Origin of the sequence: Flavobacterium hibisci, from assembly GCF_020026925.1 — a bacterium.
In the GTDB taxonomy this organism is placed as follows: Bacteria; Bacteroidota; Bacteroidia; order Flavobacteriales; family Flavobacteriaceae; genus Flavobacterium; species Flavobacterium hibisci.
The window spans coordinates 57,672-173,014 of record NZ_JAIQDW010000008.1 but is presented as its reverse complement, the minus strand read 5'-3'; the positions used below and the strand labels follow the sequence as shown (position 1 = coordinate 173,014).

Annotated in this window: 102 protein-coding genes and 3 tRNA genes (2 of these 105 cut by a window edge); 61 read left to right on the top strand and 44 right to left on the bottom strand. The window is 34.3% G+C overall.

Annotated features, from left to right (window positions below):
• The 6 genes from K8B81_RS10480 to K8B81_RS10455 all read right to left on the bottom strand — a co-directional run.
• Positions 1-965, bottom strand: the 5' portion of a protein-coding gene (locus K8B81_RS10480) for an asparaginase (protein WP_223681380.1). It extends 73 nt beyond the left edge of the window; only the first 965 of its 1,038 coding nucleotides appear in the window; it begins with the start codon at positions 963-965; its stop codon lies off the left edge, out of view.
• Entirely contained in the window at positions 955-2,091 is a 1,137-nt protein-coding gene (locus K8B81_RS10475) for a 1-acyl-sn-glycerol-3-phosphate acyltransferase (RefSeq protein WP_223681378.1), read from the bottom strand. The genes K8B81_RS10480 and K8B81_RS10475 overlap by 11 nt, the downstream gene beginning before the upstream one ends.
• 63 nt (positions 2,092-2,154) lie before the next feature.
• Positions 2,155-2,922: a TatD family hydrolase gene (locus K8B81_RS10470; RefSeq protein ID WP_223681416.1), complete on the bottom strand. Its 768-nt coding sequence runs from the start codon at positions 2,920-2,922 to the stop codon at positions 2,155-2,157.
• A gap of 246 nt (positions 2,923-3,168) precedes the next feature.
• Complete coding sequence (locus tag K8B81_RS10465) at positions 3,169-4,818, bottom strand: S41 family peptidase (protein ID WP_223681376.1); 1,650 nt, start codon at positions 4,816-4,818, stop codon at positions 3,169-3,171.
• 180 nt (positions 4,819-4,998) lie between these two features.
• The gene (locus K8B81_RS10460; RefSeq protein ID WP_223681374.1) at positions 4,999-5,724 is read right to left on the bottom strand and encodes a tetratricopeptide repeat protein; all 726 of its coding nucleotides are present in this window, start codon (positions 5,722-5,724) and stop codon (positions 4,999-5,001) included.
• A 6-nt stretch (positions 5,725-5,730) separates the two neighbouring features.
• Positions 5,731-6,312 (bottom strand): RNA polymerase sigma factor, encoded by a 582-nt coding sequence (locus K8B81_RS10455; protein ID WP_223681372.1) that lies wholly within the window; start codon positions 6,310-6,312, stop codon positions 5,731-5,733.
• A 130-nt stretch (positions 6,313-6,442) separates the two neighbouring features.
• On the opposite strand from K8B81_RS10455, the gene K8B81_RS10450 reads away from it, so the two are divergent.
• The 5 genes from K8B81_RS10450 to K8B81_RS10430 all read left to right on the top strand — a co-directional run bounded on the left by K8B81_RS10450 (position 6,443) and on the right by K8B81_RS10430 (position 13,222).
• On the top strand, positions 6,443-6,742 hold the full coding sequence (locus K8B81_RS10450) for a hypothetical protein (RefSeq protein WP_025572521.1): 300 nt from the start codon (positions 6,443-6,445) through the stop codon (positions 6,740-6,742).
• Positions 6,743-6,945: 203 nt separating this feature from the next.
• On the top strand, positions 6,946-7,926 hold the full coding sequence (locus tag K8B81_RS10445; RefSeq protein ID WP_223681369.1) for a hypothetical protein: 981 nt from the start codon (positions 6,946-6,948) through the stop codon (positions 7,924-7,926).
• Between the two features lie 203 nt (positions 7,927-8,129).
• Positions 8,130-10,082, top strand: a complete 1,953-nt coding sequence (locus K8B81_RS10440) for a DUF7849 domain-containing protein (RefSeq protein ID WP_223681368.1) — start codon at positions 8,130-8,132, stop codon at positions 10,080-10,082.
• Positions 10,083-10,184: 102 nt separating this feature from the next.
• Complete coding sequence (locus K8B81_RS10435) at positions 10,185-12,833, top strand: CHAT domain-containing protein (protein WP_223681367.1); 2,649 nt, start codon at positions 10,185-10,187, stop codon at positions 12,831-12,833.
• The gene (locus K8B81_RS10430) at positions 12,785-13,222 is read left to right on the top strand and encodes a retropepsin-like aspartic protease (RefSeq protein ID WP_223681366.1); all 438 of its coding nucleotides are present in this window, start codon (positions 12,785-12,787) and stop codon (positions 13,220-13,222) included. Before K8B81_RS10435 ends, K8B81_RS10430 begins: the two co-directional genes overlap by 49 nt.
• A gap of 191 nt (positions 13,223-13,413) precedes the next feature.
• On the opposite strand, the gene K8B81_RS10425 is transcribed toward K8B81_RS10430, so the two are convergent.
• The 7 genes from K8B81_RS10425 to K8B81_RS10395 form a co-directional block, all read right to left on the bottom strand.
• Positions 13,414-14,301: a DUF1186 domain-containing protein gene (locus K8B81_RS10425; protein WP_223681365.1), complete on the bottom strand. Its 888-nt coding sequence runs from the start codon at positions 14,299-14,301 to the stop codon at positions 13,414-13,416.
• Positions 14,302-14,368: 67 nt separating this feature from the next.
• Entirely contained in the window at positions 14,369-14,587 is a 219-nt protein-coding gene (locus K8B81_RS10420; RefSeq protein WP_223681364.1) for a hypothetical protein, read from the bottom strand.
• Positions 14,571-15,221, bottom strand: a complete 651-nt coding sequence (locus K8B81_RS10415) for a hypothetical protein (RefSeq protein WP_223681363.1) — start codon at positions 15,219-15,221, stop codon at positions 14,571-14,573. Before K8B81_RS10415 ends, K8B81_RS10420 begins: the two co-directional genes overlap by 17 nt.
• Positions 15,214-17,094, bottom strand: a complete 1,881-nt coding sequence (locus K8B81_RS10410; protein ID WP_223681361.1) for an Eco57I restriction-modification methylase domain-containing protein — start codon at positions 17,092-17,094, stop codon at positions 15,214-15,216. The genes K8B81_RS10415 and K8B81_RS10410 overlap by 8 nt, the downstream gene beginning before the upstream one ends.
• Before the next feature lie 10 nt (positions 17,095-17,104).
• Positions 17,105-18,247 (bottom strand): N-6 DNA methylase, encoded by a 1,143-nt coding sequence (locus K8B81_RS10405; RefSeq protein WP_223681359.1) that lies wholly within the window; start codon positions 18,245-18,247, stop codon positions 17,105-17,107.
• A 140-nt stretch (positions 18,248-18,387) separates the two neighbouring features.
• On the bottom strand, positions 18,388-19,629 hold the full coding sequence (gene odhB, locus K8B81_RS10400) for a 2-oxoglutarate dehydrogenase complex dihydrolipoyllysine-residue succinyltransferase (RefSeq protein ID WP_223681357.1): 1,242 nt from the start codon (positions 19,627-19,629) through the stop codon (positions 18,388-18,390).
• Between the two features lie 94 nt (positions 19,630-19,723).
• Positions 19,724-22,501, bottom strand: coding sequence for a 2-oxoglutarate dehydrogenase E1 component (locus tag K8B81_RS10395; RefSeq protein WP_223681355.1), 2,778 nt, complete (start codon positions 22,499-22,501; stop codon positions 19,724-19,726).
• Between the two features lie 118 nt (positions 22,502-22,619).
• Between K8B81_RS10395 and K8B81_RS10390 the strand changes: the two genes are divergently transcribed.
• Together K8B81_RS10390 and K8B81_RS10385 are read left to right on the top strand one after the other, a co-directional pair.
• The gene (locus K8B81_RS10390) at positions 22,620-23,174 is read left to right on the top strand and encodes a hypothetical protein (protein ID WP_025571475.1); all 555 of its coding nucleotides are present in this window, start codon (positions 22,620-22,622) and stop codon (positions 23,172-23,174) included.
• Positions 23,175-23,203: 29 nt separating this feature from the next.
• Positions 23,204-23,410 (top strand): hypothetical protein, encoded by a 207-nt coding sequence (locus K8B81_RS10385; protein ID WP_223681354.1) that lies wholly within the window; start codon positions 23,204-23,206, stop codon positions 23,408-23,410.
• Positions 23,411-23,609: 199 nt separating this feature from the next.
• Here K8B81_RS10385 and K8B81_RS10380 read toward each other — a convergent pair whose 3' ends face one another.
• The 3 genes from K8B81_RS10380 to K8B81_RS10370 all read right to left on the bottom strand — a co-directional run bounded on the left by K8B81_RS10380 (position 23,610) and on the right by K8B81_RS10370 (position 25,781).
• Positions 23,610-23,963: a hypothetical protein gene (locus K8B81_RS10380; RefSeq protein ID WP_223681353.1), complete on the bottom strand. Its 354-nt coding sequence runs from the start codon at positions 23,961-23,963 to the stop codon at positions 23,610-23,612.
• 98 nt (positions 23,964-24,061) lie between these two features.
• Positions 24,062-24,796 carry a hypothetical protein gene (locus tag K8B81_RS10375; RefSeq protein WP_223681352.1) on the bottom strand — a complete coding sequence of 245 codons (735 nt, stop codon included), beginning with the start codon at positions 24,794-24,796 and terminating at the stop codon, positions 24,062-24,064.
• A 10-nt stretch (positions 24,797-24,806) separates the two neighbouring features.
• Positions 24,807-25,781 carry a polyprenyl synthetase family protein gene (locus K8B81_RS10370; protein WP_223681351.1) on the bottom strand — a complete coding sequence of 325 codons (975 nt, stop codon included), beginning with the start codon at positions 25,779-25,781 and terminating at the stop codon, positions 24,807-24,809.
• A gap of 254 nt (positions 25,782-26,035) precedes the next feature.
• On the opposite strand from K8B81_RS10370, the gene K8B81_RS10365 reads away from it, so the two are divergent.
• The 8 genes from K8B81_RS10365 (at position 26,036) to K8B81_RS10330 (ending at position 35,255) form a co-directional block, all read left to right on the top strand.
• Positions 26,036-26,557 (top strand): YceI family protein, encoded by a 522-nt coding sequence (locus K8B81_RS10365; protein ID WP_223681350.1) that lies wholly within the window; start codon positions 26,036-26,038, stop codon positions 26,555-26,557.
• A gap of 107 nt (positions 26,558-26,664) precedes the next feature.
• Positions 26,665-27,264 carry a TetR/AcrR family transcriptional regulator gene (locus K8B81_RS10360; RefSeq protein ID WP_223681349.1) on the top strand — a complete coding sequence of 200 codons (600 nt, stop codon included), beginning with the start codon at positions 26,665-26,667 and terminating at the stop codon, positions 27,262-27,264.
• Positions 27,265-27,276: 12 nt separating this feature from the next.
• Positions 27,277-28,611 (top strand): TolC family protein, encoded by a 1,335-nt coding sequence (locus K8B81_RS10355; RefSeq protein WP_223681348.1) that lies wholly within the window; start codon positions 27,277-27,279, stop codon positions 28,609-28,611.
• A gap of 9 nt (positions 28,612-28,620) precedes the next feature.
• A complete protein-coding gene (locus tag K8B81_RS10350; RefSeq protein ID WP_223681347.1) occupies positions 28,621-29,688 on the top strand; it encodes an efflux RND transporter periplasmic adaptor subunit in 1,068 nt (355 codons plus the stop codon).
• A 28-nt stretch (positions 29,689-29,716) separates the two neighbouring features.
• On the top strand, positions 29,717-32,893 hold the full coding sequence (locus K8B81_RS10345; RefSeq protein WP_223681346.1) for an efflux RND transporter permease subunit: 3,177 nt from the start codon (positions 29,717-29,719) through the stop codon (positions 32,891-32,893).
• A 160-nt stretch (positions 32,894-33,053) separates the two neighbouring features.
• The gene (locus tag K8B81_RS10340) at positions 33,054-33,386 is read left to right on the top strand and encodes a hypothetical protein (RefSeq protein WP_223681345.1); all 333 of its coding nucleotides are present in this window, start codon (positions 33,054-33,056) and stop codon (positions 33,384-33,386) included.
• A gap of 3 nt (positions 33,387-33,389) precedes the next feature.
• Positions 33,390-33,692, top strand: a complete 303-nt coding sequence (locus K8B81_RS10335; protein ID WP_223681344.1) for a hypothetical protein — start codon at positions 33,390-33,392, stop codon at positions 33,690-33,692.
• Between the two features lie 3 nt (positions 33,693-33,695).
• Positions 33,696-35,255, top strand: a complete 1,560-nt coding sequence (locus tag K8B81_RS10330) for a PepSY-associated TM helix domain-containing protein (protein WP_223681343.1) — start codon at positions 33,696-33,698, stop codon at positions 35,253-35,255.
• Between the two features lie 57 nt (positions 35,256-35,312).
• Here K8B81_RS10330 and K8B81_RS10325 read toward each other — a convergent pair whose 3' ends face one another.
• Together K8B81_RS10325 and K8B81_RS10320 are read right to left on the bottom strand one after the other, a co-directional pair.
• The gene (locus tag K8B81_RS10325; RefSeq protein ID WP_223681342.1) at positions 35,313-35,660 is read right to left on the bottom strand and encodes a toxin-antitoxin system YwqK family antitoxin; all 348 of its coding nucleotides are present in this window, start codon (positions 35,658-35,660) and stop codon (positions 35,313-35,315) included.
• Positions 35,661-35,868: 208 nt separating this feature from the next.
• Positions 35,869-36,864 (bottom strand): TlpA family protein disulfide reductase, encoded by a 996-nt coding sequence (locus tag K8B81_RS10320; protein WP_223681341.1) that lies wholly within the window; start codon positions 36,862-36,864, stop codon positions 35,869-35,871.
• A gap of 154 nt (positions 36,865-37,018) precedes the next feature.
• Here K8B81_RS10320 and aspS point away from each other — a divergent pair, with 154 nt between their 5' ends.
• The 18 genes from aspS to K8B81_RS10230 all read left to right on the top strand — a co-directional run bounded on the left by aspS (position 37,019) and on the right by K8B81_RS10230 (position 54,643).
• Positions 37,019-38,764 carry an aspartate--tRNA ligase gene (gene aspS, locus K8B81_RS10315; protein ID WP_223681340.1) on the top strand — a complete coding sequence of 582 codons (1,746 nt, stop codon included), beginning with the start codon at positions 37,019-37,021 and terminating at the stop codon, positions 38,762-38,764.
• A gap of 37 nt (positions 38,765-38,801) precedes the next feature.
• Positions 38,802-39,605: a hypothetical protein gene (locus K8B81_RS10310; protein ID WP_223681339.1), complete on the top strand. Its 804-nt coding sequence runs from the start codon at positions 38,802-38,804 to the stop codon at positions 39,603-39,605.
• A gap of 342 nt (positions 39,606-39,947) precedes the next feature.
• On the top strand, positions 39,948-40,142 hold the full coding sequence (locus K8B81_RS10305) for a cold-shock protein (protein ID WP_007137066.1): 195 nt from the start codon (positions 39,948-39,950) through the stop codon (positions 40,140-40,142).
• Between the two features lie 238 nt (positions 40,143-40,380).
• Positions 40,381-40,746 (top strand): NADH-quinone oxidoreductase subunit A, encoded by a 366-nt coding sequence (locus K8B81_RS10300; RefSeq protein WP_223681338.1) that lies wholly within the window; start codon positions 40,381-40,383, stop codon positions 40,744-40,746.
• Between the two features lie 86 nt (positions 40,747-40,832).
• Entirely contained in the window at positions 40,833-41,381 is a 549-nt protein-coding gene (locus K8B81_RS10295) for an NADH-quinone oxidoreductase subunit B (protein WP_163391742.1), read from the top strand.
• A gap of 1 nt (position 41,382) precedes the next feature.
• Positions 41,383-41,904: an NADH-quinone oxidoreductase subunit C gene (locus tag K8B81_RS10290; protein ID WP_223681337.1), complete on the top strand. Its 522-nt coding sequence runs from the start codon at positions 41,383-41,385 to the stop codon at positions 41,902-41,904.
• 25 nt (positions 41,905-41,929) lie between these two features.
• A complete protein-coding gene (locus tag K8B81_RS10285) occupies positions 41,930-43,168 on the top strand; it encodes an NADH-quinone oxidoreductase subunit D (RefSeq protein ID WP_223681336.1) in 1,239 nt (412 codons plus the stop codon).
• Positions 43,169-43,250: 82 nt separating this feature from the next.
• Positions 43,251-43,781, top strand: a complete 531-nt coding sequence (locus K8B81_RS10280; protein ID WP_223681335.1) for a complex I 24 kDa subunit family protein — start codon at positions 43,251-43,253, stop codon at positions 43,779-43,781.
• A gap of 1 nt (position 43,782) precedes the next feature.
• Complete coding sequence (gene nuoF, locus K8B81_RS10275; RefSeq protein ID WP_223681334.1) at positions 43,783-45,153, top strand: NADH-quinone oxidoreductase subunit NuoF; 1,371 nt, start codon at positions 43,783-43,785, stop codon at positions 45,151-45,153.
• A 94-nt stretch (positions 45,154-45,247) separates the two neighbouring features.
• On the top strand, positions 45,248-46,279 hold the full coding sequence (locus tag K8B81_RS10270) for a 2Fe-2S iron-sulfur cluster-binding protein (RefSeq protein ID WP_223681333.1): 1,032 nt from the start codon (positions 45,248-45,250) through the stop codon (positions 46,277-46,279).
• A gap of 2 nt (positions 46,280-46,281) precedes the next feature.
• Positions 46,282-47,337, top strand: coding sequence for an NADH-quinone oxidoreductase subunit NuoH (gene nuoH / locus K8B81_RS10265; RefSeq protein ID WP_223681332.1), 1,056 nt, complete (start codon positions 46,282-46,284; stop codon positions 47,335-47,337).
• Positions 47,338-47,509: 172 nt separating this feature from the next.
• Positions 47,510-48,055 (top strand): NuoI/complex I 23 kDa subunit family protein, encoded by a 546-nt coding sequence (locus K8B81_RS10260; RefSeq protein WP_223681331.1) that lies wholly within the window; start codon positions 47,510-47,512, stop codon positions 48,053-48,055.
• Positions 48,056-48,595, top strand: coding sequence for an NADH-quinone oxidoreductase subunit J family protein (locus K8B81_RS10255; RefSeq protein WP_223681330.1), 540 nt, complete (start codon positions 48,056-48,058; stop codon positions 48,593-48,595). It abuts the gene before it with no gap.
• Positions 48,595-48,915 carry an NADH-quinone oxidoreductase subunit NuoK gene (gene nuoK / locus K8B81_RS10250; RefSeq protein WP_017494599.1) on the top strand — a complete coding sequence of 107 codons (321 nt, stop codon included), beginning with the start codon at positions 48,595-48,597 and terminating at the stop codon, positions 48,913-48,915. Before K8B81_RS10255 ends, nuoK begins: the two co-directional genes overlap by 1 nt.
• 6 nt (positions 48,916-48,921) lie before the next feature.
• The gene (gene nuoL, locus K8B81_RS10245) at positions 48,922-50,805 is read left to right on the top strand and encodes an NADH-quinone oxidoreductase subunit L (protein WP_223681329.1); all 1,884 of its coding nucleotides are present in this window, start codon (positions 48,922-48,924) and stop codon (positions 50,803-50,805) included.
• Positions 50,806-50,815: 10 nt separating this feature from the next.
• Positions 50,816-52,258: a complex I subunit 4 family protein gene (locus K8B81_RS10240; RefSeq protein ID WP_223681328.1), complete on the top strand. Its 1,443-nt coding sequence runs from the start codon at positions 50,816-50,818 to the stop codon at positions 52,256-52,258.
• 57 nt (positions 52,259-52,315) lie between these two features.
• A complete protein-coding gene (locus tag K8B81_RS10235; protein ID WP_223681327.1) occupies positions 52,316-53,707 on the top strand; it encodes an NADH-quinone oxidoreductase subunit N in 1,392 nt (463 codons plus the stop codon).
• Positions 53,708-53,869: 162 nt separating this feature from the next.
• A complete protein-coding gene (locus K8B81_RS10230) occupies positions 53,870-54,643 on the top strand; it encodes a Bax inhibitor-1/YccA family protein (protein WP_223681326.1) in 774 nt (257 codons plus the stop codon).
• A gap of 48 nt (positions 54,644-54,691) precedes the next feature.
• Here K8B81_RS10230 and K8B81_RS10225 read toward each other — a convergent pair whose 3' ends face one another.
• The 4 genes from K8B81_RS10225 to K8B81_RS10210 form a co-directional block, all read right to left on the bottom strand.
• Positions 54,692-55,207, bottom strand: a complete 516-nt coding sequence (locus tag K8B81_RS10225; RefSeq protein WP_223681325.1) for a PAS domain-containing protein — start codon at positions 55,205-55,207, stop codon at positions 54,692-54,694.
• Between the two features lie 81 nt (positions 55,208-55,288).
• Entirely contained in the window at positions 55,289-56,371 is a 1,083-nt protein-coding gene (dinB, locus tag K8B81_RS10220) for a DNA polymerase IV (RefSeq protein ID WP_223681324.1), read from the bottom strand.
• Positions 56,372-57,154: 783 nt separating this feature from the next.
• Positions 57,155-60,517: a transcription-repair coupling factor gene (gene mfd, locus K8B81_RS10215; protein WP_223681323.1), complete on the bottom strand. Its 3,363-nt coding sequence runs from the start codon at positions 60,515-60,517 to the stop codon at positions 57,155-57,157.
• On the bottom strand, positions 60,510-61,118 hold the full coding sequence (locus tag K8B81_RS10210) for a hypothetical protein (RefSeq protein ID WP_223681322.1): 609 nt from the start codon (positions 61,116-61,118) through the stop codon (positions 60,510-60,512). Before K8B81_RS10210 ends, mfd begins: the two co-directional genes overlap by 8 nt.
• Positions 61,119-61,411: 293 nt before the next feature.
• Here K8B81_RS10210 and K8B81_RS10205 point away from each other — a divergent pair, with 293 nt between their 5' ends.
• The gene (locus K8B81_RS10205) at positions 61,412-62,350 is read left to right on the top strand and encodes an L-threonine 3-dehydrogenase (RefSeq protein ID WP_223681321.1); all 939 of its coding nucleotides are present in this window, start codon (positions 61,412-61,414) and stop codon (positions 62,348-62,350) included.
• Positions 62,351-62,421: 71 nt separating this feature from the next.
• On the opposite strand, the gene K8B81_RS10200 is transcribed toward K8B81_RS10205, so the two are convergent.
• Positions 62,422-64,302, bottom strand: coding sequence for a M1 family metallopeptidase (locus K8B81_RS10200; protein WP_223681320.1), 1,881 nt, complete (start codon positions 64,300-64,302; stop codon positions 62,422-62,424).
• 79 nt (positions 64,303-64,381) lie between these two features.
• Positions 64,382-66,001 carry a S8 family peptidase gene (locus tag K8B81_RS10195; protein ID WP_223681319.1) on the bottom strand — a complete coding sequence of 540 codons (1,620 nt, stop codon included), beginning with the start codon at positions 65,999-66,001 and terminating at the stop codon, positions 64,382-64,384.
• A gap of 328 nt (positions 66,002-66,329) precedes the next feature.
• On the opposite strand from K8B81_RS10195, the gene K8B81_RS10190 reads away from it, so the two are divergent.
• Positions 66,330-67,700: a T9SS type A sorting domain-containing protein gene (locus K8B81_RS10190; protein WP_223681318.1), complete on the top strand. Its 1,371-nt coding sequence runs from the start codon at positions 66,330-66,332 to the stop codon at positions 67,698-67,700.
• Positions 67,701-67,762: 62 nt separating this feature from the next.
• Here the strand turns inward: K8B81_RS10190 and K8B81_RS10185 are convergent, their stop codons facing one another.
• The gene (locus K8B81_RS10185; protein WP_223681317.1) at positions 67,763-68,620 is read right to left on the bottom strand and encodes an MBL fold metallo-hydrolase; all 858 of its coding nucleotides are present in this window, start codon (positions 68,618-68,620) and stop codon (positions 67,763-67,765) included.
• Positions 68,621-69,144: 524 nt separating this feature from the next.
• Between K8B81_RS10185 and K8B81_RS10180 the strand changes: the two genes are divergently transcribed.
• The 7 genes from K8B81_RS10180 (at position 69,145) to K8B81_RS10150 (ending at position 77,313) form a co-directional block, all read left to right on the top strand.
• Entirely contained in the window at positions 69,145-69,474 is a 330-nt protein-coding gene (locus K8B81_RS10180) for a HesB/IscA family protein (protein ID WP_026727150.1), read from the top strand.
• Between the two features lie 93 nt (positions 69,475-69,567).
• A complete protein-coding gene (sufB, locus tag K8B81_RS10175) occupies positions 69,568-71,016 on the top strand; it encodes a Fe-S cluster assembly protein SufB (RefSeq protein ID WP_223681316.1) in 1,449 nt (482 codons plus the stop codon).
• 15 nt (positions 71,017-71,031) lie between these two features.
• Positions 71,032-71,238: a DUF2683 family protein gene (locus K8B81_RS10170; protein ID WP_223681315.1), complete on the top strand. Its 207-nt coding sequence runs from the start codon at positions 71,032-71,034 to the stop codon at positions 71,236-71,238.
• A gap of 82 nt (positions 71,239-71,320) precedes the next feature.
• Entirely contained in the window at positions 71,321-71,443 is a 123-nt protein-coding gene (locus K8B81_RS21045) for a Txe/YoeB family addiction module toxin (protein ID WP_317196954.1), read from the top strand.
• Between the two features lie 68 nt (positions 71,444-71,511).
• Positions 71,512-72,258, top strand: coding sequence for a Fe-S cluster assembly ATPase SufC (sufC, locus tag K8B81_RS10160; protein ID WP_008466070.1), 747 nt, complete (start codon positions 71,512-71,514; stop codon positions 72,256-72,258).
• Between the two features lie 65 nt (positions 72,259-72,323).
• Positions 72,324-73,640: a Fe-S cluster assembly protein SufD gene (sufD, locus tag K8B81_RS10155; RefSeq protein WP_223681314.1), complete on the top strand. Its 1,317-nt coding sequence runs from the start codon at positions 72,324-72,326 to the stop codon at positions 73,638-73,640.
• A 211-nt stretch (positions 73,641-73,851) separates the two neighbouring features.
• Entirely contained in the window at positions 73,852-77,313 is a 3,462-nt protein-coding gene (locus K8B81_RS10150; protein WP_223681313.1) for an ELWxxDGT repeat protein, read from the top strand.
• Between the two features lie 61 nt (positions 77,314-77,374).
• Here K8B81_RS10150 and K8B81_RS10145 read toward each other — a convergent pair whose 3' ends face one another.
• The gene (locus tag K8B81_RS10145; protein ID WP_223681312.1) at positions 77,375-78,334 is read right to left on the bottom strand and encodes an MBL fold metallo-hydrolase; all 960 of its coding nucleotides are present in this window, start codon (positions 78,332-78,334) and stop codon (positions 77,375-77,377) included.
• 170 nt (positions 78,335-78,504) lie between these two features.
• On the opposite strand from K8B81_RS10145, the gene amaB reads away from it, so the two are divergent.
• Positions 78,505-80,058, top strand: coding sequence for an L-piperidine-6-carboxylate dehydrogenase (gene amaB / locus K8B81_RS10140; RefSeq protein WP_223681311.1), 1,554 nt, complete (start codon positions 78,505-78,507; stop codon positions 80,056-80,058).
• A 70-nt stretch (positions 80,059-80,128) separates the two neighbouring features.
• On the opposite strand, the gene K8B81_RS10135 is transcribed toward amaB, so the two are convergent.
• The 9 genes from K8B81_RS10135 to K8B81_RS10095 form a co-directional block, all read right to left on the bottom strand.
• Positions 80,129-82,999, bottom strand: coding sequence for a pectate lyase family protein (locus K8B81_RS10135; protein ID WP_223681310.1), 2,871 nt, complete (start codon positions 82,997-82,999; stop codon positions 80,129-80,131).
• 428 nt (positions 83,000-83,427) lie between these two features.
• Positions 83,428-83,952: a DUF6646 family protein gene (locus K8B81_RS10130; protein WP_025571053.1), complete on the bottom strand. Its 525-nt coding sequence runs from the start codon at positions 83,950-83,952 to the stop codon at positions 83,428-83,430.
• Between the two features lie 42 nt (positions 83,953-83,994).
• The gene (locus K8B81_RS10125) at positions 83,995-84,720 is read right to left on the bottom strand and encodes a metallophosphoesterase family protein (RefSeq protein ID WP_223681309.1); all 726 of its coding nucleotides are present in this window, start codon (positions 84,718-84,720) and stop codon (positions 83,995-83,997) included.
• A gap of 157 nt (positions 84,721-84,877) precedes the next feature.
• Entirely contained in the window at positions 84,878-86,077 is a 1,200-nt protein-coding gene (locus K8B81_RS10120) for a C1 family peptidase (RefSeq protein ID WP_223681308.1), read from the bottom strand.
• Positions 86,078-86,315: 238 nt separating this feature from the next.
• Positions 86,316-87,749, bottom strand: coding sequence for a pyruvate kinase (gene pyk, locus K8B81_RS10115; protein ID WP_223681307.1), 1,434 nt, complete (start codon positions 87,747-87,749; stop codon positions 86,316-86,318).
• 4 nt (positions 87,750-87,753) lie between these two features.
• The gene (locus tag K8B81_RS10110; RefSeq protein ID WP_223681306.1) at positions 87,754-88,242 is read right to left on the bottom strand and encodes an IPExxxVDY family protein; all 489 of its coding nucleotides are present in this window, start codon (positions 88,240-88,242) and stop codon (positions 87,754-87,756) included.
• A 125-nt stretch (positions 88,243-88,367) separates the two neighbouring features.
• Positions 88,368-89,108, bottom strand: coding sequence for a ribonuclease III (gene rnc, locus K8B81_RS10105; protein ID WP_025571042.1), 741 nt, complete (start codon positions 89,106-89,108; stop codon positions 88,368-88,370).
• Positions 89,109-89,117: 9 nt separating this feature from the next.
• Positions 89,118-90,371: a beta-ketoacyl-ACP synthase II gene (gene fabF / locus K8B81_RS10100; RefSeq protein ID WP_223681305.1), complete on the bottom strand. Its 1,254-nt coding sequence runs from the start codon at positions 90,369-90,371 to the stop codon at positions 89,118-89,120.
• Positions 90,372-90,552: 181 nt separating this feature from the next.
• Complete coding sequence (locus K8B81_RS10095; protein ID WP_007137004.1) at positions 90,553-90,789, bottom strand: acyl carrier protein; 237 nt, start codon at positions 90,787-90,789, stop codon at positions 90,553-90,555.
• A gap of 175 nt (positions 90,790-90,964) precedes the next feature.
• Here K8B81_RS10095 and purN point away from each other — a divergent pair, with 175 nt between their 5' ends.
• Together purN and rnhA are read left to right on the top strand one after the other, a co-directional pair.
• Positions 90,965-91,528: a phosphoribosylglycinamide formyltransferase gene (gene purN, locus K8B81_RS10090; protein ID WP_223681304.1), complete on the top strand. Its 564-nt coding sequence runs from the start codon at positions 90,965-90,967 to the stop codon at positions 91,526-91,528.
• Between the two features lie 88 nt (positions 91,529-91,616).
• Positions 91,617-92,096 carry a ribonuclease HI gene (rnhA, locus tag K8B81_RS10085; protein WP_223681303.1) on the top strand — a complete coding sequence of 160 codons (480 nt, stop codon included), beginning with the start codon at positions 91,617-91,619 and terminating at the stop codon, positions 92,094-92,096.
• 56 nt (positions 92,097-92,152) lie between these two features.
• On the opposite strand, the gene K8B81_RS10080 is transcribed toward rnhA, so the two are convergent.
• Positions 92,153-92,503 (bottom strand): DUF6249 domain-containing protein, encoded by a 351-nt coding sequence (locus K8B81_RS10080; protein WP_025571031.1) that lies wholly within the window; start codon positions 92,501-92,503, stop codon positions 92,153-92,155.
• A 270-nt stretch (positions 92,504-92,773) separates the two neighbouring features.
• Between K8B81_RS10080 and K8B81_RS10075 the strand changes: the two genes are divergently transcribed.
• The 5 genes from K8B81_RS10075 to K8B81_RS10055 all read left to right on the top strand — a co-directional run bounded on the left by K8B81_RS10075 (position 92,774) and on the right by K8B81_RS10055 (position 97,724).
• Entirely contained in the window at positions 92,774-93,361 is a 588-nt protein-coding gene (locus K8B81_RS10075) for an RNA polymerase sigma factor (RefSeq protein ID WP_223681302.1), read from the top strand.
• Positions 93,345-93,749: a hypothetical protein gene (locus K8B81_RS10070; protein WP_223681301.1), complete on the top strand. Its 405-nt coding sequence runs from the start codon at positions 93,345-93,347 to the stop codon at positions 93,747-93,749. Before K8B81_RS10075 ends, K8B81_RS10070 begins: the two co-directional genes overlap by 17 nt.
• A gap of 204 nt (positions 93,750-93,953) precedes the next feature.
• Positions 93,954-94,877 carry a PfkB family carbohydrate kinase gene (locus K8B81_RS10065; protein ID WP_223681300.1) on the top strand — a complete coding sequence of 308 codons (924 nt, stop codon included), beginning with the start codon at positions 93,954-93,956 and terminating at the stop codon, positions 94,875-94,877.
• An 80-nt stretch (positions 94,878-94,957) separates the two neighbouring features.
• Positions 94,958-96,856 carry an amidophosphoribosyltransferase gene (locus tag K8B81_RS10060; protein WP_223681299.1) on the top strand — a complete coding sequence of 633 codons (1,899 nt, stop codon included), beginning with the start codon at positions 94,958-94,960 and terminating at the stop codon, positions 96,854-96,856.
• Between the two features lie 493 nt (positions 96,857-97,349).
• A complete protein-coding gene (locus tag K8B81_RS10055; RefSeq protein WP_223681298.1) occupies positions 97,350-97,724 on the top strand; it encodes a hypothetical protein in 375 nt (124 codons plus the stop codon).
• Positions 97,725-97,785: 61 nt separating this feature from the next.
• Here the strand turns inward: K8B81_RS10055 and K8B81_RS10050 are convergent, their stop codons facing one another.
• Together K8B81_RS10050 and pth are read right to left on the bottom strand one after the other, a co-directional pair.
• Positions 97,786-98,394: a superoxide dismutase gene (locus tag K8B81_RS10050; protein ID WP_223681297.1), complete on the bottom strand. Its 609-nt coding sequence runs from the start codon at positions 98,392-98,394 to the stop codon at positions 97,786-97,788.
• Positions 98,395-98,530: 136 nt separating this feature from the next.
• Positions 98,531-99,208 carry an aminoacyl-tRNA hydrolase gene (gene pth / locus K8B81_RS10045; protein WP_223681296.1) on the bottom strand — a complete coding sequence of 226 codons (678 nt, stop codon included), beginning with the start codon at positions 99,206-99,208 and terminating at the stop codon, positions 98,531-98,533.
• Between the two features lie 228 nt (positions 99,209-99,436).
• On the opposite strand from pth, the gene K8B81_RS20950 reads away from it, so the two are divergent.
• A complete protein-coding gene (locus K8B81_RS20950; protein ID WP_262902705.1) occupies positions 99,437-99,571 on the top strand; it encodes a hypothetical protein in 135 nt (44 codons plus the stop codon).
• 167 nt (positions 99,572-99,738) lie between these two features.
• Here the strand turns inward: K8B81_RS20950 and K8B81_RS10040 are convergent, their stop codons facing one another.
• Both K8B81_RS10040 and K8B81_RS10035 read right to left on the bottom strand, forming a co-directional pair.
• Positions 99,739-100,350, bottom strand: a complete 612-nt coding sequence (locus K8B81_RS10040; RefSeq protein ID WP_223681295.1) for a 50S ribosomal protein L25/general stress protein Ctc — start codon at positions 100,348-100,350, stop codon at positions 99,739-99,741.
• 70 nt (positions 100,351-100,420) lie between these two features.
• Positions 100,421-101,362 carry a ribose-phosphate pyrophosphokinase gene (locus K8B81_RS10035; RefSeq protein ID WP_025571014.1) on the bottom strand — a complete coding sequence of 314 codons (942 nt, stop codon included), beginning with the start codon at positions 101,360-101,362 and terminating at the stop codon, positions 100,421-100,423.
• A gap of 284 nt (positions 101,363-101,646) precedes the next feature.
• Here K8B81_RS10035 and K8B81_RS10030 point away from each other — a divergent pair.
• Both K8B81_RS10030 and K8B81_RS10025 read left to right on the top strand, forming a co-directional pair.
• Positions 101,647-101,726: transfer RNA gene (locus K8B81_RS10030), tRNA-Leu, on the top strand.
• Between the two features lie 266 nt (positions 101,727-101,992).
• Complete coding sequence (locus tag K8B81_RS10025; RefSeq protein WP_025571011.1) at positions 101,993-102,682, top strand: tetratricopeptide repeat protein; 690 nt, start codon at positions 101,993-101,995, stop codon at positions 102,680-102,682.
• A 96-nt stretch (positions 102,683-102,778) separates the two neighbouring features.
• On the opposite strand, the gene K8B81_RS10020 is transcribed toward K8B81_RS10025, so the two are convergent.
• The 4 genes from K8B81_RS10020 to rseP form a co-directional block, all read right to left on the bottom strand.
• Entirely contained in the window at positions 102,779-103,069 is a 291-nt protein-coding gene (locus K8B81_RS10020; RefSeq protein WP_223681294.1) for a GIY-YIG nuclease family protein, read from the bottom strand.
• A 54-nt stretch (positions 103,070-103,123) separates the two neighbouring features.
• A tRNA-Asn gene (locus tag K8B81_RS10015) sits at positions 103,124-103,197 on the bottom strand.
• 38 nt (positions 103,198-103,235) lie between these two features.
• Positions 103,236-103,309, bottom strand: a tRNA-Asn gene (locus K8B81_RS10010).
• A gap of 86 nt (positions 103,310-103,395) precedes the next feature.
• The gene (gene rseP, locus K8B81_RS10005) at positions 103,396-104,742 is read right to left on the bottom strand and encodes an RIP metalloprotease RseP (RefSeq protein ID WP_223681293.1); all 1,347 of its coding nucleotides are present in this window, start codon (positions 104,740-104,742) and stop codon (positions 103,396-103,398) included.
• 201 nt (positions 104,743-104,943) lie between these two features.
• On the opposite strand from rseP, the gene K8B81_RS10000 reads away from it, so the two are divergent.
• The 8 genes from K8B81_RS10000 to hflX form a co-directional block, all read left to right on the top strand.
• Positions 104,944-106,014, top strand: coding sequence for an NADH:flavin oxidoreductase/NADH oxidase (locus K8B81_RS10000; RefSeq protein ID WP_223681292.1), 1,071 nt, complete (start codon positions 104,944-104,946; stop codon positions 106,012-106,014).
• A gap of 77 nt (positions 106,015-106,091) precedes the next feature.
• Positions 106,092-107,132, top strand: coding sequence for a Gfo/Idh/MocA family oxidoreductase (locus tag K8B81_RS09995; protein WP_223681291.1), 1,041 nt, complete (start codon positions 106,092-106,094; stop codon positions 107,130-107,132).
• Positions 107,133-107,147: 15 nt separating this feature from the next.
• Positions 107,148-107,711 carry a DUF4256 domain-containing protein gene (locus K8B81_RS09990; protein WP_025571002.1) on the top strand — a complete coding sequence of 188 codons (564 nt, stop codon included), beginning with the start codon at positions 107,148-107,150 and terminating at the stop codon, positions 107,709-107,711.
• Between the two features lie 111 nt (positions 107,712-107,822).
• Complete coding sequence (locus K8B81_RS09985) at positions 107,823-109,040, top strand: MFS transporter (RefSeq protein WP_223681290.1); 1,218 nt, start codon at positions 107,823-107,825, stop codon at positions 109,038-109,040.
• Between the two features lie 295 nt (positions 109,041-109,335).
• The gene (locus tag K8B81_RS09980) at positions 109,336-112,173 is read left to right on the top strand and encodes a carboxypeptidase-like regulatory domain-containing protein (RefSeq protein WP_223681289.1); all 2,838 of its coding nucleotides are present in this window, start codon (positions 109,336-109,338) and stop codon (positions 112,171-112,173) included.
• Between the two features lie 19 nt (positions 112,174-112,192).
• Entirely contained in the window at positions 112,193-113,542 is a 1,350-nt protein-coding gene (locus K8B81_RS09975) for a DUF5689 domain-containing protein (RefSeq protein ID WP_223681288.1), read from the top strand.
• Positions 113,543-113,667: 125 nt separating this feature from the next.
• Positions 113,668-114,531, top strand: a complete 864-nt coding sequence (locus K8B81_RS09970; protein ID WP_223681287.1) for a hypothetical protein — start codon at positions 113,668-113,670, stop codon at positions 114,529-114,531.
• A gap of 161 nt (positions 114,532-114,692) precedes the next feature.
• On the top strand, positions 114,693-115,343 hold the 5' portion of the coding sequence (gene hflX, locus K8B81_RS09965) for a GTPase HflX (protein ID WP_223681286.1). The gene runs 579 nt beyond the window's last position; only the first 651 of its 1,230 coding nucleotides appear in the window; it begins with the start codon at positions 114,693-114,695; the stop codon falls past the right edge of the window.

The following is a 115,343-nucleotide window of genomic DNA, read 5'->3' as shown; positions in this document are numbered from 1 at the left end:
TGTCCCAGCAGATACATTAATTTGGTAATAGCCGCTTCCGTCGTAATATCTTTTCCGGAAATAACGCCCAACGACTTCAAGGCTGTACTGGTTTCATATTGTCCCATGTTGACGCTTCCACCAGAGCATTGGGTTACATTTACGATATGCATTCCATTCTGAATTGCTTTCTGAATCAAATTTAAAAACCAGTCTTCAGTTGGTGCGTTTCCTGAGCCGTAAGTTTCCAGAACAACCCCTTTTAAATCTTTAGTCGCTAAAATGGAAGCCAAAACAGTTTCGCTCATCCCGGGAAACATTTTTATAATCGCGACATGATTATTCAGGTTTTTATGGACAATCAGTTTTGCATCGGTTTTTACCGGAAGAAATAAATGCCGGTTTAATTTTAAGTGTACTCCCGACTCTACCAATTCAGGATAATTGGGTGCTGTAAATGCCCTGAAATGTTCGGCATTTACTTTTGAAGTACGGTTGCCTCGGTATAATTTATATTCGAAATACAGACAGACTTCAGTTATAACAGGCTTTCCATCTTCCTGAAGTGAAGCAATCTGAATGGCTGTGATCAGGTTTTCTTTGGCATCGGTACGAAGATCACCGATTGGCAATTGCGAACCCGTAAACACAACAGGTTTTGATAAATTTTCGAGCATAAAACTCAATGCCGAAGCTGAATATGACATGGTATCTGAACCGTGAAGCACGACAAATCCGTCAAACATATTGTAATTTTCCTCAATAATAGTGGCAATTTTAGCCCACATTTGAGGATTCATATTCGAAGAATCAATTGGATTTTCAAACGAAACCGTTTCGATTTCGCAGTCCAGTTGTTTTATTTCGGGAATATTTTTAAGCAGTTTTCCGAAATCAAAAGCTTTAAGCGCCCCTGTTTCAAAGTCTTTGCTCATCCCGATGGTCCCACCGGTATAAATTAAGAGTATTTTGGCTTTAGAAGGCATCCTGGTATTTTAATTTATTCACCACAGGATTGGCATACATGGCCAAAAATCCTTGTCTGGCAACACCATTGTCAGTTCCTATTCTCTTTTCTAAACGACGCTCAAAAAGCTGTTTTTCACTTTCTTTATACAAATGAGCGTATTTATTGGTTTCGTTTAAAATATCGTAAGCAATAAAATTGGTTGGCCATAACTGGTAATTCTGTAAAATAGAATCGTCAATGGTTTGTGCCAAAGCCTGAATCTGTTTGTTCGAATTATCGTTTTCAGCCACAATCTGATCGATTTCAGAGTCCAGAACATCTCCAACAGAAATATGGATTCTTTTTTTAGTCCCCATAATACCACTCAAAATAGTCATGAAATCTTCATTTTTATCTTTTACATACACTTCGTTATTAGCTTCTGCCATTAATTGCGGCATTTTCAGAACGTCCGTCGGATCGTATTCGTATGAAATTGCTACCGGAACAATCTTTAACTTTTTGAAATAATCCATCGGATTCGCTTCATCAGAACCCATTGCAATCATTTTTAAAACGCCCGGATTGGTTTCGTCATTTCCATCTTTTGTACGACCTTCACGCTGTGCAATCCAAACCGAACGGTTCTCACGAAGCAGTAACTGCCCCATATATTCTGCCAGTAATTTTGAACTTTGCAGCATTTCTCTTGGCGTTAAACCTCTTAAAACTAAAAAGTTCCTGTTGAGTTTTGCGAGGGTGCTCAAAAATGCTTTTTTAACTAAATTATCACCAATTGCAGATGCCGTCATAACCAAACCATGTTCGAAAAGACAAACATTCAGTAAAGTGGTATCCAGCAAAATATCGCGGTGATTGGATATAAATAAATAAGGAGTGTTTTTTTCTAATTTATCAAAGCCTGAAGTTGTAAGCCCTTCTGAACTTTTTTCGAGTACTTTTTGAATCGTCTGATAAATAAAATTGCATTGAAAATCACGAATTGAGTGCGTTTTCTTCAATTGTTCTTTCCAGACTTCATCATTTAATTCCGGAAAAGTAAAATTCATCATGGTTTTCATCATCGGATGATTGGCAACTCCATGAAGGGCTTCATTTACTTCAGAATCATAAAATGGTCGAATAGCGTCAAATTTCTGCATTATAAATATCAATTTAGGTGGGCAAAAGAACAAAAAAAAAACTAAAATATTGTAATCGGGGTATTAAATCCCAAAAACAACTTTGGAGTTTTGTGTTGTTGCTTCTGCAATTTCTGTATCTGAAAGGTCGTAAATTTCGGCCAGTTTTGCAATTACATTTGCTAAATAACTGCTTTCGTTGCGTTTACCTCTGTATGGAATTGGTGCGAGGTAAGGCGAATCGGTTTCTAAAACAATATGTTTTAAATCAATTTGGTGTAAGAATTGGTCGATTTTTCCGTTTTTGAATGTAACAACACCTCCGATTCCGAGTTTCATATTATACGAAATTGCCTGCAGTGCTTGCTCGTAGGTTCCTGTAAAACAATGAAAAATCCCGAACAAATCAGAGGACTTTTCTTCTTCCAGAATTTCAAAAATTTCATCAAAAGCTTCACGGCAATGAATCACGATGGGCAATTTATATTGTTTTGCCAGCTGGATTTGTTTTCTAAAAGCAATTTGCTGTTCTTTTAAATGTGTTTTATCCCAGTACAAATCGATTCCGATTTCGCCAACGGCATAGAATTTTCGTTTTGAAAGTTCTGTTTCCACATGTTTTAACTCGTCCAGATAATTATCTTTCACGTAAGTGGGATGCAACCCCATCATCAGGAAAACATGATCCGGATACTTTTGCTCCAGATCATACATTGATTGTGTGGCTGCAGCATCAATAGCAGGAATAAAAAAACGGGTTACTCCGGCATTTATCGCTCGTTGCATCATTTCATCACGATCCTGATCAAACTCTTCAGAATATAAATGCGTGTGTGTATCTGTGATTGTAATAGTAGATTTCAATTGCAAAAATTTAAAACGCCAAAATTACGACAATAATAAATGAATAGCAATTCGTAAGATTGGAGCGCGGGTTTGGCGGATTCACTTCGTGAAACGCTGATTGACACGGATTTTTTACGAACATTGTCATTTCGACGTAAGGAGAAATCACACAAGAAACTCCGCAAAGAAATTACCAATCTTTGTCGATCCACGAGTGAGATTTCTCCCTCCGATCGAAATGACAAATAATTACTATTTCTCCGTTTCAATAAAAGTTAAAGCTCTTTCCAAAACCTCATCTCTTCCTTCCTGAATTCCTTTGATTGTTGGTTTAACTTCGATATCAGGAACAATCCCGATTCTTTGAGTTTCACGTTTATCAGGATAATAAACTCCGATACCTGAAAAGCCAGTATGAAATTGCTTAAATTCAAATTCGAATGCATTCCCATCTGTTCCTGCTGTCTGACTACCAATAATGCTTGTATTTCCTGCCGTTTTAAAACACATTGCCGTCCATTCAGACTGACTGAAAGCGTATTCATTTAACAACAGAATTACTTTACCTTTATAATTATCTTTATTTTCACTTCCACAATTTGTTCCTTCTGTCCATATATATCTTCCAGGATAATTAAGATACGGATAGGTATATGTCGCAAATTTATTTTCTTTAGGACTTAAAAAGTTTGCAATCTCTGCGTATGTTTCTTTTGGATAATTTCTCATATCAAAAACAATTGCCTTTGTTGATTTTAAAGCTTCAATCATATCCGGAATATTTTTTGGTTTGATAACTCCCATATTAACGTAACCAATATTATTGTCCAGAATTTTGAATTTCTCCTTCTTTTTCATGGCTCCTTTCTTAAATTCATTTCGATGAGAATCATGATAATTAAACCAGATCATTTCTTTTATTTCCAACTTTCCCTCTTTAAGAAATTCTACTTTTACATTTTTAGAATCAGAAGTAAGAATTGGAGTTACAACTTTATTTAAATACGAAGCTTCGTTTGAAGCATGTATTAAATCTCTATTTTCATCAATACAATTCTTAATTGTTTTACCATTTATTTTAGCAATAACGTCACCAATTTTAATATTATAGGCTTCTGCAAGACTGTCACCTAAAATCTCGGTAACAACCAATTTGTCATCAATTATTTTTCCCGTTGCCGGAAAATAAACCGGCTCTTTATATGGAGCACCTAATCTTGGATAGATATGAAACATCACATGACCATCATTTAGCTTAGTTGACATTCTTTTCATTACGGCTAAAAATTCTAACTCATTTTTAGTATCTAAAATAAATGGCAAAGTTTGTTCTAAAGTCTTGTCCCATTTTTGATCCATAACATATTTGTACGGAAAAAAATATTCTATGACATTCCAATAAACAAACAACATTAGGATTCTGGAATCGCTTTTATTATAGTCAAGATTTAGATAATTTTTCAGGTTTTTAAAACTATCAAAATCGGGTCCGAATTCCTCACCACTTTGAAACCTGTTGTCTTCAATAAATTTCAATTTCTTAGAAAGTTTTTTAGAGAACAGCTTATTATTGAACCAGCTTAAATCAAAGTTTTTATCAAAAAGTTGAATTTCTTTTGGCATAGCAATCGGAGCAATTTCTTTTACCGGGCCAAGTTCATCAATCCAGTTTTCTAAGATCAGGGAAAATTCTTCTTTGGTTTGCGCTTTATCTATTTTCGGCAATTTTTCCAAAAGCTGCTGATCCCAATTAAATTCGCCATTGGCTACTTTTGGGTGATAATATTTTAAGAATCCCCAGACTTTACAGGTTGCACTAAGCTTTTCCGTTTCAGTAATTTTGGCATATCCAAAGGTAATCTGAGTAAATAAAAAAAGAAGTATTAAAGTAATTTTCTGCATTTAATGGTGGTTTAGGTTGTAGATAGTGCTGGTTAATTGCTAAAAAATAGAAATCGAATATAGAACTAAAAAATCTAAATTCGTTTTATCTAAACTTTTTAGAAACAAAAAAAATCCGCAAAGCATTTTTAAACTTTGCGAATCTCTGCGTAAATTCTCTGTGAACCTCAGTGGAAATATCTAGTCCAAAGCATCCAAAAGTTCCTGAACCTCATCATAGTCTTCATAATCCTGAGAGATAGTCTGCAGGATTTGTTTACAGCCATTATAATCTTTTTGTTTTAATTTTAATAAAGCCAGATTCCAAAGCGCTCTTTCTTTGTAAACAGAACTTCCTGATTTCAATTCATTAAAAACTGTTTCTGCTTTATTATACTGACTGGCCTGCAATAGAGAAACCCCATAATAATATTGAATTTCAGCGGTTTTTTTGTTTTTAAGAACCACTTCAAAAAACGGAATCGCTTCCTTGAATTTTCTTTCATTAAACGTTTTTTCTGCCTCTATCAAATTTTCATTTGCATTGCTTCTTTCTGTAAAATGAGCCTGTTCGGGATGGTTATAATCATTAAAAGAAGGATTCTGGTTGTAGTCAAAAAAGAACAATCCGAATAAAATAGCTACAGATGCTGCCGCTGCATAATACCATGGACGCATCGGGAACACTTTTGGCTTTTCTTTATTGAAATGTTTATCTGCAATAGCAGACAGGTTTTCTTTAAACGCCTCTCTTTCCTGCTCATGCCCGAATTTATTTTCTAATTGTTCCAAAACATCTTTGAACGTTCTGAATTCAGCGGCAAATTCGGGATTTTCTGAAAGCGTTCTTTCAAAGCTGTTTCTTTCTTCAACAGTCATTTCTCCCTGCAGATACTGATCAAATAATAGGTAGCGTTCTTCGTTCATGGCTAATTATTTTTTAAGAGATTTAAATTTTTTTGCTTCCTGAATCCATTGTGTCAGCTGTCCGATACATAACGATTTCTTTTTACGCACATAACCGTACGTTACGTTTAGCTTTTCGGCAACCTCTTCCATCGATTTAATGGCAAAACTCAGTTTTAGAACCTCCTGGCATTTGTCTCCTAATTTTTGGAACATCGTATCAAAAAGTTGCTGTTTTTCATCAAATTGTTCGGCTTCTTCAACCAATTCGAGAGCAGATTCATTGATAGATGCAAAATCTTCATTAATTGTTACCCCTTTATTCGAAGTTTTTTTCAATTCGTTAAGCCATTTCCTTTTGCATAACAAAAAGAAGTAGGCATCAAAAGGGCAAGTCAGCTGTAATGTATTGGCTTTTGCCTGATTAAAAAGCAAAATCATGATTTCCTGAACCACATCCTGCGCCTGATCCTTGTCTCCTGAATTATTCATGATATAAAAAACCACTTTGGGAACGAAATTTTTATAGATAGACCGGATTATGGCCGAATCATTTGCGGCAATTCCGTCAATATATTTCTGGTCGGGATGAATTTTGCTTTTTTCCATAATTGAAAATTATTAGCTAAAGTAAAAAAAAGAATCTGAAAAAAATTACACAAAAAGAGGGTAACAATTTTAAAAGTCAGTTGATATAAAGACAATAAAGGGTTATTTAGAATCAAAAAATCACATAAATATGGGAAGTTATCAATTTACAACCGAGAAAGATTTTGCCAAGTTCCAGCAGACGCTGTCGAACAAAATCCGCAACGGATTTATCGTAATTGAAAAAAATGATAAACTTCCTTATGTGGTTTTATCCAAAGAAAAAAAACAAATCGATTCTTCCCTGCAGCTGACTTTGGTTTTTGCTACACTGGGCCTTTGGTCCATTGTCTGGCTTTATTTAATCATTAGTATTTCAAGGAAAAAACAAATCCTGGTTGCGTTGGATGAAGACGGAAATGTTTTTGAAGAAAAATGCTTTTCCAAATAAATTTAAAAAAAAATAAAAAACAAGGGTAACAATTTTAAAAGCGTGTTGATATAGCCATATAAAACGAATAAAAAAATAAATTTTGAAAACAAGGGTAACAATATCAAACCCGAATTGATATAAGGACATAAAAAATAAATTAACAACCCGAATCTGAAAACCAACTGATAAAGATCAGCTCAGATTTATAAAAATTAGAAATCATGAACACAAATTTTAGAAAAATCGGATTATTATTTTTAGCATTAGCGGCTTTCGCAAGTTGTGATGACAGCGAAGGAGATAACAAAGTTACGCCACCATCTGCATCAGAATTTGCAGCGGTAAGAGATAACGCTTTGGCAGGAAAAACACAACATTTTACTGCAACAGCCGGAGACGGTACAATTACGATAACTTCTGCAAAAGGTGTAAAGCTAAACATCAACGGGAACTGTCTTACCAAAAACGGAAATGCTGTAACCGGAGCAATTGACATTGAATTTGTTGAACTTTTTGACAAAGGAAGCATGCTTGTAACGAATAAACCAACTATGGGATTAATGGCTGACGGAAAGAAAAATCTTTTAATATCCGGTGGCGAATTCTTTATCAAAGCCACACAAGGCGGTGTTGCACTTCAGGCTTCATGCCCTATGAGTATGATTGTTCCAACAAACTTAACAGGCGGACTTGACAATACTATGACACTTTGGACCGGTGTTATTGATGAAGCAGAAGAACTTGTATGGAGAGAAGCCAAAGCTGGTGCTGACGGAGCCAACGGAAAAGGCGGTGTACAGGGCGAAGGAAATAATTATTATGTAACTTTTGGAAACTTTGGATGGACAAACGTTGACCGTTTCTACAGCGATCCAAGACCTAAAACCACTATTTTGGTAGATGCTCCTGAAGGTTATGACAACAACAACTGTGCAATTTACCTGTCTTATGATGGCGAAGGAACAAATGCTCTTGCAAAATTAGACACTTACACAGCTGCAGGTTTGTTCAGCGAACATTACGGACAAATCCCCGTTGGTTTAGCCTGTCACATCATTTTTGCAACAGAAGATAACGGTCAATGGCGTTATGCTATCAAAGGCGTGACAATTGCTGCCAATCAAACCTACACCTTTACACTTGCAGAAACAACAGTAGGCTCAGAAGCACAACTGGTAGCAGCAATCAATGCTATTCAGTAACTTACAAAATACTTTTTTAAGAAAAAGTGGTGATTTGCTCATCACTTTTTTTACATTTAAACCTGTTTTAAACTATTTCTGATCATTTTTAGAAGCTAATCCTGCTGTCCGCTGTATTCCCGATAACAAAAACTACGGCTAAAAGCCTTGTTTTTCTAAATCGGGAGATGCCGCTCCCATCAGGGCTAAAAACCTCCTCGACCATGAAAAAACTTTTATGCTGTTTCATTATCCTTTCATCAGCAATGGTGTTGGCGCAGACCAAAGTAAAAGACACCATCACCCGAAGAGCAAATATCAGCTATGCTCAGAAAGGCAATTCGGTAACTTTCAAACCTGAAACACCGCCTTTAATCCCAATTGCAGGTGCTCCAAAACCTAGTTATTCCTATTTATGGGAAATGGGTGATGGACATTACAGCAAACAGGCAGAGCCCAAACATGTTTATAAAAACAAAGGCAGTTATACCGCACGGTTAGCCGTTACCAACAATTACGACAATGGAAAACCTCCGGCAACGCGCCCTAAAAAAGTAGCTGTAAACGAAATAGGAGACGACCCGTATCAGGACATCGCCTCCATTGCCGATCAAAACGGATTTACAATTATAAAAAACTGTGACCCGATTCCGGAACAGGAAATGGTAGTTGTAGTCAGTTATCAAAACCTTGAAAATTATGTTGCCAATGGCAAGCTCTATCTTTTTTACAACGAAAAACAATTCAAAAACAGCAATTTCGAACTGACCGATTTCAGAACTTATGCCGGCGAACGCGAAGTAAAAGAAAATACAATAGCTTCGGTTGACGATCTGGATGACACAAACTCCTATGTCGCTTCTACAGAAAACACTATAAAATTCAAAAAATATAAAAACACGACCACAGAAGAAGATTTAGAAGCCAGCTTAAAAGAGGCACATACGCTGTATCATAACGTTTCGATTCTGGAATTTGACGATGCCAATCCAAACGAAACACGAAATGTTTTTTACACTTTCAAAACTACTCCCGAAATGATCAAAGACACCAGCGCAACAGTTACCATGCGCGGGATTTTTGTACCCAACCGCAGTTTTAAAAACCATAAAGTTAAAAATCTCGAAATGGAAATCGTAACCTCTCACGACCCCAACAAAATGGGTTCGAATGGGAGTTTTATGAATTACAGACTGGTACGGTTTAAAAGAGTAAAATTCAAAACCCGTTTTCAAAATAATGGTGAAGGTCCTGCTCGAAAAATCCGTTTAGAAACCGATATCCCAGATATGTTTGACAAAAAAACATTCCAGATCGAGAGTATGTATCCCGAATGCCCAATTTGTCCAAAAGGCGAAGAGCCAACCGTAAGCTGTCTGGACACCATCATAACAAAAAAACAAATCATTTTTACATTTAAGAATATTTACCTTCCGGGGACAGAACAAAAAAACGTACAGGAAAAAGACAGTACCAAAGGTTTTGTGCGTTATTCGATGAAATTCAGTGAAGACTTTCATAAAGTAAAAACCAAAAGCCGGACATCTATTATTTTTGATAAAAATGAACCTATCATAACCAATTACGCCGTTACCCGATTTTTACCCGGAATCTCGATTGGCGCAAAAGCCGGATATAATTTCTATTCAGACTTAGACAAATCAACCAGCTATTTTGTCGGTGCTACTATTTCACCTTTTAAAGCTTATCGGTTTTACTGGCAGGCTGAATGGGTAAATGCTTTAAACCAGTACAACAGCGCAGTCAATATTACAACTGCATTTGACACCAATGCAAACGGAACAAGACGATTAATACGTACCACTACCACAACCGAAAATAAAAACGTCAACTGGGAAGTCCCGGTTTTGATTCGGTACAACATTAATAATTATATCGGAGTTGGAGCCGGAATTCAGGCTAATATCAATGTGGCATCACAACAGAATCAGGATATAAAAACAGAAACTTTTGAAAATGAAAAAGAAAATCTTTTAATAGATACAAAAACGACTACTAATAACGTCAAAAACTCATTTACGGATTTAAAAACCGGTCTTTTATTTGATTTAACAGCAGGTTTTGCCAGAATCGGTCCGAGTTTAGGAGCGCGTTATGTCATCAACTTCGAACAGGATTTCAATTATTTTCAGGTGTATGGGATTTGGAGGTTTTAAATTATTTTCACCATATAAGTGATATAAGTAAATTTAAGTTTTAATTCAGAAAATATAACACATAAGCTTATATGATTTATTTTAGTACTCAACAACTATAATATGAACTTATATCACTTATATGGTTTAATCTTTCTTTTTGTTAACCTGAATGTTTTGGGGCAAAACCCTGAAGACAAAATTTACAATGCAATCGATGCATTTGTTGCTCATCCTTCCGCGAAAGCGCTTCAAAATTTAACCAATATTGAAGCCGACTTCTGGAAAAATCCAAAGCCAAAAACCAAAGACGAATTATTAGCTGTTGTGGTTTTAAACTGCAACAAGGCGTATTATCAGAATCAGTTTGGACAAACGCACAATGCAGTTTCGAGTTATGAAAAAGCCTGGCAAGTGTACCAAAAACACAAACTCAACAATTACGATATAATTGAATACTGCCTAAAACCTCTGGGCAATTTATACACCGTTTTGGGAGATTATGACAGCGCCGAAAATACTATAAAACAGTATTATTTTATTGCAGAAACAGAGAAAAACCAATCACAAAAAATAGCGGCAATCCTAAATTTATCGAATGTGTATCAAAGTTCGGGCAAGACTTCAATGGCAATTGAACTTTTAGAAAATACTTTAAAAAATGAAAAATTGTCGAATGTCCTGCGCGGTATTTTATTGAATAATCTGGGGAATAATTATTTACTGAGTTCAGGCGGAAATTTATTATTTCCCAAAACAAGAGAAAAAGCTGAAAAAGCATTTGAATCCTCCATAAAATTTCTTCAAAAAGAAAAAGATCAATCTGAAACTTTATCGAATTCGTATCGAAATCTTGCAACGCTTAACCGCCAAAGACGAAACCTCGAAACAGCAAATTCTTATTTAGAAAAAGCTGAAAAACTGTTTTTAAAAACGACAAATCATCCGCCAAGAAAACTGGCTCAACTTTTTTATGAAAAAGCGCTGATTCTTTTTGATCAAACAAAATATGAGGAAAGTTCAAAGCAGATTTCGGGAGTTTTTAAAATTTTAATTCCTGATTACAATTCAAAAAATATTCTTCCAAACGAAAATCAATTGTACGCCGAAACACTTTTAGTTGATGCCCTTGATTTAAAAGGAGAAATTTTAAACATAAATGAGCCTAAAAAAGCACTGGAAGCTTTTGCCCTTTCATTTTACATTGAAGATCTGCTGATGAACGGCTTGGTTTACGAAAACTCCAAAATCCTGATGCAATTGCGATCCCGAAACCGGACTGAAAAATGTATTTCGATTTATAAAAATTTATATGAAAAAGAAGGCAAAGCTGAATATCTGGAAGAAGCTTTTCAATTGTCTGAAAAAACAAAATCGGGAATTTTAAAAAGCTATCGTTCGAATTTTAAAAACGCTTCCGCAGCAGAAAAACAGCTTTTGCAGCAATTTCAAAACTTAAATAATGCGATTTTAAAAGAACAGCAAAAAGGAGATTTGGCCGATATTTCGAAAATCAATACTCTTATTAAAAAGCAAAATGAACTGACGCTTTCGCTGAAGAAAATCCAGGCTGAAAATCCAGATTATATTCCGGAAAACTGTGATTTAAAATTATTGTTTAAGAAGTTGGAGAATGACAAAGCCGTGATGGTGTATTATTTTATGGGGGCTGAAAAATTGTATTATTTTACTTTATGCAATAACAGAATCAGTCTCAATTCTCTTTATATAAACCATACAGGAATATCTGATATTCTTCATTTTATAGATTATTTTAACAATGCTGATGCCATTTCAAATGATATTTCGGGTTATAAGTATTCTGGAAAGAAAGTTTATGATTTACTGAAATTTCCAAACAACTCAGTATATCAAAACCTTATTATTGTTCCTGATGGCATTTTGAATTTTCTTCCGTTTGAAGCATTGCTTACACAAGAATCTAAGACAACCAATTTTGCCAAAATGCATTATTTGCTGCATGATTTCAGGATCGCTTATACTACATCGGCAAATTTTTATCTGAATTCAAAACCCTTTTCAAAATCAGAAAAAACGGTTTTGGGTGTTTTTCCGGTTTTCGAAAAAACAGCTTTTGAACTAAGTTATTCGAAGAAAGAATTAGAATCTATCCGCAGTAATTTTGAAGGCAAATATTTAGAAAATGCTAATGCGAGTTTTTCTAATTTTAAAAATAACATTTCTAATTATTCGATTCTGCATTTAAGTACGCATGCATCTTCAGGCGATATTGAAACTCCTGCAAGCATTAAATTTTATGATCAGGAAATTTTATATTCAGAATTGTATAATCTCAACATCAATCCGGATTTAGTAGTTTTAAGTGCCTGCGAAACCGGAATCGGAAAACTCTATAAAGCCGAAGGAGCGATGAGCGTGGCAAGAGGTTTTCAGTTTGCAGGAGCACAGAATCTGTTATTTTCTTTATGGAAAGTAAACGATTATACCACATCGGTCTTTATGACTGATTTCTATAAAAATATCAAAAATAAGCAAACTTACTTTGAAGCCACTGCCAATGCAAAACTTGATTTCTTAAATGACAAAACAATTCCAAACGCTAAAAAATCTCCTTATTACTGGAGTTCGTTTGTCTATTACGGCTCTATTTATCCAGAAGAAAAATCAGCCTATTATATCTGGTTCATCATTAGTTTATTGGCTGTAATTGGTTTATTTTTGGTTTTCAATCACTATCGAAAATGGAAAATCTTCACGAGGTTCTCAAAAAAGAGAAATACAAAAAAATAAAATTCAAGGTTACCAAAACACAGCATTTAGCCATTAAAGCCAAAATAAATGGCGTTTCCGGAAATTTCATTTTAGATACCGGCGCATCAAACTCCTGCGTGGGTTTTGAAAGTATCGAAAAATTCGAATTAACCACAAAAAATTCCAAAACCAAAGCAGCAGGTGCCGGCGGAACCGGAATGAAAACACAAATTTCAAAACACAATTCACTTCAGCTGGGTTCCTGGAAAAACACTGATTTTAGTCTGGTTATTTTTGATCTTTCACACGTAAATGAAGCGCTGAGACAATACAGGGCAAAACCCGTTCATGGTATTATTGGAGCTGATGTTTTACTGGAAGGAAAAGCGATTATTGATTATTATAATCATTATTTGTATCTCAAATGATAAAAATCCAAATCTGAAATTCCAAATTCCAAAACTTAAGTTCTGGTAAAAATAAAAATCCAAACTCCTTAACTGGAATTTGGGATTTGATATTTTTACAAATATTTCTTTAAAACTGCTGCTTTTTACTTTGGTATTTTAGCAATTTCTATTTTTTTATACCTGAAAAGACACCTTAGCTTGTAAACCTGTCAGCTTAAGCAACATTTTTTATACTTTTTACCACTACCGCATGGACAAGGATCGTTTCTGTTTATTTTTTTCTCTAAAACAATTGTTGCACCATTTTTTTGATATTTATTAAACTCCTCAAATAATTTAGAATTAAAATCAGATTGGTTTCCCTTTTCAAAATTTATAAGTTCATCATTTAATTCAAAAACAGTAATAATATTTTTTTCGGGCTCAACAATTTCAAACAAATCATCATAATCGCCATTTACAGAAAAATCAACATATCCTTTATCATATAAGTTTTCTATTAATTCTTTTTGATAATCGCTTGGGTTAAAAATATAACTTGTAAAGAAAGCCAAATAGGTAGGATCAATTTCTGTACTTTCTTCTGAAAGTGAATTGTAAAACTCTAATAATTCCGTCCAATGATTTGCAATAAGATTTTGTTTATCAGGATTTTTTAAATAAATCTGATATAATGCCAGTGCAACTTGTTCTTTACTAAAAGTATCTAGTTCTTCTTGTTTTAGAAAATCTACTAAAGTTTCAATTTGATCTTGACCAAAGTGATACACAAAACCCCAATAATATTCTGTAAACAAATCGCCGAACCAATATTCAATCTTATCGTCAGACCATTTTAAAATGTCAAGAACTAAATTTAATTGATCTTCTCTTTCACATTCTTTTAATAAAAACAGTGTATAAACCATCAAATTGTATGAAACCTCATCATCTATATCATCTAGTTCATTACTGCAAAATTTTATTATTGTTTGTAAATCTTGAGTTAATGTGTTTTTTTCATTAGCCAGAATTTCTTCAAGTTGCTCATTACTTAAAGTACGATTCTTGAAAAGATTCTCTAATACCTTATGATGCAGTATTGGTGTATCTTTCATAATTAATTTGCATATATTTCTCTAAAATTTTTTCTTTTGCTTTGGTAACTAATTATTTTTTTTATCATTAAATTTTAACTGTTTGTAGATGAACCGTCTTACATTCATCTGAATAAACATGAATTTCATAACCATCCCAAAGATTTCTAGACCAAGATAACTTATTTACTGAGATAAAATAATTGTACCATTTTCTTTCTCCTAAAATTTTAAGGTTAAGTTTATTAGTTCCTACAGCTTTTAATATTTTATTTTCTATTATCATACCATTAATTTGAGAATTCAAAAAACAAATGTTTTAAAACCTTTTGAGAATGTTTTGTCTCAAATATTTTATGATTATCAATAAACTTACTTTTATGTAGGATCATTTCAGAGTCATTTTTACATGAACTAATTTTAGCATTTACTTTGTCAATGATATTTTCTAATGAACCATTTACAATGTAGCCCAGCATACAACCATTTTTTTCTTTAAAATGTCCTGTCAGAAATCTATCAATACCTTTAGTAATATATTCTTTCTGTTGTTGAGAAGCATTTACTTTGCTTCCGTTTGATTTATTCCATTGTGAAGAAGAAATATTTTTTGCTTCAATGATATAATTTAACCTTATTTCGTTTGACCAAACATTATGAAATCTAATATCAATTGGATTTGCTTCGTCTGCTGACTTAAAACCATTATCAATTTCATCATCCTCTAATTCTTCTTCTTTTGTAATAATCATTTTATATTTTAAAGCAACATCACACTTGTTCATTAAACTTACCAAATGGGAGGAAAAAGTTTTCTCTTCCCAATCTTTAGAGTATCTTTTTTCAAAAATTGAAGTTTCATAAGACTTAATCAAAACTCTTAAACACTTCAATTCAAAACTTGAATTGATCGCATGTATTATGAAATTACTTTTAGCCATTTCCGTTAGCTATTTCAACTAATAAAGATTTACAATCTTCCATAGCAGCAGTTTGACTCCAAAAACGCCTTTGATTTGGCTTTATGATGTAAACATCATCCCCATCATAATAGTTTAGTTTTTTTCTAAAATATAAATTTTGACTTTCCTCTTCCCAAAGTTTTTTATCTAATATTTTTAACTCTTTATATATATCTTCTTTTGATTCAAAAATAGGTTTATATTCATTTCCAAATGATATTTTAACCATGTATAATGGGCAATTTCTGTTGATATCATAAATTGTTGCAGAGGCCTTTAAATTAACATCATCAAGCCATTCGTTTAGCTCTTTCGTTACTCTTTTAGTGTAAATACTAATATCATTAACAGGCAAAACAGCTCTAGAGCTTTCTTGTTTTTCAAATAAATCTAAACTAAAGTCTAAAGTATCTTTAATTATAATTTGTTCGTCTTCTGTTAATTTTAAAACATTGTTATAAATGATTTGATCTATTTCTTTCTCTAATTGAAGAACATCAGTTTTTGAGCCATTCTCTTCATCAGATTTTTTAATTGAAATAATTTTATCAATTTTCGAAGAAAGTTTCTTTGTAATTAATTTTTCAAAAAATAAATAAGGCAAAAAAAGGAATTCATTTGACATTATTTGTTCTCTTTCAATCCCCCATGAAGATGAAACTAAAAATAAAAAATACGTAGAAAATCTAGAATTGATTAATGCTAAAATTGCTTTTTTATCAATTTCAGAAATATTATTTATAATATAAGCACCACTCATACAGTAAGCTTGGTGAGTTATTAATGATGCTGTAATTAATTTATCCTTTTGTCCTTTTTTAATAGCTACATATGGAGGAGTAAACAATTTAGAATCAATATTTCTGTAATATTTAATATTGGGCTTAACTGCATTCAATGGTGTGTAATATTTCCCGATATTACTTGTTTTAACAATATTATCAGGAATAAAATCTTGCTTTTGAATATCACCATTTAGTCCTGTTTTATAATCAACATCATTTTCTTCAAAAAATTCATTTAAACTAATATATTTTTTTTCTAATTTTTCAATCAATTCAAAATCAAAAAAACTGCCCCACATAGCAATTTTCCAAATTTTACTATCTGGTTTTTTACATTCAATTCTTGGTAAATATTTTTCATCTGATTCATCAATAACAATACCTTCTAAAACATCATTTTTAATATATGTTTTAGGAGCATAATATGTAATCGTTTCTTTTGGATTTTCAGGAGTTTCTTTTTTATAAAAAACAATACTTATAGGTCCTACAGCAGAGCCAAATAATTGTCCGCCATATTCTTCTGATATTTTTCTTAAAATTGAAAAGTTATAAATTTTCTCTACATAATTTTTGTTAAACAACCAATCTCTAAAATTTTGATAGGTCCCACCTGTATTAGTCAAAACTTTTGTGTTGAATATTAAGGCAATTTCCCCTTTGGGAGCAAGTAAAATTGACTTGTGGAGAAATGGTAAAACCATTTCTTTTGGAAATTTTTCTTTATTACAATATTTTCTAATATTTTTTTGATTTCCTTCAACATCTTTCTCTTCTGAAACAAGTTCTCCAAAAGGAGGATTTCCAACAATTAAATCAAAGTTTTTTAATTTTTCAATTTCAAAATTTGAAATGGTATCTAATCTAAAAAGATTATAGCCTGAATTTTGTATTGTTTTATCTTCAGGATCATTTATTAAATAAGGGAATTTTATAACACCATTCCACCAACTTGTTTTGGGATCTAAATTATCCAGTAACGCTAAATACAAACTAAAAGATGCTACTTTTATAGATTTCGAATCAATTTCAATTCCAAAAATATTAGATTTTAAAATATCAATCAAAACATCAAAATCATTTTAGCTTTAAGTTATTTTTATTTTCATAGCGTTTTACTAATCTTTTAAAACTTTGTACCAAAAAAATTCCCGAACCGCAACTTGGATCGAGGGTTTTTACATTGTAATTTGTTTCGCCATTTTTGGTAGATAATTTTTCATTAAGAATTAATTCAACCAATGACGGCGGTGTATAGAAAGTACCTGAATCCTTTTTACCTTTCTGATCTAATTCAGATAAAAAGTTTTCATAAATCTCACTTAATAACTCAATTCGAATAATACTAAAGTCAAATAATCTCCAATTTTCATAAAGTTCTAATTGCTTACTATTACTATAGCCATTTGTAAAACATTTTTTTATCAGTTCCAAATGTTCGAAAGTAACGATCTCCTTTTCATTTTCTTCAACTGTAAAAAGACTTCCATTAAAGTCCTCCGCTAATTTTTTGAATAACTCATAAGTATGATTAGGATCATGGAGAATGTCAAAATAAGATTTTGCATCAAGGTTAAACTGTTCGTAAAAATCCTTGGAAGTTGCGCCTCTATCTTCTAAATACAAAAGAAACAAAGAACGCATAACCAATTTATGAATCAATTCCTTGTCTTTTAATCCAAGTTTTTCGAGTTCTTTGGAAACATTAACTAAACTTTGAATTAAATATTTATCTACTCTATTTTGAAGATTTATTTTTTTCTTTATCTCATTCGCTTCGACTGAAGACCAAATAAAACCAGTATCAATAGCAATCCTTGAAAAAAGATTATTTAATGTTATAAGCTTTGATTTATCTGTTTCATCACAAGAAAAAAGTTCAAGATTTTGAAGTTCTTTTTCGAAATTAATTTTTTCGTCATTTACACTATATCCAAATGGTTTTTCAGAACAATTATAAATTCTGATTTCAGTTTTAGTATAAACATAAAGGAATAATACTTTCTGAAAATTCCAACAAATATGCTGAATTTCAGAAATCAATTTTAATGTTTGTAAATCAAAAGACTCTACTTCTTTTAAGAAAAGAGCGGGCTGTCCCTCATTTTCATAAACTTCAATAATTCCATGTTTTTCAATATCAAATATATCAATATCAATTTCCTTGCTATCTTTTGCAAAGTCATTAAAATCGAGTTGTTGAAAAATGGAATTTGACATTATTTGGGTTTTAAACAAAAATATGATTTAAAAAAAATATTTCCGTATATATACGGAAAAATATATCAAGAATGATATGAACAAAAAAATCTCGTTTACAGAAATAAACGAGATTTTTAAAAATATATTTTTAGAATGTATTACAACTCCAATGCTCTTTTAGCATCTCCGTTCATCAATAATTCTACCGGATTTTCTAAAGCTTCTTTAACAGCAACTAAGAATCCAACTGACTCACGTCCGTCGATGATTCTGTGGTCGTAAGAAAGCGCTACGTACATCATTGGGTGAATTTCAACTTTACCGTTTACAGCGATTGGACGCTCGATAATGTTGTGCATTCCTAAGATTCCTGACTGAGGAGGGTTGATGATTGGCGTAGACAACATAGAACCAAAGACACCACCGTTCGTGATTGTAAAAGTTCCACCTGTCATATCGTCAACTGTAATTTGACCGTCACGGGCTCTTAAAGCCAATCTTTTGATTTCTGCTTCGATTCCACGGAAAGTTAAAAGTTCTGCGTTACGAACAACAGGAACCATTAATCCTTTTGGCCCGGAAACAGCAATAGAAATATCACAGAAATCGTAGTTGATTTTGTAATCACCATCCATCATTGAGTTAACATCCGGATATAATTGTAACGCTCTTGTAACTGCTTTTGTAAAGAATGACATAAAACCTAAACCAAGACCTCCATGCTTAGCCTTGAATGCATCTTTGTATTCATTACGAATTTTGTTGATTGGTGTCATGTTTACTTCGTTGAAAGTAGTAAGCATAGCTGTTTCATTTTTAGCTGAAACTAATCTTTCTGCTACTTTACGACGTAACATCGATAATTTTACACGCTCAGTTCCACGGCTTCCACCAGTTGGAGTTCCCATAGAAGGTACTGCATTTACAGCATCATCTTTAGTAATTCTTCCGCCTTTTCCAGTTCCTGTTACAGTTGCTGGAGCAATATTTTTCTCGTCTAATATTTTTCTTGCTGCCGGAGATGGAGTTCCTGCTGCATAGCTTGTTGTCGCCGGAGCCTGAACTGGCTCCACTTTTGTTGCCTCAGCTTTTACTTCTGCTTTTGGCGCTTCAGCCTTAGGAGCTTCAGCTGCTGGTGCAGCTGCAGAACCAGATGGTTTTGCTGCATCAGTATCGATTAAACAAACTACAGCGCCTACTGCTACTGTATCACCTTCTTCCGCTTTTAGTGTAATTACACCGCTCATTTCAGCAGGCAATTCAAGAGTAGCTTTGTCTGAATCAACTTCAGCAATCGCCTGATCTTTTTCTACATAATCTCCGTCTTTTACTAACCAAGTTGCAATTTCAACTTCTTTTATTGATTCCCCTGGTGATGGGACTTTCATTTCTAAAATCATCTTTGTTTTTGTTTAAGGTTTTTATGGTTTCACGTTTCACATTTCAGGTTGTTAAACTTTGAAATCTGAAACTTGAAACCTGAAACATTTTTTGTTATCTAAATAAGTTTTTATCGAATACCATTCTGATTGCATCTGCATGACGGCGTTTTGCACGTGTGTAGCTTCCTGCAGCCGGAGCAGAATATGCTTTTAATGAAGCTAATCTCCATTTTACAAGGTCAAAGTTCATTAACATAAAGCTGTAAGCTCCCATGTTTTTAGGCTCTTCCTGTGCCCAAACGTAATCATCTGCTTTTGGATATTTTGCAATGATTTCTTTGATTTGTTCAACAGGGAAAGGGAATAATTGCTCTATACGAACCACTGCAACGTCATTTCTTCCGTTGTTTTCTCTTTCTGCAACAATATCGTAATAGAATTTACCTGTACAGAAAACTAAAGTTTTAACTTTCTTTTTATCTACTGTATTGTCATCAATAGTTTCCTGGAAGCTTCCATTCGCTAATTCATCTACTGAAGACACACATCTTGGATCACGCAATAAACTTTTTGGAGAGAATACTACTAAAGGTTTACGGAAATTCGTTTTCATTTGTCTTCTTAACAGGTGGAAGAAGTTAGCTGGCGTTGTACAATCAGCAACATACATATTGTGTCTTGCGCAAAGCTGTAAATAACGCTCCATTCTTGCTGAAGAGTGCTCAGCTCCTTGTCCTTCATATCCGTGAGGCAATAATAAAACAATACCGTTTTGGTTGTTCCACTTATCTTCACCACAAGAAATGTACTGGTCAATCATAATTTGTGCTCCATTAGAGAAATCTCCAAATTGTGCTTCCCAGATTGTTAAAGATTTCGGGTTTGCCAAAGCATAACCGTAATCAAATCCTAAAACTCCGTATTCTGATAAAAGCGAATTGAATACACCAAAGTTTCCTTTTTTGTTTTCGATGCTGTTCAATAAAATTACTTCTTCTTCAGAATCTTCAACTTTAACTACAGCATGACGGTGAGAGAAGGTACCACGCTCCACATCCTGACCTGAAATTCTGACATCAAATCCTTCTGTTAAAAGAGAACCGTAAGCTAAAGCCTCTGCTGTTCCCCAGTCAAGTGTATTATTATCATACCCAACTTTTCTATCAGATACAATTTTATTGATTTTGTTAATAAATTTTTTATCAGAAGGTAAAGTAGAAATGGTATTGACAATAGAATCCAGTCCTTCTTTAGGGAAAGTAGTATCCACTTTTTTCAGCATTACATCATCAGAAACCTGCTGGAAACCTTTCCATTCATTTTGCATGAACGGAGTAATAATTGTCAATGCTTTTTTACGGGATGCTTCTAAGTTTTGTTCCAGATCAGCTTTGTATTCTTTCTCAATTGTGTTTACATAATTAGCATCAATAACTCTTTCTGATAAAAGCTTTTCAGCATAAATATCTCTTGGGTTTTGATGTTTTGCAATGATTTTATATAAAACCGGCTGTGTAAAACGAGGCTCATCACCTTCATTATGACCGTATTTTCTGTATCCTAATAAATCGATAAATACGTCACGTCCAAATTCCATTCTGTAATCTAATGCAAATGATACTGCGTGAACAACAGCCTCAGCATCATCAGCATTTACGTGCAATACAGGCGAAAGTGTTACTTTGGCAACGTCTGTACAATAAGTAGAAGAACGTGCATCTAAATAGTTTGTCGTAAATCCAACCTGATTATTGATTACGATATGAATGGTACCTCCGGTTTTGTAACCGTCTAATTGTGCCATCTGAATGATTTCATACAGTAAACCCTGACCTGCAATTGCAGCATCACCGTGAACAGCGATTGGTAATACTTTTGAGAAATCATCAGCATAATATTTATCTTGTTTTGCTCTCGTGATTCCTTCAATAACAGCTCCAACCGTTTCTAAGTGTGAAGGGTTTGGTGCCAAATTGATATTGATGCTTTTTCCTGATCTTGTTTTTTTGTCGGCAGTAAGACCTAAGTGGTATTTTACGTCACCGTCAAAATATTCCTGATCGTAATCTTTACCGTCGAATTCGCTAAAGATATCCTGAGTAGATTTTCCGAAGATATTTGCCAAAACGTTCAAACGACCACGGTGTGCCATTCCCATTACGAATTGCTCTACTCCTTTTTCAGCCGCTTTTTCAATCAAAGCGTCCAAAGCAGGGATAATCGTTTCACCACCTTCTAATGAAAATCGTTTTTGACCAACATATTTAGTATGCAAAAAGTTCTCGAAAGAAACGGCTTCATTTAATTTATTAAGGATCGTTTGTTTTTCCTCTGTTGAGAAATTAGGCTGATTGTTGTTCACACCTAATTTATCCTGAATCCATTTTACAACACCAGGATTTCTGATGTACATATATTCAACACCAATATGCTGACAGTAAATTGCTTTAAGACGGGTAATGATATCCTGCAGAGAGCAAGGAGCAACACCAATAACCTTTGCAGCGTCAAAAACGGTAGAAAGATCAGCAGTTGTTAGTCCGAAGTTTTCAATATCCAAAGTTGGCGATGAAGTTCTGCGATCACGAACCGGATTTGTTTTAGTAAACAAATGACCACGTGTACGGTAGCCATCAATTAATTTTAAAACGTTAAATTCTTTTTGTAATTTTTCAGAAACTTTACTGTAATCTGTGTTGTCGTTAGTCGTTACATACTCAACGATTGTTTGCACAGGATTTTCATCATTATAAGTTGTTTGTCCAAAGTCAAAGCCCTGAAAAAAACTTCTCCAGCTTGGCTCAACGCTGTCTGGGTTTACTAAATATTGATCGTATAATTGTGCAAAAAACTCGGTATGCGCTGCATTTAAAAATGAAAACCTATCCATAATATTTGAGTGAATATACTTTTTGTTATATAGAATGGCAAAAGTACAACAAACGATATTATTTAAATGATTTTTTTACGTACTTTTACGTAAAAATTTGTTAAAAATAGCGCAAACTATGAAGAATATTCATCTTTCAATCGTTTTCAAATCATTTTTTGTGATTTTGATTAGCCTATTTTCAAATCTTATAATTGCACAGGAAGAAAATAATGTAATCGATAACAATCAGCAGTTTTGGAATAAAGTACAATTTGGTGGCGGACTAGGTATTGGATTTGGTTCAGGATATACAGATATTTCTGTAATGCCAAGTGCCATTTACAACATTAACGAAATTGTAGCTGTTGGTGCCGGACTCCAGTTTGGTTATCTTTCTTCTAAAAATTACTACAGTTCCTATGTCTATGGAGGCAGCATTATAGGTTTAGTAAATCCAATTCCTGAAGTTCAGCTCTCTGCCGAACTGGAACAGGTTCGCGTAAATACAGATTATAAGGCGACTAATATGAATACGGCTTTTTCTGATAATTACTGGAATACGGCTTTGTTTTTAGGAGCCGGATACAGAAGCGGAAGTGTCACTATAGGTGGTCGTTATGATGTTTTATTTAACAGCAAAAGAAGCCTTTACGGATCTGCGTTTATGCCTTTTGTGAGGGTTTATTTTTAAGTTTCTGAGTTGTTAATTAAATCATCATCATGATTAAAATAAATTATAAAATTCAATTTGTACTTTTTGCCATTTGCTTATTCTTTATTGGTTTAGGTATGTTTGAAACGTTAGATCAAGGATTAAAAGCAGGCATTGATCTTTTTTGGCAAATTTCTCACTTTGTTCCATTTGTTATGGGAGCAATTATTTTTGGTGCTAACATATTCACTAAACGTATTGAAAAGTTCAGATAGGTAAATTATTAATTATCTAAAAATCCATTTTTACTTGATAAAAATGGATTTTTTTTATCAATTGACTGAGAGATTCAGCACTAATAACAAAGTTTATGAACTGTAAATTGAAATACCCATATGTATACATTTTTATACGCTGACCCATATTTTTTTTACTAAGAACCTGAAAATTATAGCATTATGACAACTGAATAACCTATTTGTAAAAATTTCTAAACCAAACCTTCTGCCATTCTCTCTTCAATATTAAAAAAGAAACCTCTTCAGCAAGAACAACCAAATCTGATCCGTCGAGTTGTTTGATTTCGTTTTCCGGAACATCAATTATATAGAGCAGATTAAGATATTCAGCAAATTTGTACTGAATCATTCTGTAGATTTTTTCGTGAAGCTGGATTTTTAATTCCTCCGGAACAATACTTAGCGGAAAATCAATTCCTTCGTTTGCCAGATTAAAATCCTTATTGAGCTGTTCGATCAAGTTCAGGAATAAAGAATCTTTTTGAGCTTCTTCGAATAACAAATCGGTATTTAATGGCGAAACGTACATAGGTTTTTCAATTTCAAAATTCAATGGCAATGGCAAAAATCAATGGGAATCTCAAAGATCAATTTCAATAGCAATCCCAAAAATCAATTCAATAACAATCAATATTGGGATTTTATAGTTTTTAATTTCCAATAATCTACAATCTTAGATAAGAGGACATCTCCGCCCGCATAGAAAAATACAGCTCCCATTGGCGGATTAGCCGCCGGAATTAATCCGAAGGTTTTTGGTACCCATTTCCAGCATTGAAAATATGTTCCGCCTAGCTCAATAAATATAACACAAAGGGCGATAAAATAATATAAATTCTGCCATTTTTTTCGCTTTAAAATCAAAAAGAAAAAAACTCCAAAGATCAATGAGAAAAGATCTTTAAGAAATATTCCAACGGCTAAAAACAGTAACGCAAATCCAACTGCAAAATATTTTCGAAGAAGATTATCGTTTTTGAGCGCCCATTGTGTATGAGCAAAAACATAACCTGAAGCATAAACAATGGCGTGGCCGAAAGGAACATATAATGGAATGACCGTTGTTCTGTAATGATACATCCCAAGTAAAGTGCAAAAAATCAGTTCTCCTATATAAGACAAAAAGACCATCACAAACATGAGTTTCTTTAAATAAGAACCGGAAACCCCAAAAAAGAAAGAAAAATAAAGTATGGCTAAAATATTTGTAATTTGTCGCCCGTCAAAATAATTTTCTTTAAATGCAATACTGTCAATTCCTAAAGCAAAAAGGGTAAAAAAAGGAAAACATGCCGCAAAAAACAGCTGCATTTTCGCATTACTATTTCTGTCGGTAAAAAATTTATTTATTAAGGCATCCATCATTTGAATATTAAACCTTTCTGCCCATTAAATTTTCGCCGAAAGTCTTCAGGATCTTTTTCTTTTCTGCGCTGAGATCCATTTTTTCAAGTGTTTCAAAAGCTTTAAAAGTGTACATTTCTATCGCTTTTTGAGTAGCTTCGGATGCACCCGATTCGTTAAAAACCGCTTTGGCCTTTTCTATTTTATCAGTGTTGTCCTCCAATTGCAAAGTGAATAACCTCTGCAATTCTGCCGTTTTTTCAGGAGCAGAAAACTCTATTGCTTTTAAGTACAAATAGGTTTTTTTGTTTTCGATAATATCTCCTCCTACTTGTTTTCCAAAAGTTTCAGGATCTCCAAAGGCATCTAAATAATCATCCTGCAGCTGAAAGGCCAATCCTAAGTTAAGTCCAAAATCATAAATCAAATCGGCTTCTTTTCCAGAAGTTTTGGCTACAATTGCTCCCATTTTCATTGCAGCCGCAACCAAAACAGCTGTTTTATACTCAATCATTTTTAGATATTCAGGAATAGTAACATCTGAGCGTGATTCAAAATCTACATCCCATTGCTGGCCTTCACAAACTTCCAGCGCCGTTTTACTGAAAAGCTTTGCTAAATCCCTGAAAACTTCCGCTTCGTATTGCTCAAAGTATTGATACGCAAGGATAAGCATGGCATCTCCGGATAGAATTCCTGTATTAAGATTCCATTTTTCATGCACTGTTTCTTTTCCTCTTCGCAAAGGTGCATCATCCATAATATCATCATGAACCAAAGAGAAGTTATGAAAAACTTCTACCGCCATTGCAGCCGGAAGTGCTGTTTTATAATCGGCATCAAAAACTTCTGCTGCCATTAAAGTGAGTACCGGACGCATCCGTTTGCCTCCAAGCCCCAAAATATATTCAATAGGTTCATATAGGTTTTTAGGCTCTTTGCTAATGTTTTGGTTTTTTAGATAATTAATAAAAAAATCCTGGTACTGGCTAATATGGTGCATAAAAATGAAAATCTGATTAACGAGTTCAAAGATACAATTCAAATGTGAAACTATGGTCTAAAATTTAATTGCTCAAAAGGATTTTAATCTGATGTTTTCATAGTCATTTCAATCTCTTAAAATTATTTAAAAAACATGGAAACTTTTTTGGTGTTTTGAGTTTCCTTTCTATATTTGCACACGGAAACTTAAGACACTAAAAAAGTTTCCAAAAGAATTTAAGCTAAATATAAACTCAACAAAATTAAAAATGTATGAGAACAACATGGACCGTAGATTCTAGCCAGTCAGATGTTTTAATAAAAATGAGGCATTCGATAATCGCTTATTTGGGAGGAAACGCAAACAAGTTTGATGGCTATGTAAATATCGAGGATAATGAAATTGAAGATGCTTCTGTTGAATTTTCTTTAGACATAAATAACAAGAATGACAGTTTTCAACAAATTGATTCACACTTACAGTTAAATGATTTTTTTAACGTGAATGAGCATCCGATTATTAGTTTCAAATCGACCTCTTTTCAAAAAGTAAATAATAATATCAATTTTTTTAAAGGTGATTTAACCATAAAAGATGTGACCAAAGTAGTCGAGCTTGATGCAGAGTTTATTGGTGTCAATACTTATAATGGGGAGAAAAAAGTAGCTTTTGAAATTAAAGGAGATATTAAACGCCAGGATTTTGGTTTAGACTATAATTCCAACAACCTCAACGGAGGATTAGCGTTAGGAAAAGACATCAAACTTATTGCAAACTTAGAATTCAGCATATAAATCTTACGAAATGAATAAGGGAATGTAAAATAATTACGAATATATTGGACAGTTTTTTCTTAACTTTAGTTTCCTGAATATATTTGTAATGAAAGAGAAAATTAATAATGAAAGAGAAAATCATATCAAAAGCAAGTGAGCTATTTTTAAAACTAGGTTTTAAAAGTGTCACAATGGATGATATCGCAGGTGAAATGTGCATTTCAAAAAAAACGATTTACAAATACTTTTGTAATAAAGAGATTTTAATAGAAGAAAGCACAACTTTAGTTCATAAACAGGTACATGAAATCATTGATACGATTGTAGCTAAAAACAATAATGCAATTCAGGAGAATTTTGAAATCCGTGAAATGTTTTGCGAAATGTTTACAAACAGTTTGGATTCGTCTCCCATTTATCAGCTTAAAAAACATTATCCTGAAATTTACCATAAAGTTATGACTCAGGAAATAGAACAATGCAGCCAATGGTTTAGAGAAAATATTGAAAAAGGAATTCGTCAAAACTTATACAGGGCAGACCTGAATATTGATGTATATGTACGGTTTTATTACACTTTAATTTTTTACATTAATGAAACAACAGTATCAGACAAAGAAGCGCAAAAATTAGAATTAGAGGCCTTAGAATATCACACCAGAGCAATGTCAACCCCATTAGGAATTGCAGAATTAGAAAAACAACTTAAAAAAATTATTACTTAATCATCAATCTATATGAAAAGAATCATTCTAATATTTTTGTGCACTGTTGGCCTCTCCGCCAATGCACAAGTCAAGACACTAACCTTAAAAGAGGCTCTTACCTACGCTCTTCAAAATAAAGCAGAAGCTAAGAAATCTAAATTGCAGGTTGAAAACAGTGAATATAAAATTCAGGAAATACGGTCAAGAGCATTACCGCAAATTTCCGCAAATGGTAATTTAACGTATAACCCCGTACTTCAGACAACCGTTATTGACGGAGCAGCTTTTAACGCACCGGGAACCACAATTCAGGCAGCTTTTGGACAAAAATGGACTTCGACTGCCGGAATATCATTAACTCAGGCCATTTTTGATCAGTCTGTTTTTACAGGATTAAAAGCGGCGAGATCTACCCGTGAATTTTATCAGATAAATGATCAGCTGACAGAAGAACAGGTGATTGAAAGAGTAGCCAACAATTATTATACTGTTTATGTTCAACGAGAAAGACTGGCTTTATTAGACAGCACTTATGCAAATACAACAAAAGTTCGTGACATTGTAAAAGGACAGTTTGATAATGGTTTAGCAAAAAAAATTGATTTAGACCGTATTGTTGTAAAATTATCAAATATTGATACCGAACGTCAACAAGTTAAAAATCAGGTTGCGTTACAGGAAAATGCTTTAAAGTTTTACATGGGAATGCCTATTGAAACCCAAATTGAAATTCCTTTAGAAGAGTTTCAGGCTACATCTGCAGCATTGACTGAAAATCCTAATGTAGAAAACAGAACAGAATACCTGCTGTTAAAAAAACAAGAGGAACTGTTATCATATAATAAAAAAGCAGTCGAAGCAGGATATTACCCTACACTTTCACTAACTGCAGGTTACAACTATATTGGTCAGGGACCAGAGCTACCATGGTTTGCAAAACCAAAAGACGGAGTTTATTGGTCTGACTTCTCTTCGATTGGACTGAATTTACGCATCCCAATTTTTACCGGTTTTGGAACCCGTGCAAAAGTAAGACAGGCAGATATTGAAATCAGATCACTTCAGGAAGATATGAAAGACACTAAACTTTCTCTTGACCTTGATTATAAAAATGCCATGACGCAAATCAACAACAATCTTGTTACCATTGAGAACCAAAAAGAAAATATGCGCCTTGCCAGTGAAATTTTAAGCAATACCAAAAACAATTACTTGCAGGGATTAGCATCATTGACCGACTTACTGGATGCTGAAAACGCAAATCAGGAAGCTCAAAACAATTATAGCACAGCAGTTTTAAATTATAAAATTGCCGAGATATCACTAATCAAATCAAAAGGCGAACTAAAAACTCTTATTAAATAACTAATTACAATGAAGAAAATAATTATAACAATCGTAATCATAGCCGCAGCTTTTGCCGGGATTAGCTACCTTTTAAATAAAAATAAAACCGAAAATGAGGCTAAAACTGCTATTGTGGCACAAAAAAATGCTGCTGTTTCTGTAAAAGTAGCAACAGTTAAAACAGAAGATGTAAATCTGGGTTTTACGGCCAACGGAAACTTTGAGCCTATTCAGGAATTGACTTTCTCTGCTGAAAAGTCCGGAAAAGTAATCCGTGTTTTAGTAAAAGAAGGTGACTATGTAAGAGTTGGCCAGACTTTACTAACTATGAGAGGCGATGCGATTAATGTGAGTGCACAACAGGCTCAGGCAGTTTACCAAAATGCAAAATCTGATTACAGCAGATATGAAAATGCTTTTAAAACAGGTGGTGTTACAAAACAACAATTAGATCAGGCAAAATTGGCTTTAACAAATGCTGAATCTAATTTAAAACAAGCAAATATTAATGTTGGTGACACAAAAGTAAAAGCACCAATCAACGGATTCATCAATAAAAAATATATTGAACCGGGATCTATCTTAAGTGGTATGCCTGCAACTGCATTATTTGATATTGTAAATACATCCAAATTAAAACTGACTGTTACTGTAAATGAAAGTCAGGTTGCAAGTTTAAAATTAGGAAACACAGTTAACATTACCGCAAGTGTTTATCCTGACAAAAATTTCTCCGGAAAAATTACTTTCATTGCTTCAAAAGCTGATGCTTCTTTAAACTTTCCTGTTGAAATCGAAATTACAAATAATTCAAATAACGATTTAAAAGCGGGTATGTACGGGACAGCAAATTTTGGTGGTAACAACCAAAAACAAAACCTGAAAATTGTTCCAAGAAATGCTTTCGTAGGAAGTGTAAGCAGCAACCAAATATTTGTGGTTGAAAACAATGTTGCCAAATTGAAAAAAGTCGTAGCCGGCAGAATCTTAGGTGATAAAGTTGAAATTATCGATGGATTAAATGATGGGGAAACCGTAATAGTAACGGGACAAATTAACTTACAAGACGGAAATACAGTAGAAATTATTAAATAATTGATTGTAAAATCAATAAACAGCATATATGAAATTAGCCGAAATATCCATAAAACGTCCGTCGTTAGTAATTGTATTGTTTACAATTCTGATTTTAGGTGGATTGTTCAGCTACAGCCAGTTAGGTTATGAGCTGATCCCGAAATTTGAAACCAACGTTATTACGGTTTCTACTGTATATCCTGGAGCTTCGCCAAGTGAGGTCGAAAATACAGTAACAAAAAAGATTGAAGATGCGATTGCGTCATTAGAAAATATCAAGAAAATTGATTCGAAATCTTATGAGTCACTTTCTGTAGTATCGATTACATTACTTTCTACTGCTAACGTAGATATTTCGATGAACGATGCACAGCGTAAAATCAATGCGATTTTAAGTGATCTTCCAGATGATGCCGATCCGCCGTCTTTGACTAAATTCTCTTTGAGTGATTTACCAATTATGACGCTTGGTGCGAATGGTAAAATGGACGAAGCTGCTTTTTACGATTTGATCGATAAAAAGATTGCACCCGTTTTATCCCGTGTACAAGGTGTTGCCCAGGTAAACATTATTGGTGGACAAGAACGTGAAATTCAGGTAAACCTTGATGCTGTAAAAATGCAGGGTTACGGACTTTCTGTTCCTCAGGTTCAGCAGACTATTTTGACTTCTAACCTGGATTTCCCAACAGGAAACATTCAAACTAGAAATCAAAAAATCTTAATCCGTTTAGCGGGTAAATATAAAAACGTTGAGGAGCTAAGAAACTTAGTAGTTTCTTCTCAAAACGGAATCCAGGTTCGTTTAGGCGATATTGCTGACGTTCAGGATACACAAAAAATTGCGGAGAAAATTGCGCGTGTAGATCAAAAAAGTGCCATTGTACTTCAAATTGTAAAACAATCAGATGCCAATGCCGTAGCAGTAAGCGAGCAGTTGGTTAAAACGATTAAGACATTAGAACAAGATTATAAAAAATCCAGTTTAAAACTTGATATTGCAAAGGATAGTACCATATTTACACTTGAAGCAGCAGACTCTGTTGTACACGATTTATTAATTGCGGTTATTCTGGTTGCATTCGTAATGTTGTTCTTCTTACATAGTATTAGAAACTCGTTGATCGTAATGGTTTCTATTCCTGCCTCTTTGATTGCAACATTTATTGGTATTTATTTATTAGGTTACACGCTTAACTTAATGTCTTTACTTGGTTTATCTCTTGTAGTTGGTATTCTCGTGGATGATGCGATTGTGGTATTAGAAAATATTTATCGACATATGGAGATGGGTAAAAGCCGGATTCGTGCGTCATACGATGGTACTGCAGAAATTGGCGGTACAGTAACTTCGATTACATTAGTAATTGTGGTAGTATTCTTACCAATCGCAATGAGTACAGGTTTGGTATCAAACATTATTACTCAATTCTGTGTTACGGTAATTATATCTACAATGTTCTCATTATTGGCTTCATTTACCATTATTCCGTGGTTGTCTTCTCGATTTGGAAAACTGGAGCATATTGAAGGTAAAAACCTTTTCGGAAGAATCATCCTTGGATTTGAAAATTACTTAACCCGTTTTACTAACTGGGTTTCAAATTTATTGAACTGGTGTTTAGATCACTACTTTAAAACAATCGGAATTGTCTTAGTCCTGTTTTTCGGATCTATCTTCTGGTTAATGGGAGGCGGTTACATCGGAGGAGAATTCTTCGCATCATCTGATAGTGGTGAGTTCTTAGTACAAATCGAGATGCCAAAAGATGCTTCGTTAGAGCAGACTAACTTTATGACGCAAAAAGCAGAAGCTTTCTTAAAAGGAGAGAAATATGTTTTCAGCCAGATTACAACAGTAGGACAAACCAGTGAAGGTTTAGGCGCAGCGCAGGCAACAGCTTACAAAGCAGAGATCGATGTTAAAATGATCGAACAAAAAGATCGTACGGACGATGCTAACGTTTATGCAGCTAAAACAAAACGTAAACTTGAAAAAATATTAGTTGGAGCAAAAGTAAAAACAGTTCCTGTTGGTATCTTAGGAACAGCTGAGGACGCAACTTTAGGTTTGATCGTAACAGGTCCAAACGTAGAAAGCGCTATGAAATTTGCTAAAATGGCAGAAGCTGAATTACGTACCATTCCAGGAACAACTGAGATCAAATTAACTGTTGAAGACGGAAATCCAGAGATCAACGTTCAGGTTGACAGAGATAAAATGGCTGCTTTAGGATTAACACTTCAAACGGTTGGTTTAACCATGCAGACAGCTTATAGTGGAAATACTGACGGTAAATTTAGAGCTGGAGAATACGAATACGACATCAATATCAAATACAATGAATTTGATAGAAAAAACATTACCGATGTTAGTAATTTGATTTTCATCAACAATGCAGGACAACAAATTAAATTAAACCAGTTTGCTACTATTACTGAAGGTTCAGGACCAAGTAAATTAGAGCGTAGAGATAAAACAGCTTCTGTAACCGTACAAGGTCAGAACGTTGGGGTACCGGCGGGAACAATCGTTACACAATGGCAGGAAAAACTAGACAAATTGCAAAAACCAACCGGAGTAAATTACATCTGGGGAGGTGACCAAGAGAACCAATCTGAAGGTTTTGGTACTTTAGGAATTGCATTATTGGCGGCTATTATTTTGGTTTACCTTGTAATGGTTGGTCTTTACGACAGTTTCGTTCACCCGTTTGTGGTATTGTTTGCAATTCCGCTTTCGTTTATCGGGGTTTTATTTGCACTGGCATTAACAAACAATACATTAAATATCTTTACCATTTTAGGGGTCATCATGTTGATTGGTCTGGTATGTAAGAATGCGATCATGCTTGTCGATTATACCAATCAGCGAAGAGCTGCAGGAGAATCGATTAGAAATGCACTGATTCAGGCAAACCACGCACGTTTACGTCCGATCCTGATGACAACAATTGCGATGGTATTTGGTATGTTCCCAATTGCATTAGCATCTGGGGCAGGAGCTGAGTGGAAAAACGGACTTGCCTGGGTAATTATCGGAGGATTAATTTCTTCGTTATTCTTAACCTTAATTGTAGTTCCCGTTATCTACCAGATCATGGAAGGTATTATGAGAAGATTATCTAAAGGAGATAAAATCGATTACGAAGCTGAAATGGTGGCAGATTATACACCAACTGAAGTAAGCGAAGACGGTTTTAACCCTAAACATACGCATTAATTAATTGTTGATTTGATTTAAACTTGAAAAACCTGTTCATTCATTTGAGCAGGTTTTTTGCATTTATATGCTTTTGTTTTTATTTTTTATTTGGAATAAATAAAAATAATTTGTTTTGTGTTACTTCAAAACTTAAATTTGCTGCATAAAATTTCAGATTATGGTAACAATAGCAAGTCTTATCGTTTTTTTAGCTTTTTACACCTTGTATTTTACTTCTAAAAGAGCTGCTTTATCCTATGATTTAGGTTTTGAAAAATGGATGCAGAAAAACCCAAAACAAACTAAAATTACCGGATTACTTTTGCTTACAACTGCCTACTTTTTTTGGCTATTTACAGCGTCTCTGTGTTGTGGAACCTTGCTTTTTTTTATTCAGTTAATGACAATAGGAAGTCTGATTGTGATATTAACTCCGCTAAAAAAAATAAGCCGGATAACATTACTGATTTTTTTCATAACTGCAATCTTACTAGAAATTTATTACGCTTAAACCATGCCTGCAAATCCTAAATACTTAACACAGTCAAAATGGCAACGGTTTGCTAAAATTACTGCCGCTATTCTGGGAGGTTATTTTGTTTCGGTTACTTTTCACCTCGCTTTAGCTTCCTGGTTCAATAGGGCAAATATCCTTATTACAATGGCTTTTAGTGGCTTTATTCTTTGGGTAGCACTGATGGTAGTTGCTTTTTTAGCCAAAAACGGATTGAAAATATGGATGGTTTACATACTCCTTTCACTCATTTTCTCTCTTTTAATATATCTGGGACAAACCTATAATACAACCGCACAATAACAGATGAGTAATCGTAATTATAATATTTATTTTCATACGCACACCGTTAGCGGAATCGTTATCAGCGTTGTTCTTTTTGTGATTTTCTTTGCCGGATCTTTTTCTTTCTTCAGGGACGAAATAATCAATTGGGAAAAAAATGAATCAGCTCCTATTTCACGGGAAATGGATTTAAACTATGATGCTGCCCTAAAAAAACTCGATAAAGAATATATTTTGCATGGACGAAATATTACCATTTCTAAACACAGTAAGGAAAGAAGGGTAAACATTTATGCAGAAGGAACCAAAGACACCCTGGCTCCTGCAAAACAAAAAGAAGCAAGTTTTTTTTATTTAGATACTGAAAACTATCAGACATCAACCTACGAAGAGTCCTATTCTCTTGGAGAATTTTTATATCGTTTGCATTTCCTCGCACAGATTCCATATCCTTTAGGATATTATCTCTCCGGTTTTATTGCACTGTTCTTCTTATTCGCAATAGTAACAGGCGTTTTATTACACTGGAAAAAAATTGTCTCGAATTTTTATGTTTTCCGCCCTAAAGAAAAGCTTAAAACATTATGGACAGATGCCCACACAGCATTAGGAATGATCGGATTGCCTTTTCAGTTTGTCTATGCCGTGACGGGAGCATTTTTTATGATCAAGCTTTTAATCGTTGCGCCGGCTGTAATGGCTCTTTATAAAGGAGATCAGGACAAATTATATAAAGAACTGGAGTACAAAGATCCTGAATTTAAGTTTGATAATAAAAAATTGGTGGCACCTTTTAGCATCAATAAATTAGTTTCAAAAGCGAAAAGCAACTGGAAGGATTTTGAAATTACTCACGTCATGATTCAGAATTATGGTGACACTAATATGCACCTTCTGGTTGAGGGTCATTTATTAAGCACCAAAAAATTTACCGGAATCGGAAAAATAATTTACCGTATTGCTGATGGAAAAGAAGTTGCAAGGAAAAATCCCGAAACAGAAAACTATTATTTAGATATTGTAAAAAATGTTTTATACCGCATACATTTTGGTGATTATGGTGGGTATGCCTTGAAAATAGTAAGCTTCATTTTAGGAATTATAACCTGCTTCGTGATTATTTCAGGCGTTATGATTTGGTTAATTGCGAGGGATAAAAAAAATATGCCTGAGAAGAAACGTCGTTTTAATGAAACTGTTGTACGTATTTATTTAGCTATTTGTTTAAGTATGTATCCCATTACGGCATTGGCTTTTATTGCATCTAAACTATTCTATCCTTTAACTCAGTCCCACTTATACAGCATTTATTTTATCGGATGGTTATTACTAGCAATCTTTTTTATTATTAAAAAGAATGATGCTTTTACTAACAAATTGTGCTTAATTTCAGGAAGTATTTTAGGTTTTTTGATTCCGCTTACAAATGGAATCATTACCGGAAACTGGTTTTGGAGTTCTTTCCTCCAAAACAAAATTCAGATTTTCTTTATTGATGTTTTCTGGATTATTTTAGCATCAATTACACTATATGTTGCTTTTTCATTAAAACCAAAAAAGAAGGAAATAGCAGAAATATAATAAAAAAAGGAGAAAATTGAATTCAATTTTCTCCTTTTTCAATTAACTAAAATTGTATTAATTGTTATGCGCAACAACTTTTTCTTCTAAATTCTTAACAGAATTAATTTTGCTGTTTGAATAATCTACCTGACAAATATTTTTGTCATTAAAATAAATCCATTTTCCGGTTTTTAATCCGTTTGTGTATTCTGCGATAGCTTTTTTATTTCCATTCTCGTCATAAGATACCCAGACACCATCTAATTTACCTTCTTTAAAAAACCCTTCCTGTTGTACTTTACCATTTTCATAATAATAAGTAGCTCTTACTTTGTTTCCAACAGCTTCTAATTCAGGTTTTGTTTCTTGTGCAACTAAAATTCCAGAGAACAATATTGCAACTAAAATTACACACTTTTTCATATCTTTAGGTTATTAATGTTATCAAATCTTTACCAAATATAATTAATTGTTTACATTAAAAAAACTTTTGCTTAACAATTTGGTAACATTAGATAAAAGCTTAACATTGGAAATCAGAAGAATATAAAAAAACCAACGCTGAAGCATTGGTTTTACTGGTATTTTTAAAAAATTGCTAAAATTACGATAACGTTGTAATTTGAAAGAATTACTTCAATAAAGCATCTAATTGTGTTTGTAATTCTGGCGATGAAGGCCTATCGGCATCAGGGTTTAAAATGTTTCCCTTTGGATCAATCAATATAAATCTTGGGATTCCGGTTACGCCATAACTTGTAACAAACTCAGATTCCCAATCTTTATCTGCAAATAACTGGATTCCGCCTAAATTTTTATCAGCTACAAATTTTTTCCATTTCTCATTGTCCTTTGCTTTGTCGATTGAGATACTCACAAATTCAATATTCTTGCCATGGTATTTCTCTTCTATTTTTTGTAAAAAAGGAATTTCAGCCCTGCATGGTCCGCACCAGGTTGCCCAAAGATCTATGTAAACATATTTCCCTTTTAAATCTGAAAGTTTTGTTTTTCCGCCTTTATAATTTTCATAATCAAAATCAGGTGAAGGCTTTCCTTTAAGCTTATTTGTTTGTGCATTGCTTTGATAAGCCTGGGCTGCATATTGATGAAATTGTGAGAACGCACTTTTTACAGCAGTCTGAAATTCTGCATCATATTTTCCTTTTTCAAGAGTTTCATTGTCCCACTTTTTCTTTGCTTCCAAAAATGCAGCAAATTCGGCTTCATCTTTAGTAAAAGCTTCATTTTGAAATTTCTCATTATTTAAAGAGTAAAGTGCCAGAAAATTGCTTTCATCAACACCTTTACCTTTATATACAATCGTTTCATCAAATTGTTTCGCATCCATCGTCAAGTTTATTTCTGAATTTGGTTTTAAGTACAAACTCGAAACTTCATGACCGTCAGAAAATTGATAAAACCCTTTTGGTGCTTCAAAAGTGGCTGCAAAAACACCCTTTTTATCAATTGGAATAATCTGCGTGAAATTATTTGCGCCACGAATAACTAAGGTATCGCTATTTCTATTCGCAATTTTAGCCGTAAATTTAATTTGATTCTTTGTTTGGGCATCAACGTTAAAAACGCTCAGCATAATCAAAGCAAAAAGAATAACTTTTCTCATAATTGACAATTTATTTAGATAGACCAAATCTAAAGAAATTATAGATGAGAAAATTAGGCATTAACAAAATATTTCAAATTAATCCACATCAGGTTATCACTTTACTATTTTAATTTGAATTTTGTGTTTACTTTTGCAGTCTAAATTTTGATCAATGTATAGAAGTCATAATTGTGGCGAATTAAATGCCTCAAATATTAATACCGAAGTTACACTTGCAGGCTGGGTTCAGAAATCACGTGATAAAGGATTCATGAATTGGGTTGATTTACGTGACCGTTACGGAATTACACAGCTTATTTTCGACGAAAGCCGTACGGATAAAACCGTTTTCGAATTAGCCAAAACGCTGGGAAGAGAATTTGTAATTCAGGTAAAAGGAACTGTTATCGAGCGTGAAGCAAAAAACAAAAATATTCCAACTGGTGAAATTGAAATTTTAGTTTCTGAATTAACGATTTTGAATTCTGCTTTAACACCTCCATTCACCATTGAAGATGAAACGGACGGTGGAGAAGATATACGAATGAAATATCGTTATTTGGATATCAGAAGGAATCCCGTAAAAAATAGTTTGTTGTTCCGTCACAAAGTGGCAATGGAAGTTCGTAAATATTTATCAGATTTGGATTTCTGCGAAGTTGAAACGCCTTACTTAATCAAATCGACTCCGGAAGGAGCAAGGGATTTCGTGGTACCAAGCCGTATGAACGAAGGTCAGTTTTATGCGTTGCCACAATCACCTCAAACTTTCAAACAACTTTTGATGGTGGGTGGAATGGATAAATATTTCCAGATTGTGAAATGTTTCCGTGACGAAGATTTACGTGCAGACCGTCAGCCTGAGTTTACACAAATCGATTGCGAAATGGCATTTGTGGAACAGGAAGATATTTTAAATATTTTTGAAGGCTTAACAAGACATTTACTAAAAGAAATTAAAGGTATTGAAGTAGATAAATTCCCAAGAATTACCTACGACTATGCCATGAAAACATACGGAAACGACAAACCCGACATTCGTTTCGGAATGAAATTTGGCGAATTAAACGAATTTGCACAACACAAAGAATTCCCTGTATTCAATGCGGCAGAATTGGTTGTCGGAATCGCTGTTCCCGGAGCTGGAAACTACACACGTAAAGAAATTGACGGTTTGATTGACTGGGTAAAACGTCCTCAGGTTGGTGCATCCGGAATGGTTTACGTGAAATGTAACGAAGACGGAACTTATAAATCGTCTGTAGATAAATTCTACGATCAGGAAGATTTAACAAACTGGGCAAAAGCAACAGAAGCAAAGGCCGGAGATATGATTTTTGTACTTTCTGGTCCTGCAGACAAAACACGTGCTCAATTATCTGCACTTCGTATGGAATTAGCAACTCGTTTAGGACTACGTAATCCTGAAGAATTTGCTCCATTATGGGTTGTAGATTTCCCATTATTGGAATTAGACGAAGAAAGCGGCCGTTACCACGCCATGCACCACCCTTTTACCTCTCCAAAACCTGAAGATATGGCTCTATTGGAAACAGAACCAGGAAAAGTTCGTGCAAACGCTTACGATATGGTTTTAAACGGAAACGAAATTGGTGGAGGATCCATTCGTATTCATGATAAAGCTACACAACAATTAATGTTCAAATATTTAGGGTTTACTGAAGAGGAAGCAAAAGCACAATTCGGATTCTTAATGGACGCCTTCCAGTTTGGAGCACCCCCACACGGAGGTTTAGCTTTTGGTTTAGACAGATTAGTTGCTATTTTAGGAGGTCAGGAAACAATTAGGGATTTTATTGCTTTCCCTAAAAACAACTCAGGTCGTGATGTAATGATCGATGCTCCGGCTGCAATTGATGATTCGCAACTCAAAGAATTACATATACAATTAAAATAAAACATTGCTAATAAACTAACCAAAACCAACCAAAATCATGAAACTAGTAAAATTTTTAAGCTTATTATCCTTTTTATATTTTACAAGTTGTTCCACAGATGAAAATAACAAGGAAACTGATAATGATTTGAAGAGCTATTCTACCGAATACATGGATTATTCAAATCTAATGGTTGGATCAATCGGTTCTGTTAAATTAGAATACGATTCGCAGAGAAGGATAATTAAAAAAAATGGAGGTTTTTCGCCACTTCCTGCTAGTCTTGGTAACGAAACTTATATTTTTTCACCTGATGTAACAGAAGCTATCGTTTACACTAACAATGAAATTAAAATAACTAGAAACATCCCAAACATTAATTTATTTTTTGAGAGAAAAATAGTCGTGGATAATCAAAACAGGATCATAAAAAAAATAATTTATAAGCAAGACCCTGAACTTAACGACAGTATATTTTACACTTACAACAATCTGAACCAAATTGATGAAACTATAAAATTATACGGCAAACCTAACTATTTATCAAAGTTTTCCCAAAAAGCAAAATACTATTATAATCCACAGCAAAATCTGGACAGTATTGTCACAGTTAATTTTGAGGAAGGGCAACAAGTTACAGGAGTTAGAATTGTGGAAAAATTTAGCAATTATGACAACGCAGCCAACCCACTAAAAAAATTAATACTTTTTGATGAAACGTATTACAGGGCAATCTCAAAAAACAACTATTCAAAATATGAGAAACTTTCTTATAGCAACGATAAACTAACTGAGAAAACGAACAAAAACTATCAGTACAGATATGATGCTTCAGGCAACATAATGTATGATTTTGAATGAGATTATTAATTTCAAAAAATAAATTACTTCATAGTTAAGATATAAAGAACAAAAAAGAGCAGCAATTAATTTTGTTGCTCTTTTTGATTACAAAAATTATGCAAATTTTTAAAAAGCTGATTTTTAATAAGTAGTCCGTTTATTACAATAAAACAACTATATAAATTGCTTTATTATTAATAAAAGAATCAAAATTCAGAAATATTCATATGAATTTTAATGTAATTAGCGTACAGAAATCACTGTAAATCAATAATTTTTAGAAAAATTTAACACGTACATGTCTTTTGTATTAGTTAATATGTTACATTTGCTTTATTATAAATTATTATTACAATTACAATGCGTACAGGTACAGTAAAATTTTTCAATGAGTCTAAAGGTTATGGATTCATTACAGACGAAGAAACAGGAAAAGACATCTTCGTTCACGCTTCAGGAATTAACGCGGAAGAATTACGCGAAGGTGACCGTGTAAGCTACGAAGAAGAAGAAGGAAGAAAAGGGAAAGTTGCTGCTAAAGTAGCAGTAATCTAAGAAAAATATAGCAATTTATTTTTTTTGCCTCTGAATGGTTAAACGTTTCGATTTATTTCGAAACGTTTTTTTTTGCATACTTGTTAAAAAAATGCAAAACTCTGACCTTTTATTTATAATCAATAAAAATTACATACAAACCATATTATGCACTATACTTAAATCATTTTTTAGTTTGTGATTTACAGAGTTGAAAGCTATCTTTGTGACTATTTTTTAAGTAAAAACCCTAAGTTTTATGCAATCTGATCAATACAGCTATCTTCCTATCTTAATGCAGCTTATACTAGCTGTTGGTTTTGTAGTGGGAACTATCATTATTTCCGGAAAATTAGGTCCAAGAAGAACCTCAGAAACTAAAGATAAAAACTTTGAATGCGGAATCGAATCAGTTGGTAATGCCCGTATTCCGTTTTCAGTAAAATATTTCCTTGTTGCCATTTTATTTGTTCTGTTTGACGTAGAGGTGATTTTCCTTTATCCTTGGGCAGTAAACTTTAAAGAATTAGGAATTGAGGGAATGCTGAAAATGATTGTTTTCATGGCTTTGCTTTTAGTTGGCTTTTTCTATATCATAAAAAAGAGAGCTTTAGACTGGGAATAACTAACATTGATTCTAAAATTATAAATGCTGAATTATAAATTATTTGAACAATCAAAATTTATAATTCAAAATTCAAAATAACAAAAATGAGCGATTCAAATGTAAATATGGTTGCCCCTCCTGAAGGTGTTGTTGGTGAAGGTTTTTTTGCCACAAAACTAAATGACGTTGTAGGCTTGGCACGCGCGAATTCTCTTTGGCCATTGCCTTTCGCAACTTCATGCTGCGGAATCGAATTTATGGCCACTATGGCATCACATTACGACTTGGCACGATTTGGTTCTGAACGTGTGAGTTTCTCACCTCGTCAGGCTGATATGTTAATGGTAATGGGAACCATCTCTAAAAAAATGGCTCCTATTTTAAGACAGGTTTACGAACAAATGTCTGAGCCTCGTTGGGTAATTGCTGTTGGAGCCTGTGCTTCATCAGGTGGAATTTTTGACACTTACTCTGTTTTACAAGGTATTGACAAAGTTATTCCGGTTGATGTTTACGTGCCGGGATGTCCTCCAAGACCAGAACAAATTGTTGACGGTGTAATGAAACTTCAGGAATTGGTAAAAAACGAATCTGTGAGACGAAGAAGCTCTCCGGAATACCAGGAATTATTAGCTTCCTATAATATCTCATAAAATGGCTTTAGAAAATACACTGATCCAGGATAAACTTGTACAAACATTCAATAATGATGTTTTTAACTTTCATGAAGAAAGAGATATTTTCACTTTAGAAGCTTCAGCTGATAAAATTACAGCCCTGATTCTTTTCCTGAAAAATGATGCTGATTTACGTTTCCACTTTTTAACTGATTTATGCGGTATTCACTACCCAGATAACGAATCAGAACGTCAATTTGCTATTGTATATCATCTGCACAACTGGTACGATAATAAACGCATCAGAATTAAAGTATATCTTAATGGCGAAAAACCGGAAATCAAAACCATTTCAAATATTTTCTTAAGTTCAAACTGGATGGAAAGGGAAACATACGATTTCTTTGGCATAAACTTTATTGGTCATCCGCAATTGAAACGTATTTTGAATATGGATGAAATGGTGTCTTTCCCTATGAGAAAAGAATTCCCAATGGAAGACAGCGGAAGAACAGATAAGGACGACAGATTCTTTGGAAGAACAACAACAAATTGCTAAAAAATAAATAATTCAACATTATAAAATGTCAGAACTATTATTATCACCAGAGCATCGATATGCTAAAATAATAAAGGATAAACTAAACGAAGACGGAAGCGAGCTTTCTGTACTTAATTTAGGTCCTACTCACCCGGCTACTCACGGTATTTTTCAAAATATTTTGTTGATGGATGGTGAAAGAATTCTGGAAGCTGAACCAACTATTGGTTACATCCATAGAGCATTCGAAAAAATTGCTGAAAACCGTCCTTTTTATCAAATTACCCCTCTTACAGACCGTATGAACTATTGCTCCTCTCCTATTAATAATATGGGATGGTGGATGACATTAGAAAAATTATTAGGTATTGAAGTTCCAAAAAGAGCTCAATATTTAAGAGTTATCGTAATGGAGCTGGCGCGTATTACAGACCACTTAATCTGTAACTCGATTTTAGGAGTTGATACTGGTGCGTACACCGGCTTTTTATACGTTTTTCAGTTTAGAGAAAAGATTTACGAAATCTACGAAGAAATTTGTGGAGCCCGTTTGACAACCAATATGGGAAGAATCGGTGGATTTGAAAGAGACTGGTCTCCGGAAGCTTTCAAAAAACTGGATACTTTCCTTGAAGAATTTCCTGTTGCATGGAAAGAATTTGAAAACTTATTCGAAAGAAACAGAATTTTTATTGACAGGACTGTAAACGTAGGTGCAATCTCTGCAGAGAAAGCAATGGCTTACGGATTCACAGGACCGAACTTACGTGCTGCCGGAGTTGATTACGACGTTCGGGTTGCACAACCTTATTCATCTTACGAAGATTTCGATTTTATTGTTCCCGTTGGAAAATCAGGTGACACTTATGATCGTTTTTGTGTTCGTAATGCAGAAGTTTGGGAAAGTTTAAGTATTATTCGTCAGGCTTTGGATAAAATGCCAGCAGGAAACGAATACCATGCAGAAGTACCTGATTATTATTTGCCTCCAAAAGAAGATGTATATACTTCTATGGAATCTTTGATTTATCACTTTAAGATTGTAATGGGAGAAGTTCCTGTACCGGTTGCAGAAATTTACCACCCGGTTGAAGGAGGAAATGGAGAAATCGGATTTTATTTAGTGACAGATGGAAGCAGAACTCCATACAGATTACATTTCAGAAGACCTTGTTTTATTTATTACCAGGCATATCCTGAAATGATTAAAGGTGCTTTATTATCAGATGCAATTGTTATTTTGTCAAGTTTAAATGTAATCGCAGGAGAATTAGACGCATAAAATGAATTATAAATTTTGAATTGTAAATTATAAATGCCGCAAACATTTAAAATTTAAAATTTAAGATTCAAAATAATAAAAAATGGAACGTAAACATTACAAACAAGAAATAAACATGACCGAGGCATTGATGAACCGCATCAATGAACTGATTAATCATTATCCTGAAGGAAAACAAAAATCGGCTCTATTGCCTGTTTTACATGAAGTTCAGGATGCGCATAACAACTGGCTTAGTATTGAACTGCAGGATAAAGTGGCAGAAATTCTTCAAATCAAACCAATCGAGGTTTACGAAGTGGTTACTTTTTACACCATGTTCAACCAAAAACCAATTGGGAAATACATGTTTGAGTTTTGCCAGACTTCTTGTTGTTGTTTAAGCGGTGCTGAAAATTTAATGGATTATACTTCTGAAAAATTAGGCATTAAAATGGGCGAAACAACTCCGGACGGATTGTTCACTATTGCCGGTGTAGAATGTTTAGGTGCCTGCGGATATGCTCCGATGATGCAGTTAGGCGATTTCTACAAAGAAAAACTGACAGAAGAAAAAATCGATCAGTTAATCGCTGATTGTAAAGAGGATAAAATAATATTACACGATAAATAAGATGTCAAAGAAAATATTATTAGACAAAATCAACGTTCCGGGTATTAAGACCTACGAAGTATATCGTCAAAACGGCGGTTATGCTTCTGTAGAAAAAGCTTTAAAAACCCTTACGCCTGACGAAGTTGTTGAAGAAGTAAAAAAATCGGGTATTCGTGGTCGTGGTGGAGCTGGTTTCCCGGCGGGAATGAAATGGAGTTTTATTGATAAAAAATCAGGAAAACCAAGACATTTGGTTTGCAACGCCGACGAATCTGAGCCAGGAACTTTCAAAGATCGTTATTTGATGGAATTTATTCCTCACTTATTGATTGAAGGAATGATTACTTCAAGTTTTGCTCTTGGTGCAAACCTATCCTACATCTACATTCGTGGAGAATATATGTGGGTTTTCAAAATTTTAGAAAAAGCAATCAACGAAGCAAGAGCTGCGGGTTGGTTAGGAAAAAATATATTAGGTACAGGTTACGATTTGGATTTATATGTTCACTGCGGAGCAGGAGCTTATATCTGCGGAGAAGAAACTGCACTTATTGAATCACTGGAAGGTAAAAGAGGAAACCCTCGTATTAAACCGCCTTTCCCGGCTGTTTCAGGTCTTTGGGCAAACCCAACTGTAGTTAACAATGTTGAGACTATTGCCGCAGTGCCTTGGATCATTAATAATTCTGGTGATGAGTATGCTAAAATTGGTCTTGGCCGTTCAACTGGAACGAAATTAATTTCAGCTTCAGGAAACATTAAAAACCCTGGTGTTTACGAAATAGAATTAGGCTTAAGCGTTGATGAATTCATGAATTCCGATGAATATCTGGGAGGAATGTCTACAAGCAGACCTTTAAAAGCTTTGGTTCCGGGTGGTTCATCCGTTCCAATTTTACCGGCAGAACTGATTTTCAAAACTGCAAATGGTGAAGACCGTTTAATGACTTACGAGTCTTTGAGTGATGGTGGTTTTGCTACCGGATCGATGTTAGGTTCTGGCGGGTTTATTGTTTACGATGACAGAGCCTGTATTGTAAGAAACACCTGGAATTTTGCACGTTTTTATCACCACGAATCTTGTGGGCAATGTACACCTTGCCGTGAAGGAACTGGCTGGTTAGAAAAAATATTATGGAGAATTGAAAACGGTCAGGGTCGTGAAGAGGATATCGAATTATTGTGGAGTATTCAAAGTAAAATCGAAGGAAATACGATTTGTCCGCTTGGCGATGCGGCTTCGTGGCCGGTAGCAGCAGCTATTCGTCATTTTAGAGATGAATTTGAATACCACGTTCGTTTCCCTGAAAAAATAAAACACAGAGATCATTTTGTTGCTCAACCGTTTTCGCAAGTAAAACATTTGGTTGGAGGTAAGGTAATCGTATAATAAAAATATAAAAGAATTACGAAGTCATATAGTATTAAAAGGACAGCAAAACTTTTGAATAGCTAAGCTTTCGATATTCAAATCATTAAGAGAGATGAAAGTAACCATAGACGGTCAAAGTATTGACGTAGAACCAGGAACTACCATCCTGCAGGCTGCACGTATGATTGGAGGAGATCTAGTTCCGCCAGCCATGTGTTATTACTCAAAACTAAAAGGAAGCGGAGGAAAATGCCGTTGCTGTTTAGTTGAAGTTTCAAAAGGAAGTGAAGCTGACCCAAGACCTATGCCAAAATTAATGGCATCTTGCGTAACTGGCTGCATGGACGGAATGGAGGTAAACAGTAAATCTTCTGACCGCGTAACTGAAGCCCGTAAATCTGTAACGGAATTTTTATTGATTAATCACCCGCTGGACTGTCCAATTTGTGATCAGGCTGGAGAATGTGATTTGCAGAATTTAAGTTTCGAACACGGAAATCCAAAATCACGTTATATTGAAGAAAAAAGAACATTCGAACCGGAAGATATCGGTCCGAATATTCAACTGCATATGAACCGTTGTATTTTATGCCAAAGATGTGTACAGGTTGCAGATCAATTGACAGATAACAGAGTTCACGGTGTATTAGATCGTGGAGATCACGCTAATATTTCAACAGGAATCTCAAAAGCAATCGACAATGAATTCTCCGGAAACATGATTGATGTTTGTCCTGTTGGAGCTTTAACAGACAAAACTTTCCGTTTCAAATCAAGAGTCTGGTTTAACAAGCCTTATAATGCGCACAGAGAATGTACAACTCCGGGATGTTGCGGAAAAACAACCGTTTGGATGTTTGGCGGCGAAATTCAGCGTGTAACAGGACGTAAAGATGAGTATCATGAAGTGGAAGAATTCATCTGTAACTCTTGCCGTTTTGACCATAAAAACGTTAATGACTGGGTTATTGAAGGACCAAGAGAATTTGAAAAAGATTCTGTTATCAACCAAAACAACTACACTCAAAAATTAGAGAAAGTCACAATTAATACAGAGAAAAATATTCTTTTAGGAAGAGATGTTGACCGTAAAAAAATCAGTATGGCTGAAATTCCGTTAAACACTAACGACAAAAATTCTTAACAATGGTAGATAGTGCATTTATTATAGAAAAAAGTGTTGTTATTGTTGTGGTTTTTGCCATAACGATGATTATGGCGATGTATTCTACCTGGGCTGAGCGTAAAGTTGCGGCTTTTCTTCAGGATCGTGTAGGACCAAACCGCGCCGGATGGGGAGGATTATTACAGCCTTTGGCAGATGGTTTGAAATTATTTTCGAAAGAAGAATTTTTCCCGAATACACCTAACAAATTTTTATTCGTTGTTGGACCCGCGATAGCCATGAGTACGGCTTTGATGACCAGTGCGGTTATTCCGTGGGGAGACAGATTACATCTTTTTGGAAGAGATATTTTATTACAGGCTACAGATATTAACATTGCGTTATTATACTTCTTTGGAGTTGTTTCTGTTGGAGTGTACGGTATTATGATTGGTGGATGGGCTTCTAATAATAAATTCTCTTTAATGGGAGCTGTTCGTGCCGCTTCGCAAATGGTTTCTTATGAAGTTGCGATGGGATTATCAATGATTGCCTTGTTGATGATGACCGGAACGTTAAGCTTAAAAGAAATCTCTGAGCAGCAGGCAGGAATGAACTGGAATGTTTTTTATCAGCCATTATCTTTCCTTATTTTCCTTATTTGTGCCTTTGCAGAAACCAACAGAACTCCTTTTGATTTGGCAGAATGTGAATCTGAGCTGATTGGGGGTTACCATACTGAATATTCCTCAATGAAAATGGGATTCTATTTGTTTGCTGAATATGCAAATATGTTTATCTCGGCTACTATTATTTCAGTATTGTTCTTTGGAGGGTACAATTATCCGGGAATGCAATGGATGGTAGAAAATGTTGGTGTTAACGCAGCTAACATTTTAGGAATAGCCGTTTTATTTGCTAAAATATGTTTCTGGATCTTTTTCTATATGTGGGTTCGCTGGACGATTCCGAGATTTAGATATGACCAGTTAATGAATTTGGGATGGCGAATTTTGATTCCGCTTTCAATTGCAAATATTATAGTAACGGGAATTGTAATTTTAAGACACGATCTGGCTGCTTTCTTAGGATTCTAAGAACCGTAATGCCCTAGCCCTGATAGCAGCGGCATCCTTTTATGGTAGGTTTCACCATAAAAGATATAGCGGATAAAGCAGTCAAGATAGCTATCGGGAAGCTACTAAATAATAAAATGAAATAGATTGGATTTGATCTAATCATCAAATTGAATCACAAATTATACTTTAAATGTCAATAGAAACTATATCATTATCGGGTAGAAAAAAGGTGGTCTCTAATAAAGAGATGACTTTTTGGGAGCGATTGTATCTTGTGGCGATTGTAAAAGGTTTATTTATTACTATCAAACACTTTTTCAAGAAAAAAGCTACTATTCATTACCCGGAACAAGTTCGTGAAATGAGTCCGGTTTATCGTGGTCAACATATGCTGAAACGTGACGAACAAGGCCGTGAAAACTGTACTGCCTGTGGTCTGTGTGCTTTATCATGTCCTGCTGAAGCCATTACAATGAAGGCAGCCGAGCGTAAAGCTGATGAAAAGCATTTGTACAGAGAGGAAAAATATGCTGAGATTTATGAAATCAATATGCTTCGTTGTATTTTTTGCGGTTTGTGTGAAGAAGCCTGTCCAAAAGACGCTATTTATCTGACACAGTCAAAAGTATTGGTACCTTCAAGCTACGAAAGAGAAGATTTCATTTTTGGAAAAGACAGATTAGTGATGCCGTTGGAAATGGCTATCAAAAATGCTCAACTTAATAATGCTAACTAAATGATACATATTCCTGATTTTGCACACGCAACTACTGTACAAGTTATATTTTGTTTCTTAGCGTTTATCACGGTAATTACTGCCTTTTTGACCATTTTTAGCCGAAACCCAATTCATAGCGCTATTTATTTAGTGATTTGTTTTTTCTCAATTGCGGGTCATTATTTATTATTAAATGCCCAGTTTTTGGCTATCGTACATATTATTGTCTACTCGGGGGCTATTATGATTCTGTTCCTGTTTACAATCATGTTGATGAATCTGAACGAACGCCATCAGGTACACAAACCAAGGATTACGCGTCTGGGTGCGATTGTTTCTTTCTGTCTAATTGTTATTGTATTAATTACTATTTTCATTAACTCAAAACCAATTGTTGGCGAATATGACTCAACCGGAGAAGATTTCCAGTCTATTAAAGTCTTGGGTAAAATATTACTGAACGAATATATGGTTCCGTTTGAATTTGCCTCTATTTTGCTTTTGGTAGCAATGATTGGAACAGTATTATTGTCTAAAAAAGAAAAATTAAATAAATAATGGGTAATATATTAAATCAAATAGGTATAGAAAACTACATCTTTTTAAGTGTTGTACTTTTTTGTATTGGTATTTTTGGTGTATTGTACAGACGAAATGCTATTATCGTTTTCATGTCTATCGAAATCATGCTGAATGCAGTAAACCTTTTATTTGTGGCTTTTTCAACCTACCATCAGGATGCCCAGGGACAGGTTTTTGTGTTCTTTTCGATGGCAGTTGCAGCGGCTGAAGTCGCTGTTGGATTGGCTATTTTAGTTTCGATCTTTAGAAATTTAGGTTCGATTAGTATCGATAATTTAAAAAATTTAAAAGGATAAATGGAAATGGATACCAATTTAGCTTTACTATTAGTACTTACTCCTTTTCTAGGATTTTTAATCAATGTTTTCTTTGGAAAAAGCTTAGGCAAAACAGTTTCAGGAGCAATCGGAACTGTGGCTGTGGCAATTTCTTTTATCATTACCCTTGTACTTTTTAATCAAATTACGTCAACCGGAAAAGCGATAGAAGTTACTTTATTTGACTGGATTCAGATTAGTAACTTAAAAATCAATCTTGGATTTTTATTGGATCAGTTGTCTGTTCTTTGGTTATTGTTCGTAACCGGAATCGGATCTTTGATTCACTTATACTCTATCAGTTACATGCATGATGACGAAAACATGCACAAATTCTTTTCTTATTTGAATTTGTTCGTTTTCTTTATGATTACGCTTGTAATTGGAAGCAACTTATTAGTTTTATTTATTGGATGGGAAGGTGTTGGACTTTGTTCTTACCTGTTGATTGGATTCTGGCATAAAAACCAGGATTACAACGATGCTGCAAAAAAAGCTTTCATCATGAACAGAATTGGAGATTTAGGTTTGTTAATCGGAATGTTCATCATCGGTTCGATGTTTTCAACATTGGATTATGCAACTTTAAAAACGGTAATTGCCGGAGCTTCAAATTTAAATTTACCATTACTTTCTTTAGCAGCTTTATGTTTGTTTATTGGAGCTTGTGGTAAATCTGCTCAAATTCCTTTATACACTTGGTTACCAGATGCGATGGCGGGGCCTACTCCAGTTTCTGCATTAATCCACGCGGCTACAATGGTAACTGCAGGTATCTTTATGGTAACGAGATTAAACTTTGTTTTTGACCTTGCAACAGATGTACAAACTGTAATTGCCATTATTGGAGCTGTGACGTCATTAGTAGCTGCTACAATTGGATTGGTTCAAACCGATATCAAAAAAGTATTGGCTTATTCTACAGTTTCACAATTAGGTTTAATGTTTTTAGCATTAGGTTTTGGCGCTTATGAAGTAGCTGTTTTCCACGTAATCACTCACGCTTTCTTCAAAGCTTGTTTATTCTTAGGATCAGGTTCTGTTATCCATGGTTTACACGGAGAACAGGATATGCGTAAAATGGGTGGTCTGCGTAAAGCAATGCCAATTACGTTCTGGACCATGTTAATTTCTTCATTAGCAATTTCAGGTTTCCCATTACTTTCAGGATTCTTCTCAAAAGATGAAATTTTAATGACAGCTTTCCACCATAGTATTCCATTATATGTTGTTGGATCGATTGCTTCTATAATGACTGCTTTCTATATGTTCCGATTAATGTTCCTGACTTTCTTCAAAGAATTTAGAGGAACTGAAGAACAAAAACATCATTTACATGAAAGTGGTTCTTTAATTACTATTCCACTTATCATTTTGGCTATTTTGGCAGCTTTCGGAGGATTAATCAGTTTACCAGGACACAGCTGGTTAAATGAATATCTGGCTCCTCTTTTCACGAAAGTGGCTGGCGAGGAACATCATTTAGGCGCAACAGAATATACTTTAATGGGTGTTGCGGTCTTAGGCTGTTTACTAGGAATTTTAATTGCTTACATTAAATATTTCAAACAAGATAATGTTCCTGAATCTGATGAAAACATTACTGGCGTAGCAAAAGTTTTATACAACAAATATTACGTAGATGAAATATACGACGCAGTATTTGTACAGCCAATTAATGCTTTATCTAAATTCTTTAGGGATTATATAGAAACTGGTTTATCTGCTCTTGTTTTTGGATTAGGTAAAGTAACGAATGAAATCGCTTTTCAAGGAAAGAGATTACAATCAGGAAGTATCGGATTATATCTGTTTGTTTTTGTTTTAGGAATGTGTGCCATTATTTCCTATATATTTTTAGCTCAATAATATTATAACTATGAACGTTTCTACTATATTAATTATACTCTTAATTGGTGCCTTTGCCACTTATTTTTCTGGTGACAAACTAGCTTCAAAAGTTGCTTTGCTTTTTAGTTTAGCAGCTTTAGGATGTTCAATTGTATTATTGAATAATTATAATGCCGGCGAAAATATCAGCGTAATCAACAGCTGGATTACACAACCGAAAATTTCCTTCGCTTTAAATGCTGACGGGCTTGGACTTGCAATGGTTTTATTAACTCTGGCGTTAACTCCAATCATCATCTTTTCTTCTTTTGGAAATGAATATAAAAACTCAAAAGCTTTCTACGGATTAATTCTTTTCATGGCATTTGCTATGACAGGAACTTTCTTAGCTGCTGATGGTTTATTGTATTACATTTTCTGGGAGTTAGCTTTAATTCCAATTTACTTTATTGCGCTTATATGGGGTAACGGAGATGCTGATGAACGCAGAAAAGCAGTGGTTAAATTCTTTATTTATACCCTTGCCGGTTCGCTATTCATGTTAACTGCTTTTATTTATTTATCTCAAAAAGCAAACGGAAGTTTCTTAATTGAAGATTTATATAAATTAGAACTCTCTGCTTGTGAGCAATTCTGGATTTTCTTAGCTTTCTTTTTAGCATATGCTATTAAAATTCCAATTATTCCTTTCCATACATGGCAGGCAAATGTGTACCAAAAAGCACCAACTGTTGGAACAATGCTTTTATCTGGTATCATGCTAAAAATGGGACTTTATAGTGTTATCAGATGGCAATTGCCAATCGCTCCTCTTGCTGCTAAAGAATACATGTTCATCTTTATCGCTTTAGGAATTGCTGGTGTAATCTACGGTTCTATTGTAGCCTTGAGACAAAATGATCTGAAAAAATTATTAGCTTATTCTTCTCTTGCTCACGTTGGTTTAATTGCAGCTGGATCTTACACCTTAACTCTTGACGGTTTAAGAGGTGCTGTTTTACAAATGATCGCTCACGGTTTTGTAGTTGTTGGATTATTCTTTGCTGCTGAAGTTATTTTCAGAAGATTTGAAACAAGAGAAATTGCAGAATTAGGTGGAATCCGTACACAATCTCCTAAACTTACCTCCATGTTTTTGATTTTAGTCTTAGCATCTGTTGCCTTGCCTGGTACATTTAACTTTGTTGGGGAATTTACAGTTTTATACAGCTTATCTCAAATCAATGTCTGGTTTGCTGTTTTAGGCGGAACAACCATTATTTTAGGAGCTTATTATATGTTGAGAATGTTTCAGCACGTAATGTTAGGTGAAACTAATTCTAAAACTTTTGCAGATGTTACGCTTAACGAAGGAATTTCATTTGCTGTTATCATTGCTGTTTTATTATTCTTTGGTTTCTATCCAAAACCAATTACAGATTTGATTACACCAAGTTTAGAAACGATTTTAAACGTTATCAATAAAAATTAATATTTTAAATAAAAATAAATTAGGGCGTTTTAGATTTCCTAAATCAAAAAAACAAAAATGAATACATTAATAGCTATAACAGGATTAGGTGTTTTCTGCCTATTGTTTGAAATTCTAAATTTTAGAAAGGGCATCGTTCCGTTTACCATTTTAGGTTTATTGGGTGTATTGGCGCTTAATTTTTATGAATTTGGATCAACAGAAAGTTACTACTACAACATGATAACAGTGAGTAAATTTTCCACTGCTTTTTCATCATTGTTTATCATCTTAACTATTTTTCTGGTAGCGTTAAGCCATAATTTTTATGAAAACCATCAGACAAAGATTTCTGATTTTATTGCTATAAAAATATTTTTATTAGCAGGAGCAGTTGCTATGGTTTCTTTTGGAAACTTGGCGATGTTTTTCCTTGGAATTGAAATTTTATCTATTGCACTTTATGTTCTTGCGGCAAGTGACCGTTTGAATGTGAAAAGTAACGAAGCTGGTATGAAATACTTTTTGATGGGATCATTCGCATCAGGTATCATCTTATTCGGAATCTGTCTGATCTACGGAGCAATGGGAAGTTTTGATGTAGTTGAAATCAGTGAATATTCCTTGTCTGCCGAACTGCCAATCTGGTTCCCTATCGGAATGGTTTTGGTAACCATCGGAATGTTATTTAAGATAGCCGCAGTTCCTTTTCATTTTTGGGCTCCGGATGTTTATGAAGGCTCACCTGCCCTGACCACTGCCTTAATGAGTACTTTGGCAAAAGTGGTAGCTATTGCTACTTTATTCAAATTAATTTCGGGTTTAAATTTAATACCTTCTTTAGAAAATCAGGATCATTTACACACTTTCGAGAATATCATCGTAATTATTTCAATTGCTTCGATGACTGTTGGAAACATCATGGCATTACGCCAGGTAAATGTAAAACGTATGCTGGCTTTTTCTGGAATTTCTCATGCAGGTTTCATGCTAATGACTTTCCTAACTGTTGCAGCTTCTGCAGGGGTTCTATTGTATTATACTGCCGCATATGCTTTAGCTGGTATCGCAGCGTTTAGTGTAATTTTATATGTATGTAAAAATCAGGACAACGAAGATATTACCAACTTTCACGGTTTAGGAAAAACAAATCCGTTAATGGCTGCAATATTAACCGGCTCCTTATTATCTATGGCCGGGATTCCGATTTTCTCAGGATTTTTTGCCAAACTTTTTTTGTTTAATCAGACGATTCAGGCTGGTCATATTATCTTAGTGATAGTTGCTGTTATCAATTCTATCATTAGTGTTGGTTATTATTTCAAACTGATATTAGCTATGTATTCAAAAGAGCCAAATGAGGAGCGCACCGGAAAACCGTTTGTTATTTATGCAGTGGCAATTGTGTCAATTTCTTTGAATATAATTTTAGGTTTATTTCCATCTTTAGTTTTAGACTTATTGAATTAAAAACATTCAATTCAAATATATCCAATCCATCCCCAAAAGGATGGATTTTTTAGTTTTAAGATGAATTTATTCAGAAGAAAAAATCATGTTAAAAAAATTACAGAAACAATTGAACATCAAAAAAACTACTTATATTTGAGTACAAATAAATGTATTAGAAATATGAACTTCAATTCGAAAAATCCATTTTTAAGCGACAAACGTTTTTCTTCAAACGCTGTTTCAAAAACTGAAGAAGTGCATCATGCACAAATTATTGATTACAATCAGGATATGACTATATCCGGAACTATCAATAAAACAGCTATTTTATTCTTATTGTTATGTGCCGGAGCAATGCTGACATGGTGGATGGCATTTAACGGAATGAACGCCATGCTGCCAGCTATTGGCGGTGCTATTGTTGCCTTTATTTTGGTTTTAATTTCAGCATTCAAACCACAGGCTTCTCCTTATTTAGCTCCCGGTTATGCTTTGTTTGAAGGCTTATTTATCGGAGGCATTTCTGCTATTTTTGAGGCTAAATTTCCAGGAATCGTAATTAATGCTGTTGGAGCAACTTTAGTTACGTTTTTAGTTTGTCTGGGATTGTATAAATTTAAAATTGTAAAAGTAAATGAACAATTCAGAGCAGTAGTTATTGCTGCTACACTGGCAATTGCAACTTATTATTTAATTTCGTGGATTGTTTCTATGTTTACAAACTACACGCCTGTTCATCATGGAAATTCATTGATGAGTATCGGAATTAGTGTTTTTGTAATCATTGTTGCTGCACTAAACCTATTTTTGGATTTTGATCAAATTGAAAAAGGTGCACAGCAAAGAATGCCAAAATTCATGGAATGGTACGGCGCTATGGGATTGATGATTACCCTAGTTTGGTTGTACATTGAATTCCTTAGATTATTATCAAAATTTGCCAGTAGAGATTAATTCTTTTCCTATATAAAAAAAAGCCTTTTTGATTCAAAAAGGCTTTTTTTATGCTGCTTTTTCAAAGGCTATAAAATGTGATAAGGCTCCCCTATTATTAAAAACCGGAAAAGCATGGATATTGCATTCATAAATTTCCCCACTTTTTTTATAATTTAAAAGTGTCTTTTCAAAAGGGATTTGTTTTTCAATTGCAATTTTAATTTCTTTTAAAAGTGAAGGAGAAGTCATAGGCCCCTGAAACATTTTTGGATATTTCCCCAGGATTTCTTTTTCCGTATATCCTGTCATTTTAGTAATTCCTTCAGAAGCAAAAATTATCTTTTGTTCCGAATCTGTAATCAACACAACTTCATCTTTTAACCGTTGGTTAATATCTAAGTGAGTTATGTCCCATTTAAATTTATGGGAAATGTTTTTGATTCTTTTTAAGTCGGTAGAAAATGTTTTCAGTTCATTTATGGATTCATAATGAAAATCCCAGCAAAGTATCGGAACTGAATTGCAATTTAAGCCTGCTTCGGACTCATCGAAAATTTTTATGTGGTCATTTACAGAATTCATACAAACAATTTATATTCAAAATTAGCCGAAAAATATTTTTAAATACACCCTTTTTATATATTTAACACGTTTAAATTCATTTTAAAAGGCAAATTTTAATTGCACAACTACCTCTTTTTTTTGTTCTGTATTGAGGTTACTCAGGGAAATTCCCAATAATCTGACAGAATCTTTCATTCTTTCCTGATACAGCAATTCTTCAACAGTTTCCAGAATTAAGCTTTTATCAGAAATAAAATAAGGTAAAGTCTTGCTTCTGGTTTGTTGCGTGAAATCGCTGTATTTAATTTTAAGTGTAACCGTTTTTCCTGAAACATTGTATCTTTTTAATCTTTTTTCTAATGAAGTCGCTATTTTTTCGAGCTGTTCCAGCATAAAAATTTCGGATGTCAGATTAACATCAAAAGTATGTTCCGATGCAACCGATTTAGTATTGCGTGAAGGTTTTACTTCGCTATTATGTATTCCCCTGACCACGTAATAATAAAACTTACCTGATTTACCAAAGTGCTTTTCTAAGAACTCAAGCGGTTTGCTTTTTAAATCTAATCCTGTAAAAATACCCAGCTGATACATTTTTTCTGTAGTGACTTTTCCAACGCCATAAAATTTTCTGATCGGTAATTCTTCTAAAAACGGAATTACCTCATCCGGATTTACCGTCTTCTGTCCATTAGGTTTATTGTAGTCACTGGCAATTTTAGCTACAAATTTATTTATAGAAATGCCTGCAGAAGCTGTAAGCCCAACTTCATTTAAAATTCGTAATCTGATTTCCTGAGCCAATAAAGAGGCACTGGGATTTCCTTTTTTATTTTGTGTCACATCAAGATAGGCTTCATCAAGTGAAAGCGGCTCAACCAAATCGGTGTATTCATGAAAGATCTTATGGATCTTAGACGAAATTTCTTTGTAACGGTCAAAACGAGGCCGTACAAATATAATTTCCGGACAATATTTCTTGGCCAAAACACCACTTATAGCACTTCTTACACCAAATTTTCTGGCTTCATAACTTGCCGCAGAAACTACTCCTCTATTTTCTGAGCCTCCAACTGCAATAGGCTTTCCCCGTAAAGCAGGATTATCCATTTGCTCTACCGAAGCATAAAAAGCATCCATATCGATATGGATTATTTTTCGATAAACTGGAATTTCAGACATACTACAAATTTAAAGAAGACCAGCTAATCTGAGTTATCAAAATTGGTCAAATGTTTTTCAGAAAATTCAAATTTTTATTTAATTCCTAATAAAAATCGTTTCTGGGACTAATAAAATGAATTATATATATTTAAAATATCTCAATAAAAGAGGTACTTATTTTCATTATTAAAAATTTAAATATAAAAAAAAATAAAATAAGTTTTTTTACATATCAATCATTGCGAAAAATATTTTTATATATTTGCCGTACCGAAACGAATTACATAATCCATTCCGGTAAAAGTGAATTAAAAATTACAACCAAAAACAAGTTTTAAATATCAGGAAAGAAACGCGTGAGTTCTTGAGATAAATTATAATGACTCAGCATACCTATAAATATTATCAGAAAACAAAAAGCCAGCATCGAATAGATGCAAGTATTTTGGGTTCATGATGAACTATCTAAACCAAAAAACCAATTGACCAATTAAATCACCTTCCCCCGGGTGATTTTTTTTATTTTTTAAACATCACTATTTCAGATAATTAAGGAAATACGTTTTAAATCGAAAACTTTCAAAGTTACAATTAGCACAAATTAATTAAAAAAACAAGCCCAAATGAAATTTCATTCGGGCTTTTATATTTACTTTTCAAAATGCTTAAAATCACTATACTTCTAACCTAGCCCCGATAGGACTGAAAACCCTTTTGTGCCGGGGTTCGGCACAAAAGGTTGTAAGGGATAGCGGGACTGATGTTATGTTGAAACGAAATTATGTGCTCCTAAAAAAACAACTATTCTTCAAACAGTTCCATTAATTCCAAAGCCCGTTTTATGGATTTCACATTATCAAAAGTCAATAGCAAACGTAATCCGTTGACGGTTTGTTTCTCTTTCATCTTGCAGAGTGAGCTTTGTTTTTGAACAAAATTTAAAACTTTTCTAAACTTAGCAGATTGATAATAATCTGATTGCTGATCGGATACAAAATAGCCAATCATTTTGCCTTGTTTAAGGACTAATTTTTCAATTCCGACTCTGGTTGCAATCCATTTTATTCGGATACTGTTCAATAAAGCAACAGCAGGTTTTGGCAATGGTCCAAAGCGATCGATTAATTTCTTCTCGTACTCCTGTAATCCGGATTCCTCTTTTATAGCGCCCAATTCGTTATATAAAACCAAACGTTCTGAAACATTATTGATATATTCATCCGGGAATAATAGCTCGAAATCAGCATCAATCTGAATGTCTTTTACATATTCTTTCGTATCGATATCATTTTCCTCAGGATATAAATCTTTGAATTCATTTTCCTTCAATTCCTCGATCGCTTCGTTCATGATTTTTTGGTACGTATCAAAACCAATTTCATTAATGAAACCACTTTGTTCACCGCCCAATAAATCTCCCGCACCACGGATCTCCAAATCTTTCATCGCAATATTGAAACCGCTTCCTAATTCGCTGAATTGTTCCAAAGCCTGAATACGTTTTCTGGCATCTTCGGTCATGGATGAATACGGCGGACAGATGAAATAACAGAATGCTTTTTTATTGCTTCGCCCTACTCGACCACGCATTTGATGCAAATCTGATAATCCGAAATTATTGGCATTATTGATGAAAATCGTGTTGGCATTTGGAACGTCCAATCCGCTTTCGATGATTGTGGTTGCGACCAAAACATCAAAATCTCCGTTCATGAAACCCAACATCAATTCTTCGAGTTTCGCCCCTTCCATTTGCCCGTGACCGATTCCAACTCTCGCATTTGGAACCAAACGCTGAATCATTCCTGCCACTTCTTTTATATTTTCGATTCTGTTATTGATAAAGAAAACCTGTCCGTTTCTTTGAATTTCATACGAAATCGCATCACGGATAATTTCTTCATTAAAACCAACTACATTCGTCTCAATTGGATAACGGTTTGGCGGAGGCGTTGTAATCACTGATAAATCTCTTGCCGCCATTAATGAAAACTGCAAGGTTCTCGGAATTGGCGTTGCTGTTAATGTCAGCGTATCAACATTCGCAGCGATCGTTTTTAATTTATCTTTTACGTTTACTCCGAATTTTTGTTCCTCATCCACAATCAATAAACCAAGATCTTTAAAAACTACATTTTTGTTTACCAATTGATGCGTCCCGATTACAATATCGAGTTTTCCCTCGGCTAAATCTTTTAAGGTTTGTGTTTTTTGTTTCGCCGTTCTGAATCGGTTTAAATAACCAATTGAAACCGGCATATCTTTCAAACGTTCCGAAAAAGTTCGGTAATGCTGATATGCTAAAATAGTAGTCGGAACCAAAACGGCAACCTGTTTACTATTATCTACGGCTTTAAAAGCAGCACGAATGGCAACCTCTGTTTTACCAAAACCTACATCACCACAAACCAAACGGTCCATTGGGCGGTCGCTTTCCATATCGGCTTTTACTTCTGCCGTCGATTTCATTTGGTCTGGTGTATCTTCATAAATGAACGAACTTTCTAATTCGTTTTGAAGATAACTGTCTGGCGCAAACTGAAAACCTTTTTCTAAACGACGTTTTGCATACAACTGAATCAAATTGAACGCAATATGTTTGACACGCGCTTTGGTTTTTTGTTTTAAAACCTTCCAGGCGTTTGAACCCAATTTATAGATTTTTGGAGGCGTTCCGTCTTTTCCGTTGTATTTTGAGATTTTATGAAGCGAATGAATGCTCACATACACAATATCATTATCGGCATAAACCAATTTTATGGCTTCCTGCGTTTTGCCTTCGACCTGAATTTTTTGCAGTCCGCCAAACTTCCCGATTCCATGATCGATATGTGTTACGTAATCGCCCACAGAAAGCGCGGTTAATTCTTTTAAAGTAATATTCTGCTTTTTCGAATAGCCGTTTTTGATGTTGAATTTATGATACCGCTCAAAAATCTGATGATCTGTATAAGCCGTTATTTGATTTTCTTCATCGATAAAACCCTGATACAAAGGCAATACAATGGTATGATATTGCTTGCGGATATTCTCGGAATTGGCCTCATCCAAACTTTCAAAAATATCATGAAAACGTTTTGCCTGCGTTTCATTCGAGCAGAATAAATAATTTTTATAGCCGTTAAAATGATTGTCGCTCAGATTGTTCAGCAACAAATCAAATTGTTTGTTGAACGATGGCTGAGGCTGAATATGAAATTCGAATTTTTTCGTTGTCTTATAAACCGGCTTTGACAATTCTACAACCGAAAAATCCAATGATCTTTTTATGAATGAAGCCTGATTTAAAAATAGTTGTTCAGGCTCAGCGTGTTTTATTTCCTTCGAAAGTTTTTCAAAAGCTTCTTCTGCCCTTGTGAATTGTTTGTCTAATTGGCTAAAAAGCCCTTCTGTATTTTGGATAAAAATCACCGTTTTCTCCGCAATATAATCTAAGAAACTTTCGCGGTTTTCCTGAAAAATCTTGTTTTCGACATTCGGAATAATCGTGATTTTTTTATGGGTTTCCACAGACAATTGTGTCTCGACATCAAAACTTCTGATGCTGTCTACTTCGTTGCCGAAAAATTCAATTCGGTACGGATGATCGTTTGAAAAAGAAAATACATCGACGATTCCCCCACGAACCGAAAATTCTCCGGGTTCTGTAATAAAATCGACTCTTTTGAATTCATATTCGAACAAAACTTCGTTGATAAAATCGATCGAAATTTTATCGTTCAAAGCAACTTTCAAAGTGTTTTTATCCAATTGCTGACGCGTCACGACTTTCTCGAAAAGTGCTTCGGGATATGTAACAATTACGGCAGGTTTTTTTCGTGAATTGATTCGGTTTAAAACTTCAGCGCGAAGCAGAACATTGGCATTATCCGTTTCATCAACCTGATATGGGCGACGGAAAGATGCCGGATAAAACAAAACATCCTGTTCGCCAATCATTTGTTCAAGATCGTTCAGATAATACGCAGCTTCTTCCTTATTGTCTAAAACAATTAAAAAAGGCAGTTCGGTTTTTTTGAAGACAGACCGGATTATAAATGAGACTGCAGATCCTAACAATCCGCTGATGTTCATTTTTATCTGATTCCCTTCCAGTAAACTTGTTGCAATCTGCTCAGCTTTTGGCAGATTATCATAGGTGGTATATAAGGCGTTTTTACTCAACTTTAGGTAGATTTTGATCTATTGGTGGCATCGAATTCGGGATTGCCCGGGCAGTATCTAACATTCTTAAAAAATCGGACTCCCCTTCTTCTTGTGGAATTTTGCTTTTCTCTACAATTTTGTCCATTTGTCTTTGCAACGAAACCAGTTCTTTATTGATTTCTCCAATTAAAAAAGTGACTTTATCATCCGGAATTTTATGCAAGTGAATAAACAAATCCATCATCTTCACTTTTGTAATCAAAATAGAAATTCGGCTTCTGATTTGTGGCTGGTCGAATTGTGCCGGAATATTATTGTTTAATGCCATTGCTTTTTTAGCAATAGCAGCAGATTTTTTTTGGAATGCCCCAATCGTTTTTCTTGGTTTTCCGCCCAGCTCTTTTAAAAATTCTCCCCACTCTTTCCAGTCAGTTGCATTTTTCTCTGAGATTTCATTGATTGGTTCGTCAATAAATGACCATTCTTTATTTATATTATTAAAAATGATTTCTTTCTTTTTTGCTTCTTTTTTGTTTTCTGCTAGACGTTTTTCATTTTCATCCTGACAGGAGTTCAGTATAAAAACTAAAACTAGAAAAAGAGCTATTTTATATTTCATATATGTAAAATTTATTTTTTAATGGTCACATATGTTATCGCATTATTTGTTGTTTGTCTGAGCAAACTTTTATTAATGGCGATTTCATCTGATAAATACATTAAGCTGCAAAGTTACAAGTAAATTTACAATTATGAATTTTGATTTACAACCATTTTATGTAAGCTTAATAAAGCTGTATCGAAACGAATTAAGCAAAAATCAATATTATTTGTTATTAAATCCATAATTTAACATTATAAAAAGCAGGGTTATTTGCGAAAAAATTATATTTGTTCTTTAAATATATTCAAATGAATCCAAAAATATTAATCATTGGCGCCTGTGGTCAAATTGGGACAGAACTGACTGTGAAACTGCGTAAGTTGTACGGAACAGAAAATGTGATTGCTTCAGATATTCGAAAATTAAATACAGATGTGGTTAATTCAGGTCCGTTTGAAGTGATTAATGCTTTGGATTTTAATCAAATTGAACACTTGGTAGAAATTCATCACATTACAGATATTTATTTAATGGCAGCACTTTTATCTGCGACAGCCGAAAAAAATCCTGCCTTTGCCTGGGACTTGAACATGAATTCACTATTTCATGTTTTAAATCTGGCCAAAGCCAAAAAGATTCAGAAGATTTTCTGGCCATCAAGTATCGCTGTTTTTGGCCCCACAACCCCAAAAGAAAACACGCCTCAATATACAATTATGGAACCTTCAACGGTTTACGGAATTAGTAAACAAGCTGGTGAAAGATGGTGCGAATACTATCACAATGTTTACGGTGTTGATGTTCGCAGTATTCGTTATCCCGGTTTAATCAGCTGGTCAACCCCTCCCGGCGGCGGAACTACAGATTATGCTGTTGATATTTTTCATAAAGCTATTGCCGATAAAAAATACGAATGCTTTTTATCATCCGAAACAAAAATGCCAATGATGTATATGGATGATGCTATTGATGCCACGATCAATATTATGAAGGCTCCTGCTGAAGAAATCAAAATACATTCTTCTTACAATTTAGCTGCGATGAGTTTCACGCCAACAGAGATTGCAGCCGAAATCAAAAAACACATTCCGGAATTTGAAATCACTTATAATCCTGATTTCCGCCAGAAAATTGCCGACAGCTGGCCAGCGAGTATCGACGATTCTGATGCCAGAAAAGACTGGAACTGGAATCATAGGTTTGATTTAGAATCGATGACGAAAGATATGCTGGAGCATTTGAGCTAACTTGACTTATCTTAAAATAAAAGTCCCGTTTAGTATTTCTAAACAGGACTTTTTATATTCTAACTTGAAGATTACTTCACTTCAAAAACATTATTGGCCGCCTTCACATCAGCCATTAATCCGCTTGGATCTATAGTGATTTTTTTGATTGACGCTTTGTTTTTGTCAATTGTAAAACTATAGTTTTGCTGTGCCCAAGCCCAGTCGTCTAAAACAGTTCTTTTTTCGTTTGGATTTGGATTTGGCTTAATGAAATTCATCATTCGTAACGGAATATAGAATGTCTCCGAAGTGCCGTCTGTATAATCCACTTTTAAATCAATTGGCATTGGCATTCTTCCGATTCTTTCTAAAGTAACTGTTGATTTCGCTGAATTATCAGCAACGTCTTTAATTCCGTAATCAATTGTATTAGTTGTTTGTGCCCAGTCTGTCAAATACCAGTCTAATTCTGCTCCGGAAACCCTTTCTGCTGTTCTTTTAATATCGTTTGGAGTCGGATGCTTGAATTTAAAATCATTAAAGTATCTTTTTAAAGCAGCGTCAACATTTTCTTTTCCGATAACATATTCCAACTGCGAAAGAAAAATACTTCCTTTGATATAAGATGAAATACTGTATGGACGGTTTTCGTCATAACGGTCACCATGAGTGGTTTGTGGCTGCTCTTTACCCGAATTAACCAAGCTGTAATAAGCCGCATAATTTCCTTTAAACGGATTTGAGACTTTTTTATCTCCCGCTAATTCATTCAAAGCACTGTCTTCGATATAGGTTGTAAAACCTTCATCCATCCACGGATGCTTTGACTCATTTGAAGCCAGAATATGCTGAAACCAGGAATGCCCTAATTCGTGAGTTGCAGTTCCTAAAATTCCCTCAAGAGTTCCGTTTCCTAGCATCAGTGTACACATGGCATATTCCATTCCGCCATCTCCACCCTGAATAAAGGAGTATTGTTTGTACGGATATGGTCCTACTTTTTGATTGTAATAATCCATTACCTTCACCATTAAAGGCTCCAATTGTTTCCAGTTTTCAGTAGTTTTTGGATTGTTTTTGTAAAAGAAATGCAAATCGACATCGTTTGGCCCTTTTACAATATCATGCGTATATTCTTTGTCAGCCGCCCAGGTAAAATCGTGCACATTTGGCGCGATAAAATGCCACGTCAATGTTTTTGTTTTTTTAGGATAAACGACTTTTACACCTTCATCTTCATAACCGTGACCAATTGTATTTTTATCCTGTAAGTATCCTGAACCTCCAATGGTGTAGTCTTTGTCAATGGTGATTTTTACATCAAAATTACCCCAAACACCATGAAATTCCCTTGCGATGTAAGGATCAGCATGCCATCCTTCAAAATCAAATTCAGCTAATTTTGGATACCATTGCGACATGGAAAGCTCAACTCCTTCAGAATTATTTCTTCCCGAACGACGAACCTGTACCGGAACCTGTCCGTCAAAATCTAACGTAAAAGTCGATCTAGAATTCGGTAAAATTGGTTTTGCCAAAGTTACTTCTAAGATTGTTCCTGAAACTCTTGTCTGAGCATCAACACCATCCTGTTTGAAGTTTGTGATTTTTAAATAACCAATTTCATTGGGTTTCAGATTTTCTATTCGGCTTTGCTTTATGTCTTTTCCATCAGCTCCTTTTGTTTTTGTTACCATTCTCCCATCCGGATCTTTTATAAAATGCAGACGGGCGTCCATTTCACTTCCAGGCTGAAAAGCATTTGGAAACAAATGATAAAATACTTTTCGCAAAGTATCTGCAGAATTGTTCGTATAAACCAATTCCTGTTTTCCTTTATACTGGTAGTTTTTTACATCCATCGAAACCTCCATTTTATAATCGGCGTGCTGCTGCCAGTATGAAGTATTTTGTGCAAAAGCTGCATTTAAACCAAAACTCAAAAAAGAAAGAAGGACAATTTTTCTCATTACGATATTATTTAAAAAACTACAAGTTTACAAAAGTGATCTTGTAAACTTGCAGTTTGATTATTAAAACGATAAAATTTTATTTTTTTGACATTTTCTCAGCCATCAATAAAGCATTGTAAGCATTAACCATTTTAGCCGTTTTTGATGATTCTGTAGCAGATACTGCTTCTGGTTTTTCTTCACCTAAAACCACTTTTTCAGGAAGAGCCACTCCGGATTCCATTAAAATCTTTTTAACCTGAGCCGCTTTAAGTTTTGGATAATAGGAACGAATTAGCGCAGCGACACCGGCAGCATTTGGAGATGCCATTGAAGTTCCCTGCAAATATTTGTATTTATTGTTTGGGATTGTTGCATAAATTTCTTCACCCGGAGCAAAGACATCTACGTTTAACTTTCCAAAGTTTGAAAAGCCGGCTACTACATTTTGACCATATGATTTATTAATCGCCCCAATTGTAATTAGATTGTCTGCAAATTCTTTAACATTATCTTCAGAGTCATTTGGATAATTAATGTTTTGCTTCTCATCAATATTATAACCATCGTTACCAGCTGCATGAACAATCAGCACATCTTTTTTTGCTGCATATTTAATGGCATCATACACCCATTGTTTATGTGGTGAGAAGCTTTTTCCGAAACTTCCGTTAATTACTTTTGCGCCATTATCAACCGCATAACGAATTGCCAAAGCTATATCTTTATCGTATTCGTCTCCATCAGGAACCGCTCTTACAGTCAGAATTTCAACATTGTTTGCAACTCCGTCTCCACCTAAATTATTACCACGAACCTGTGCAATAATTCCGGCAACATGGGTTCCGTGTAATGCTTTTTCTTTATCCGGACCAAATACAATATTATTTCCGTATTTAGTACTTTTTATATCTTCTGCATTATCACCTAAAACTTTTCTTCCGTCAAAATCTTTATTTAAATTGAAATTCAATTCATCATAAACATGTTCTCTGTAATCTTCTAATTCTGTTTCCGGATTAAATGTTGGTCCTGCATTGGTAAAAATCTGTGTCATTACCATTTTGCTTCTGGCTACCTTTGGATCAGTTGAAGTAATTGAATTTAAATCTTCGCTTTTGTATTCTTTTTTATTTAAAGCTGTTTGTATGGTTTTGTGAACATCCAGTAAAAAATCTACTTGCTCTTTATCTTTTAACGCTTTTTCATATTTTTCTGTGTATTGCGCTAAAGCCTGTTTATATTGTTCAGAACCGTCATCTCCTTTTTTAACGATACGGGTCATTTCAAGGTTTTCGTTGACAACATCTCCCAGAAAGTTCCATCCGTTAATATCATCAATATATCCGTTCTTATCATCATCGATTCCATTACCCGGAATTTCCTTTGAATTGGTCCATATTACTCCCTTTAGATCTTCATGTTCGATATCAACTCCTGAATCAACAACCCCAACAATTACTTTTTTACCTGTTTTTCCTTGTAGCAATTCAGCATAAGCTTTGTCTACACTCATTCCAGGAATTGAATCTTTGATTAAATCAAGATGACTCCATCTTTTTAGTTCATTTTCAGTAACTGGTGCTTTTTTAACAACAGCTGCGGGAGCAGTTATAAATTCTTTTGGGGCTGAAACCTGCGCCTGCAAAGTGGCACTGCAGCCTGCTAAAACAAGTAATGCAAAAGCAGATAAATTAAGTGGTTTTATATTGTTCATGTATCTAATTATAAAATATAAGTTAAAGATGGGACTAAATTATGATATTTTGTTACAAAAAACTAACTGTTAACACTGTGTTATGAAATTTTATACTCAAAAGAAATACTTGTTTAATCAGGAATATGTACTGCTAAAAACAATAATGGCTAATTGAACCTCATTAAAACTAAACTATACCATCTTCTACTGAATGAAAATAGGATATTGTTTTTTAAGAATATATTTTTCAAAATTCCTTTGAGCAGAAAATTTACATTAAAAAAATTATTAGGAAAACATCCGGTATTAAATATATTTGTACACCTAAAAAATTATATTTTAACCTATGAAAACAAAATTACTCTCATTACTATTATTCGTAAATTTTGCTATTTATGCTCAATATACCAGTATCCCGGATAATAATTTTGAAAACAAACTGATTGCCCTTGGAATTGATTCCGGAGCACCTGATCATCAGGTACTGACTAGTAGTATTGATAAATTAACTTCTATTGATATTTCAAATAGTTCTATTGTTGACTTAACAGGGATTCAAAATTTCGTATCTTTAAAAGTTTTAATTTGTAACAATAACCCATTAGCAACATTAGATATCTCCAAAAATATCGCTTTGCAATATTTGTATTGCCATTATAACACGTTGACAGCATTAGATTTGTCTATGAATACTGCTTTGAAGTTTTTATATTGCAGATCAAACCAATTAACATCATTAGATCTTTCTAATAACACCGCTTTGGAAAATTTAGATTTTCAATCGAACTCACTGACAACATTAGATCTTTCTAATAATTTCGCTTTAACAGATTTAGGTTGTAGTTTTAACTTATTGACAACATTAAATATTTCTAAGAATAAGGATTTGAAAAATTTACATTGCGATAATAATAAATTAACAACATTGGATGTTTCTGAAAATACTGCTTTAAAAACTTTAGTTTGCGATTATAATCAATTAGCAGCATTAAATACCTCTAAAAATACCGCTTTAACACAATTAACCTGCTCTTCAAATCCGCTAACATCATTAGATCTTTCTAATAACACCGCTTTGGTATTTTTACAATGCTTTTATAACCCATTGACAACATTAGATTTGTCTATGAATACCGCTTTACAAAATTTATCTTGTCATTCAGGCTCATTGACAACATTAGATCTTTCTAAAAACATTGCTTTGAAAAGTTTAGATTGTCATTCTAACTCAATAACAGCATTAGATATTTCTAAAAATATCGCTTTGGAGACTTTACATTGTTATTCTAACCAATTGACAAGTCTTAATTTAAAAAACGGAAAGAATGCTGTTTTAACAAATTTAAATTGCAAATCGAATTCTACTTTAAGTTGTATAGAGGTAGATGATGTTTCCTATTCAAACACTAACTGGGCAACCTCTAAAGATGCAGCAGCAACTTACAACCTAACTTGCCCAACATTAGGACTATCAGAAATCGGTTTTGAAAAAATAGCTGTTTATCCCAACCCTGTAAAAGGAGAACTACACATTGACAATAGTCCTCTTGAAAAAGCAACTGTATATGATGCATTGGGAAAACTAATTACAACAACTAAGTTTACTAAAAACAACACTAATAACAATATTAATTTGGCAGGATTACAAAATGGTATTTATTACATTTATTTAGAAAATGAAGGAACAACTATTGTTAAAAAAATTCTAGTCCAATAAAATACAAACTCATTATAAAATTAAAACCATATTTCATTCATTAGAAATATGGTTTTAATATTTTATAAGATATCCTCACAGGTAAAAACTTCTTTTAGCCGAACTCCTTTTTCAGTATGTTTAACTGTTATAATTTGGTTATGAGCATCGTGTTCAAGAAATAGATAATGATTATGATCTGCTGCTGCATTCAACATTTTTGCTTTCTCCGGCATCGTCAATAAAGGCCTTGTATCATATCCCATAACATACGGGAGCGGAATGTGTCCTGCTGTAGCCAATAAATCGGCACAAAAAACTATAGTTTTATCCTTGTATTGTATATGTGGAATCATTTGTTTTTCGGTGTGACCATCAACGTAGTAAATATCAAAACCTAATTCTTCCGAAAAACCAAAATCGGCATTTGGTCTTTTCACAAAATGTAACTGACCACTTTCCTGCATTGGTAAAATATTTTCTGGTAAGAAAGAAGCTTTTTCCCTGGCGTTTGGTTTTGTTGCCCATTCCCAATGATTTTCATTGGTCCAGTATCTCGCATTTCTAAAAGCAGGTTCATATCCTGTTTTATCCGCATTCCATTGAACACTTCCACCACAATGATCAAAATGAAGATGCGTCATAAAAACATCGGTAATATCTTCTCTGTGAAAACCATATTTAGCCAATGATTTATCCAAAGAATGAGTCCCCCAAAGCGAATAATAGCCAAAGAATTTCTCAGATTGCTTATCACCCATTCCGGTATCAATTAAAATCAGACGGTTTCCATCCTCAATAAGCAGGCAGCGTGCGGCAATATCAATCAGGTTATTAGCATCGGCAGGGTTGGTTTTATTCCAGATTGTTTTTGGCACAACACCAAACATAGCACCACCGTCTAATTTAAAATTTCCTGATTCTATGGGATAAAGTTTCATTTTTTGCTTTTTAAAATTTCGAATTCAAATGCAATTTAGTGGTTTGGTTTTTATTTCACTAAGCTTACTCGTTATTTTAGAAGTGTTTTTATTGTCTTTGATATTGTTTGATTAAGAATTGACATCAAAATGAAAAAAACAATTGTCTTAGTTGAAGACAACCGTGACTTGCGACAAACAATAGCAATGATAGTTTAGTTATTTTATAAATAAATATTAGCAAAGGTTTTTATTTATTATCCGTTTTAATTTTTTTTCTTTCAACTACATTATTAAACATATCGAAAATATAATTAGTCAAAAATCTTTAGTTCCATTCTCATTAAATTTTAAAAATAACAAACTCAAAATAACTTATATCTATTTTAACATTTGTTATAATAATGTGAACCGTTATGGAAAAAGGTTTTTAAGTCGTATCTTTGCAGATAATTTCATTTCAGCATTGACATACAGTACTTTAATTGTAATAATTTCATTACTATTTTTAAAAGGAATGTTGAAAAAGATAAATACTATAAAAAATGATAAAAGTTTCTGATACAGCCAAAAAGAAAATCATCGACCTGATGACTGATGATGGTTTTGATGCCGCACATGACTATGTACGTGTAGGAGTAAAAAGCGGTGGATGCTCTGGTTTGTCTTATGATTTAAAATTCGACAAAACCAAAGGAGATGATGATAAAATATTCGTAGATAATGATATCCAAATAGCCGTTGAAAAAAAATCATTTCTTTATTTAGCCGGAACAATTTTAGAATTCTCTGGCGGATTAAACGGAAAAGGATTTGTTTTCAACAACCCAAACGCAAGCAGAACCTGCGGATGCGGTGAATCATTTTCGCTATAAACAATTAAACAATTGCAAAATTTAAAGATTTAATACAGAAGTGATTTTAAATATTTAAATCCTTCTATTTTAAAATCTTTCAATAAAAAAACAATGAGCAAATACACCGAAGACGATTTAAAAATCGAACTGGAAACCAAAGAATATGAGTACGGATTTTATACCAATATAGAATCTGAAACATTTCCTATTGGTCTAAACGAAGAAATTGTAAGAGCTATTTCTCTTAAAAAAGAAGAACCAGAGTGGATGACGGAATGGCGCATTGAAGCTTTTCGTGTCTGGAAAGAAATGATTGAGCCGGAATGGGCAAACGTAAACTACGAAAAACCAGATTTTCAGGCTATTTCATACTATTCAGCCCCAAAAGCCGTAGATCCAAATAAAACCCTGGACGATGTAGATCCTGAACTTTTAGAAATGTACAAAAAGTTAGGCATCTCTGTTGACGAACAAAAAATGATGAACAATGTCGCTATGGATATTGTTGTCGATTCTGTTTCTGTTGCAACGACTTTCAAAAAAACACTTGGAGAAAAAGGAATTATTTTCTGCCCGATTTCTGAAGCTATCAAAGAACATCCGGAATTAGTTAAAAAATATTTAGGTACTGTTGTTCCTCAGAAAGATAACTTTTACGCCGCTTTAAACTCTGCAGTTTTCTCTGACGGAAGTTTCTGTTATATTCCAAAAGGCGTAAAATGCCCAATGGAACTTTCAACATATTTCAGAATCAACCAGGCAGGAACCGGACAATTCGAAAGAACTTTAGTTATTGCCGATGAAGGAAGTTACGTTTCTTATCTTGAAGGCTGTACAGCACCAAGTCGTGACGAAAACCAATTACACGCTGCTGTAGTTGAATTAATCGCTTTGGACGATGCTGAAATTAAATATTCTACAGTTCAAAACTGGTTCCCTGGAAATAAAGAAGGAAAAGGTGGGGTTTACAACTTTGTAACCAAAAGAGGTTTATGCGAAACAAACGCTAAAATTTCCTGGACACAAGTAGAAACTGGTTCTGCTGTAACCTGGAAATACCCTTCTTGTGTATTAAAAGGAGATAATTCAGTAGGTGAATTTTATTCTATTGCTGTTACCAATAATTACCAACAAGCAGATACTGGAACAAAAATGATTCATTTAGGAAAAAACACTAAATCGACTATTATTTCTAAAGGTATTTCAGCTGGAAAATCACAAAATAGCTACCGTGGTTTAGTGCAAATTTCGCCAAGAGCAGAGAATGCAAGAAACTTTTCGCAATGTGACTCGTTATTAATGGGTAACAATTGTGGTGCGCATACTTTCCCTTACATCGAAAGTAAAAATCCATCGGCAAAAATTGAGCATGAAGCCACTACAAGTAAAATTGGAGAGGATCAGGTTTTCTATTGCAACCAAAGAGGTATTCCGACTGAAAAAGCGATTGCCTTAATTGTAAATGGTTTCAGTAAAGATGTATTGAACAAATTGCCAATGGAATTTGCTGTTGAAGCTCAAAAATTATTAGAGATTTCTTTAGAAGGATCTGTAGGATAATTAAAAGCAAAAATTATGGATATCATCTTAAAAAATGTAAAGAAAAAAGATTTTCCGGTTTTAAAATCACTGGCAAAATCTCTTGATTTTGAAATTATTGAAGAAGTAGAAAAACCATATAATCCAGAATTTGTAAAAGAGATTCTTGAAGCAAGAGAAGAGCTTAGACAAGGAAAAGGTATAAAGATGACCATCGAAGATATTGATAAACTATGGAAATAGTTTTTTCAAGAAAGGCGGAAAATGATTTGGAATTTTGGAGTAAATCAGAAATAAAAAAATTTTAAAGAAAATTTCTGAATTATTGCGGGCAATTCAAGAAAATCCATTTGAAGGCATTGGAAAACCAGAGCAGTTAAAATACAATCTATCTGGTGTCTGGTCAAGAAGAATTGACCAAGAACACAGATTAGTTATGAAATTATAGACGAAAACACGATTGAAATATTAAATATAATTTCGTTAAAAGGACATTACGAATAAACAAACAAGACAATGTTATCAATAAAAAACCTTCACGCCGCAATTGGTGATAAAGAAATCCTTAAGGGAATTAATATAGAAGTTAAAGCTGGAGAAGTTCACGCGATAATGGGACCAAACGGTTCTGGAAAAAGTACACTTTCTGCTGTTATTGCAGGAAACGAAAACTATGAAGTTACAGACGGAGAGGTTATTCTTGACGGAGAAGATCTTGCTGATTTAGCTCCGGAAGAAAGAGCTCATAAAGGCGTTTTCCTTTCTTTTCAATATCCGGTAGAAATTCCTGGAGTTAGCGTAACTAACTTTATGAAAACAGCCATCAACGAAACTCGCAAAGCAAACGGCCAGGAAGAAATGCCTGCAAACGAAATGCTGAAAGTAATTCGTGAGAAATCTGAATTGTTAGAAATCGACCGTAAATTTCTTTCTCGTTCTTTAAATGAAGGTTTTTCCGGAGGAGAGAAAAAAAGAAACGAAATTTTCCAAATGGCAATGTTAGAGCCAAAATTAGCTATCCTTGACGAAACCGACTCTGGTCTTGATATCGATGCTTTAAGAATTGTTGCCAATGGTGTGAACAAATTAAAAAGCGACAAAAACGCAATTATCGTAATTACACACTACCAGCGTTTGTTAGATTATATCGTTCCAGATTTCGTTCACGTTCTTTACAACGGAAGAATCGTAAAATCAGGAGGAAAAGAATTGGCTTACGAGCTTGAGGAAAAAGGATACGATTGGATCAAAGCAGAAAACTAGTTTACAGTTACAGTTTACAGTTTACAAAACTCATAACTCATAACTCATAACTTACAACTAAAGAAATGGATTTAAAAGAAAAATTAGTATCGTCTTTTATGGCTTTTGAAGAGCGTGTTGATGTGCATTCAGATTTGCATGACATCCGTACAGCAGCTATAAAAAATTTCGAAAATAAAGGTTTTCCAACCAAAAAAGAAGAAGCCTGGAAATATACATCGTTAAATGCCATCTTAAAAAATGACTTTACGGTTTTTCCAAAGCAGGAAAATGCAATCGAATTCAATCAGGTAAAAAAATACTTTTTACACGAAATTGACACTTATAAATTAGTTTTTATTGATGGTGTTTTCAGTTCGCATTTGTCTTCTACAACACACGACGGAATCGATGTTTGTTTGATGTCATCGGCATTGACCAAACCAAAATATAAAATGGTTATTGATACGTATTTCAACCAAATTGCAAGTAAAGATGACAGTTTGACTTCATTGAATACTGCTTTTGCTATTGAAGGAGCTTTTATCAATATCCCAAAGAAAAAAGTAGCAGATAAACCAATTGAAATCATGTATTTTTCAACTGGAAATGAAACTGCGTTAATGGTGCAGCCAAGAAACCTTGTTATTGTGGGTGAAAATTCACATGTTCAAATTATTGAGCGTCACCAAAGTTTAAACGAAAATCCGGTTTTAACGAATTCTGTTACGGAGATTTTTGCTCAAAAACGTGCGATTGTTGATTACTATAAAATTCAAAACGACAACAGCGAAGCGAACTTAGTTGACAACACTTATGTTTCTCAACAACAAGAAAGTCATGCTTCTGTTCATACTTTCTCATTCGGAGGAAACCTTACTCGTAACAACTTAAACTTTTACCATTTCGGAGAAAGATTAACAAGTACGCTTAACGGAATTTCTATTTTGAATGACAAACAACACGTTGACCATTATACTTTGGTAAACCACGCACAGCCAAACTGCGAAAGTTTCCAGGATTATAAAGGAATTTTCTCTGATCGTTCGACAGGAGTTTTCAACGGAAAAGTTTTTGTAGAAAAAGAAGCTCAGAAAACAAACGCTTTCCAAAAAAGCAACAACATTTTATTGAGCGATAAAGCTACAATCAACGCAAAACCACAATTGGAAATTTTTGCTGACGACGTAAAATGTTCTCACGGATGTACAGTTGGACAGCTAGACGAAACAGCAATGTTCTACATGCAGTCCCGCGGAATCCCGAAAAAAGAAGCGAAAGCTTTATTGATGTACGCTTTCTCAAATGCTGTTATCGAAAGCATCAAAATACCGGAATTAAAGCAAAGAATCACTAAAATCATTGCTACAAAATTAGGCGTGAATTTAGGATTTGATTTGTAAAAAATCTACTCATAGATAATAGTATAATCCCCGGCAGGTTTTAAAACCTGCCGGGGATTTTTTTATTAAGTAATCCATTTTGCAAACGGTTTCTTATGTTTAACAGGATTAAAAAAACACAACCTGTAACACATATAAAATACTGCTAACCAATTATTTTAGAAGAGAAAAATATATAATTTTGTAGAAATTCGAAAAACATATAATGTCTATGAAAAAAAACTACTTTTTTAAAAAACAGCTTTCTTTTATTTTTATTTTATTCTGGTGTGTTGCTTTACATGCACAGGTACCTCACCTTATTAAAGATATAAACACTTCGGGTGGCACAGTAAGTTCTTCTCCGCAGAATTTAATAAAAATAGGAGGAATTACTTATTTCACTTCCACAGATCCTGTAAATGGTCGTGAATTATGGAAAACAGATGGCACCCTATCGGGCACAGTACTTATAAAAGATATCAATCCTGGTTCTAATGACTCCTCCCCAAAAAATTTAATCAATGTTAATGGAACACTTTTTTTTAATGCAACTGATGAAACAAATGGTCAGGAATTATGGAAATCTGACGGAACAGCAGCAGGAACAGTACTTGTGAAGGATATAAATGCCGGCAACGGGAATTCTTCTCCGCAATTTTTAACTAATTTAAACGGGACACTCTTTTTTACTGCAACTGATGCCACAAATGGTTCCGAATTATGGAAATCTGACGGAACAGCAGCAGGAACAGTATTGGTAAAAGATATCAATTCTGGCAATGGAAGTTCTGTTCCGCAACATTTAATCAATGTAAACGGGATATTGTTTTTTAGTGCATTTGACGTTACTAGCAGGCAGGAATTGTGGAAATCTGATGGCACAACAGCAGGAACAGTATTGGTAAAAGATATATTTCCAGGCGTTGGCAGTTCTAGTCCTCAAAATTTAGCCAGTGTAAACGGAAAACTATTTTTTACGGCTAATAACAATACGAATGGTAGAGAATTATGGAAATCAGACGGAACAGATGCCGGTACTATTCTTGTAAAAGATATTGTAACCGGTACTTCTGGATCTTCTCCATCTAATCTAACCAATGTAAACGGAACGCTATTTTTTAGTGCATCTGATACAACAAATGGCACAGAATTATGGAAATCAGACGGTACTGATGCTGGTACAATATTAGTACAAAATATCTATCCTTCCGATGGCAGTTCTTCTCCATCGAATTTAACTAATGTCAATGGTACACTATTTTTTAGTGCATCAGATGATACAAATGGCACAGAATTATGGAAATCTGATGGGACACCGGCAGGGACAGTTATAGTAAAGGATATTTATCCTGGTAATGACAACTCTTTTCCCTCTTTTTTTATTAATATAAACGGAACATTGTTTTTTAGTGCTAATGATGGTACGAGTGGTAAGGAGTTATGGAAAACTGATGGAACTAGTGCAGGTACTGTACGCGTAAAAGATATTTATCCAGGACTTACAAATTCATCTCCGGAAAATTTAATTAATGCCGACGGAACACTTTTCTTTAGTGCTACAAATGCTATAAATGGTACAGAACTATGGAAATCGGATGGCACGACAATTGGGACAGTATTATTAAAAGATATTGCACTTGGTTCAGGGAATGCCCTGCTGACAAATTTAACAAATGTGAATGGCACTCTCTTTTTTAGTTCAAATGATACTGCAAATGGAACAGAATTATGGAAATCGGATGGTACTGCTGCAGGCACTGTACTGGTAAAAGATATCAACCCTGGCACCGGGAATTCTTCTCCGCAATTTTTAACTAATATAAACGGTACGCTCTTTTTTATTGCTACTGATGGTATAAATGGCACAGAATTATGGAAGTCGGATGGTACTACTGCAGGCACTGTATTGGTAAAAGACATTAATCCAGGTGTTGGAAATTCAAATCCATATTATTTAACCAACGTAAACGGAACTCTATTTTTTACTGCAACTGATGACACAAAAGGAGCAGAATTATGGAAATCTGATGGGACACCGGCAGGGACAGTACTTGTAAAAGATATCAACATAGGTTCAGGCGATTCTTCTCCGGAATATTTAACCAATATAAACGGCACATTATTCTTTAAAGCCGGTGATGCAAATGGTAAAGAATTATGGAAGTCGGATGGTACAACAGCAGGGACAATACTTTTAAAAGATATCAACCCGGGTTCTGGAAATTCAAGTCCATATTATTTAACTAATGTAAATGGCACACTCTTTTTTGGTGCCAGCGATGGCACAACTGGTGAAGAATTATGGAAATCAGATGGTACAGAAGCAGGTACAGTATTGGTAAAAGAAATTGTACCAGGACCTGCAAGTCCTGCTATAAGTAATTTAAGCAGTATAAACGGCACACTCTTTTTTAGTGCTAATAGTGGTAGCGGACCAAAATTATGGAAATCTAATGGTACAGAAGCAGGAACGGTACTTATAAAAGAGATCAATGTAGTTATGGGTGAAAGCTTTACAAACATAAATGACACATTCTTTTTTGGAGCAAATGATGCTTCAAATGGTACCGAATTATGGAAATCTGATGGTACAGAAACAGGTACAATTATGGTAAAAGACATAAATCCGGGTTCAGGATATTCTTATCCACAATTTTTAACCAATATAAATGGTACCCTTTTTTTTAGTGCAGTCAATGTTGCAAATGGGCAGGAATTGTGGCAATCTGATGGCACAGAAGCTGGTACCGTTTTGGTGAAAGATCTCAATATGGGAGCTGTAAATTCAAGTCCGATTTACTTAACAAATGTCAATGACAATTTATTTTTTGCCGCAAATGCTGTTTACAATAATTTTATGTATGGTCAGGAATTATGGAAATTAGACAATTGTACCACTTTTAATAAAGAAGTTAGTACTATAGGCAATACGGTTAATTTTAACAGTCAGATTCAGGTATCTCCTAATACAGCTGCCTGTCAATGTGATATTTTTAATTCCTTGGTCTCTACTGTAAATGCAACAGGAGCAAATCCGGTAACGGGTGAAGTTAGTTCTAAAGTTTGGATAGAAAATTCCCAGCCTGCGAATTATGTAAAACGACACTATGAATTAAATCCTGCAACAAATCCTGCAAGCGCTACAGCAAAAATTACCTTGTATTTTACTCAGGAAGAATTTGACGCCTATAATGCTGTCAATACATCCTCTATGCTGCCTTCAAATGATTCAGACAATACAGGAAAATCAAATCTTAGAATCGAAAAATATACTGGAACAACAGTTGACGGTTTACCTGATTCTTATGGAATAACCAGTACTGAAATAGATCCAATAGACAATGATATTGTATGGAACGCTTCATTAAACCGATGGGAAGTTAGTTTTGAAACTACTGGTTTTGGAGGTTATTTTGCAAAAACGAATGGAGTTGATTTAGGTACGAATGATAATATTATACGCCCGGAATTCGCAATTTACCCAAACCCTGCAACAGAAGAAGTTCAAATCAATTTATTCAATGTTGATACGGCAAAACTGATCTTGATAGACATTAATGGAAGAGTTCTTCTGAAAAAAAATATTCAGGAGCAGGATTCTGTAAATATATCTAATTTGCCTGCAAATGTTTACTTTTTGAAAATTGACAGTGAGAAAGGAAAAGCTGTGAAAAAAATAATTAAAAAATAACACATTTATTTCCATTACAAGCCGACAATTTTAAACTTGTCGGCTTTTTTACTTCTATAAATTATAATTCAAAACTTTTCCCCTGTTCCGGAAAGATAAATTTCAATCCTAAATCATTCTCAGTCTTTAATTGTTCTTTAATTTTTACAATATTTTTTGCAGGCGGCTTCAAATGCGTAATCACTATTTTAAATCCGTTTAAAGAATCTTTACCCGCCAGTTTCTCTAATTCATGAAGTTCTTGCATCAAATATTTTGGTGTCAGATGCCCAAATAAAAACTGATCCGGCTGCTCGTTTGGGAAAGAAACTTCTATAAAAATGCCTTTTAATTGTTTACTCCTGATTAATGGGGCAATTGCTGTCCATAACTCCTGTAAATTATTGCTTTTCTCTACTGCATCCGGACCAGTATCACCAAGGTACAAAGCATAGTCGTTTCCATTTTTTATCAAAAAAGCAGTACTTTCATATGGATTCACATGACTTAATGAAAAAGCTTTTACTGTCATTTGAGTATTTGTAATCGGCGTTTCTTCATTAAAATTCAAAGTCTGAAAATGATATTTTTTCAATGGAAGACCTACTCCTTGATCTCCAAAATTTGCCCAGGTTTTGTCATTAAAATAATGGTTTTCCATCATCTCCATACATCCATTCGTGGCATAAACTGTTTTTGAGGAATCTGCCGGAGAATTAATTATTAAACCCGAAACATGATCCAAATGAGAGTGTGAAATCAAATATCCTTTGATATATTTCCTCAAAACTTCGCTTGCTGAAGCCCTGAATACCTTATTTTCAATAGCCTTTTCGATTCCTGAATTGATGGTTCCGGCATCCAGACATATGTAATCTTTAGTGTTAGAAGGTGTTATTAAATAGGCAGAAAGGTTTTTTTCATCTATTCCACCCTTAACTCCCAAAGGAACAACCTGAAAAGCTGCTTTCTGAACTTTCTGGGAAAAAGAATTCATTGCTATTAAAACCAAACAAGCCCAAAGCATTTTTATAATTTTCATACCTAACATTTTTGTTGTTACAAATTTCATCAATTGAAGCGATTTAATAGCTTCTATTTTCGAAAATCCTATAAATAACGTTAAATTTACTTTGTCCTTCAATAATAAAATTCAACCTTAAAACAATATCTTTACATTAAAATACAACATTTTCAATTAAAAAAGTTACAATGACAACAATAGCATCTCAATTTGGAATCAATGAAGCCCTTGAAAAACTGGGTATCAAATTTATAAATGAAGGAACATCAACGGGTTTAAATAATTTTTCATCCGGAGAAATTTTAGATAGCTATTCTCCGGTTGACGGAAAATTAATCGCATCTGTAAAAATGACAACAGCTGAAGATTATGAAAAAGTAATGCAGTCTGCAGCAGAAGCTTTTAAAACATTTCGCTTAATTCCAGCACCTCAGCGTGGCGAAATTGTACGTCAGTTTGGAGAAAAATTACGCCAAAATAAAGAAGCTCTTGGGAAATTAGTTTCTTATGAAATGGGGAAATCATTACAGGAAGGCTACGGAGAAGTACAGGAAATGATCGATATTTGTGATTTTGCAGTTGGCCTTTCACGCCAGTTACACGGATTAACCATGCATTCTGAAAGGGCCGGACACCGCATGTATGAACAATACCATCCGTTAGGAATTGTCGGAATTATTTCGGCCTTTAATTTCCCTGTAGCGGTTTGGTCCTGGAATACGGCTTTAGCATGGATTTGCGGAGATGTTTGTGTTTGGAAGCCTTCTGAAAAAACACCTCTTTGCGGTATTGCCTGTCAAAATATAATTACACAGGTTATTAAAGAAAATAACTTGCCGGAAGGAATTTCGTGTCTTATAAATGGTGATTTTACTATTGGCGAATTAATGACTTCCGATACCCGGATTCCTTTAGTTTCTGCCACCGGCTCTACCAAGATGGGAAAAATAGTTGCCCAGGCTGTTGCCGGACGTTTAGGCAAATCGTTATTGGAACTAGGAGGAAACAATGCGATTATTGTTACTCCGGATGCCGATATAAAAATGACGGTGATTGGAGCTGTTTTTGGCGCTGTTGGAACTGCCGGACAACGCTGTACTTCAACCAGACGATTAATTATTCACGAAAGTATTTATGACAAAGTAAAAGAAGCTTTGGTTGCTGCTTATAAACAATTACGCATCGGAAATCCGCTTGACGAAAACAATCACGTAGGACCTCTAATTGATATTCATGCAGTTGAAATGTATGCCAAAGCTTTAAATAGAGTTGTTGCAGAAGGCGGAAAAATTTTAGTTGAAGGCGGTGTACTTTCCGGTGAGGGCTATGAAAGCGGCTGTTATGTAAAACCTGCCATTGCCGAAGCAGAAAATGTATTCGAAATAGTTCAGCATGAAACGTTTGCACCCGTTTTATATTTGATGAAATACTCAGGAGAAGTGGACAATGCTATCGAACAACAAAATGGCGTTGCACAAGGACTATCATCAGCAATTATGACCAACAACTTACGTGAAGCAGAACGATTTTTATCCGTAACCGGTTCTGATTGTGGAATCGCAAATGTAAACATCGGGACTTCCGGGGCTGAAATTGGCGGTGCTTTTGGCGGAGAAAAAGAAACCGGAGGCGGCAGGGAATCTGGTTCTGATGCCTGGAAAATTTACATGAGACGTCAGACCAATACCATTAATTATTCAACCAGTCTTCCGTTGGCTCAGGGAATAAAATTTGATTTATAGATTTAAAATTAAATGAAAGGGCTTCCTGATTTTGAAAGCCCTTCATTATTTAAAGTTATTAGTTTAAGTTTTATTTTTTAATTATTTTTTTGGTAACCGAGTTTTGATCTGTGGTTATTCTTATGAAGTAATTTCCTGTAGCTAAATCACTAACATCAACGGTTTCTTCAGCTAAATTCGAAATGTTTTTCACTACTGTCCCGGATAAATTGTATATCATCACATCTTTTACTTTTTGATCTTGAGAAGAAATAAACAATTGCTGTGAAACAGGATTTGGATATAGTATCAATTTTGATGTTTTAATATTATCTTCCAAACCCAATGTTGGGTAAGAAACCTTAATATAGTATAAATTTCCGCTATCTCTTTTTAATATAGTATATGATCCTGCTGCTGGAAGAGATATAGTTGTAACTCCATTAACAGCAGTATAAGAATAAGTATTTCCGACAGCCGTGCCTGTTGGAACAACATAAGTTCTTTTTGTAGCATCAAGCGAAGGATCCATAACTAACACCAATGTAGCAGCAGAAGCAACTGTAAATGTTATAGATGTACTAGTTTCTATCTTTAAAGATTTCGTTAACGTTTGACCAGAATAGTTTATTGTTACTGGCGAACTATTCATGCTTCCTGAAATGGTATAAAACGAACTAGTCACAGGCGTTGGTGTTGCCGTTGTGAAATTATGTATTTGATCTCCGACAGAAACCGTATTAACAACAATTGTTCCTGATACTGCTACAGGAGTCCCTGCACTACCCGAAGTAGTTACCGTAAAAGTAACCGAACCTGTAGCTGTTGGAGTACCAGAAATTGTAATTGTTTTTGCAGATATATCCTTTACCGATCCAAGACCTGCTGGTAAGGTACCAACTTCTGCATCTTCCGCATCACCACTCCAGGTTAACACAATTGGAGCGATAGCTGCACCTAAAGCTATTGTCTGGTTTTTATTACTTGAAGAAGTAAGTACCTGACTGCTTGGAGGCAACATTGTAATTGTTCCGGAATCCGAAGCAGAAGTCCCTACGCTTCCTGTAGTCGTAACTGTATATTCCATAGTTTCAGTAGGTATTCCGGAAAGAGTTAATGTTTTAGCAGTAGCATTTTTTGTAGCGGTGATTCCATTTGGCAATCCTGTCACAGACGCATCTGTAGCATCACCACCCCAACTGAATACAATATTACTAATTGCAGCACCACTGGTTACTGTTTGATTATTGTTGTTTGTAGTTGCTGTTAATGTTTGATTTCCGGGAGCCACAGTTTCACCCTGTACAGCTACCATTTTGGATACATAATCAGTAAGAGCCTGTTTTAATGCCGTTATTACAAGATAAGACTTATCATCTACAGCATTATCAAATACCCATTTTAGATCTCCTCCGGAAACACGACCCGCATACTGCATAACCTTAGCTTTAGCATCAGCAGGAGAATCTATCGTCAGGTTTTTGACATATAATGCCACATTAGTATCGAAATTATTATATGTATTAGCTCCTGATTTTGAAGTTACTGTAGCCGGAACAATCTCATCTCTGGTTGTAGCCAAATAAGCATCAAAATCTGATGTAGAACTAATTTTTCCTGCAATATTATACAAAGGATTGGTATCTCCATAAGCTACAAAACGCATACTGTTAGTTGCAATATCTGCATCAAATGTATTATTAAACGCCTTAATAGTTCCTCCGGCTTCTTCAGAAAACGTTCCTTCATTTCCTGCATCATTTATCTGTTTAGAACTGCTCCAAATGTCTGTACCCTGAAGAGAAGTCATCATTGGGTTTTTACAATTACGAAAATAATTACCCTCCACAAATAGAGATGATCCAGAAGTAGCCCCAGCTCCATATTTAGAATTACCATCATAATAATTGTTATAAATATGTGCAGAATAAAAACGAACACGAGGATGACGAGAATCGGAATGGTCAAACCAGTTGTGATGATAGGTAATATATAAATCTGTTGTTTTATTTTCACTTAATCCCAGAAGACTTGCTTTACCACTATCCCAAAAATGGTTATAAGACAACGTGATATAAGTCGAATTTTTATTGTCTAACGCCCCATCACCTTTTATCTGATCAGCATCACTTCCTGCGTTTCCATAAAACAAATCATTATTATGTACCCAAATATGATCATTATCCTGCTGCATACCAATATTATCTCCAGCAGTACTATTACAGTTCATAAAACCAAGATTACTAACCTCAATGTTAGATGCAGATTTTAGACGAACTCCCATTCCGTTTACGACTGCATCGTTACCAACACCTTCTAACGTAAGATAACTATTTGCGTTATTTGCATTTTCAATAGTGATATCGCCACCTTCCATTACAGTCATATCGGTAATATTTCCAATTAAACGAATAATAAACGGACGGGTATCATATCCTTTTTTAATACCATACAAAATATTTTGCAATCCAGTATAACTTGTAACAGCACCTTTACTACTTGTAACAATATTGTAAGTAATGGTGTTTTTTGTATGTTGTGTAACATAAAGAATAACCGCTCCTGTTTTAGGAGCACCGTCTGCCTTATAGCCTCCTGGAACACGTCCTCCCTCAAAAGCAAAACCATTACGATCATGAGCAATAACTGTCAACATTTGTGTTGTTGTACCTGAACCTTCAACATTTGCTGTAACCGGTTTTACAGTTAAAGTGTAGCTTCCTGCTATTATACCAGGCACATCAGCACGAAAATAAGTTCCATAACTACGTATCAGCTGCTCATCAATTTTTTTATTAGTTTCGCCTCCTCCTGTGTAATATACATTATAACTGTCGGCTCCCGCTACAGGTGACCATTCAACAAATGCTGATTCAAGCCATCCTGAAGATTTCGTAATTGTTTGCGCTTTAATATTTGATGAAATAAATATCAAAGCCACGTAAAGTAAAAATTTTTTCATAAAATGTGGTTTAATGTAAATAGATTAGATAGTTTATTTTTAAATAATAAAAGTCACAATGTAATCGATTACACTAAAATAAATATTTTTTATTAATATAAAAATTATTTAAACAAAAAATTGCATATAATAAAAAATAGATGTTAATAAATTAGCACTTAAACAACTAAAACGTTGTAGTTAAAAAGCGCTCAAGTAATTGAAAACAGTAACGTAACCAGAAACTGACTTAATCTCAAACTTTAAAATCCACATTCCACAAAAAAGTAATTAAACAGCAAGCATATTCTTACTTTTACCATACAAACTCTTCCATTTTTAAACTCTTCATTTTACAATTTTAATTAAAAAAAGATTCAAATTCCTTTCAAATAAAAAGCGGCGGTTTTGAAAATTTCAAAACCGCCGCTTTTATCTTTATTTAGTATCTACAAATTAAATGAAGCACCAAGGCTAAAAGTAACCTGATTGTTTAAATGATCAAATAAATCATTATCCTCACTGTATTTTGCAATTGGAAATCCTAATTCAGTAAATACGCCAAATCCTTCAGTAAAAAAATATCGTCCCCCAACATGGCCTCCGAAATTTTTCAGTCCCAAATTTAAACCAGGATAAATGTCTAATTTTTCATCAATATTTAAAACATTCCCAATATTAGCGTTTATTCTGAATTTGGCATCAAATCGATCTTTAAATTCAGGCTTTTCATTTACATATTGAGTTGTTCCATAAAATCCAGAAAACTCATTTACTCCTAACAAATAGGAAGCCACAAAACCATAAGAAAAATTTTCTGCCAAACCAAAATCAATAGAACCCTGGATTCCGGATCCGTCATTTTGTAAATTGGCTCCAACATTAATTTTTGTATCTCCTTTTCCTTTAAATGCCTGTTGTGCCTGTACAACTCCTACCAATACTAAAAATAATAGTGTGATAACTTTTTTCATAATTTTAAAATATATTTTGAGTGCAAAAATAGAAATTTACAATTAATTTCTCCCCCTTTCATTAGAATACAGCTTATTTAAAGGCTCGCTCTGCCAAAACTCTTTTGTATCAACATTCATTATTGTCAAAGGCCCTTTAAAAGCTGCTCCTGTATCAATATTCCAAACACAAGCCTTATTGATAGGAACCGTTTCACCAATCCGACTCACAGGTGTATGCCCAATAAAAATTTCTTTGTATAGTGTAAACCTTTTTGGATAATACAAATCGTCTTTTTTCATATTTGGATCCAAAGAAAGAGCTGTTTCCCATAAAGTTCTGTCCCAGTAAAATAATGTTGGGAAGTATTCATAGCCAACTCCGTTTAAATTTGTAAAACCCGCATGAACAAATAAACGATTTTGTTCATCAAGATGATAATCTTCTAGTGATTCTAAAAATTTTATATGCTTTTGTTTTTGGCCTTTATTTAATTTTTCATAAGCCAAAACCGTAGCCTCGCCACCATGCTGGTACCAAAGTTCATTATTTTTTGCATTTTTAAGCCATTCTAATAAGAGCTCATCGTGATTTCCTCTGATGCAAATACAATTTTGCTTACTTTGAAGATCAATCAAATAATCAATTACCTGTGGCGACTGGCTCCAACCATCCACGTAATCCCCAAGAAATATTAAGGTATCTTTCTCTGTAACTTCAGCTCTTTTCATCACCTGCTCAAGCGCGAGTAAACCACCATGAATGTCACCTATAACAAATGTTCTCATTTTAATTATTTAATCTTTAATTGCAAAAATATAGAAAGAACCGCTTTAAACAAGTAACTTATTAATCTAATTTATATTGCTATTTAACAACAAAAATCCCGACAAATCTTAAAACGCAATGTCTAAGTATTGTCAGGATAATTAAAACCTTTATAAATTAAACTCCAAGTTTTTTTGCAATCTCAGATGGAATTCCTCCTTTGTTAACCATTAAAGCTGTTGTTTTATATTTTACAAAATTTTTAGTTACAAACAAGAAACCTTTATAATCATTTGTTTCTCCCCATGAATTTTTTACAATATAATATTCTTTTCCTGTCTGATCTTTTGCCAAACCGATAATATGCATTCCGTGATCATCTGTAGTCTGGTAATTATCGAAAGCAGCCTGGCGCATTTCTGCAGTAATTTCAGGTTCGGCTTTTGGGCCGTTGAACATGTCGGCCTTTTCTTCCGCCGTCATGTCATCATATTTTTTTGTAGAAACATACGCAACACCATTTTTCCAGCTAAAACTTTTCTCACTCACATCTGTTGCCCATGCTACTGTATACCCTTTTTTCAAAGCATTATCAATAACATCTGTCATATCATTTACTTTTACATTATAAACCTGATCAAATGACCAGTTATCAGGTACGGCCAATACTGTTTTTTGGTAATACGGAGCTGTTGTAAATGATGACATTTCAACATACTCATCAGGATTAATTCCAACAACTTCTTTAGCAAAACTTTGTGGCGTGTAGTTTTTTCCTTTATAGTCAAAATTATCCGGAACTTTTCCTAAGTAAGAATCAATTACAGATGCGTAGGCTTTTTGCCAGTTTGGAGTCAGTTCCCCATTTGGATTTTTAACTACCGCTGTCAATACTCCTTCAATAAGAGCTGCCATTTCAGCAAATTTATTTTTATCTGTTCCGTAATTTAATCCTGTGTACACTTCTCTCGGAACAGTTCCGTATTTTCTATACATATTAATTACATCATGCAAAGAACCTCCGTCACCTAAGGTAACAGCACCATGCATGCGTACATAATTTTTACCTTTTTCAACATATACATTTCTTGCTGAAAAAATCTGAGACAACTCAACTGGCTGTTTTCCTAAACGAATCATTTCAGACTCTAAAAAAGAATTTGTAGAATAACTCCAGCAGGTTCCAGAAGAGCCCTGCAATTTTACTGAGGTAGTTCCTAAATTAATTACTTCAGTGAATTTAAAGTTTTCTTTGCTTTTTTCACTTGCATTAAGCTTAAGTGAATTTACCAAAATGTCTTGTGCGAAACAGCTAGCCACTCCAACAAAAAAGACAGAAGCAATCAATACTACTGATTTGATTGATAATCGATTCATAATTTTTATTTAATGATTTAATAAATTAGTAATTACAATTTATATTTTGTTACAAAACAATCAAATTCTATACAATTTGTTAGTATCTGTTTCGTTAAATTTTCATTGCATTATTTATAATTTGCTTAAAATCAATTATTTATCAAACAAAAGAAAAAATAAATTAAAGCGTTTTATACAGAAAAGCCACCAAAAATAGATTTTGGCGGCTTTTATATTTAGCTGTTTTCTAAAAAATTTATTCTATTTCAGAAACTCTCATGGTATTTACCATTCCTTTGTCTTTAATAGGCATTGCAGCAAGATTAATTAAATAATCTCCTTTTACAGCATAACCTTTTTCTACAGCAATTTTATTTACATCAGTTACTGTATCATCAGTACTGCTTTCATTATCATAGAAGAATGATTTAACTCCCCATAATAAATTTAATTGCGTTAAAATCCTTCTGTTTGAAGTAAATACCAGGATATGTGCAGAGGATGGTCTCCAGGCAGAAATTTGGAAAGCAGTATAACCGCTATTTGTAAGTGTACAGATTGCTTTTGCCTGAATTGTGTTGGCCATTATAGCAGCCTGTTGACAAATTGTTTTAGTAATAAAACGTTTTGTTTTGATTTGAGGTGTATTTTGAGGTACATGAATAAGCGGAGAATCTTCAACAGCTTCACAAATCTGCGTCATTCTCTGAATTACCTGTACCGGATAATTTCCAGTAGCAGTTTCTCCAGATAACATCACAGCATCAGCTCCGTCCATTACTGAGTTCGCAACGTCATTAACTTCAGCTCTTGTTGGAGTCAGACTTGTAATCATTGTTTCCATCATTTGTGTAGCAACGATAACAGGAATTCTTGCAGTTTTTGCCCTGCGGATTAAGTCTTTTTGAACCAATGGCACTTCATGAGCAGGAAGTTCAACTCCTAAATCCCCACGAGCCACCATCAAACCATCGCAATAAGCTACAATTCTATCCATATTCTCAAGGGCTTCCGGCATTTCAATTTTAGCAATAATTGGAATTTTAACTTCCGAATGTTTTGCAATTAACTCCTGTAAGTCTTGCAAATCACGAGGTGTTTTCACAAACGAAAGTGCTATCCAGTCTACTTTTTGCTCAATAGCAAAAATGGCATCTGCAATATCTTTTTCAGTTAAAGCTGGTAATGAAATTTTAGTGTTTGGAAGATTGACTCCTTTTTTAGATTTCAATTCCCCACCCTGAATTACCTTTGCAACAACTTCAGACTTTTTATCTGTTGAAACAATTTCAAAAATCAATTTACCATCATCAAGCAAAATACGCTCACCAACATTTACATCATTTGGGAAATTTTGATATTTCATAAATGCTTTTTTTGCATTTCCGATAATATCCTCAGCAGTTGTAAAAGTGATTAAATCACCATCATTAACTACAGTCCCTTCTTCCATTACACCAACTCTAAGTTTTGGCCCTTGCAAATCCCCTAGAATTGCTGTAGTGTAACCAAATTCTTCGTTTAGTCCTCTAATAATATTTATTTTCTCTTTAACTCCTTCATAATCTGCATGCGAAAAATTGATTCTGAACACATTAACCCCTGCTTCGATCATATCTTTAATGATCTCTCTCGTACTACATGCAGGCCCAAGCGTAGCTACAATTTTGGTTTTTTTGTTTGTAAGCATTTCTTTAAAAAATTAAATTGTTTTTTGATTTTATTTTATTGATATCTACAGCATAAATAGCCGCGATACTCTCAATTGTATTTAGCTTTTGCTGTATTTCTGAAAAGTTTATAGCCTCACCGCTATTATCGATTTTCAGGAAAAAATCTACTTTTTTGAATTCAGGAAGTAAATGAATTGTTGTTGAAATCTCACTATTTTCATTAGAAAACAAATTCTGAAAATCATTTTTACTCACAGAAATGATTTCATTTTTATTCTGAATCAAGTTCCACGAAATGGCTTTCTCGGCATCATAGTAATAGAATCTTGAAAAATTTGTCTCACCTTCCTTAGTCTGAGCATGAATCTCGTTTTTGCTCTTACTTAAGTTTATCGGAAGTTTTTTATTTATAAAATAGGCTAATCTATAATCTTCTAAAGAAGTATGGATTGCCATTAAATAATAATCAATCTCGTCAAATTCGTCTAAATCCAATCTATGAACAGCCATGTCATGAAATATCAAGCTGTAAATATACTATTTCTATCGTAGCTTAAATAGTTAACTACAGTATGTTTTTATTAATTTATAAACGAAAACGTTATAGCATTAAGAATAGTACACTACTTTTTGCATTATTTCTTATCCATTTTTTCCTGAAATGCGAAATAAGCGCGCTGTGATGCTTTCTCTTCTGCCTTCTTTTTCGAAGTAGCTCGTGCCCTTGCTATAATTTTATCGTCTATACTTAATTTGACCCCAAACAAACGCTGTCCGTCAATGCCATTATCTTCAAAAATATCATAATGAAAGACTTTCTTTTCCTTCTGACACCATTCAATAACCAGACTCTTATAACTGATCACTTTTCCTTCAAGCCGGGCAATATCAACATACGGTATAATAACTCTGTTTTGAATAAATTTTTCACAAAAAGAATATCCACGATCTAAATAAATTGCACCTATAAGTGCTTCGAAAATATTTCCATGAATATTTTCACCAAAATGCTGGATAGGCACTTTACTCTCTACAAATCGTACTAAATTCAAATCTTTACCTAATTCGTTTAAGTGTTCCCTGCTCACAATTTTAGAGCGCATTTTGGTTAAATAACCCTCATCTCCGTTAGGCGCTTTATTATACAAATGCGCAGCTATGACAGAGCTCAACATAGCATCTCCCAGAAACTCAAGTCGCTCATAATTAATTGGATTTCCCGATTCATCCAATTTATTAGAAGAGCGATGCGTAAAAGCTTTCCTGTAAAATCCCAGCGAAACTGGCTGAAAACCAAGAATTTTCTGAATAGTGTCAAAAAAAATCCCGTCTTCTTGAGAACGGGATTTTGAAAATATTTTTTTGATAATATTCATATACAGAAATTAGTCAGCTAATTTTTTAAACAATACACAGGCATTATGTCCTCCAAAACCAAAAGTATTACTCATAGCAACATTTACTTCTCTTTTTTGAGGTTTATTTAAGGTCAGATTTAATGATGGATCAATGTTTTCATCCACCACAGTATGATTTATTGTTGGAGGAACAATACTGTGTTTCATTGCTAAAATAGAAGCAATAGCTTCGATAGCACCTGCAGCACCAAGTAAATGCCCTGTCATTGATTTTGTTGAATTTATATTGATATTTTTAGCATGTTCACCAAAAACATTACTAATAGCTTTTAACTCAGCTACGTCACCAAGAGGAGTTGAAGTTCCATGAGTGTTGATATGATCAACATCTTCAGGGTTCATTCCGGCATCTCTTAAAGTATTTTTCATTACTGCAATAACACCTATTCCCTCCGGATGTGGAGCTGTTAAATGGTAAGCATCAGATGACATTCCGCCGCCACCAATTTCACAATAAATTTTTGCTCCTCTGGCTTTTGCATGTTCATATTCTTCAAGAACCAAAGCTCCTGCGCCTTCACCTAAAACAAAACCATCTCTGGTTGCATCAAAAGGTCTGGAAGCTGTTTCCGGGCTTTCGTTTCTTGTTGAAAGAGCGTGCATTGAACTAAAACCTCCCATACCAGCAATTGTAACTGCGGCTTCAGAACCACCAGATACAATAACATCACACATCCCTAAACGAATATAGTTGAAAGCATCAATTAAAGCATTTGCAGAAGAAGCACAAGCCGAAACAGTAGTATAATTAGGTCCCATATAACCATTACGCATCGAAATATGTGCCGGTGCAATATCAGCGATCATTTTAGGAATAAAGAAAGGATTGAATTTTGGGGTTCCGTCACCTTTTGCATAGTACATTACTTCATCCTGGAAAGTTTCTAAACCTCCAATTCCTGCTCCCCAGATAACTCCTACTCTTTGTTTGTCGATATTTTCGTCTGTTAATCCCGCATCTTTAATAGCTTCATCACTCGCAGCAATTGCATACTGAGCAAATTTATCTAATCTACGAGATTCTTTACGGTCCATATAATCCTCAATAATGAAGTTTTTTACTTCACAGGCAAACTTGGTTTTATGTTTCTCTGTATCGTAATACGTTATTGGGGCAGCACCGCTAACTCCATTAATAAGTGCATCCCAATACTCCTGGATATTATTCCCGATAGGAGTAAGAGCACCTAATCCTGTTACAACAACTCGCTTTAATGCCATAAATATGTGTTTTGTATCTTAAACAAATAAAACCCATGATTTCTTAACTGTATTGTTACTTAAGAGCCATGGGAATTACAATATAAATATATCTTTTGGATTGAAAATCAATCGAAATTTTAATTTTTTTTAAAATAATAACACCCGAATTCTAATTAAATCAGAATCGGGTGTGATATTATTATTTTTTAGCTTCCTCGATATAAGAAATAGCTTGACCAACAGTAGCAATGTTTTCTGCTTGATCGTCTGGAATTTGAATATCAAATTCTTTTTCGAATTCCATAATAAGCTCAACAGTGTCTAATGAGTCAGCTCCTAAATCATTAGTGAAGCTTGCTTCTGTTACAACTTCGTTTTCGTCAACACCTAATTTGTCTACGATAATCGCTTTTACTCTTGATGCAATGTCTGACATAATCTTTAATTTTAGAATTTAATTTGTTGGCAAAAATAAAAAACTTTATTTTAAAACAACTATTTAGTTAATAAATGTGTTACTAATTTATAAAATTAATTTCAAGAAAGGTGTTTCAATACTATTTATTTTGATTTTTTATTCCGTTTTTTGCATTCTCAAAATAAATTTGATTATGAAAAAAATTATCGTTTTTGCCTCAGGTTCAGGAAGTAACGCAGAAAATATTATTACATACTTTAAAAAAACCGAAATCGCAAGAGTTGTTTCCATTTTTACAAATAACGCCAATGCAAAAGTCATTGGAAGGGCAGAAAAACATCAAATTCCAGTCGAAATCTTCTCAAAAAACGAACTTTTAGAACATAATATCTTACAAAAAATACAAAAAATCGATCCGGATTTGATTGTCCTGGCTGGTTTTTTACTCAAATTCCCTGAAAATATAATCGAACAATACCCTCATAAAATAATCAACATACATCCTGCGCTTTTACCCAATTACGGAGGGAAAGGTATGTACGGGATGCATATACACAGGGCGATAGTTAATAATAAGGAGAAAGAAACCGGAATATCAATTCATTATGTAAATGAGCATTATGATGAAGGGGCTATTATTTTTCAGGCAAATGTGGCTTTAACAGACGAAGACACTCCAGAAACCGTTGCAGAGAAGATTCATGAACTGGAGCAAAAACATTTTCCGGAAATTATTCAGACCATATTAGAACAATAAATTGTTTTAGATTGTTAGACTTCTTAGATTTTAAGAGTCTGAAAATCCAAATCTGAAAAATCTAAATTCTAATATCTAAGATATCTAAATGAATCACGAAGTACATATATATACAGACGGTGCCGCAAAAGGAAATCCAGGAAATGGAGGTTACGGGGTAGTGATGGAACTCGTCGGGACTCCACATAAAAAAGAATTCTACGAAGGTTTTCGCCTCACTACTAATAACAGAATGGAACTTCTGGCTGTAATTGTGGGATTAGAAAAACTCAAAAAGCCAAACATGAAAGTACTGGTAATTTCAGATTCTAAATATGTTGTGGATTCTGTTGAAAAAAAATGGGTTTTAGGATGGGAGAAAAAAGGTTTTGCCGGAAGAAAAAATGCCGACCTCTGGAAGCGTTTTTTAATTGTGTACCGCAAACATCAGGTCGATTTTAAATGGATCAAAGGCCATAATAACCATCCGCAAAATGAACGATGCGACCAACTGGCTGTTATGGCATCCATGCAGCCTAAACTTTCTGTAGATTCTTTTTATGAAACAACTGATTCTAAACTGATATAATTAAAAAACGTATCGAAAATCTAATCCCGATACGTTTTTTCATTAACTTAAAACGGCTATTGCTCTTTATCCAAATCCTTGGCTGTTCTAAACCCAACCAATAAACCAACTCCTGACATTATAAAAATAATAGAAGGATAAACGGCATCATCTTCTAAAGAAGTATAAGTTGTTATTAATAATGCAATAAATATCCCGAGACCGCCTCCTATTAATAAGAATGCTAAATTCACAATAAATATTTTCCATGCCGGAACGCCTTTCGCTTTTCCTTCTAAAAAAATACTGGCATCTACCCCTTTTTCAATAAGAGCTAATCGTTCCCTGTTTCGTGTTGAGTAAATAAGATAAATAATTCCGAAAACCATCAGAAAAAAACTGAGGGGTACTAAAATTCCTGCTAACATAATATTTTGTTTTAATTGATTGATATTCCATAGGACGATGCTTTTTAAATTCAGGTTACAACTTTATTAAAATATTTGAAAATTTAAATTCCAAATTCCAAAAAACCACTGATAATCAATTAATTTTAATAACAAAAAACCTTATCAAAATTTAAAACCTTTACAAAGTTCATCTATATATGTAATTCCGCTAATTGGAATTTTATCCGTTTGGAATTTATTTTTCATTTTATCTGTAACCTAAACAAACAGCTTGTCGTCCTATATAATATGAGTACTTTAAATGATCAGCATTATATCGACAGAATCCTGCAGGGCGAGACGAGTTCTTTTGCCGCCCTGGTCGACCGGTATAAAGACATGATTTTTACTCTGGCCTTGAAAATGATTAAAAACAGAGAAGAAGCTGAAGAAGTTGCTCAGGATACTTTTATCAAAGTTTATAATTCATTAGGCAAATTTAAAGGCGATTCTAAATTTTCGACCTGGATTTATAAAATCGCCTACAATACCTGCTTAGACCGTTTGAAGAAAAACAAAAAAGAAGATTTAAATATTTCAATTGATGAATTTTCAGCCCATTTGATTAAAACAATGGACAACGCTTTGAGTGCTTTGGAAGACAAGGAACGAAGGCAAACTATTCAAAATTGCTTAAATTTGTTACCGGAAGATGAAAATTTCCTGCTGACCTTATTTTATTTCGAAGATCAAAGCTTAGAAGAAATTGGCAAAATCATGAATATCAATGCTAATAATGTCAAGGTAAAATTATTCAGAAGCCGACAGAAATTAGCTGTAATTTTGAGACAGCAGTTAGAACCAGAAACAATACAATGTTATGAGAGAGAGCGATAAAGATATAGAACAACTTATTGATAAAATGATGGCTGAAGAAAAACTGCAGTCACCATCAATAGATTTCACTTCTAAAATAATGGCTGAAGTTCTAATTTTGGAAGAGAAAAAAAGCACAGCATATAAACCTTTAATTTCTAAACCGGTCTGGGTTTCCATTGGAATTGCTTTAGCTTTCTTGGTGGTTTATACTTCTCTTTTTTCAGTTTCCGAAAGCACTCTTAAAATTGACGAAGTTGGGAAATTATATTCTGACAAAATTTCAGCCGTATTCTCAGGAATTCATTTTTCCAAAAACATCTTGTATGCTATTCTGATCGTTCCTTTCATGATTTTGGTTCAGGTTGGGATTTTGAAGAATTATTTTGATAAGAAGTATGAATTATAATCGCCATTTTTTTCAAAATATAAGTTGCATTTTAAATCCGGAAAACCTATTATAAGCGTTCAGAAAAACAATTTTAAACAATTCATTTACAAGTGTTTTACTTAGAAATCATCGTTGTTATTTTATGAAAACTTTGAGATTACAAACCGTTGCAATATTGTAACTTATAAAGTATCTTTGCACCTTAAATTCGAAATTCATAAAATGAATAAATTATTGATTGTTGGAACAGTTGCTTTCGACGCGATTGAAACTCCTTTTGGAAAAACAGACAAAATATTAGGCGGTGCTGCAACATATATTGGTTTATCAGCATCCTTTTTCAACCTGCAATCGGCCATAGTTTCTGTAGTTGGCGACGATTTTCCTCAAGAACATTTAGATTTACTGACTTCAAAAAATATCGATATCTCCGGTATCGAAATTGTAAAAGGCGGAAAAACCTTTTTCTGGAGCGGTTTATATCATAACGATTTAAATTCTAGAGACACTTTGGTAACTGAGTTAAATGTTTTAGCTGATTTTCAGCCAAAAGTTCCTCAAAATTTCAAAGATGCTGATGTGGTGATGTTAGGAAACTTGCATCCATTAGTACAAAGCAGTGTTTTGGATCAAATGGAGAAAAAACCAAAACTAGTAGTTTTAGATACAATGAACTTCTGGATGGACTGTGCTCTTCCGGAATTACTGGACGTTATCAAACGCGTAGATGTTATCACAATCAATGACGAAGAAGCAAGACAGTTATCAGGTGAATATTCATTAGTAAAAGCCGCTGCCAAAATCCAGGATATGGGGCCAAAATATGTGGTGATCAAAAAAGGAGAACACGGCGCACTTTTATTCCACAACAGAGAAGTTTTCTTTGCACCCGCTTTACCTTTAGAAGAAGTTTTTGATCCAACAGGAGCTGGAGATACTTTCGCAGGCGGTTTTTCTGGTTTTATTGCGCAAAGCGAAAACATCTCTTTCGGAAACATGAAAAATGCAATTATTTACGGTTCAAATTTAGCTTCGTTCTGCGTAGAAAAATTTGGAACAGAGAGGATGGAAACCTTAAGCAAAGCCGAAGTAGCGATTCGATTACAGCAATTTAAGTCGTTAACTCAGTTTGACATAGAGATATAATGCCTAAGAGCCTCGATAAAACGGGGCTTTTTTTATTACGTTAATACACACAACTTACAACAACACAAATACAAAACAAAATGAGCGACGCTTTAAAACACGAATGTGGTATAGCCTTAGTCAGACTTCTTAAACCGCTTGAATATTACAAAGAGAAATACGGAACTGCTTTTTACGGAATCCAGAAGATGTATTTGATGATGGAAAAACAGCACAACCGTGGTCAGGATGGTGCCGGTTTTGCAAGCATCAAATTAGATGTAGAGCCTGGCGAACGTTACATCAGCAGGGTTCGTTCAAACCACTCACAGCCTATACAGGACGTTTTTAAACAAATCAATGATCGTATCAGTGAAGAACTAAAAGCAAATCCTGAACTAGGAGATAATATGAAAGAATTAAAAACAAGTATTCCTTATGTTGGGGAATTGTTTTTAGGACATGTTCGTTATGGAACTTTCGGAAAAAACAGCATCGAAAGTGTTCACCCTTTTTTACGTCAAAGTAACTGGATGCACCGTAATCTGATTTTGGCAGGAAACTTTAATATGACGAATGTTAAAGAACTTTTCCAAAATCTGGTTGAACTGGGTCAGCATCCAAAAGAAATGGCCGATACTGTTACTGTAATGGAAAAAATTGGTCACTTTCTGGATAAAGAAGTAATGCAATTATATCAGGACTGTAAAGCAGAAGGCTATTCAAAAAGAGAAGCTTCACCTGTAATTGCAGAGCGTTTAGATATTGCTAAAATCTTAGCCCGTTCAGCTAAAAATTTAGATGGAGGTTATGCTATGGCCGGATTATTAGGTCATGGAGATGCTTTTGTATTTAGAGATCCGGCAGGAATTCGTCCTGCTTATTTCTATCAGGATGACGAAGTAGTTGTTGTAGCTTCTGAAAGACCTGTTATTCAGACTGTATTTAATGTTCCATTCGAAAGTGTTCAGGAAATCGATCCGGGAAATGCTCTGATCATCAAGAAAAACGGAAACGTTTCAATGAAACAAATTTTAGAACCAACGATTAAAAAAGCCTGTTCGTTCGAAAGAATTTATTTTTCAAGAGGAAGCGATGCTGAAATTTATCAGGAGCGTAAAAATTTAGGTAAATTAATTTTACCTGCTGTCCTTAAAGCAATTGACAATGATACAGATAATACTGTTTTCTCTTACATACCAAATACAGCTGAAACCTCTTTTTATGGTTTAGTTGAAGCTGCTCAGGATTTCTTAAATCAGAGAAAAAACAATTATATTCTAGAAAATAGAAATACACTTACTGCAGAAACGCTTCAGGAACTTTTAGCTGTAAAAATACGTACAGAAAAAGTAGCTATTAAAGATGCCAAACTTAGAACCTTTATTACTGAAGACAGCAGCCGTGACGATTTAGTAGCTCACGTTTACGATGTTACTTACGGAGTGATTAAGCCCGAAGATAATCTGGTAATTATTGACGATAGTATTGTTCGTGGTACTACATTAAAAATGAGTATCATTAAAATGATGGATCGATTGAAACCAAAACGTATTGTGATTGTCTCTTCTGCTCCACAAATTCGTTACCCGGATTGTTATGGAATTGATATGGCAAAACTAGAAGGTCTTGTTGCTTTTAGAGCTGCTTTAGATTTACTGAAGGAAAGAAATTTATATCACATAGTTGATGAAGTATATGCTAAATGCAAAGCTCAGGAAAATTTTGCTGATACAGATATTGTAAATTATGTAACCGCAATTTATGATCAATTTACACCTGAAGAAATTTCAGACAGGATTGCAGAAATATTAAGTTCTCCTGAGATTAATGCTGAAGTGAAAATTATATTCCAAAAAGTAGATGATTTACATATTGCTTGTCCGAAAAATCTTGGAGATTGGTATTTCACCGGGGATTATCCAACACCAGGCGGAAATCGTGTTGTAAACAGAGCATTTATTAACTTTTATGAAGGAAAAAACGCAAGGGCATACTAAATAAAAAGTTAAAAAATGCATTTCATCGGATTTTTTTGCATTTCATCCTTTTTTTTTGGGGAAACTGCAATGCTGATATATCTTTGAGAGACCATAACATTAGTAGGTTAAGTTTATGGTAGATTTGGGGCAAAAAAGGTGGGAGAAATCTCACCTTTTTTATTGGAATAAACTTAAGTTAAAAAAAACACTTAATCGGATATCTATTTCCGTTCATCTGATTATTAAAAGAGATAACATACCCATATCCAGTTTTCCAATCTTCCAATTTGAATAAATTGAATTTTAAAATAGATTTTGGGTAAAAAGGCAAAAAACTTCAATAATTTAATCGGATATTATTGCCGTTAATCCGAATGTAAAATAAAGGGCACAGTAGTAGAATACTTAAAGGCGGAAATAATTCCGCTTTTTTTATTGAAATAGAATGATTGAACTATTTTTTTATTACTAAATTTCTGTATTATTGTGTAAATTTTTAAATTATCAACCTATGAAGTTCTGTAAACAAATTTTCTTTTCTGTATTTCTAAGTTTCTTTTTAGCGAATTGTTCAGGCACTAAATCTATTAAACCAAAAACAGATGATCAAATTACCAATGAAAAAACTGCAAGCATTATTGAAGATGAAAATTCTTATGATAAGAAATTCACCCCTGACGGAAGTTCAATCAAAAACGCCATCAAAGTAAATAGTGTGGCCGAAGAATATAAAATTGCGAAAAAACTTTGCCCAAATTGTACTATGAATGGCCAGGCTTTACTAAGCGAGGGCAATAAACATTATGATTTATTAAAGTTAACCAATGAAAAAGGAGAAGAAGTTAAATATTATTTTGACATAAACAGTTTCTTTGGAAAATGGTAAAAAAATAAAACCCGATTAATTCAAAATGAACTAATCGGGTTTATTTTTATTTGAAAAAAGATTACTTTTCTAAAGCAAATCTTCTTGCCACTTCTGTCCAGTTGATTACACTGAAGAAAGCTTCAATATAATCTGGTCTTCTGTTTTGGTAGTTTAAGTAGTAAGCATGCTCCCAAACATCCATTCCTAAAATTGGTGTTCCACCGCAGCCTACTTCCGGCATTAATGGATTGTCCTGATTTGGAGTTCCGCAAACTTCTAATTTTCCTCCTTTTTGAACGCATAACCAAGCCCATCCAGAACCAAATTGTGTTGCTCCTGCTTTAGCAAATTTCGCTTTAAACTCTTCGAAAGTTCCGAAAGAAGCTTCAATTGCAGCTAACAAATCACCTGTTGGCAATCCGCCGCCGTTTGGAGACATTACAGTCCAGAACAAATTGTGGTTATAGAAACCTCCGCCATTGTTACGAACTGCAGCGTTTGATTTATCTAAATTGATTAGGATGTTTTCGATAGTTTTTCCTTCTAAATCTGTTCCTTCAATAGCAGCATTTAGGTTTGTTGTGTATGCATTATGATGTTTAGTATGGTGGATTTCCATTGTACGCGCATCAATATGTGGTTCTAATGCGTCATAAGCATAAGGTAATTGTGGTAATTCAAAAGCCATGATATATGATTTTATGATTTATATTAATTTATCCAAATTTAAACATTTAACTTTGTAATAGAAAATACTATTTCGTTATAATTCAATTTAATTAATTGATAATTTGGCTTTTTAAGACATAAATACTTGTAAATCTTTATTTTCCGTTAAAAGTCGTCATTGTATTTTCTAAACCTGCGGTACCAAAAGATTTTATAATTTCAGATGCAACTTCTAATCTTTCTGGTAGTTTTGCTTTTTCTTCTTCATTCCATTCTCCTAAAACATAATCAACCTGTTGTCCTTTTTTGAACTGATCACTAATACCAAACCTAAAACGGGTATATTGCTGTGTATTCAAAACCAGATTTATGTTTTTAAGTCCGTTGTGGCCTCCATCACTTCCTTTTGGCTTGATTCGGATGGTTCCGAAAGATAAGTTTAAATCATCTGTAATGATCAGAATATTTTCCAATGGAATATTTTCTTTATCCATCCAGTATTTTACGGCCTTACCGCTAAGGTTCATGTACGTATTTGGCTTAAGCAGCAACAATGTTCTTCCTTTAAACTTATACTCAGCTAAAGCTCCTAATTTTACGGTTTCGAAAGAAAGGCTTTCTTTTCGGGCTAAAAAATCCAAAACCTTGAATCCGATGTTATGTCTTGTATTTACATATTCGGCTCCGATATTTCCTAATCCTACGATTAAATATTTTTTACTCACGCTTTTTATATTATTTTTTTGGTGTTCGTGGACCTCTGTTTTGATGTTATCTTCTTTGTTCTCTTCTTTTGATGTTGATGAAAACAGGCTATTTATCCATTTTATCATATTTGCAAAAGTAAGGTTAATTGGGGAATTAGGAAATGTGTCAATTAGATAATTTGAAAATTAGATAATTGATTTCTGTACGACTTATTTAACCAAAGTTTGCTATAAAAGGGTTCGCGCAGATTTTGCAGATGAAGCAGATTTTTTTAATACTAAAAATTCTATAAGGCCTTTAAAGAAAGAAAAAGATTTTCTTGAAATTTCAGCAACTTGGTATTTTAAAATCTTATGAAAACTAAATCTCTTTCTAGCCCTGACAGCAGCGGTATCCTTTTTCCGGCTTCTTTAGCCGGGAAAAGATTTAGCAGATGGCAGGAACGTCACGTCTTGAAAAACCCTGAAATTTCTGCTCCTAAAAAATAATTAGATAATTCGAGAATGTGGGAATTAGATAATTATTTTTTTTGCGCGACGTTTCGACTTTGCTCCTCCTGACATATGAAAACTTAGAACCTTAGCAACTCAGAACCTTTAAAACAAAAAAAAGCACCAACCTTTCGATTGATGCTTTTTGTATAATTGAAAAAAAATTATTTTTTCTTTCCTTTTGCAGGTGCTTTTGCAGCTTTTGCAGCTTCCTGAGCAGCTTTCATAGCAGCACGAGAAATTCTTACCTGAGCCACAACTGTGTTGTCAGGGTGCATAATTTTGTAATCTGGCTTTCCAACTTTAGTAACATATAATTTGTTACCCATTTCAAGTGGTGTGATGTCAGCTTCAACAAAATCAGGAAGATTTGCTGGTAAAGCTTTAACTTTTAATTTACGTTGGTTTAAACGTAAAACACCGCCCGCAAGAACACCTTTAGATGTACCAACGATTTTCACAGGAACTTCCATTGTGATTTCTTTGTCGTCAAATAACTGGAAGAAGTCGATGTGTAAAATTTTGTCAGTTACAGGGTGAACCTGGATGTCCTGCAAAATTGCATTGAATGATTTTCCTTTTCCAAGCTCAATCACAACTGTGTGTGCGTTTGGAGTGTAAACCAAGTTTTTGAAAGCCGCAGCTTCTGCTGAGAAGTGTACTGCCTGATTTCCTCCGTATAACACGCAAGGAACCGCTCCAGCATTACGTAAGGCTTTAGTTGACAATTTGCCCACGCTTTCTCTTTCTGATCCTTTAATTGTAATTGATTTCATTGTAAAAAAATATAGTTATTAAAAAATATTCAAATTTTATTGTAGTGAAATTGCTTCTTTTCTGCAATGCCTACATTATAAATTTTCCACTTATGGAATTGTTGTGGTGTACCATGTGCATAACTTCTGCAAAAAGAGGTGCACAACTCACTACCCTGATTTTTTTTGACTCTTTTTTTAACGGAATCGAATCTGTAACGATTAATTCTGTTAGTTTCGAGTTTTCAATTTTCTCGTATGCCCCTCCTGATAATATTGGGTGCGTACAGATTGCCCTTACGCTTAGTGCTCCTTTTTCGATCATTAGGTCTGCAGCTTTCGCTAAAGTACCTCCTGTATCGATCATGTCGTCTACCAGGATTACGTTACGACCTTTTACTTCACCAATAAGCTCCATAGTGTCGATAACGTTGGCTGCTTTTCTTTGTTTATAACAGATAACTACATCTGATTGTAAAAACTTAGAATATGCATAGGCTCTTTTTGAACCTCCCATGTCCGGTGATGCAATCGTCAAATTCTCAAGACCTAAACTTTCTACATATGGTAAAAAGATGGTAGAAGCAAATAAATGATCCACCGGCTTTTCGAAAAACCCCTGAATTTGATCTGCGTGCAAATCCATTGTCATTACTCTTGTTGCTCCTGCAGCACTTAATAAATTGGCTACTAATTTTGCTCCTATCGGAACTCTTGGCTTGTCTTTTCTATCCTGTCTTGCCCAGCCAAAATAAGGCATTACAGCTGTAATATGTCTTGCTGATGCACGTTTTGCAGCATCAATCATCAATAACAATTCCATCAAATTATCGGCTGTTGGAAAAGTTGAACACACGATAAAAACGCGTAAACCTCTTATTGATTCTTCGTAAGACGGCTGAAATTCTCCATCGCTATACGTTGACATGGTTACTTTTCCTAACGGAATTCCGTACTCTTTTGCAATTTTTTCTGCAAGATAAACACTTTGTGAACAAGCAAAAATTTTAGCTTCTGGTTCTAGGTGCGACATTATAATTTGTTGTTTTATTCCTTGGTTTCTTCGGAGTTCCGGCTAAATTTATTTTTTAGCCAAATTCCTGTATCTGCCTCGGATGTAGTTAGTTGTGTGTGCTTCGTTTTAACGAGGTGCAAATTTAGAAAATTTATTGGAGACTGAAAGGAAATTTTCGAGTATTTTTAGTAGAACTTTTAATTTAATTTTTTACATTTGCACCGTGTTAAAAGAATAAGCACATTATAGCTTATTCTATTGCGTTAAAATAATCAAATTTTGATTGTTTTTTCGTCTGCTAAGCCCGGATGGCGGAATTGGTAGACGCGCTGGTCTCAAACACCTGTGGGAAACCGTGCCGGTTCGACTCCGGCTCCGGGTACATTAACGGAAAAGCTGTCATTTTTGACAGCTTTTTCTTTTTTAAGCCCTTCTTAACTCCTACTACCACTAATCAAAAACCTCAATTACCTTCATCGAACTTAATGGTTCGACAATTTTTATTTTAAAAAGAACACACTCAGCACACTAAATCAAACACTTAAACGATTTTAATAACAGTTAAGCGTCAAAACAAATACAAACACAACATAATAAATACCTTTACTATATAATTTCAATACAGCTCTCAACTTTATTTTAATTATCATGAAAACCTATACAATACACTTTATAGTATTTGCAGGTGTTTTTTCATTGAATTGTTTTGGTCAGGTAAGTCAGGTAATCACCAATCCAGACGTTCGGAAAGCACCATTAAAGTTTGACGACAAGTCCAGAGAAGACCTTGTTATAGAATCTTACTGTGTAGAAGAAGTAATTAACCTCGCTAACGGAAAAAAGAGAATCACAACATACGAAGTCTCAAAACTCAACATGGTTAACACCTACGACCTGGGACCTAACAACACCAGAACGGTAACCGCAATATACAAAAAGACATACGTTAAAGAAACCAAACCTATAGCCCCCACAAAAACCGTAATAATTAAAACCGACAAAACCATTCAACCCATTACGATCAGGACCACAGTTCCCGCGCAAAGCAAAAAATCCATAAACGTAGATATCTTAAGTACTTATGCAAATGTTCTGGACAAAGGGTATAAATCTGCAGACATGCTTAAAAAGGTTGCCGATAAATTTTATTTTGAAAATGATTTTGAAGCGGCTGCTAAATATTACCTGGAATTATTTAACCTTGAAGAAAACTCAGAACCTGTATTTTATTTACGATGTGCCAAATCCCTAAAAGCAATCAACCAGCCAGAAAAATCAGAAGAAATGCTTAAATTATTTGAAAATAAAAACACAGCTCTTGCAATGACCAAAAAATAGAATAGGTCCGAAACAAAAAAAAGACCATCATTTCTGATAGTCTTTTTTGCTCCCCTCTTGGGCTCGAACCAACCCCGAAAGCTTTCGGGGCTCTGATTAACAGTCTTTATATTTTTCAAGTAATTTATTTATGATTTCAGGATATCGTAATAGGTTTTCAATGTAGATTTTGCTTTTCATATTTTTGATATGCTTTTCAATCGCCAAAGCTTGCGACTTTGATTCGCATTCTATTTTCAGAAAAACAATCCAGTCATCTGCTTTATAAGTGAATTTTCGTTCCTGCTCTGAATTCAAGTGAAAATCTAATCTTGTATCAAAATCCGCTGTAAAGCCAGTATAAAATCGATTCAATTTAGCAGAATGAAGAATATAAACGTAATTCATATTTTTAATTTAAAAAAAAAAAGACTATCATTTTCATGATAGTCTTTTAATAAGCTCCCCCTCTTGGGCTCGAACCAAGGACCCTCTGATTAACAGTCAGATGCTCTAACCAACTGAGCTAAGGAGGAATCACCTTAAAGGTAAATATGTTTGCTAAAAAAAGTTGCTCCCCCTCTTGGGCTCGAACCAAGGACCCTCTGATTAACAGTCAGATGCTCTAACCAACTGAGCTAAGGAGGAAGTTGTTGCTCTTTTTAGCGAGTGCAAATATAATTGAATTTTTAGTTTCTCAAAAATATTTTAACTCTTTTTAAAAAATATTTTTTTTACTTGACAATTGCCTTGTAAATATCGTTTCCGTTTGCAAACAAAAGCAGTGTGATAAGTAGAACGAAACCAACCATTTGGGCATTCTCAAGGAATTTATCGCTCGGTTTTTTACCACTAATAATTTCGTACAATAAAAACATCACATGACCTCCGTCAAGTGCCGGAATTGGCAATAAATTCATTACGCCAAGCATAATTGACAATAAAGCAGTGATTGACCAGAAAGCTTCCCAGCTCCAAAATTCAGGAAAAATATTAAAAATTGCAGCAAAACCACCTACTTCTTTATAAGCTTCTGTTTTAGGATTGAATATCGTTTTAAGCTGACCTGCATATTCAACCAATCCGTTTGCTCCTGTTCTAATTCCAATTGGAATAGACTCTGCAAAAGTATATTGCTCACGATTAATTTTATAAAGATTCAATTTTTCAAGATTAGAATAAGGTAATCTATGAGGATACTCTATTCCTGCCTGAGATTTATTATTGAACTTTATGGTTGTCTGAATGATTTTATTATCCCTTTTTATTGTTACAGGAACAGTTTTTCCACTAAAATTTTTAAACTGTGAAGCTACTTCATCTGCATATTTTAGAGGAATCCCATTTACGTGAGTTATGATATCAGCTTTTTGTAAAGTTTTAGTGTTAGGAGAACCTTTCTGGAATCCACTAACCACAAACGGAATTCTCATTTCTACTAAAGAATGTTTTACTCCAGAGTTACTAATCTTATTAATGATGTTAATAGGAAACTTAATAGTTTTTGTTTCATTGTTTCTCTCTACCGTGACTTCTTTCCCCATGTATAAGTTCTTAGCGATATCATTGTAACGATCCATTTTCTTTCCGTTAACAGCAATAATTTTATCTCCCGTTTGTATTCCTGCCTTTTCAATTGCAGGATTGGTTACCCAAATACCATCTTTCAAATCTGCATTAGCCACATACGTATCACCATAAACAAACGCCATACCTATATATATAATAAAAGCAAGAATAAAGTTTACTGTAACCCCTCCTAACATAATAATCAAACGCTGCCATGCCGGTTTAGAACGAAATTCCCAAGGTTGTGGAGGCAGAGCCATTTGCTCTTTGTCCATACTTTCGTCTATCATTCCGGAGATTTTTACATAACCTCCAAGTGGCAGCCATCCGATACCGTAAACCGTTTCGCCAATTTGTTTTTTAAACAAAGAAAATTTCACATCAAAAAATAAGTAAAATTTTTCGACTCTCGTTTTAAATAATTTAGCAGGAATAAAATGCCCTAATTCGTGCAGAATAATAAGTAATGATAAACTCAATAGAAATTGAGAGAGTTTGATAACTATATCCATTTTGTATTTTTAGTTCGTAATTTTAACGCACAAAAGTAGCGTTTTCTAATTTAATTTAAGGTGCAAGATAACATATAAGGTTTTAAATGTTTGTTAATTAATAAACATTTGGATTTCTACTTTTATGAAGATGCTGTAACTTTACTTTTTCATGCACTAACCTACCAATTGGTAGCTCAAATACATTAAAAGTTACATTTTATGGACTCATTATTATTTTCTCCGCTTACTATAAAAAATATCACTTTAAAAAACAGAATCGTTATTTCGCCCATGTGCCAGTATTCTTCAGTTGATGGATTTGCAAACGACTGGCATCTGGTTCATTTGGGAAGCCGTGCCAGCGGAGGCGCCGGATTGATTATCCAGGAAGCCACTGCGGTTTCTCCGGAAGCCAGAATTTCTCCTGCTGATCTTGGAATCTGGAAAGATGAGCATATCGAAAAGCTAAAACAAATCAATACGTTTATTGTTTCTCAGCATTCAATTCCGGGAATTCAATTGGCTCATGCTGGGAGAAAAGCAAGTGTTTCTGCCCCGTGGGAAGGAAATAAAAAGTTAGATTTCGCTCATGGCGGATGGCAGACGGTTGCGCCAAGTGCTGTCCCGTATCATGAAAACGAGCCGTTTCTTCCTAAAGCTTTGGATAAAAGCGGAATCCAAAAAGTGATTTCTGATTTTAAAGCTGCTGCTAAAAGAGCTGTTGAAGCCGGTTATCAGGTTGTCGAAATCCATGCTGCACATGGATATTTGCTGCATCAGTTTTTATCCCCTTTAACGAATGTCAGAACCGATGAATATGGCGGAAGTTTTGAAAACAGAGTCCGTTTTACATTAGAAATCGTTGAAGCCGTTCAGACCGAATGGCCTTCAAATTTGCCCTTATTCGTTCGAATTTCTGCTACAGACTGGGCAGAAAATGGATGGAACCCGGAAGAATCTGTACAGCTTTCGCAACTATTAAAAGAAAAAGGAGTAGATTTAATTGATGTTTCGTCTGGCGGATTAGTTTCACATCAAAAAATCACACTTGGACCGGGCTATCAGGTTCCTTTTGCAGAAAAAGTAAAAGAAGAATCCGATATGTTAACGGGAACAGTTGGTTTGATTACAGAAGCACAACAAGCCGAAGAAATTTTGAATAACGGTCAGGCCGACTTAATTTTGTTTGCCAGAGAATCACTCAGAAACCCAAACATGCCTTTGGATTTTGCAAGAGAATTGAACAATGAGGTTCAATGGCCAAAACAATATGAAAGAGCTAAACTATAAATTTATTTAGCCACACACTTTAGGAATTAAAATTTTTAAAATAATTTGTGAATTCGTGGCAGAAAAAACATCTAACAATGCAAAAAATAAAAACAGCACTTTTATCATACGGAATGTCGGGAAAAGTTTTTCACGCTCCTTTTTTAGATCTTCACCCGGGTTTTGAATTATTAGGTTCGTGGGAAAGAAGTAAAAAACTGATTCAGGAAGATTATCCTACTGTAAAAAGTTATGCTTCAATTGATGAATTATTGACCGATGATGTCGATTTGGTAATTGTAAACACGCCAGTCGGAACACATTATGAATATGCTAAAAAAGTACTTTTGGCAGGAAAACATGCTGTTGTTGAAAAAGCATTTACGACAACCGCAGCTGAAGCCAAGGAACTGGCCCAAATCGCTAAAGAAAAAGGTTTAAAGCTTGCCGTTTTCCAGAACAGAAGGTGGGACAGCGATTTTAAAACGATTCAGAAAGTAATCAATGACGGTGTTTTAGGAGATCTTGTCGAAGCCGAATTTCATTTTGACAGATACAATCCCGTATTAAGTCCGAAACTGCATAAAGAAACTGTAAACGACGGAGCCGGAATCCTGAAAGATTTGGGCCCGCATTTAATCGATCAGGCCGTTTGTCTGTTTGGTTCGCCAAAATCGGTTTTTGCAGATATTCGTTATACCAGAGAAAATACAGTAGTAGATGACTGGATCGATTTGTTATTGATTTATAAAGATTTCAGAGTGCGATTAAAAGCTGGCTATTTTGTGAGAGAAGCCAATCCTTCCTATAGCATTCACGGTAAAAAAGGCTCTTTCCTAAAACAGCGCGGCGATGTTCAGGAAGATGAACTCAAAATTGGTAAAAAACCAAACCGTGATTCCTGGGGAACAGAATTAGACAATTTTGAAGGGATCCTGCATACCGAAATTGACGGAAAACCAATTCGTGAAAAAATCAAAACCCTTCAGGGAAATTATTTTGAATATTTTGATGGTGTTTATGATGCTATTGCCAATAATAAACCCGAACCGGTTACAGCTCAGGACGGTGTAAAAGTAATGCAGATCATCGAAGCCGCAATTGCGAGTAACCAGCAGAAAAAAATTATTGATTTGTAATTCAAACATACAGTCATGAAAAATAAAAAAGAATTATTACCAGAAGAGCTTGAACAGCTGCTTAAAACTCTTAAAACCCGTTTTGAGAAAAACAAAAACCGGCACCAAAATATAGATTGGGACAAAGTACAAATAAAGTTGGAATCCCATCCTGAAAAATTATGGTCTCTAAATGAAATGGAGAAAACCGGAGGCGAACCGGATGTGGTTTCTTTCGATGAAAATACTAACCAATACATTTTTTATGACTGTTCGGCAGAAAGCCCAAAAGGACGAAGAAGTCTTTGTTACGATAACGAAGCCCAGGAATCCAGAAAAGAACATAAGCCTGAGAATAATGTTATTGAAATGGCTGCTACAATGGGTATTGAACTACTCAATGAAGAACAATACAGGGCATTACAGCAGCTTGGAAAATTTGACGAAAAAACATCGAGCTGGATCAAAACCCCTGCTGAAATCAGAAAACTTGGCGGCGCCCTTTTTGCAGATTTTCGCTACAATACAGTATTTGTATATCACAATGGTGCCCAGTCATATTATGCTGCAAGAGGTTTTCGGGGAGCATTAAGTGTTTAAATTCACAATTTATAAACAATAACGTTGTATATTTAATAGACAATTCGTTGTTCTCTATCTTTAAAATAGGAATTCTATACCTTTGTATCTTCAAATTTAAAATGCATTTCTGTGATAGATTTCAATCCATTAGCTTTATTCCAGACCAAAGGAAAAATTAAAAAAGTCTATCGTGAGGCAAAAGCGTCCTATTTAAACAGAATTCGTTTTGCCGTTAGCATGTTTTATTTTGGAATGGGTTTAAGCTTTGCCACCTGGGCAAGCAGAATTCCGGATATTAAAACGGCTTTACATTTAAGTGAAGCCGAATTAGGTTCTGTGCTTTTTGCGCTTCCTGTGGGGCAATTGATCATTATGCCTTTTTCGGGAAAAATGGTAACCAAATTTGGGAGTCACCGCATTTTGATTTTCTCTTTAATTATGTATGTTTTCAGTCTGACCAATTTAGGTCTGGCTGCAAGTGCGTTTCAGCTTTCGATGGGATTATTTACTTTTGGCATATTCGGGAATTTAGCCAATATTGCCGTAAATACTCAGGGAGTTTACACCGAAACACTCTTCAAAAAAAACATCATGTCTTCTTTTCATGGCATGTGGAGTTTTGCAGGATTTACAGGTGCATTGGTAGGTTTAGGAATGCTGTCTCTTAACCTAAATCCGTATCAGCATTTTTTAATTGTTGCTGCTGTTGTAGTAGTAATGATTGTTTTTAATTTTAAATTTTTAGTTAAGGCAAAAGAAAAAATCAAACCCAAAAAAGAAGGCAAAAAATTATTTACCAGACCCGATAGTTCCTTATTATGGCTGGGTATAATTGGCTTTTGCAGCATGGCAAGCGAAGGTGTCATGTTTGACTGGAGCGGTATTTATTTTAAAGATATCGTAAAAGCACCGGGCGCCTTGGTAATTTTAGGATATACTTCCTTTATGATTATGATGGCCAGCGGGCGCTTTATCGGTGATGCCATGAATAATAAATTTGGCCGGAAACGTGTCATGCAAATTAGTGGCTGTATGATTTCACTTGGGCTTTTTACCGCTGTTTTCTTTCCGTATATTATTCCTAGTACAATTGCTTTTATGGTTGTTGGTCTGGGCGTTTCTACTATAGTTCCTACCGTTTATAGCCTTGCCGGTAAAAATGAGAGTGTTTCTGCCGGAGAAGCCCTAACTATTGTTTCAAGTGTCAGCTTCCTTGGATTTCTTATGGGACCTCCTGTTATTGGATATATTGCAGAAACCTTCGGACTTCAGTTTTCCTTTGCCTTTATCGGAATATTTGGCGTTTTGATCGCTTTTATGGTTTCGAAAATAAAAGTATCGGCGTAAATCTAAAATTATTAATTACACAAAATATTTTTGATTTCTAAAAATATTTAATAGGAAAAAAGAAATAAAAACATTTTTTACTTTACCTTTGTAATATAATTCAGACCTGATATAAACTTATTATTTGTTTGGAAAATTGAAATACCACTAATTATCTACTTTCAAACATTTGCATTTCCAAACTCAATTTGGTTTTTTTGACTGAAATTTTCTGAATTCAAAAATTTCAGTCAAAAAAGATTTATACCCTTTTCTTGTAAAAAAGAAGAGGGTTTTTTTAATTAATTCGGTTTACATGCACAAAAAATTACCCGTTCTTATACTCCTTTTTATTTTTAAAATTGCTTCAGCCCAAAAAGAAACTATTTTTTCTGGGCGCGTTATGGATTCTAAAACTCAGAATCCTTTAGAAAATGCAGTCGTTAGTATACAAAATTCAGCTTTAATGCAGCTGACCAAAAATGATGGAACTTTCGAATTACATACTACTTTGCCCGGCGAGCAACTGCTTTTAATACACAGTCAGGGTTACAGGGATCTGCTTCTGAAAGTAAATACGAATGCTGGTCAAAAAGTAAATCTCGGAATCTTATTATTAGAAGAAGACCAGATTGAAAATTTTCAAACCACAATTATTTCCCTTTTAGAAAGCGACCTGAACGAAGACAACAGTTCATCAGAAACTACTTCCGGACTTTTGCAATCTTCCAAAGATGCTTTTCTGCAGGCAGCAGCATTCAATTGGGGACAAGCCCGATTTAGCCTCCGCGGATTAGACAGCGAAAACGCAACGATGATGCTTAATGGCGTTAAAATGAATAAAATTTACGATGGAAGACCCCAGTGGAATAATTGGGGCGGACTAAATGATGTTCTCAGAAATCAGGAGTTTACCATTGGCGCTGCTCCTTCTGATTATACTTTTGGAGGGATTTTAGGCACACAGCAAATCTTCACACAGGCATCAGCTTATAGAAAGGGAATCCGGATGTCTTTTTCAGGAACCAATACCAATTACAACTGGAGAACCATGATTACCTATGCTTCGGGCATGAAATCTTCCGGCTGGTCTTATGTTTATTCGGTTGGAAAACGCTGGGCTGACGAAGGCTATTTTGAAGGAACAAAGTATGATGCGAACTCTTTTTTTATAAGTATCGAGAAAAAATTAAATCCGAAACATTCTTTAAATTTTACCGGTTTTTTTACACCAAATGCACGTGGAAAAAATTCGCCAAATACTGATGAAGTTATCAATTTAAAATCGGAGCAATATAACTCGTATTGGGGATATCAAAGTGGCGAAAAACGAAATGCAAGAGTAAAAAACGTCGAAGAACCTTTGCTGATGCTCAATCATTATTTTAAAATTAATGACCATGCTAACCTCACATCTGCCATTATGTACCAATTTGGAAAAGTTGGAAACAGCAATATTGATTTTCAAAACGCAGACAGTCCTGACCCCACTTATTACAGAAAATTGCCGAGTTATTTTACCTCCCTTTATTCGGCTGACAAGGGAGAATTTTCAGGAGCATTTACTCCTGATTATGAAAATGCAGCAATAAGCAGAACATTATTTTTACAAAATTCACAAATCGACTGGGATGCATTGTACAGAGCGAATCAGAAACCTATAAGCAATTCTGAAGGAAGCATTACAGGATACGAACCTTCAAAAAGTAATTATGTTTTGTATGAAGACAGAACCGATGACAAAACATTAGCTGTAAATTCAAACCTCAACACGCAGCTTTCAGAAAATATATTTTTTAGCGGCGGAATACTTTTTAAGAATCTAAAATCACACAATTTTCAGCATCTGCTGGATTTATTAGGCGGTGTGTACTTTGAAGATATTGATTCATTTTATAAAGGAAATCAGTCGCAGTCGGATTTAAAAAACCCCGATCGCCAGGTAAAAACAGGAGATCGTTACGGTTATAATTTTAATTTTTATGCCACAACAGCAGAAGCTTTTACGCAGTTTAGATTTGTGTATAAAAAAATAGACTTTTATCTGGGAAATTCATTTTTTGCTTCAAAATACCAGAGAGAAGGTTTGTATCAAAATGGTATTTATCCGGAAAATTCATTTGGCAAAAGCCAAAAAGTAAATTTTGAAAATTTCGGATTCAAGGGCGGACTTAACTATAAAATTTCAGGAAAACAATGGTTGTTTTTTAGTGGAATATATCAAACCAAAGCACCTTCACTCCGAAATACTTTTTCTAATTCAAGGCTAAACAATTCAATTGTAAACGGAATCGAAAATGAAACCTTAAGCAGTGCTGATATCAATTATGTTTACCACTCACCAAAACTTAAAATGCGTATTTCCGGTTATTATGCCTTGATAAAAAATACAACAAAAACATCCTTCTTTTATGCAGAAGGAATATTTGACGATGGAGCCGGCTATGATAATACGGATGCCTTTGTAAGTCAAACATTAACCAACTTAGACAAGAAAAACATTGGTGCTGAGTTAAGTCTGGAATATCCATTTTCGTCTACTCTTAAAACTGTCTTTTCAGCTGCTTACGGAAGTTACATTTATAACAGCAATCCAAATGTTTCTATCACCAACGATGCAAATGCGGCCATTGCTGATGCGGAAACAACTTTTGATTTTGGTCAATCATTACTCAAAAATTACAAGCAATCCGGAATGCCACAGCAGGCATTTTCATTCGGAATGGAATATCATGATCCTAAATTCTGGTGGCTCTCTGCGAATATTAATTACATCACAGACCGTTACATCGATGTTTCGCCAATTACAAGAACATCAAGGTTTTATATCAATCCGGCAAGTGGTTTCAATTTTCCGGAAGCTTCAGAAGAACGAGCCAAAATGCTGCTTAAACAGGAAAAATTAAATCCTGTCACGCTCTTAAATATGACAGGCGGAAAGTCCTGGCGTATTCATAAGACTACAATAGGGCTTTTTGCCAGCATCAATAACGTCTTTGATTTTAAGTATAAAACCGGAGGATTTGAACAGGCAAGAAATTCCAATTTTAGAGAATTGAATCAGGATGTTTCCAGCGGAACGCCTTCTTTCGGCCCAAAATATTTTTATGGCTACGGGAGAACTTATTTCGTAAACCTAACAATCAGTTTATAATTTAAAAAACTTTTTCCAAATGAAAAACAACTATAAAAACCTTATTTCTATATTATTTGTATTGCTTTTTTGCAATTGCAGTGAAGATGTGGCTGTTCCAAAATTAGAATGCACACAACCTGATTTAAAGATAAACAGAACCGCTGAAGATGTGTTGAAAACAGCTACTATTACTGCTACAAAATATGTTTATGATGATGTAATTGAAGCGTATGTGGTTTCAAGCGACGAAAACGGAAATTTTTTCAAAATCCTGTATCTTCAGACTTTAGCAACAGAAACCAAACCGTCTGTAGGTTTTAGTATTGCTGTGGATGCGACAAATACTTACATTGATTACCGTATTGGAAATAAAGTCTATATAAAATTAAAAGATCAGTTTACCGATTTATTTTATGGCGGAATGCGGATTGGAAGTTTGTACGAAGGCAGTTCGGGAACCGCATCTGTTGGAAGAATTTCCCAAAATGATTATAAAAATGTACTACATGCATCATGTACGATGATGAATGAAGATGAATTAGTGAATTCAATTTCTATTGAAGAAGCTTTGGAGGACAGTAAACTAAACACACTTATAGAATTATCAGATGTCCAGTTTTTAGAAGCGGCTATTGGCCGTCATTATTTTGAAGAAGCGAATAATGTTGGAGGATCTACGAATTGGGGCATAAGAGACAAATCCGGAAATCAGATTATTTTCAGGACGAGCAGTTTTGCCGATTTTTCGACCCATTTAGTTCCGGAGGGAAGCGGAAAAGTGCGCGGAATTTTAACCAAATATGGTTCTGATTATCAGTTAATGGTACGTTCTGAAAAAGATGTTGTTATGAATGGTAAAAGTAACGTTCCGTTTTTTACTGAAGATTTTCAAACGGTTACAAATAATGTCAATTTCGCATTACCAGACTGGAGCAATATTGTAGAAAAAGCTTCGAAATTATGGAGAACTATGGTTACTGCCGGAAACGGATATGCCGAATTTAATACCACCAGCACGACAGCAGCAGAAAATGTTGCATGGCTCATAACCCCAAAAATTAATTTGACGAATTATAAAAATACGGTATTTTCTTTTAGAAGTGCGCAACATGACTTAAAAGTTGATTCGCCTTTGAATGGTTTAGAAGTTTATATCTCAACGAATTTTGACGGATCAGAAGTAGATAAAGCCACCTGGATAAAATTAAATGCCAAAATAGCGTCGCTTTCTACGCCCACACGCCAGTTTATTAGTTCAGGAGGGATTGATTTATCTGCTTATTCAGGAAATGTCAATATTGCATTTAAATATACCGGATCAGGAAAAGATAAAACTCTTAATGGAGCATTTATGGTTGATGATGTAAAAATGTTTGGAGAAAAATAAGTTTCGAAAACAATATAATCCAATGACTTACAGTAATAAAAATCTAATTATTGTGTTTTTCAGTTGTTTGATTGTTAAAATTTAATAGAATTTTGTATTTTGGTCATCCCAAATTAAAACTTCTTATGAAAAAAATTTACCTGCTAGCCATTCTTGCAATGGTTTCTACCGGTTTGTTGCACAGTCAGGACAATCCGGTTCGATTGAAACAAATTAACATCGTAAAAACAAATTATCAAAATTCTAAAGACGGTGAAATTGTAAACAAAACAGTTGTTTTTAAAGATGGAAAAATCGAAACCATCACTACCTCAGATGTTATTCAGAAATTCTTTTATAACAAAAACGGATTACTGGATATGACTGTAAAGGATAAAATAGGAAGTGACTGGAAAGAAGTTGTCAATTATACTTATGACGCAGATAACAACATTACAAAGTTTGTAAATAAGTATCATGAAGGGAATGATTATATCACTAAAACAGTAACTTTTAATTATGATGGAGCCAGGATTAAAGCCATAACAAAGAAAAGTACCAACCATCAGAATGTGCTTGAAGATATTGAATATATTGTTGAGAACGGCATTATCGTCAGACGTACCTCACGTGACAGAAACAAAGCTATTATTGGTAAAATTGAATATGTGTATGTGAACGACAACGTATCTAAACACAAAGGTCTTGTGGGAGACAAAATATCCAAAACCTATACTTTTGATGATAAAAAATCGGTAGATCAGTTAATCGTTCAGAATTTATTTGGCGATAATTACAAAATTATTGTACCCATGATTTCGTATCATGAAAGTGAATTTAGCTTCGAATCTATATCGTATAATAACGAAGTTAACTTTAGTCCTACTTCAACAGCTTTAGTTGCTGTAAGCAGAAAGTACAAATACAACAAACTGAATTTCCCGATCTCATGTTCTCAAATTGAGGAAAACGGAATTGTAAAGACGGAGAAAACGTTTATTTACGAATAAAAACTCTATTCTCTGATATCCTTTAAAACCATTTAGAAAAGTAAATTTCTAAATGGTTTTCATTTTTTAGAGACTATAACAATTTCTTAAATAGAACTTAAAAACTAAATTCTATAAGTATTCTATTTACAAATCATTAAATTTGCAGCTTATTCAAAGCTATGTTAGAAAAAGAAGTAATAAATTTTGAAAGAACAGCCATCGTTGGTATTGTGACTCAAAATCAAAGTGAAGAGAAACTACAAGAATATCTGGACGAATTAGAGTTTTTAACTTTTACGGCCGGCGGAGAAGTGATCAAACGCTTTTCGCAAAAAATGGAACGCCCAAACCCTAAGACTTTTGTGGGTACCGGAAAAATAGATGAAATCAATCTTTTTGTAAAAGAAAACGCCATATCGACTGTTATTTTTGATGATGAATTAACCCCTTCACAGCAAAAGAACATTTCACGAATTATTGACTGTAAAATTCTGGACAGAACCAATCTGATTCTGGATATTTTTGCGCAAAGAGCCGAAACATCCTATGCAAGAACTCAGGTAGAACTGGCACAATGTCAATATTTACTGCCAAGACTTTCGGGTTTATGGACACACCTTGAGCGTCAAAAAGGAGGTATTGGTATGCGTGGTCCGGGAGAAACTGAGATCGAAACCGACAGACGTATTGTTCGTGATCGTATTTCGTTACTGAAAGACAAAATCAAAACAATCGATAAGCAAATGAGCATTCAGCGCAGCAATCGCGGTGCAATGGTGCGTGTTGCCTTAGTTGGTTATACGAATGTGGGAAAATCGACTTTGATGAAT

Excerpts from the sequence above, each read along its gene's own strand:
- K8B81_RS10035 (WP_025571014.1), bottom strand. The coding sequence starts at position 101,362 with ATGTCGCACCTAGAACCAGAAGCTAAAATTTTTGCTTGTTCACAAAGT.
- sufD (WP_223681314.1), top strand. The coding sequence starts at position 72,324 with ATGGATTTAAAAGAAAAATTAGTATCGTCTTTTATGGCTTTTGAAGAG.
- K8B81_RS10325 (WP_223681342.1), bottom strand. The coding sequence starts at position 35,660 with ATGAAAAAGTGTGTAATTTTAGTTGCAATATTGTTCTCTGGAATTTTA.
- K8B81_RS10475 (WP_223681378.1), bottom strand. The coding sequence starts at position 2,091 with ATGCAGAAATTTGACGCTATTCGACCATTTTATGATTCTGAAGTAAAT.
- nuoL (WP_223681329.1), top strand. The coding sequence starts at position 48,922 with ATGGATACCAATTTAGCTTTACTATTAGTACTTACTCCTTTTCTAGGA.
- K8B81_RS10050 (WP_223681297.1), bottom strand. The coding sequence starts at position 98,394 with ATGGCTTTTGAATTACCACAATTACCTTATGCTTATGACGCATTAGAA.
- K8B81_RS10120 (WP_223681308.1), bottom strand. The coding sequence starts at position 86,077 with ATGAATCGATTATCAATCAAATCAGTAGTATTGATTGCTTCTGTCTTT.
- odhB (WP_223681357.1), bottom strand. The coding sequence starts at position 19,629 with ATGATTTTAGAAATGAAAGTCCCATCACCAGGGGAATCAATAAAAGAA.
- K8B81_RS10425 (WP_223681365.1), bottom strand. The coding sequence starts at position 14,301 with ATGAAAGATACACCAATACTGCATCATAAGGTATTAGAGAATCTTTTC.
- K8B81_RS10270 (WP_223681333.1), top strand. The coding sequence starts at position 45,248 with ATGAAAGTAACCATAGACGGTCAAAGTATTGACGTAGAACCAGGAACT.
- K8B81_RS10235 (WP_223681327.1), top strand. The coding sequence starts at position 52,316 with ATGAATACATTAATAGCTATAACAGGATTAGGTGTTTTCTGCCTATTG.
- dinB (WP_223681324.1), bottom strand. The coding sequence starts at position 56,371 with ATGTCTGAAATTCCAGTTTATCGAAAAATAATCCATATCGATATGGAT.
- K8B81_RS10285 (WP_223681336.1), top strand. The coding sequence starts at position 41,930 with ATGTCAGAACTATTATTATCACCAGAGCATCGATATGCTAAAATAATA.
- K8B81_RS10040 (WP_223681295.1), bottom strand. The coding sequence starts at position 100,350 with ATGAAATCAATTACAATTAAAGGATCAGAAAGAGAAAGCGTGGGCAAA.
- K8B81_RS10440 (WP_223681368.1), top strand. The coding sequence starts at position 8,130 with ATGAAAAAACTTTTATGCTGTTTCATTATCCTTTCATCAGCAATGGTG.
- K8B81_RS10435 (WP_223681367.1), top strand. The coding sequence starts at position 10,185 with ATGAACTTATATCACTTATATGGTTTAATCTTTCTTTTTGTTAACCTG.
- K8B81_RS10290 (WP_223681337.1), top strand. The coding sequence starts at position 41,383 with ATGGCTTTAGAAAATACACTGATCCAGGATAAACTTGTACAAACATTC.
- K8B81_RS10405 (WP_223681359.1), bottom strand. The coding sequence starts at position 18,247 with ATGTCAAATTCCATTTTTCAACAACTCGATTTTAATGACTTTGCAAAA.
- K8B81_RS09970 (WP_223681287.1), top strand. The coding sequence starts at position 113,668 with ATGAAAAAAATTTACCTGCTAGCCATTCTTGCAATGGTTTCTACCGGT.
- K8B81_RS10450 (WP_025572521.1), top strand. The coding sequence starts at position 6,443 with ATGGGAAGTTATCAATTTACAACCGAGAAAGATTTTGCCAAGTTCCAG.
- amaB (WP_223681311.1), top strand. The coding sequence starts at position 78,505 with ATGACAACAATAGCATCTCAATTTGGAATCAATGAAGCCCTTGAAAAA.
- K8B81_RS10365 (WP_223681350.1), top strand. The coding sequence starts at position 26,036 with ATGAGAACAACATGGACCGTAGATTCTAGCCAGTCAGATGTTTTAATA.
- K8B81_RS10310 (WP_223681339.1), top strand. The coding sequence starts at position 38,802 with ATGAAACTAGTAAAATTTTTAAGCTTATTATCCTTTTTATATTTTACA.
- K8B81_RS10125 (WP_223681309.1), bottom strand. The coding sequence starts at position 84,720 with ATGAGAACATTTGTTATAGGTGACATTCATGGTGGTTTACTCGCGCTT.
- K8B81_RS10225 (WP_223681325.1), bottom strand. The coding sequence starts at position 55,207 with ATGAATTCTGTAAATGACCACATAAAAATTTTCGATGAGTCCGAAGCA.
- K8B81_RS10430 (WP_223681366.1), top strand. The coding sequence starts at position 12,785 with ATGGAAAATCTTCACGAGGTTCTCAAAAAAGAGAAATACAAAAAAATA.
- K8B81_RS10240 (WP_223681328.1), top strand. The coding sequence starts at position 50,816 with ATGAACGTTTCTACTATATTAATTATACTCTTAATTGGTGCCTTTGCC.
- K8B81_RS10180 (WP_026727150.1), top strand. The coding sequence starts at position 69,145 with ATGATAAAAGTTTCTGATACAGCCAAAAAGAAAATCATCGACCTGATG.
- K8B81_RS10370 (WP_223681351.1), bottom strand. The coding sequence starts at position 25,781 with ATGCACCATATTAGCCAGTACCAGGATTTTTTTATTAATTATCTAAAA.
- K8B81_RS10340 (WP_223681345.1), top strand. The coding sequence starts at position 33,054 with ATGGTAACAATAGCAAGTCTTATCGTTTTTTTAGCTTTTTACACCTTG.
- aspS (WP_223681340.1), top strand. The coding sequence starts at position 37,019 with ATGTATAGAAGTCATAATTGTGGCGAATTAAATGCCTCAAATATTAAT.
- K8B81_RS10000 (WP_223681292.1), top strand. The coding sequence starts at position 104,944 with ATGGACTCATTATTATTTTCTCCGCTTACTATAAAAAATATCACTTTA.
- K8B81_RS10210 (WP_223681322.1), bottom strand. The coding sequence starts at position 61,118 with ATGAAATATAAAATAGCTCTTTTTCTAGTTTTAGTTTTTATACTGAAC.
- nuoK (WP_017494599.1), top strand. The coding sequence starts at position 48,595 with ATGGGTAATATATTAAATCAAATAGGTATAGAAAACTACATCTTTTTA.
- nuoH (WP_223681332.1), top strand. The coding sequence starts at position 46,282 with ATGGTAGATAGTGCATTTATTATAGAAAAAAGTGTTGTTATTGTTGTG.
- K8B81_RS09980 (WP_223681289.1), top strand. The coding sequence starts at position 109,336 with ATGCACAAAAAATTACCCGTTCTTATACTCCTTTTTATTTTTAAAATT.
- K8B81_RS10200 (WP_223681320.1), bottom strand. The coding sequence starts at position 64,302 with ATGAGAAAAATTGTCCTTCTTTCTTTTTTGAGTTTTGGTTTAAATGCA.
- K8B81_RS10195 (WP_223681319.1), bottom strand. The coding sequence starts at position 66,001 with ATGAACAATATAAAACCACTTAATTTATCTGCTTTTGCATTACTTGTT.
- K8B81_RS10080 (WP_025571031.1), bottom strand. The coding sequence starts at position 92,503 with ATGTTAGCAGGAATTTTAGTACCCCTCAGTTTTTTTCTGATGGTTTTC.
- K8B81_RS09995 (WP_223681291.1), top strand. The coding sequence starts at position 106,092 with ATGCAAAAAATAAAAACAGCACTTTTATCATACGGAATGTCGGGAAAA.
- K8B81_RS10095 (WP_007137004.1), bottom strand. The coding sequence starts at position 90,789 with ATGTCAGACATTGCATCAAGAGTAAAAGCGATTATCGTAGACAAATTA.
- rnhA (WP_223681303.1), top strand. The coding sequence starts at position 91,617 with ATGAATCACGAAGTACATATATATACAGACGGTGCCGCAAAAGGAAAT.
- K8B81_RS10465 (WP_223681376.1), bottom strand. The coding sequence starts at position 4,818 with ATGCAGAAAATTACTTTAATACTTCTTTTTTTATTTACTCAGATTACC.
- K8B81_RS10395 (WP_223681355.1), bottom strand. The coding sequence starts at position 22,501 with ATGGATAGGTTTTCATTTTTAAATGCAGCGCATACCGAGTTTTTTGCA.
- K8B81_RS10025 (WP_025571011.1), top strand. The coding sequence starts at position 101,993 with ATGAAAACCTATACAATACACTTTATAGTATTTGCAGGTGTTTTTTCA.
- K8B81_RS10055 (WP_223681298.1), top strand. The coding sequence starts at position 97,350 with ATGAAGTTCTGTAAACAAATTTTCTTTTCTGTATTTCTAAGTTTCTTT.
- K8B81_RS10375 (WP_223681352.1), bottom strand. The coding sequence starts at position 24,796 with ATGGATGCCTTAATAAATAAATTTTTTACCGACAGAAATAGTAATGCG.
- K8B81_RS10295 (WP_163391742.1), top strand. The coding sequence starts at position 40,833 with ATGAGCGATTCAAATGTAAATATGGTTGCCCCTCCTGAAGGTGTTGTT.
- K8B81_RS10070 (WP_223681301.1), top strand. The coding sequence starts at position 93,345 with ATGAGAGAGAGCGATAAAGATATAGAACAACTTATTGATAAAATGATG.
- K8B81_RS10330 (WP_223681343.1), top strand. The coding sequence starts at position 33,696 with ATGAGTAATCGTAATTATAATATTTATTTTCATACGCACACCGTTAGC.
- K8B81_RS10145 (WP_223681312.1), bottom strand. The coding sequence starts at position 78,334 with ATGAAAATTATAAAAATGCTTTGGGCTTGTTTGGTTTTAATAGCAATG.
- purN (WP_223681304.1), top strand. The coding sequence starts at position 90,965 with ATGAAAAAAATTATCGTTTTTGCCTCAGGTTCAGGAAGTAACGCAGAA.
- K8B81_RS10130 (WP_025571053.1), bottom strand. The coding sequence starts at position 83,952 with ATGAAAAAAGTTATCACACTATTATTTTTAGTATTGGTAGGAGTTGTA.
- nuoF (WP_223681334.1), top strand. The coding sequence starts at position 43,783 with ATGTCAAAGAAAATATTATTAGACAAAATCAACGTTCCGGGTATTAAG.
- K8B81_RS10305 (WP_007137066.1), top strand. The coding sequence starts at position 39,948 with ATGCGTACAGGTACAGTAAAATTTTTCAATGAGTCTAAAGGTTATGGA.
- K8B81_RS10075 (WP_223681302.1), top strand. The coding sequence starts at position 92,774 with ATGAGTACTTTAAATGATCAGCATTATATCGACAGAATCCTGCAGGGC.
- K8B81_RS10350 (WP_223681347.1), top strand. The coding sequence starts at position 28,621 with ATGAAGAAAATAATTATAACAATCGTAATCATAGCCGCAGCTTTTGCC.
- K8B81_RS10415 (WP_223681363.1), bottom strand. The coding sequence starts at position 15,221 with ATGGCTAAAAGTAATTTCATAATACATGCGATCAATTCAAGTTTTGAA.
- K8B81_RS10170 (WP_223681315.1), top strand. The coding sequence starts at position 71,032 with ATGGATATCATCTTAAAAAATGTAAAGAAAAAAGATTTTCCGGTTTTA.
- K8B81_RS10355 (WP_223681348.1), top strand. The coding sequence starts at position 27,277 with ATGAAAAGAATCATTCTAATATTTTTGTGCACTGTTGGCCTCTCCGCC.
- K8B81_RS10260 (WP_223681331.1), top strand. The coding sequence starts at position 47,510 with ATGTCAATAGAAACTATATCATTATCGGGTAGAAAAAAGGTGGTCTCT.
- K8B81_RS10280 (WP_223681335.1), top strand. The coding sequence starts at position 43,251 with ATGGAACGTAAACATTACAAACAAGAAATAAACATGACCGAGGCATTG.
- fabF (WP_223681305.1), bottom strand. The coding sequence starts at position 90,371 with ATGGCATTAAAGCGAGTTGTTGTAACAGGATTAGGTGCTCTTACTCCT.
- K8B81_RS10445 (WP_223681369.1), top strand. The coding sequence starts at position 6,946 with ATGAACACAAATTTTAGAAAAATCGGATTATTATTTTTAGCATTAGCG.
- pyk (WP_223681307.1), bottom strand. The coding sequence starts at position 87,749 with ATGCTTACAAACAAAAAAACCAAAATTGTAGCTACGCTTGGGCCTGCA.
- K8B81_RS10065 (WP_223681300.1), top strand. The coding sequence starts at position 93,954 with ATGAATAAATTATTGATTGTTGGAACAGTTGCTTTCGACGCGATTGAA.
- K8B81_RS10110 (WP_223681306.1), bottom strand. The coding sequence starts at position 88,242 with ATGGCTGTTCATAGATTGGATTTAGACGAATTTGACGAGATTGATTAT.
- K8B81_RS10345 (WP_223681346.1), top strand. The coding sequence starts at position 29,717 with ATGAAATTAGCCGAAATATCCATAAAACGTCCGTCGTTAGTAATTGTA.
- K8B81_RS10150 (WP_223681313.1), top strand. The coding sequence starts at position 73,852 with ATGAAAAAAAACTACTTTTTTAAAAAACAGCTTTCTTTTATTTTTATT.
- K8B81_RS10230 (WP_223681326.1), top strand. The coding sequence starts at position 53,870 with ATGAACTTCAATTCGAAAAATCCATTTTTAAGCGACAAACGTTTTTCT.
- K8B81_RS09990 (WP_025571002.1), top strand. The coding sequence starts at position 107,148 with ATGAAAAATAAAAAAGAATTATTACCAGAAGAGCTTGAACAGCTGCTT.
- K8B81_RS10060 (WP_223681299.1), top strand. The coding sequence starts at position 94,958 with ATGAGCGACGCTTTAAAACACGAATGTGGTATAGCCTTAGTCAGACTT.
- K8B81_RS09975 (WP_223681288.1), top strand. The coding sequence starts at position 112,193 with ATGAAAAACAACTATAAAAACCTTATTTCTATATTATTTGTATTGCTT.
- K8B81_RS10335 (WP_223681344.1), top strand. The coding sequence starts at position 33,390 with ATGCCTGCAAATCCTAAATACTTAACACAGTCAAAATGGCAACGGTTT.
- sufB (WP_223681316.1), top strand. The coding sequence starts at position 69,568 with ATGAGCAAATACACCGAAGACGATTTAAAAATCGAACTGGAAACCAAA.
- K8B81_RS10135 (WP_223681310.1), bottom strand. The coding sequence starts at position 82,999 with ATGAAAAAATTTTTACTTTACGTGGCTTTGATATTTATTTCATCAAAT.
- K8B81_RS10185 (WP_223681317.1), bottom strand. The coding sequence starts at position 68,620 with ATGAAACTTTATCCCATAGAATCAGGAAATTTTAAATTAGACGGTGGT.
- K8B81_RS10255 (WP_223681330.1), top strand. The coding sequence starts at position 48,056 with ATGATACATATTCCTGATTTTGCACACGCAACTACTGTACAAGTTATA.
- K8B81_RS10390 (WP_025571475.1), top strand. The coding sequence starts at position 22,620 with ATGAAGAATATTCATCTTTCAATCGTTTTCAAATCATTTTTTGTGATT.
- rnc (WP_025571042.1), bottom strand. The coding sequence starts at position 89,108 with ATGAATATTATCAAAAAAATATTTTCAAAATCCCGTTCTCAAGAAGAC.
- K8B81_RS20950 (WP_262902705.1), top strand. The coding sequence starts at position 99,437 with ATGAAAACTAAATCTCTTTCTAGCCCTGACAGCAGCGGTATCCTTTTT.
- rseP (WP_223681293.1), bottom strand. The coding sequence starts at position 104,742 with ATGGATATAGTTATCAAACTCTCTCAATTTCTATTGAGTTTATCATTA.
- K8B81_RS10205 (WP_223681321.1), top strand. The coding sequence starts at position 61,412 with ATGAATCCAAAAATATTAATCATTGGCGCCTGTGGTCAAATTGGGACA.
- pth (WP_223681296.1), bottom strand. The coding sequence starts at position 99,208 with ATGATAAAATGGATAAATAGCCTGTTTTCATCAACATCAAAAGAAGAG.
- K8B81_RS10460 (WP_223681374.1), bottom strand. The coding sequence starts at position 5,724 with ATGAACGAAGAACGCTACCTATTATTTGATCAGTATCTGCAGGGAGAA.
- K8B81_RS10455 (WP_223681372.1), bottom strand. The coding sequence starts at position 6,312 with ATGGAAAAAAGCAAAATTCATCCCGACCAGAAATATATTGACGGAATT.
- K8B81_RS10320 (WP_223681341.1), bottom strand. The coding sequence starts at position 36,864 with ATGAGAAAAGTTATTCTTTTTGCTTTGATTATGCTGAGCGTTTTTAAC.
- K8B81_RS10380 (WP_223681353.1), bottom strand. The coding sequence starts at position 23,963 with ATGTACGTTTCGCCATTAAATACCGATTTGTTATTCGAAGAAGCTCAA.
- K8B81_RS10385 (WP_223681354.1), top strand. The coding sequence starts at position 23,204 with ATGATTAAAATAAATTATAAAATTCAATTTGTACTTTTTGCCATTTGC.
- sufC (WP_008466070.1), top strand. The coding sequence starts at position 71,512 with ATGTTATCAATAAAAAACCTTCACGCCGCAATTGGTGATAAAGAAATC.
- K8B81_RS10300 (WP_223681338.1), top strand. The coding sequence starts at position 40,381 with ATGCAATCTGATCAATACAGCTATCTTCCTATCTTAATGCAGCTTATA.
- K8B81_RS10190 (WP_223681318.1), top strand. The coding sequence starts at position 66,330 with ATGAAAACAAAATTACTCTCATTACTATTATTCGTAAATTTTGCTATT.
- K8B81_RS10020 (WP_223681294.1), bottom strand. The coding sequence starts at position 103,069 with ATGAATTACGTTTATATTCTTCATTCTGCTAAATTGAATCGATTTTAT.
- K8B81_RS10360 (WP_223681349.1), top strand. The coding sequence starts at position 26,665 with ATGAAAGAGAAAATCATATCAAAAGCAAGTGAGCTATTTTTAAAACTA.